The organism is Pseudomonas jessenii (assembly GCF_002236115.1).
Lineage (GTDB): Bacteria > Pseudomonadota > Gammaproteobacteria > Pseudomonadales > Pseudomonadaceae > Aquipseudomonas > Aquipseudomonas jessenii.
Genome location: NZ_NIWT01000001.1, coordinates 748817 through 864159 on the forward strand (window position 1 = coordinate 748817; position 115343 = coordinate 864159).

The window sequence follows — 115343 nt, forward strand, 5'->3', positions numbered from 1 at the left end:
CAGTCGATTTTTTCGCCCTGGATGCACGGCAACAGGTAGTCGTTGATCTGCTCGCCCTTGCAAGCCATGAGGATTTTCGACGGCCGTGCGACAAACACGTGCAGCGCCCAGGACACCTTGGACAGCTCTCGCTCGATCAGCGCCTGGGACAGGTAGTCCAGACCGCCACCACCCACTTCTTCGGGCATGTTGAAGGCGTAGAAACCTGCCGCGATGGCCTTGCCGCGAATCTGCGCTGCCAGTTCCGGGGAAACCTCGTCGGCGCGGTCGACTTGCTCTTCATAGGGCAGCAGTTCCTTCTCGACGAAGCTGCGTACCGAGTCCACCAACATTTCTTGTTCTTGGGTCAGTTGGAAATTCATGGTGCTACCTGTTGTTCGTGTTCTGGGAGATGGAGAGGAATCAACGACCGATGAAGCGTGCCGGGCGTTTTTCCATGGCGGCACGCAGGGCTTCGTTGCCGTCTTCGCTGCGACCGCACAACAGGCCGGCGGCCAGTTCGGCCTGCAGTTGTTCGGCCAGGCTGCGTTCGGCGCCTTCACGCATGAGTTTCTTCGTCTGGGCGAAGGCAAAGGTCGGGCCAGCGGCCAGGCGTGCGGCCAGTTCGCTGGTAACCGTCAGCAATTGATCGTCGGCACAGACATCGCCGACCAGACCGGCGTCGAGGGCACGGTCGGCGCCCCACAATTCGTCCAGAAACAGCAGACGCTTGGCCTGTTCGCTGCCGATCAGGCGCGGCAAGTGCCAACTGGCGCCGGCGTCCGGCGAGTACGCCATGCTGGTGTAGCCGGCCTTGAAACGTGCCGATTGCCCGGCGATGCGCAGGTCGCAGCACAGGGTCAGGTCCATCCCGGCGCCGACGGCGGTGCCGTTGATGGCGGCGATGGTCGGTTTTTCCAGGCTGTGCAGGCGAGTCATCAGGGCGTGGGCGGTTTCGGTCCAGCCGTAGGTTTCCAACGCACCCCGGGCTTCGGCATCGGCCCATTCATCAAGGTCCGCGCCGGCGCAGAAGCTGCGGCCGCTACCGGTGAGCACCACCACGCGCACCGCTGGATCGGCGTTGAAACCGTCGAGCAAGCCGTGCAGGTTTTTCAGCGTCGGAATGTCCAGCGCATTGCGCTGGGCAGTGCGATTGAGGGTGATCCAGGCAACGCCTGCTTTGACCTGACTGAGCAGCGACGATTGAGTGGTCATGGGAATCCTCGAATTATTGTAATGGGTCTGAGGTGATGCGACTTGAGGCCATACTAAACGAGTGTTCAGTAAGGCGGCAATCGGCGGGGAAATGGGCTGTAACAAGCTCAATAGATAGTTAAATTATTGTTTTTATTGAGTTATTTGTTGATTGGCGAGCGTGAGCCGTTGGTACTGTTACAACTTCGAACAACTGGCGACAGGACGTCAGTCGCAGATCTTTTGCCCACCACAAACCAATGTGGGAGCGAGCTTGCTCGCGATGACGGCGTCAAATTCAACATCACAGTTGACTGACTTACCGCAATCGCGAGCAAGCTCGCTCCCACAGGAAAATGTTGTGTACTTGCTTTATTCATCACGACTGGTAGAGGCAGTGGAACCATTTCGACCGCGTCATTACCCCGGAAGGTCCGCCTTGAACTTCACGTTGTCGAGGTAGATCGGCCCCACTAGCGCTGGTTCCAATACAGATTGAAACGCAATGATCAATTGGACGTTCTCCACGCCCAACGGTATGACGTCGTGGTGTTCATAGAGTTTCTGGGGCTGAGACAACCAAAAAAAGATAGGCATGATGAAGACCGGAAACGGCTCGGCAAGGCTCCATCCGAGCAGTGTGCAAAACATTATTGGTGGATCTTGCCGTTTGACAGCCGTGTCCTCAGCTTTGAACTCAGGCATGGAGGCCTGAAGGGAAAGATCGAACTCTCCCGGGCCGGCTCGGAAACGGCCCGTATCGAGCCTTAATGTCTCATGCTTACCCACTCTGATTTGAGCCCTGTAGCTATCTTTGTGTATGACGACTTTTGCTCTTCCACCGGACTCGGTCACTGCCCAATGTTCGAAGTTTCCGGATTCAAAGTTTCCGTTGCTGATCAGATTACGTTTCATGAGGACGCTCCTTTCTGGCCGGTTTGAAGCTCGCATTACCGAGCGGTGGGTACTGCTTCATTAGGCTGTGGAGGCTGCATGTAATCTACTGTCAGATCTGACAGTCGCGACCAGCGGCTAATCGCTTGAATCAACTGTGGGAGCGAGCTTGCTCGCGATAGCGGTAGACCAGTCAACAGTGATGTTGGACCTGATGCCGCCATCGCGAGCAAGCTCGCTCCCACAGGGGGAAGTGGTTATCTGGAGGTGTTATGCAGCCGGCAAGCTCGGCGCCAGCACCGCCCCGCGCTTGCGATGAATCAGGAAGTACGCGCCATAACACAGCGCAATGAATCCAAAGCCCCAATACAGCGACGGACGCTGGGTTTCATCCAGGGCCAGGAACACGAACAGCGAGCAGCACAATGTGATGCACATCAGCGGAAGCACCGGGAACCACGGCGCGCGGTATTTCAGGTCGCTGAGTTTGCCGCCGTCACGCAAATACGCCTTGCGGAACTTGTACTGCGCCAGCGCGATGACAATCCAGGTCACGGTGCCGGACATGCCGCTCACCGCCATCAGCACCATGAACAAGGTGTCGGCGGCGACGAAGCTGGTCATCAGCGACACCAGCGCGAAGCACAGGGTGATGCTCAAGGCGCGCAATGGCACGCCACGCTTGCTCAAAGGCGACAGGCTCTTGGGCGCCATGCCGGTTTTCGACATCGCCCACAGGATGCGCGTCGAGGCATACAGGCCGGAGTTGCCCACCGACAGGATCGCGGTAAGGATCACGAAGTTCATCAGGTCGGCCGCATAGGGAATGCCGACCATGTCGAACACCTGCACGAACGGGCTTTCCATCAGGCCCGCCTGCTGCCACGGCACGATGGCCGACAGCACGATGATCGCCAGCACGTAGAAGATCAGCACACGGAACACCACGTTACGCACGGCGCGGGGAATGCTCTTTTCCGGCTGATCGGTTTCACCGGCAGCCACGCCCATGATCTCGCAACCCTGGAACGCGTAGACCACGGTCATCATCACCGCGAACACGGCTGACAGGCCGTTGGGGAACAGCGAATCGCCGATCAGGTTGGTCGCCATCGGCGCGGGTGCGCCGCTGCTCAGGGGCATCACGCCGAAGATCACCAGCACGCCGACCACGATGAAACCGAGAATCGCCGCCACCTTGATCCCCGAAAACCAGTATTCGGCTTCACCAAAGGCGCGGGTCGCCATGGCATTGATACCGAACAGCACCACCACGAACAGCGCCGACCAGTACCAGATTGGCACCTCCGGGAACCAACGGGTCATCAGCATGCCGGCGGCGGTGAACTCCAGACCCACGGTGGTGGCCCAGCTCATCCAGTACACCCAGCCGATCATGAACCCGGTGGCCGGGCCGATGTATTTTGTGGCGTGGGTCTGGAACGAACCGGACACCGGCATCTGCACCGACAGTTCACCCAGGCAGACCATCACCAGGTACATCAGGAAACCCGCGACCAGGTAAGCCAGGATCGCCCCCACCGGGCCGCCCTGGTTGATGGTCACGCCAGAGCCCATGAACAACCCGGTGCCGATGACGCCGCCCAACGACAGCATGAAGATGTGCCGGCTCTTGAGGGCCCGGGTCAGCTGGATGCCTTTACGATCAGTGCTGTGATCAGTGCTGCGATCAGTGTTTTCGTTCATGTCGGCACCTCAGCAGTCAGAGAGGTGCGCAGCGCGCGACAGGACGTCACGGCGCAGGGAGGGATCAGCTTTACGGCAATTCATTATTATTATCTCCAATAAGCTTCGAAGACCGCGCTGCGGCGGTTGCGTCGATTATTGGAAAGCCATGTAAGTTCGCGTTGACCGTTAAGATCGAAGTTGTTCGAAGTCGTAACAAACCTGTACGTCAGCTCTGCAATAGGCCTTTGAGAGTATCGAGCGAATGCTGCAATTGCTCATCGAGCGTGAGGCTCATGCGGCGGATCGCCGATTCATCGTTTGCCAGCGCCAAGGTCTCCAGCGCCCTTAACGTGCTGGCCAAGCCCCGAAAACCCAGGGAATCACAGCTACCGGCCAGGCGGTGAGCCAGTTGCGCGACCTCTGTGCAGTCATCGGCGGCCATGGCTTCATTCAGCGCGTCGCGGTGCTGCAGGATCGAGTCGCGCAGAACCGCCAGCAGACCCTGGACCTTTTGCGCACCGAGCAGGCTGCGATGGGTCTGTAACAGCGGCCAGTCCATTGCCTCATCGCTGAGCAGCGATTCGGCCACAGGCACATGCCCTTCCAGCACCTGGCGCAGGTTTTCCAGTTTCAGGGGCTTGGCCAGGACACCGTCCATGCCGGCCTCCAGATAACCGCGCACCAGTGCCGGTTGCACGCTGGCGGTCAGGGCGAAAATGCGGGTATGGCGGTTCGCCCCGTCGCTGTGGCGGATCTGGCGGCATAACTCGACACCACTAATGCCCGGCAGATGCACGTCCAGCAGTATCAGGTCGAACACCTGCGCCGCGCAGTGTTGCAGCGCCTGATCCGCTTCTTCGGCGAGCCACACCCGGTGGCCGTCCCGTTGCAGCAAGCCCTTGACCACTTCGCGGTTGAGCGCCACGTCTTCGACCACCAGGATGTTCAGTGCCGGCCCCGCCGCCCGAACCGGCGGGGCCTCAGCCACGCCGCTGGCCGGCTGCAAGGACAACTCGAACCAGAAGCAACTGCCGCGCCCCTCTTCACTGTCCACGCCGATGCAGCCCCCCATCTGCTCCACCAGGTGTTTGCAGATCGCCAACCCCAACCCCGTGCCCCCAAAACGTTGCGCGACTTCTTCGCTGGCCTGGGTGAAGCGCTCGAAAATCTTTTCCTGCATCTGCGGGGCAATGCCGATGCCGTCGTCCGTGACACAGACCCGCAGCCGCTGTCCCAACTGTTCGCCGGTTTCGCTGAGCAGCGCCACCTCGACGCTGACTTCGCCGCCTTCGGTGAACTTGATCGCGTTGGCCAGCAGGTTGCTCAGCACTTGGCGCAGGAACTGCTCGGCGCCGTGGTGATGCTCGGCAATCCGCTGATCGACGCGGCAACTGAGGATCGTGTCGTTGTTCAGCGCTCGCGGTTCCAACAGAGTCAGTACTTCGTCGAGCAACTGGCGCAGCGAGAAATCCACCGGTTCGGGATGGCTGACGCCCTCCTCCAGCTTGGCGAAATACAGCACTTCGTTGAGGATTGTCAGCAAGCCTTCGCCGGCCTTGTGCAAGGCATCCAGGCGTTTGCCGTCCTGGGCATCCAGCCGAGCACCGCGCAGCAATTCGGCCATGCCGAGAATGCCATTGAGGGGTGTGCGCAGTTCGTGGCTCATGGTCGCCAGGAACCGCGACTTGGCAAGGTTGGCCGCTTCCGCTTCGTCCTTGGCGCGCATCAGGCTGGCGGTACGGCGCTCGACCATTTTCAGCAGTTCGTCACGGTTGTCCTGCAAGGCCAGCCGATCGGTTTCCCGGCGCTCGATGTCCCGCAGGATCGCCCGGCGCATGTCGTCCAGCGCATGGGCCACGGTGTCGATTTCGTCACTGCCGCGGCGTTTGTCCAGGTGCAAGGGTTCCTGCCATTCACCGGCGGCGATACGCCGGGCAAACTCGGCCATGACTTTCAGGTGCCGGGTCACCAGTCGATAAAACAAGCCCGACAAGGCAACGGCCAGACCGCAGAGAAACACCGCCATCCACAACAGGCTGGTCAAACCGGTGGCGTAGAGTCGCTGGTACACCGCCCCCAGATCGGTGCTGACTTCCAGTTCACCCAAGTTGCGCAAAGGGCCGGATGGCGGCTGATAGTCCAGGGCAAAGCGCTCGATGCGCAGCGGTCCCGCAGGGGCCGGATTGCCCTGTACCAGGTCGAAATCGGCGCTGGTCAAGTGCACCCGCGCGACGTCGGAGAAGTCCACCAGCCCGCGCAACTGCACATTCAACTGTTCCTGGTTCAAGTCCCAGAGGCTGCGTTCCAGGCTGGCCAGGTACCCGGCGCGGATCAGTTCCATGCGCGAATCGATGTCGCGCATTTCCCGTCGATACTCGATATACAGTTGCACACTGCTGGCCAGCACGGTGAAGCACAGGCTGAACAACAGAATGAACAGCAACAGGCGTCGCAACAGTCCACCGGGACGGGCGCGAATCATTGCGCATCCGCCGGCAGGTTGATCATGTCGCGGTAGGTCACTTCGCTTTCGTTGAGCCAGCGCTCGATGTCACCGGCATCGACCATGCGCTGCAACTGCGCATTGATCTCGGGCATGCGAGTGGCCAAGGGCGAGCGCCGCGACACGGCAACCCGCAGGTAGTCCACGTTCAACGCCTTGGGCAAGGCGACGATGTCCTGGCCGCCGGGCAGGTTTTCCACGTACAGCTGGCCGGTGCGCCGCTCCTGAGTGATGAAGTCGATGCGCCCGCGAATCAGCTTGCCGAAGTTCTGGTGGCTGTCGGAAACCCATTCGATATTGTTGTTGCGCGCGACCATACGATCGAACTCCACGCCGTAGCTCTCACCGAACAACAGGCCACCGCGGTAACGGGCCAGGTCGTCCAGTTGTTCGAATTTCACCGGATGCTGGCGGTTGACGAACAACGCCACTTCTTCACGCAATACCGGCACCGTCGAGAACAGCATGCTCTGCTCCCGTTGCGCGGTGCTGTAGGCCAGTACCACATCGACCCGGCCTTCGGCGGCGTCCAGCAGGCAGCGTTTCCAGTTGCCCAGCACGACCATCTCGACTTCATACCCCAGTTGACCGAACAAGTGCTTCACCACGCTGGGCGCCAGGCCACGCACCTGCTTGCCATCACTCCAGGAGATCGGCGGGTACACCGGGTAATCGCAATAGCGAACCTTGTCCGCCGCGACGGCATGGCCGGCCACCAGTATCGCCAGCAGGCAAAGCCATCGCGCCATCGGCTTCAGGCCGCCACGCTGGCGGTGAACAGGTAACCGGCGCCGTGAATGGTGATGATCAACTGGGGTTCGGCCGGATCGTCATGCAACTTGCGGCGCAGGCGCCCGACCAGCACGTCGATGGAGCGGTCGTTGGGCACCCATTCGCGGTTGCGGATCTGGTCCATCAATTGATCGCGGCTGAGGGTGTGGCCGCTGTTGCGCAGGAACACGCTGAGCAACTGGTATTCGCCGTGGGTCAGCAGGGTTTCGCTGCCGGACGGATCGATCAGGCGACGGCGGTCGGTGTCCAGCGCCCAGTCGGCAAACTGCTTGACCGGTTTGGCCGCCGCGATGGCGGGCGCAGGCGTTTGCGCATGACGTACCCGGCGAATCAGGTTTTTCGCCCGGGACACCAGCTCCCTTGGATTGAGGGGTTTGATCACGTAGTCATCGGCGCCGCATTCGAGGCCGACGATGCGGTCGATTTCATCGTTGCGCCCGGTGATCAGGATGATCCCGACCTCCGAACGTACCCGCAACTCGCGGGTCAGGGTCAGGCCGTCCTTGCCCGGCAGGCGGATGTCGAGCATCACCAGGTCGACGCTCTGGCTGGCTAGGAAGGTTTCCGCCAGTTCCGCCGTGGCGGCGCAATGGACGTCGTAACCTTCCTGGGACAGGTAGGCGTGTAGCAGATCGCGAATCAGCGGATCGTCATCGACGATCAATACCCGAGGAGTCATCGCTTGGTATCCGGCATAGGCCCGAGGGCCAGTTTCTTATTAGAGTGTTTTCCTGCGTCGGCGCCAGAGAGTATCGATTGCTGAACGACTGATCAACAGTCGCTCGTCTGCACGCAGAAGCGCTGTCGTCCGCCGGCCTGCAAACCATCGACCCAGGCCTCGCAAATCTGGATGCCCTGCTCCGGGGTGAAGGTGCCGGGGTTCAGCCCGGACTCCAGCCACAAGCCGTCGAGCAAGGCGCTGAGGCTGATGGCGGCGAGGTCGGCGTCGAAGCTTTCCCAGCCCTCCTCCTGAGCCAGTTCCGCCAGCACCTTGCGCAGGATGCCGCGATACTCGCCATAGGAATGATCGTGGGCCTGGTTGATGGCCTCGGCGGTTTTCACTGCGCCCCAGAACGCCAGCCACGCATCGATCAGTTGCGGATCCAGCAGCTCGGCGGAGAACGATCCGCGGAAAAACGCCGACAAGCGTTCCCGGGCATTCGGCGCGGCTTGCTCCATGGCGTCACGCAGCAAGGTCATGACCCGCCCGGTGATCGCCATGTAAGCCTCGGCCACCAGTTCATCCTTGCCGGAATAGTGATGGCTGATCAGCCCCACCGAGACCCCGGCCTCGGCGGAAATCTTGCGGATCGACGCGCCCTGGAAGCCATGACGCTTGAGGCACACCAGCGTCGCCTCGATCAGGTTGGCTTTGCGCAACTCCGGTTCCATGCGGGAAAAACGGGCTTCCTGATTCATGGGCGACACGCTCCTTGGTTCAATCGTTTAGGCCCGCGCGGGGTAGCGGCGGGCTGAACGAATGTACAGCAAGAGCGGGCAGTTTCTCTAGTCGGGTGTAAGCCAGGGGGACCGTGGCGCGCCCATCGCGAGCAAGCTCGCTCCCACAGTGGTTTGCCCTGTGGGAGCGAGCTTGCTCGCGATGGCGTCAGTCCATACAACACAGGATCTGGATCAGTCGCGGTAACCCGGCGCCACTCGATCCAGCATTCTCAACAACGCCGCCCAGGCAAGTTGCATGGCATCCGGATCACTCAGCTCCCCTTCCTCCAACGGCCGCCCCGGATCATTGAACTGCCGCTCGGTATGCGCGCAGACCTCGTCAGACGGCAGTACGACTTCACCGGCGGCCTGGGCGGCCAACTGGATTTCACAGGCCTTTTCCAGGTAATACATGCGCAGGAATGCCTGGCTCACGGTTTCGCCAACAGTCAGCAAACCATGGTTGCGCAGCATCAGTACCGATTTGTCGCCCAGGTCCGCCACCAGCCTTTTTTGCTCGCTCAAATCCAGCGCCACGCCCTCGTAGTCGTGGTAGGCAACACGGCCATAGAACTCCATGGAAATCTGGTTCACCGGCAACAGCCCGCACTTCAACGCCGCCACCGCGCAACCGGATTTGGTGTGGGTGTGCAGCACGCATTGCGCGTCTTCGCGGGCGCCATGAATAGCGCTGTGGATCACGAAGCCAGCCGGATTGACCGGGTACGGCGACGGTTCCACAGCGTGACCATCAAGGTCGATCTTCACCAGATTGGACGCGGTTATTTCATCGAACATCAGCCCGTAAGGGTTGATCAGAAAGTGATGCTCCGGCCCCGGAATGCGCACCGAGATGTGGGTGAAGATCAAATCGGTCATGCGAAAGTGCGCAATCAAGCGGTAACAGGCCGCCAGTTCCTCACGCAGGCGCTGCTCGGTGGCGCTGCATTCGGGTGCCAGGTGGGTGGCGATGTTGTTCATTCTTGTGGTTCTCCAGGCTGATCGGCTGGGGCAGACAGTAAGGCTGGACGCTCGGACACGTCCAGCCATCGGCAGTTATTTGCTGGCCCAGGCGTTGAAGCGCTCTTCGAGCTCTTCGCCATGATCGACCCAGAAACCGACGTTCATCGACAGTGCGCCCTTGAGGTTCTGCGGCGCGGTGGGCACCCATTGCGCCAGTTTGTCGTCCAGCCGTGCGGCGGCCTGGGTGTTGGTCGGGCCGTAGGGGATCTGTTGCACGTAGTTGACCTGGGCGTCCGGTTGATTGGCGAAGGCAATGAATCGCTTGGCCTGATCCACATGTTTGGACCCTTTGATGATCGCCCAGTAATCCATGCCGTACAGGCTGCCGGGCCAGACCAGCCCCAGGTGGCTGCCTTTCTGCGCGGCGTCGGCGATGCGCCCGCTGTAGGTCGAGGTCATTACCACATCGCCGGCGGTCAGCCATTGCGGCGGTTGCGCGCCCGCCTCCCACCACTGGATGTAAGGCTTGAGCTCAGTGAGTTTGGCGAATGCCCGGTCCACGCCCTGCGGGGTGCTGAGTACCTTGTAGACGTCTTCGGTCTTGACCCCGTCCGCCAGCAAGGCGAATTCCAGGTTGTACACCGCGCGTTTACGCAGCCCACGCTTGCCGGGGGTTTTCTTCACGTCCCAAAAGTCTGCCCACGAGGTCGGGGCCTGGGCCAGTTTGTCGGTGTCGTAGGCAATGGCCACGCTCCACACCAGCGCAGCGGAGCCGCATTCCTGTGCCGCTTCGGGGATCAACTGGTCGGCATGGCCCAGACGGGTCCAGTCCAGGCGCTCGTACATGCCTTCCTCGCAACCGCGCATCAGGTCCGGGCCTTCGATCTGCACTACGTCCCAGTCGACGTTTCCGGTATCGACCATCACTTTGATTTTGGCCATTTCGCCGTTGTATTCGCTCTGGATCACTTTGCTTTGATCCACGGCGGCGAAGGGTTGAAAGAACGCCACGTCCTGGGCTTTTTGTCCGGCTCCGCCGTATCCGACCACCACCATGTCCGATGCTGCCTGAGCGCTGCCCAGGCCCATGGCCACGGACAACACCAAGGGATAAAAACCGTGCTTGAGCGTGTGCGATTTCATCAGTGGTTCCTCTTGCAGGTGCCACGGGACCCAAGGCCCGCGCAGCCCTTTTTTATTGTTGTGAGGTTTGGCCCTGGAGCGGGCTCGAGACGAAACTACTGCAAGGCATAGTAAAAAAACAAGTTGATTTTTTACTGAAGGTAAATTTCTATAGATAAAAATAACAACACCGAAAACCTTATGCCTCTGTAGGAGCGAGCTTGCTCGCGATGGACCTGAGGGCGACGCGTTCATCCAGACAACACGCGTTATCGTTAACGTCCATCGCGAGCAAGCTCGCTCCTACAGAGGTAGCCTGCCAGGAGTACCCGCACCATGCCGACCTCTGCACCCGCCTTCGCGCACCTGTTCGAACCCCTGGAGATCCGTGGCAAGCGCCTGAAGAACCGCATCATGTCCAGCGGTCACGACACGTCGATGCCCACCGACAACCTGGTCAACGAACAATTGATCGCCTATCACCGGGCACGGGCCGAAGGCGGAGCCGGGCTGATCGTGCTGCAAGTGGCCGGGGTACATGACAGTGCGCGCTACACCTCCCACGTGCTGATGGCCACCGACGATGCGTGCATCGAGGGCTACCGCAAACTGGCGCAAACCTGCCATGCCCACGGCACCCTGGTGTTGTCCCAAGTGTTCCATCCGGGGCGGGAGATCATGGAGTCCAGCGATGGCCTGCTGGCGGTGGCCTATTCCGCATCGTCGGTGCCCAACGAACGTTTCCGGGTGATGCCCCGCGCGCTGGACCAGGCAATGATCGACGAGATCGTCGCCGGTTATGCCGCTGCCGCCCGCCGCCTGCATCAGGCAGGCATTGATGGCGTCGAGGTCGTGGCCAGCCACGGTTACCTGCCGGCACAGTTCATCAATCCGCGGGTCAACCGGCGTACCGATGGCTACAACGGTGAGCTGGACCAGCGTTTGCGTTTTCTGCGCGAGGTCATCGCCGCCGTGCGCGCGGCGACCGACCCGCAGTTCATCATCGGCCTGCGCATTTCCGCCGACGAGCGCGACCCGGAAGGCCTGACCGAGGACGAATCCCTGGCCGCCGTGCAGTCACTGCAAGCGCAGCTCGATTACGTGCATATCGTCGCCGGCACCTCGGCTTCCCTTGGGGGCGCGGTACATATCGTGCCGCCCATGGCGATCGAAGCCGCGTACCTGGCCAAGGAAGCCGGGACGTTCAAGGCCAGTTTGAACATTCCGTTGTTCGTCACCGGGCGCATCAACCAGCCCCAGGAAGCCGAGCTGATCCTGGCTCGTGGCCAGGCCGATGTGTGCGGCATGACCCGGGCACTGATCTGCGATCCGCAAATGCCCAACAAGACCGACACCGGCCGCGTCGAAGACGTGCGGGCGTGCATTGCCTGCAATCAGGCGTGCATCGGCCACTTCCACAAGGGCTTGCCGATTTCCTGTATCCAGCACCCGGAAACCGGACGCGAACTGATCTTCGGCGAACGGCGACAAGCGCCACAGCGCAAACGCATCATGATCGCCGGCGGTGGCCCGGCCGGGATGAAAGCCGCCACCGTCGCGGCCCAGCGCGGCCATGAGGTGACGTTGTACGAATCCAGTTCGCAACTGGGCGGTCAGGTGTTGCTCGCGCAATTGCTGCCCCGGCGCAGCGAGTTCGGCGGTGCCAGCACCAACCTGCAGCGGGAAATGGAACTGGCCGGCGTGCGCGTAGTGCGCAATACCCGAGTCGACCGGGCACTGGTGGAACAGGAAAAACCGGACATGGTGATCGTCGCTACCGGTGCCGAGCCCTACTGGCCGCCCTTCGAGCGCGGTGGTGAGTTGCAGGTGGTGGACGCCTGGCAGGTATTGCGCGATGAAGTAAAGATTGGTCGCTCCGTGGTGGTCGTGGACTGGCGCTGCGACTGGATCGGCCCCGGCATCGCCGAACGCCTGGTTCGCGCCGGGCATCAGGTGCAACTCGCGGTCAATGGCACCCATTGCGGGGAAAACCTGCCGCTGTACGTGCGCGATCAACTGGCCGGCGAGCTGCATAAACTGGGGGTGCCGATCACGCCATATGCGCGGTTGTATGGCTGCGATGACAACACGGTTTACCTGCAACACACCGCCAGTGGCGAACCGATGCTGATGGAGAACATCGACACGCTGGTGCTGTGCCAGGGGCATCAGCCGGTCGATACCCTGGGCGCGGAGTTGCAAGGGCTGGTGGCGTTTCGCCGGATCGGTGACTGCCTGGCGCCGCGCACCGCCGAAGAAGCAATTTATGAAGGCCTTAAAGTCGCGTGGGAGCTTTAAGGCTGTTTATACTCCGGGGCTTAGACGGCTAACACCAACCCTGTAGGAGCGAGCTCTGCTCGCGATGAACCCGAGAACACCGCTGGGTGTCAGGCTTCCAGCGTTATCGTTGGCGACCATCGCGAGCAAGCTCGCTCCTACGGGGATTTGCGCCACTCCTCCCGGTTCGGATTTGACCATGAGCAACAGCAGCACCACACAGCCCGCACCCGGCAACGCCGAACCGCATTTTCTCGGCACGCGCATTCGCGGCCTGCGCAAGCGTCGGGGCATGACCCTGACGGAACTGGCGCAACAGAGCGAACTCACCGCCGGCTACATCAGCCAGCTGGAACGCAACCTCGCCTACCCGTCGATTCCGGCGCTGTTCAACATTGCCCGCAGCCTCGGCGTCACCATCCAGTGGTTCTTCGCCAGTGAAGCGGTCACCGCGCCCGAAGACGATGGCATCGTGGTGCGCAAGAACAGCCGCCTGAACGTGCATTACGAAGACGGCATCGTCGACCAGTTGCTGACACCGCAAGCCAACCGCCAACTGGAAATGCTCCACTCGCGTTTCCCGCCCGGCACCTACAGCCAGCAAAGCTACAGCCACGACGGTGAAGAAGCCGGCTACTTGCTCTCGGGGAGTTTCGAGTTGTGGGTGGGCGAGCGCCATTTCCAGCTCAATGAAGGCGACAGCTTCAGCTTTTCCAGCCAGGAACCGCACCGCTATGGCAACCCCGGCGATGTCGATGCGGTGGTGATCTGGGTGATTACACCGCCGACGTTCTAACGTCGGCCGCGACCAGGGGACGGCGTGACACTCGCACGCTTGAGGGTGTCGCTCGGCAACTCCTTGAACAGCGCACGATAGCTGCTGGAAAACCGCCCCAGATGCCAGAACGACCAACGCATCGCCACTTCAGCCACGGTGGTTTGCGTCGGCGTGCGACTCAGCAATTCGCGGTGGGCACTGTTGAGTCGGCGCAGGCGCAGCCACTGGGTCGGCGACATGCCGGTGTAGGTCTTGAACGCATGCTGCAACTGACGCAGTGAAAACCCCGCGATCTGGGACAATTCCAGCAGATTGAGATGTTCTTCCGGGGTGTCAGCGGCCCATTCCCCTACCCGTTTCATGATCGAGCGCTCCCCGGCCCGACGCTGCAAGGCGCCCTGGTCGAGGCCGACACACGCGTTGTCGAGGATGAACAGGCAATCTTCCAGCAGTTGCTGGGTCAGCGCTTCGCGGCTCGGTGGATCGAAGGTCTGCGACAGCCGCGTCAAGGTTCCGCTGAGCCAACGACAAAACAGCGCGTTCTGCTGGGCGTTGAGCGGTGCCATGAACAACCCTTCAAGCCTGGCGATGTCCAGGCTGTGGCGCTTTACAAACTCCGGCCCGAACACCACGGCGATTTCCTGGTAGTTCTCCGGGGTGATCCAGATGTTGCGGCTTTCACCATTCAACACGTACAGCGCGTTGTCACCGCGATCGAAACAGAACGATAACGAACCCTGGGGCGCGCTGAAATTCTGCTCGACCCGGGTGTTCATCGACTCTTCGTAAATCTCCACGCCCTGCAGATCCAGATAACGCACCCTACCCGCGAAGTGCCCCGGCGACATCTGCTGGTATTGCTGCACCCAGCCCGGCGTGGCGCGGATTTGCTCGGCGACATCGGCGGTGTTGAACGCTTGGACCTGGAGGGAACTGGAACCTGTCATGGGGCGACCTTACGCACTCTTTTGGTGCGTTTTGTGCTGCTTAAAGTGGATAGATGGAACCGCAAGGCTCGCACAAGATAGTCGTCAACGCGCTACAGGGGAAGTGTCCGGCGGATGAAACCGGTCTCTCCTGGCGTTAATAAAACCAATAACGAGGTCTTTATGAATGTCCCTTTCGATCAGCTGTTCACTTGGCTGAAAGATCACAAGATTACCGAAGTCGAGTGCGTCGTCAGCGATCTGACCGGCATTGCACGCGGCAAAATTGCACCGACCAACAAGTTCCTGCATGAGCGAGGCATGCGCCTGCCGGAAAGTGTCCTTTTGCAAACGGTAACCGGGGACTTTGTCGACGACGACATCTACTACGACCTGCTCGACCCGGCGGATATCGACATGGTCTGCAAGCCGGACGCCGACGCCGTCTACGTGGTGCCATGGGCCATCGAGCCGACCGCCATCGTGATCCACGACACCTTCGACAAGTTCGGCAACCCGATCGAACTGTCGCCGCGCAATGTGCTGAAGAAAGTCCTGCAGTTGTACACCGATAAAGGCTGGCGGCCGATTGTCGCGCCGGAAATGGAGTTCTACCTGACCCAGCGCTGCGAAGACCCGGACCTGCCGCTCAAGGCGCCGATGGGCCGTTCGGGCCGCGCCGAAAGCGGTCGTCAGTCGTTCTCCATCGACGCGGCCAACGAATTCGACCCGCTGTTCGAAGACGTCTACGACTGGTGCGAACTGCAAGGTCTGGACCTCGACACGCTGATCCACGAAGACGGCCCGGCGCAGATGGAAATCAACTTCCGTCATGGCAACGCCCTGGACCTGGCCGACCAGATCACCGTGTTCAAGCGCACCATGCGTGAAGCGGCGCTCAAGCACAACGTGGCGGCGACCTTCATGGCCAAACCGGTCGGCGACGAGCCTGGCAGCGCCATGCACCTTCACCAGAGCGTGGTGGACATTGCCACCGGCCAGCCGATCTTCGCCGATGCCGATGGCAACATGAGCGAGCTGTTCCTGCATCACATTGGCGGCCTGCAGAAGTACATCCCGAAAGTGCTGCCGATGTTCGCGCCGAACGTCAACTCGTTCCGCCGCTTCCTGCCGGACACCTCGGCACCGGTGAACGTCGAGTGGGGCGAAGAAAACCGCACCGTCGGCCTGCGCGTGCCAACCTCCAGCCCCGACGCCATGCGCGTCGAGAACCGTCTGCCGGGCGCTGACGCCAACCCGTACCTGGCCATCGCCGCCAGCCTGCTGTGTGGTTACCTGGGCATGGTCGAACGCATCGAGCCAAGCGCTGCAGTACAGGGCCGCGCCTATGAGCGTCGCAACCTGCGCCTGCCGATCACCATCGAGGACGCCCTGACCCAGATGGAAGAATGCGACACCATCAGCCGCTACCTGGGCAGCAAGTTCGTGCGGGGCTATGTCGCGGTCAAACGCGCCGAGCACGAGAACTTCAAACGGGTGATCAGCTCCTGGGAGCGTGAGTTCCTGATGCTCAGCGTCTAAAAAACCCGCTCTCGCATGGGATCACACATCCCTTGTGGGAGCGAGCTTGCTCGCGATGAGGCCAGTGAATCCAATATCTTCGTTGACTGACAGGCCGCCATCGCGAGCAAGCTCGCTCCCACAGGTAGGTGATCACCTGAAGAATCCAATAATTCCAAGAAGGTATCGATATGCGCTTATTGAAATCCATGGTCCCGGCCGCACTCGCGGTCTTGTTCAGCGCCGTTGCCCAGGCTCAGCCACAGGTCAGCGTCTACAACTGGACCGACTACATCGGCGAAACCACCCTCGCCGACTTTCAGGCCAAGACCGGGATCAAGGTGATCTACGACGTATTCGATTCCAACGAAACCCTGGAAGGCAAACTGCTTGCCGGTCGTACCGGGTATGACGTGGTGGTGCCGTCCAACCACTTCCTCGCCCGCCAGGTGAAGGCCGGCGCGTTCCTCAAGCTCGATCGCGAGCAACTGCCGAACTTCAAGAACCTCGACCCGAAATTGCTGGCGCTGCTGGAGAAAAACGATCCGGGCAACGCGCACTCGGTGCCGTACCTGTGGGGCACCAACGGCATCGGCTATAACGTCGACAAGGTCAAGGCTGTGCTGGGCATCGACAAGATCGACTCCTGGGCCGTGCTGTTCGAACCGGAGAACATCAAGAAGCTCAGCGCCTGCGGCGTGTCGATGATGGACTCGGCGGACGAAGTGTTCCCGGCGATGCTCAACTACATGGGCATGGACCCGCGCAGCGAAAACCCCGAGGACTTCAAGAAGGCCGAAGCCAAGCTGCTGCAGATCCGCCCCTACATCACCTACTTCCACTCCTCCAAGTACGTGTCGGACCTGGCCAACGGCGATATCTGCGTAGCGTTCGGATACTCGGGTGATGTGTTCCAGGCCGCCAACCGCGCCAAGGAAGCCGGCAACGGCGTGAACATCGCCTACGCCATTCCCAAGGAAGGCGCCAACCTGTGGTTCGACCTGCTGGCCATCCCCGCCGACGCCAGCAACCCGAAGGAAGCTCATGCCTTCATCAACTACCTGCTGGACCCGCAAGTGATCGCCAAGGTCAGTGAGTCGGTCGGCTACGCCAACCCGAACCCGGCCGCCAAGCAGTACATGGACCCTGAGCTGGTCAGCAACCCCGAGGTTTATCCGTCCCAGGAAGTCCTCGACAAACTCTACATCTCCACCACGCCGCCGCAGTCGATCATGCGCCTGATGACCCGTTCGTGGAGCAAAGTGAAGTCCAACAAATGAATCAGTACACCAAGGAACACACCCACTCCTATTACGCAGCGTCCGCCAAGGGCATGAGGCAGCGCCCCGCGCTGGCCTCGGACCTGGTGGCCGATGTCTGTGTGGTCGGCGCGGGTTTCACCGGCATCAACACCGCCATCGAGCTGGCCCAGCGTGGGCTCTCGGTGGTCCTGCTGGAGGCCCGACGGATCGGCTGGGGCGCCAGCGGGCGCAACGGCGGCCAGTTGATTCGTGGTATCGGCCATGACGTCAGCGGTTTCGCCAAGCACATCGGCGCCGATGGCGTGCAATACCTGGAACACGCCGGGAACGAGTCGGTGCAAGTCGTGGCCAATCGCATCCGCGAGCACGGCATCGATTGCGACCTGAGCTGGGGCTTCTGCGAACTGGCCAATACCCCGGCCCAGTTCAAGGCGCTCAAGGCCGAGCAGGTGCAACTGATTGAATCCGGCTACGCCTTTGAAACCCGACTGGTGGCGCCAGAACAAATCCGTGAACAGGTGGTGAACTCCGGTGTGTACGCCGGCGGCCTGGTGGACATGGGCTCTGGGCATTTGCATCCGCTGAACCTGGTCCTTGGCGAAGCCCAAGTCGCCGAGTCCCTTGGGGTGCGGATTTTCGAGCAGAGCCCGGTGCTGGAGTTGACCCATGGCAGCACGGTGCAAGTGCGCTGCGCCGGTGGCACTGTGAGTGCAGGCACGTTGGTGCTTGCTTGCAATGCCCATCTGGAAGAGCTCGAACCGAAGCTCAGCGGCAAAGTACTCCCGGCAGGCAGCTACATCATCGCCACCGAACCCTTGTCGCAAGAGGCCGCTGCAAAACTGATCCCGCACAATGTTGCGTTGTGCGACCAGAAGGTCGGCCTGGATTACTACCGGCTCTCGGCTGACAGGCGCTTGTTGTTCGGTGGTGCCTGCCATTACTCCGGGCGCGATCCTTCGGACATCAGCGCCTACATGCGCCCGCAGATGCTCAAGGTGTTCCCGCAACTGGCCGATGTGCGCATCGACTATCAGTGGGGCGGCAAGATCGGCATCTCGGCCAACCGCTTCCCCCAGGTCGGGCGCCTGAGCCAGCACCCGAACGTGTTCTACGCCCAGGGCTACTCAGGCCATGGCCTGAACGTGACCCACTGGTGCGCGAAGTTGTTGGGCGAAGCGATCCATGCCGGCCACAGCAAAGGCTTCGACGTGTTCAGCGCCGTGCCGCACATGACCTTCCCCGGCGGACGCGCACTGCGTTCACCCTTGCTGGCCCTTGGCATGTTCTGGTATCGGATGCGGGAAATGCTGGGCTGACGTAGTCCCGCCGGGCGCCTGCTAACCACTGTGGGAGCGAGCTTGCTCGCGATAGCGACCTGAAATCCAATGATTGGGTTGTCTGGCACACCGCTATCGCGAGCAAGCTCGCTCCCACACTGTTTTACGTATTCCCTCTTCTACCATCCCCTTGTTTCGACTTTCGATTTGCTCAATTGCGAGTCACTTCTATATTGAGGGAGTGCTCTGAACTTCCTGCCTTCTGTCGAGCTTGACCCATGGCAACTACTGATCAGCTGATCATCTGCGAGCACTGCGACAGCGTGTACCAAAAAGTGACGCTCGCCAAACATCAAAAAACCCTGTGTACACGCTGCGGCGGCGTGCTTCAGCGCTATAACGGCCTCACTGTGGAGCAGCGTCTTGCGTTGACCTTCACCGCGTTGATGCTCTGGATATTCGCCAATTTCTATCCGGTAATGAGCATCAACCTCAAAGGCGTGAAGAACAGCGCAACGCTCTGGGACTCGGTGCTGGCCCTGAGCCTGGGGCCTATCACCTTCATTGCCATGGTGGCGGCAATCGCCATGATCATCGCGCCGATTTTCCAGTTGCTGCTGCTGATCTGGGTGCTGGGCTTCGCACTCGGCGGGCGACGCTCGCCCGGATTCAAATTCTGCATGCGCTGGCTGGAAACCCTCAGGCCCTGGAGCATGCTCGAAGTCTGCCTGCTGGGCGCCATGGTCGCGGTGATCAAGCTCGCCGGACTGCTCGATGTGCTGCCCGGCATAGGGTTGTTTGCCCTGGCGGCGCTGAGCCTGATGATGATCCGCATCGCCGGGCGCGACATTCGCGAACTATGGGACATTGTATGAGCACGCCTCCTTACGCCGACGAGCTCAACCTGTGCCTGTGCCACACCTGCGGCCTGGCCTGCGACATGACTTGCGAGCCCCACGAATGCGAGCGTTGCGGTGCACCGCTGCACCGGCGCAAAGCCAATTCTCTGGCCCGCACCTGGGCCTACATGATCGCGGCCCTGGTGTTCTACATCCCGGCCAACCTGTTGCCGGTGATGAACACCGAGATGGTCGGCAACGGTGCCGACAGCACGATCATGAGCGGCGTGCTGGAGTTCTGGGAAGCCGGGGCCTGGGATATCGCCCTGATCATATTCATTGCCAGTATCGCGGTGCCGGGAATCAAGTTCGTCGCCATCACATTGCTGCTGGTCACCGTGCAACGCGACAGCGAGTGGGCACGCAAGGAGCGGTCGACGCTGTACCGCTTCGTCGAAGTCATCGGTTACTGGTCGATGCTCGATGTGATCGTGGTCGCCCTGGTGGCCTCGCTGGTGAAATTCCAGGCCCTGGCCGACATCGAACCGCGCCCGGGCATTCTGTTCTTTGGTCTGGTAGTGGTGTTCACCATGCTTTCGGCAATGAGTTTCGATCCCCGCATGATCTGGGATAAAGAACGGGAAAACCCACACAATGAGGAGGTCACTGATGAAGTCACAAGCCACTGACGGGCCACAAGCCCCCGGGCAGGCGCCGATCAAGACCCGCCGTTTCAGCGTTTCGCTGGTCTGGATCGTCCCGATCGTCGCGGTGCTGGTGGGTATTTCGCTGGTGGTCCACAGCATTTTGCAGCAGGGCCCGACCATCGTTGTCACGTTCAAGACCGGTAACGGCCTGACCGCGAACAAGACCGAGGTCAAATACCGCAATGTCGTGATTGGTCATGTCTCCGATGTGGAGCTCAGCAGTGACCAGAAAAGCGTCAACGCCACCATCAAACTGGAAAAGCAGGCCGAAAGCTTTACCCGCGAAGATTCGCAGTTCTGGGTCGTGCGGCCGCGCATTGGCGCGGGCGGTGTGTCGGGGATCGATACGCTGCTGTCGGGCGATTACATCGGGGCCGATATCGGCCAGGCCAACGGCCGGGCAAAAAACTTCATCGGACTGGAGAATCCGCCTCCCATCACCTACGGCGAACCGGGCAAGCGTTTTACGCTGTTCACCCAGGACCTGGGGTCGCTGGACATCGGCTCTCCGGTCTACTACCGCAAGATCCCCGTGGGCCAGGTGGTGGCCTACGCGCTGGACCCGGATGGCAAGGGCGTGAACATTGAACTGTTCATCCATGCACCCAATGACAAGTACGTCACCGAAAACACCCGTTTCTGGAACGCAAGCGGCATTGACGTGAACGTCGGCGCCAATGGCTTTGCGGTCAAAACCGAGTCGCTGTCTTCCTTGCTGGTGGGCGGCATAGCCTTCCGCGCGCCCGACTACAGCCCCAACGACAAGCCGGCTGCCGCAGAGTACGCCTACGAATTGTTCGAGGACCAACAAACCGCCCTGGCCCCGCCGAACGGCAAGCCGCAATACCTGGCCATGCGCTTCGACCAGGCACTGCGCGGGCTCAAGGTCGATGCCCCGGTGGAGTTCCTCGGTGTGGAAATCGGCAAGGTAGTGGCGGTCAATCTGGATTACGACGAGAAAAAGCGCTCCTTTCCGGTCAACGTCGGTATCGTGATCTACCCGCAGCGCCTGGGCCAGGCCCATGTCAAAATGCTCAAGGCGCTCAATCATGACCCTGATAACGAAGCCGCTGGCGTACGCTTGATCGGTACCTTTATCGAAAACGGCCTGCGTGCCCAGGCCCGCACCGGCAACTTCCTGACCGGCCAGTTGTACATTGCCCTGGACTTCTACCCCAAGACCGACAAGGTCGCCTTCGATGTAAACGCACGCCCGGTCATGATTCCGACCCTTCCCGGCAGCCTCGAGCAATTGCAGGAAAAACTCGAATCCATGGTCGACAAGATCAACAAACTGCCGATCGAGCGTATTGCCGGCAATCTCGATGGCAATCTCGTCGAACTGCGCAAAGGCATGATGCAATTCAACGGAAAGATCTTGCCTGGCGTGCAAACCACTTTGTCGGATGTCAGCAAGACGCTGGAAACGGCCAATTCGACCCTGCAGTCGGCCAGTTCGACCTTGGCCGAGGATTCGCCGCAACGGGAAAAACTGGGGCTAACCCTGGATGAACTGGGACGCACGTCCAGATCCTTGCGTGATCTTTCGGATTACCTGGGACGGCATCCGGAATCGCTGCTTCGCGGTCGTCCGAATAATGCCGCCCCCATGGATCTGCAAGGGCCACCGCGCAATTGAACACAGGAGCAACACCCATGGCTTTACCGCTGAAGTTCACCCTGGTCACCGCGATGTTGCTGCTCGCCGCCTGCCGCAGTGACCCGATTCAATTCCATACCCTGACCCCGGCCCAGGAGGGCAATCACTCAAGGACCACCGTCGGCGTGATCCAGATCGAGTCGATCAGCGTGCCGCCCCAGGTCGATCGTGCGCAGATCGTCATTCGCGAGGGCAACAGTGGCCTGGCGATCCTGGAAACCCAATGGTGGGGCGCGACCCTGGTGGACGAACTGCGCAGTGCGTTGGTCGATCAACTGAGCAACAGTCCTGTACAAGGCCGACACTCGGTGCGGGTCGATGTGCAGCGTTTCGACTCGGTACCCGGCCAGTACGCCTTGATGGACGTGGAATGGCGCCTGCGCAGCGCCAGCACCGGCGACACGGCACGGTTGATTTGCCGCAGCACCCTGCAAACGCCCTCGGGTGCGAGCATCGATGACCTGGTGCTTGCCCAGCAAAACAACGTCAAACGCCTGGCCGCGCTGATCAGCCAGGCTGCCGTCAGACCACAGGCAACCTGCCCTGCGCCCTGAATGTATTCATCCCCAGGATTAACGGCGACAAGTTCGCCGTTAATCCGTCCTTCCTGTTTCCTGCTGTCATTCCCCGCGACAGGCGGCCCGCAGCAACTGGCAACGTCAAATACGCCGAGGCACACGACAAAAAGGCAGCCGGGGCAGCGTCATATTCTGATCGGCGGCATCGTTTGATCGACGAGTCGAAACACAGCGGGCACAGTGCTGCTAATCTGAATGAAAATTACATGTATTAACGGTTTTTTTGACGTTATTTTCTCATTTGGATCTCTACATTTCCCGCACTTCAAAAACATGCAAATGATTCGCATTGGTTAGCTGGCGTTTCAATGCCCATGACTTTCAAAAAAATGTACCAGGAGCAGCCCGCAGAATGATTCCAAAAATCCCTTCGTTCTTGAAAAAGGCCCTGCTGGCCACCGCTTTGCTGAGCGCTGGCCAGGCCTATGCAGCCGACTCCGTCGGCATCGTGGTGTACAACGCGCAACACGCAGGCCTGACCAAGGCCTGGGTCGAGGGCTTTACCCAGGAGACCGGTATTCCCGTCACCTTGCGCAACGGCGATGACACCGAAATGGGCAACCAGATCGTGCAGGAAGGCGCGGCTTCGCCGGCGGACGTATTCCTGACCGAGAACTCCCCGGCCATGGTCCTGGTCGACAACGCCGGGCTGTTTGCGCCTGTCGATAAGGCCTCGCTGGAGCAGATTGACTCCGCCTACCGTCCGGCCCACGGCAAATGGGTAGGCATCGCCGCGCGCTCCACGGTGTTCGTCTACAACCCGAGCAAACTGCCAGAAGCCGACCTGCCGAAATCGATCATGGACCTGGCTTCACCGAGCTGGAAGGGTCGCTGGGGTGCATCGCCCGGTGGTGCTGACTTCCAGGCCATCGTCGCTGCCATCCTCCAACAAAAGGGTGAAGCCGCCACGCTGGATTGGCTCAAGGCGATGAAAACCAACTATGCCAACTACCGTGGCAACAGCTCGGTACTCAAGGCCGTGAATGCCGGGCAGATCGACAGCGGCGTGATTTACCACTATTACAGCCTGGTGGATCAGTCCAAGACCGGCGAAAACAGCAAGAACACCGCCCTGCACTATTTCAGGCACAAAGACCCGGGCGCTTTTGTTAGCATCTCCGGCGGCGGCGTCCTCGCTTCCAGTAAACACCAGGACCAAGCCCAGGCGTTCCTCAAGTACATTACCGGCAAGGATGGCCAGGCTGTCCTGAAGAACGGCAAGTCGTTTGAATACGCCGTGGGCAAAGGCGCTGAATCCAACCCTAAACTGGTGCCTCTGAATCAACTCGATGCGCCGACTGTCGATGCGTCAAAACTCGACAGTAAAAAAGCCGTGGAGCTGATGACACAGGCCGGACTGCTCTAATTGATGCCAGAAACCCTGCCTGCGGAGGTCGCTGAGGCGACACCCGCACATTTGCGCCGACGCTCCCGCGGAGTCTTTGCGGGGCGGGGCGGTGTATGGGTGATCGGTTTGTCGGTGCTGGTTTCATTACTGGCACTGCTACCGATCGCCTACGTTATTGGTGTGTCCCTGCAGACCGGCTGGTCAACCGTTGTGACCCTGGTGTTCCGCCCTCGGGTCGGTGAACTGCTGGTCAACACCGTGCTGCTGGTGCTGCTGACGATTCCCTTGTGCGTCGCGCTGGGGGTGACGCTGGCGTGGCTCACGGAACGCACGAATCTGCCGGGGCGGCGCTGGTGGTCGTTGCTGGCCACCGCGCCGCTGGCAGTGCCTGCGTTCGTTCACAGCTACGCCTGGGTCAGCCTGGTGCCTCCGATTCACGGCTTGTTTGCCGGTGTCCTGGTCTCGGTCATCGCTTACTTCCCGTTCCTGTATTTGCCGGTAGCGGCCACTTTGCGCCGACTCGATCCGGCCATCGAAGACGTCGCCGAGTCCATGGGACTCAAACCCTGGAAAGTGTTTTTCCGCGTTGTGTTGCCGCAATTGCGCCTGGCGATCTGCGGCGGCGCCTTGCTGGTCGGCCTGCACCTGCTGGCCGAATATGGCCTGTACGCCATGATCCGCTTCGACACCTTTACCACCGCGATCTTCGATCAGTTCAAATCGACCTTCAACGGCGCAGCGGCGCACATGCTGGCCAGTGTGCTGGCGCTGTGTTGCCTGGCGATGTTGACGGCCGAATCCGCCGCCCGGGGTTCTGCGCGTTACGCCCGCGTCGGTTCGGGAAGCGCCCGGGAGCAACGGGTCGTACGCCTGAAACCGGTATCCACCCTGCTCTCGCTGACGCTGCAGATCATGACCTGCGCCCTGGCCCTTGGCGTGCCCTTGATCACCCTGGGCAAGTGGCTCATCGCCGGAGGCGTGGAAGTCTGGGACATGGCCGAATTGTTGCCCGCACTTGAGCAAACCCTGCTGCTGGGCATCGGGGGCGCGGCGCTGACCACCTGCGCGGCGATCCCGATTGCCTGGCTGTCGATCCGCTACCCCGGTCGACTGCAGCGGGTGCTGGAAAGCTGCAACTACATCACCAGTTCCTTGCCCGGCATTATCGTGGCGCTGGCACTGGTGACCGTCACGATCCACTTTGCCCGGCCGATATACCAGACCACCTTCACCGTGCTGCTGGCGTACCTGTTGATGTTCTTGCCCCGTGCCCTGGTGAGCCTGCGCGCGGGCATTGCCCAGGCCCCGGTGGAACTGGAAAACATTGCCCGCAGCCTTGGCCGCTCGCCAGCCCGGGCACTGTGGCTGATCACCTTGCGCCTGGCTGCCCCGGGGGCGGCCGCCGGCGCGGCGCTGGTGTTCCTGGCGATCACCAACGAATTGACCGCCACCCTGCTGCTGGCCCCGAACGGCACGCGCACCCTGGCGACCGGGTTCTGGGCCTTGACCAGCGAAATCGATTACGCAGCCGCCGCGCCCTACGCCTTATTGATGGTTGTGCTGTCGCTTCCGTTGACCGGACTTCTTTATCACCAATCGAAAAAAACGGCTGGCCGATGAACACTCTTGAATTGAATGCCCTCTACAAGTCCTATGGCGCCCATTGCGCCCTGGACAACGTCAGCCTCTCGGTGCCCAGCGGCAGTCGCACGGTCATCGTAGGCCCCTCCGGCTCGGGCAAGACCACGTTGCTGCGGATGATTGCCGGTTTCGAGTTCCCCGATTCCGGACGCCTGTCGCTCAATGGCCAGACCCTGGTCGACGGCACCCACGAAGTGCCGGCCCATCAACGCCTGATCGGCTACGTGCCACAGGACGGCGCACTGTTCCCGCACATGACCGTGGCAGCGAACATCGGCTTCGGCCTGGCGACCAAGGGCACTGAAAAACAGCAGCGCGTTGCCGAACTGATGGACAGCGTTGCGCTGGACGCGAAGATGGCCGAGCGCTGGCCCCATGAATTGTCCGGTGGCCAGCAACAGCGCGTGGCCCTGGCCCGAGCCTTGGCGCAACAGCCACGACTGATGCTGCTGGACGAGCCGTTCTCGGCGCTCGATACCGGATTGCGCGCCGCCATGCGCAAGATGGTTGCACGGCTGCTGGAGGACGCGGGCGTCACCACCATTCTGGTCACCCATGACCAGAGTGAAGCCCTGTCGTTCGCCGACCAGTTGGCGGTGATGCGTCATGGCCGACTGGTCCAGTCAGGGCATCCGCTGGACCTTTACCGCTATCCCGAAGACGAGCAAACCGCGCTGTTCCTGGGGGATGCCGTGGTGATGCCCGCACGCATCGAGGCCGGTTGGGCCCATTGCGACCTGGGCCGGATCCCCGTCAACAACCACCGCAACAACAGTTCGGCGCAGATCATGCTGCGCCCCGAACAACTGCAACTGGCCAGCATCCTCCCCAGCGACCCGGAAGCCAGCGGTTGCCGGGCCGTGGTCACCGATCGGGATTTCAGCGGCAACACCTGCACGCTGACGGTGGAACTGCAGCCATTGACCCGTAACGCGCAGTCGGGCCGATCACTGCTGGTGCGCAGTTCAGGCATGTATGCACCACCCGCCGGCAGCTCGGTTCAGGTCTCGACCATCGGCCATGCCCATGTACTGAGCGAGGTGTGATCGTTCACAGATCGAATCGATCCACCGCTCGACGCCGCTCGTTGTCATCGCGCACATCGTAGTTGGCCGTGGTTTGGATATTGCTGTGGTGCGCCAGCTTCTGCGCAATCGACAAGTCATGCTCTTCGATCACCCGGGTGATGAATGAACGCCGGAAGTCGTGGGGCATGATTTTCACCCCGACCTGCGCGCCCCGTTGCCGGGCGATGTAGTAAATCGCGTGTTTGGTGATGCGCTCCCGGGTGATGTGGCTGCCACGGCGGATGCGGTTGAACAGGAACGGGTCGTCCGACTCGCCGTCCTTGAGCATCGAACGGCGCAGCTCGAGCCAGGCTTCAAGCTTGGCGAAGGCCCAGGCCGGTGCGTACTTGATCAATTGCTTGTTGCCCTTGGCCGTCACCCGCAGGCTGCGCTCGGTGAAATCGACCTGGTTCAGCTCCAGGTTCACCGATTCGGATTTGCGCATCCCGGAACCGTACAAAATCCCGATGATCGCGGCATCCCGCAGGCCTTGCGGCCGCGGATCGGCAGCGCAGACCGCCATCAGTTCCTGGATCAGCGTACGCCTGAGATTGCGCCCCTGGGACAGCCGTGTACCGGCCATGCCCTTCACCGTACGCATCTTCAACAGATGCTCCTGAGAGATCAGGCTCATGCGCCACGCTTCGTTCATCACCCCGCGCACCGCGTTGACATAGAGCGAAGACGTGTTCGGCGCATAGCCGTCCGAACGCAAGGTGGCCACTAACGCAATGACGTCCTCTGGCTGCAGATTGTGCCAGGGAATTTCCTCGATATCGTGGTCTTCGAAGCCCAGGCGGTCGGCGGCATCCTGCAGCACATAACGCATGGTCAGTTGGCTGGACGGCGCCAGTCGCGCCAGATACAGGGTCAGTGGATTGGTGAGGGGTGTGCGTGAATCAGATACAGGTAAGTCAATCAAACGAAACGGCCTTGAATTAAAACAGTTAAGTGAAACAACTAATAAGTAAAAAAACAATGATGTAAAGGCTATTTACGTTTACAGCCCCAAGGCTGCCCAAGAGTCAGGCATTTCTCCCTTTTTCCCGGCACGGTATCGGCGACGAGGAAATCGCTGCCGTAGAGCATGCCGCTGTTCTTCAGGCCTTGCGCCCGTTGCAGTACTGGGCAGCGTCGACATTGTCCTGACGGTTGAAACGGCCGGATGTGGCTTTTTTCAACACGATAGACAAATTGAAACATGACCTTGCCTATCCTGACTCGGTTTTGATTATTCCTCAGGCGGCACCATGAGCCTGGTATTGCTACTGGTCGCCTGTCTGCTGACCTGTCTGGAAAAGCCTTGGCGTGGCATTGCTCTTCCTCGGCGTCATAACCATCAGTATCCCGACCTGCTCGTGCGCCTGAATCAAGGAGTGACCCATGAAAATCAGTGTATTCGGTAGCGGATATGTCGGCCTGGTGCAGGCAGCGGTATTGGCGGAAGTCGGCCACGACGTGGTCTGCATGGACGTTGACGAGAGTAAAGTCGAACTGCTCCAACAGGGCCACGTGAGCATATTCGAACCCGGGCTGGCCAGCCTGGTACGCGAAGGCCTTGACGCCAGGCGGTTGCAGTTCACCAGCGACGAAAAGTTCGCCGTCCAGCACGGGCAGGTGCTGTTCATCGCCGTTGGCACTCCGTCCCGGGACGACGGCTCGGCGGACTTGCGCTACGTGATGTCGGTGGGCGACGCCGTGGCCCGTCATCGCGAGCAACCGGCGATCCTGGTGGAGAAATCCACCGTCCCGGTCGGCACCGGCGATGCCTTGCGAGCACACATCGACAAATGCCTGATCAGCGTCGGGCGCGTATTGCAGTTCGATATTGTCTCCAATCCGGAATTCTTGAAAGAAGGTTCGGCCGTGGCCGACTGCCGACGCCCGGACCGTATCGTCATCGGCTGTGAACGCGAAGAAGTGCGTGAGGTGATGCGTGATCTGTACTCGCCCTTCAACCGCAACCATGAGCGCATCATGTTCATGGACCTGCGCAGCGCCGAGCTGACCAAGTACGCCGCCAACTGCATGCTGGCGACCAAGATCAGCTTCATCAACCAGATCGCAGAACTGGCCGAACACCTGGGTGCCGACATCGAATCGATACGCCTGGGCATCGGCGCCGACTCCCGCATCGGCTACCACTTCATCTACCCCGGTTGCGGCTACGGTGGCTCATGTTTCCCCAAGGACATGCGCGCCCTGATCCACAGCGCTGAACAGGCCCATTGCTCCAGTGACCTGCTGCAAGCGGTGGAAGCCATCAACGAGCGGCAGAAATACAAGCTGTTCGAGCGCATCAACGCGTTCTACAAGGGCGACTTGCGTGGCAGGACCTTTGCTGTGTGGGGCCTGGCATTCAAGCCAAACACCGACGACATGCGCGATGCGCCGAGCCGGGTGTTGCTCGAATCCTTGTGGGCCGCCGGAGCGCATGTCCGTGCGTTCGATCCGGAAGCCATGCAGGAAACCCAGAAGCTGTATCCCGATGAATCGAAGCTGATGCTCATGGGTACACCCGAGTCGGTCTTGTCCGGTGCCGATGCACTGATCATCTGCACCGAATGGCAACAGTTCAAGGCGCCGGACTTTCAGCTGATCCGGCAGCGGCTCAACGCACCGCTGATCTTCGACGGCCGCAACCTTTACGACACAGACCGTCTGGCACGCATCGGTTTCACCTACTTCCCGATCGGTCGGGGCGAGTCGAGCAAATTGCCGATTCCGTACCAGCAATGGTTTGCCGAGTCAGTGGTCGCCTGAACACCACGTTCCCTCACATCCGCCAACAGTCTCCCGCGCTGGGTCTGCACGGCCGTCGGTGCATTGCCGCCAGTGCTGGGCGGGCGGTTCGACAAGAATTATTTTGTACTGCGGCACCTCAAGCAAATCCCGTAGCAACGACCGCGTGTCTGACTGCTAGAGTAGCGCTCACGATCGGGCTGATGCCGGCCCGATCGAATAAGGATATTCGCGCCGTGACCAGCTACTCCCCCCTCATCCGCCGCCTGTTGATCTGTTCGCTGACCATCGTCGTCAGCCGCGCCATCACCAGCCCTTTGCTCACGCTGTTCGTCAGCGACAAGCTGGGCCTCAACCAGCAGGACGTTGGCTTGCTGCTCGGCATTGCGGTGTTCGTCGCCACCCTGCTCTCCCTGTATGGCGGCTACATCATCGATCGCTTCGAAAAGCGCCGGTTGCTGATTCTCTCGATGGCGTCCAGCGCTGTCGGCCTGGTGCTGCTGACCTTTGCTGAAAACCTCTACCTGACGACCATCACCCTGATCGTCACCGAAACCGCTTCATCGCTGTTCCTCATCGGTTCGAAAGCGATCCTCAGCGACAACCTCCCAGTGGGTCAACGCGCCAAGGCGTTTTCCCTGAGCTATACGCTGACCAACATTGGCTACGCTGTCGGGCCGATGCTCGGTGTGCTGATTGCCGGGGCCTTTGCCAGTGCCCCCTTCCTGATCGCTGCGGCCATCGCTTTTTTCAGTATTTTCCTGATGACCGGGATCGCGAAGGACCCGGCGCGCTCGCCTGTCGGCGGCCAGGGGCAGAGTTTCCTCAAAACCCTGATCACCCTGAAAAACGACCGCACCCTGATCCTGTTCACCGCCGGCTGCCTGCTCAGCACCGTGGTGCACGGGCGATTTACCTTTTACCTGTCGCAGTACCTGCTGGTGACCAGCAATCCCCAACACACCATGGAAATCATGGCCGCCCTGCTCGCCTGCAACGCCATCTGTGTGATCTTGCTGCAATACCAGATCGGGCGTTTTCTCAAGCGCGAGCAACTGCGCCAATGGATCGTGGCCGGCACCGGCCTGTTCATCCTCGGGCTGATCGGTTTCAGCCTGGCGGACAGCCTGGTGAGCTGGTGCGTGGCGATGTTCATCTTCACCCTCGGTGAAATCATCATTTACCCGGCCGAGTTTCTCTTCGTCGACACCCTGGCGCCGGAAGAACTGCGGGGCAGCTACTACGGCGCGCAAAACCTTGCTGCCCTTGGCGGTGCGTTGAGCCCGGTGATTTGCGGCTTCATGCTGATGCACACCCCGGCGCCGACGATGTTTTATGCCTTGAGTGCACTCGCGGCCCTGGGTGGTTTGCTGTGCTACACAAGCGGTCGACGGAGCAAATTACAGCAAAATTAATGCACTGAAAGCTCATTAATATGAATTTGTCAGTAGCAGGATTGGACGGCACACTGTGCGCGTTCCTCCCCCAACAGTTGGAACAACTTCAAGGGCTTTCTGGGTTCCCCAGCCAAGCCCTTTTTTTTGCCTGGATTTTCTGCCGGAGTCTTTTCGAAATGCTTGCTCGCTGGTTGCCCGCCGCCATCAACACCCGCCCCACCGAATGGAGCCGCGCCGCCATCGGCATGGCCATGGGGACACTGATGAGCGTGTGGCTCTGTAGCCAGGTGTTCGGCATTGAGGTGGCCCAGCACCTGATCGGCCCGCTGGGGGCGTCGGCGGTGCTGTTGTTTGCCGTGTCTTCGGGCGCGCTCGCCCAGCCCTGGTCGATTCTCGGTGGTTACTTGAGCGCCGGTGTGATTGCCCTGCTGGTGGCCCATGTGTTGGGCCGGACCCTGGGTAGCGCTTGCCTGGCGGCGGGCATGGCGTTGATCCTGATGTGCTGGCTGCGGTGCCTGCATCCACCGGCCGGTGCGTTGGCCCTGACCCTGGTGCTGGCCGATCCGGCAACCATTGCCATGGACTGGAAAGCCATTGGACCGGTGATGCTCAGCGCGGCGACGATGCTGCTGTGCGCCCTGGCCTACAACAACCTGACCCGCGTTCGTTACCCCAAGAGCGCCAGCGAGCCCGCGGCCAGGATTCCTGCCGATCACCCGCCGGTCGACCGTCAGGCCATCACCGCCGAAGACCTGAAACTGGCGTTGGCCGACATGGAAGCGTTCTATGACGTGACCCCCGAAGACCTCGAACAGTTGATCCAGGCCAGCGAACTGCACGCCAAACGCCGCAGCGTTGGCGAAGTGCTCGCCCCACGACTGTAAGTCGCTGTTCTGGAGGTTCTTTTGCCGTGGCCGGGCGGTTCTGGCATCCTGCGCCTCCATTTTCTGACCCGGCCCGCCTTCTGGCACGCAAACCACCATGACCGCCTCCGAAAAAGCCCCCGCTCCACGCCACAGCGACCTGATCTACGGCCTCGATGACCGCCCGCATCTGACCGCCACCGTCTTCGCCGCCCTGCAACACGTGCTGGCAAGTTTCGTCGGCATCATCACCCCGACGCTGATCATGGGCAGCGCCCTGGGCCTGCAAAGTGAAATTCCTTACTTGATCAGCATGGCGCTGTTCGTTTCCGGCCTGGGCACCTTCGTGCAGGCGCGGCGCTTCGGCCCGGTGGGCTCTGGCCTGTTGTGCCTGCAAGGCACCAGTTTCTCGTTCATCAGTGTGATTCTCAGCGCCGGCCTCATGGTCAAGGCTCGTGGTGGCGGTACCGATGAGATTCTCTCGACCATTTTCGGCGTGTGCTTTTTTGCCGCGTTCATCGAGGTGGTGTTGAGCCAGTTCATTGGCAAATTGCGCATGCTGATCACCCCGGTGGTGACCGGCACCATCATCACGCTGATGGGCTTGTCGCTGATCAAGGTGGCGATGACCGACATCGCCGGCGGCTTCGGCGCCCCGGACCTGGGGGCGGCCAGTCACCTGGCCCTGGCGGCGCTGGTGCTGGGAACCATCGTAGTGTTGAACCGGGTGGATGTGCCGTTTCTGCGCCTGGGGGCGATTGTCATCGGCCTGACCCTGGGCTACGGGGTGGCATGGCTCATGGGCCAGGTGGATTTCAACAGCCTGCCCGAAGTGCCGCTGATGAGCGTACCGGTGCCGTTCAAGTACGGGTTCTCCTTCGATTGGGTGGCGTTCATTCCGGTGGCGGTGATTTTCCTCGTGTCGCCGCTGGAGGCCGCCGGTGACCTTACGGCCAACTCGATGATCTCCCGGCAACCGGTCAAAGGCCCGGTGTACATTCGCCGGATCAAGTCCGGCCTGCTCGCCGATGGCCTCAACTCGGCCATGGCCGCGGTGTTCAACAGCATGCCGATGGTGACCTTCGCCCAGAACAACGGAGTGATCCAGCTCACCGGCGTGGCCAGCCGCTACGTGGCGTTTTTCATTGCCGGATTGCTGGTGGTGCTTGGCCTGTTCCCGATGATCGGCGCGGTACTGCAACTGATGCCGAAACCGGTGCTCGGTGGCGCGGAACTGGTGATGTTCGGCACCGTCGCCGTGGCCGGGATCAAGATTCTCGCCGAGGCCGGCCTGCATCGGCGCAACATGCTGATCGTGGCGATTTCCATCGGCATGGGCCTGGGCGTGGCCGCCGTGCCGGAAGTCTTGCGTGAACTGCCCAAGGCCCTGCACAACATTTTCGAATCGCCCATCACCGTCGGCGCGCTGTGCGCTATCGTTCTTAATATCTTCCTGCCCGAGGAGTTCATCGAGCTGGAGGAGGACGAATTCGATCCGGAAGCCTCCGTGCTTCAGGTGATGCAGAACCCCGATGTGACCGCCAGGGATGAACCCGCAAAGGCTGCGGTGGTTGCACAGTCGAACCACTAGTCGGGCTCAAGGGCTGAGCCGCTGGCGGTTCAGCCTTTTTCAGATGAGAACACGTCCATGCGCAGCCTCCACGCGGTCCTGATTTCCCTCCTGCTCTGCCTGAGCGCCTGTTCCTCGCTGCCCAATCGAGACCCGTTGAAAATCAACGTCGTGGATGTCGAACCCCTGCAAGGCGAAGGCATGGAAGTGCGCTTTGCCGTGAGAATCCGCGTGCAGAACCCCAATGACTACACCCTCACCTACAGCGGCGTTGCCTTGGACCTGGACATCAACGGCCAGCCCTTCGCCTCTGGCGTCACCGATGAGAGGGGTACGATCGGGCGCTTTTCCGACACCATCGTCAGCGTACCGGTCAGCGTTTCGGCGTTTTCGATGATCCGCCAGACCTATGGCATCAGCCAGATGGAAACCCTCAACAACATGCCTTATGTCCTGCGCGGCAAGCTCTCGGGTGGGGTGTTCAACACGAAGCGTTTCGTGGACAGTGGCACGCTCAATCTGCCTGGACCGACCACTGGCAGCCGTTAAACGCCTTGGATGAATTGGCTGTTGCGCCGCTGAATTCACTCGGTGTCATTGAGAATCAGGCTGCGGTAATGCCCCGGATTTGACCCCGACCATTTGCGAAACGCCTTGTAGAACGAACTGACGTCAGCGAACCCGAGCCGCGTGGCGATTTCGCTGAAGCTGATCGTGGGTTCCGCCAGCCAGACAATCGCCAACTCCTTGCGTACGCCGTCCTTGAGGCCTTGGTAGGTTTGCCCTTCTTCGGCCAGTCGGCGGCGCAAGGTTGAAGCCGACATGCACAGGCGTTGCGCCAGGGCTTCGGTTTCCGGCCAGTGTTCGGCCGGCAGGTGGCGCAGGTCGTGTTTGATGCGGCTGGCCAGGCTCTGCGGATCGCGGTACTTCACCAGAATGTTCGCCGGCGCACGGGCCAGGAATCGCTCGAGTTCTTCAGGGCTGCGCTTGATGGGCAGGTCCAGGCAATCGGCGGAGAAAATCATCCGGGTGCGTGGGCGGTCGAAGCGCAGGTTCTCGGAAAACATCACCTGATAGTCATCGCAAAAATCCGGCCTGGAACAGCGCAGCTCGATGGCAAGGATCGGAATCCGCCGTCCTGCCAGCCAGCAGGCAACGCCGTGCACGATCATCCAGTAAGTGAAATAAGTGAAGGCCCGGCGCGGGTCCTTGTCATCCTCCAGCAGGACGATTTCCGCCAGGCTTTGCTGACGCACCAACTGCGCCGGCAAGTACTCGAGGATCAACGACAGAAACGCCAGGCCGCTGGCCACTCCCGCCGCCACGTTGGGCTGGAGCATGGCGCTGCGGCACAGGAACGCAAAGCTGCCGGACTTGAGTTTGCGTGGGTCCATGCCAAAGAACTCATCATCCCCGCGCCGTGCCAGCAACCGCCACAGGCGCGCATAAGCCGTGGCCGGAACGCGGGCGTCGGTGCTGCCCAACAATTGCGGGTCGATGCCGACCTTGATCAACACCTCATCCGTGGCGATTCCTGGCGCGCAGCTTTGCAACAGCGCTTCACGCACCAGTTGAATGGAGATGGTGTCTTTTTCCGACATGGATCGCGGCAAGCCCTGTTCTTGTTTGAGTGGGGGGCATCTTAGCTGAAACAGTATCCCTGTTGATTGATCCACCGCTATCGCGAGCAAGCTCGCTCCCACACTGGATCTGCGTTGTTCACAAATGCTGTGAACACCCGTATTCCTGTGGGAGCGAGCTTGCTCGCGATGGCTTTTCTGAATTCACAGAATGCGGTAGAGCAACCGTTCGATCCGCACACGACTCACGCGCTTGAGGAACTTGGCTACGCCCGCCGGGTATTCGGCCAGGGTTTCCAGGTTCTGGAAGTGCTCGATTCGCCGGGTGTGCTGGAAGATCTCCGCCAGCTCTTTGCCACGCGGTTCCAGCAGTTCGCCATGGGGATCATCGAGCAACAAGGCGTTTTCCAGATCGAGTCGAAACGCCCGCGGGTTGAGGTTGTTACCGGTCAGCAAGGTATAGCGCCGGTCGATCCACATGCCCTTGAGGTGGTAGGTGTTGTCACCGTCACGCCACAGGTGCAGGTTCAACTGCCCGCTGTCGATGTTGCGCTGATGACGTTTGGCAAACCGGCGCAAGCTGATTTCGTACAGGTACGGCAGCGCCGAAATGACCCGGAACGGTTCGCTCGGCGGAATGTAGAAGTCGTTGGCCGTCTTGTCGCCGACCACGATGTCGATCTTCACCCCGCGGGCCAGCGCGCGGTTGATCTCGCGGATGATCGCCAGCGGCAGGTTGAAGTACGGTGTGCAAATGGTCAGTTGCTGCTGGGCGCTGGCGATCAGTTCGCAGATCACCCGGTTCAGCGGATTGTTCTTGCCGACGCCGAGCAGCGGGCTGACGGACAAACCGGTCCTGTCGGTGGTGCCCTGCGTGGTGTCGTACGCCGCGTGCTTGAGGCGGCTGCGCAGGTCACCGATGTCATTGCGCAGGCTGCGGGTGGTCGGCAGGTTTGGCAGGTCGAGGCGGTGCACCGCTTTGGAAGCCACCAGGCCGTGCTGCACCAGGTGCTGCATCGAATCGGCCAGTTCACGATTGTGCAGCAGGTGATAGCGGTCGTAGCGGTACTTGTCGAACTTGTGCAGATACACGTTGTTCAGGCTCGCACCGCTGTAGATCACGCAGTCATCGATCACGAAGCCTTTAAGGTGCAACACACCGAACAGTTCGCGGGTTTGTACCGGGACGCCGTAGATCGGCACTTCGCTGGCATGGGTGCGGGTCATTTCCTGATACCAGGCGGAGTTGCCCGGTTGCTTGCCGGCACCGATCAGGCCGCGCTGGGCGCGCAGCCAGTCGACGACCACCACCACGTCCAGTTCCGGACGCGCCAGTTTGGCGGCGTGCAAGGCATCGAGAATTTCCTGGCCGGCTTCATCCTGTTGCAGGTACAGCGCAACGATGTAGATGCGCCGGGTCGCGCTGGCGATTTTCTCCAGCAGGCAACGACGGAATTCGGCAGCGCCGCAAAGGACGCCAACGGCATCGGCCGTCAGCGGAAAACTGCGCAACTTGGGCAGCAGGGAGCGTTTGAAAAGCGACGGCATAGGGCTCGCAATGGGTCGAATCCGAAGAACCAGAGAGCTTACACCATCGATGGGTTCGGGTCTTGTTACTGTCTGTAATGACGCCATCGCGAGCAAGCTCGCTCCCACGGAAAAGCGCGCGTCAAAGTGTGGGAGCGGGCTTGCTCGCGAAGACCATTTGTCAAACGCCACAAAAAACCGATTGACCAAGGAGAACGATCGTTCTACTGTTTGCAGCATGAACGAAATCACTAGCAACGACACACGCGACATCATTCTGGATGTCACCGAAAAGTTGATCTACAAAAGCGGCATAGCCGCCACTGGCATGGATCTTCTGGTGAAAACCGCCGGCGTCTCCAGAAAAAGCATCTACCGCTACTTCGCCAACAAGGACGAACTGGTGGTGGCCGCCCTGCAACGCCGGGACCAGCGCTGGATGCACTGGTACAGAGGCGCAGTCGGCCAGGCACAAACCCCGGCCGAGCGACTGCTCAACCTGTTTACCGTACTCAAATCGTGGTTCGCCTCCGACGGTTTCCGCGGCTGCGCGTTCATCAACACCAGTGGCGAAACCGGCGACCCGCAAGACCCGGTGCGCCTGCTCGCCAAAGAGCATAAACAGAAGCTGCTCGACTACGTGTGCGAGCTGTGTACCGAACATGGCGCCGAGGATCCGCAGTTGCTGGCCAAACAGCTGCTGATCCTGATCGACGGTGCCATTACCGTGGCGCTTGTCATGGGTGATCACAGTGCCGCCGATAATGCGCAATGCATGGCGCGAAAGTTATTGGACCTGTAGCAACCTGATCAAGCTCGACTGTTGTTTTAACTTTAACTTGATACGGAGACTTTAAATGTCTAATGCCGAAGTTCGTCCGCCATTACCCCCTTTCACCCGTGAATCGGCCATTGAAAAAGTTCGCCTGGCCGAAGACGGCTGGAACTCCCGGGACCCGGAGCGGGTGTCCCTGGCCTATACCCTGGACACTAAGTGGCGCAATCGCGCCGAGTTCGCCTATAACCGCGAAGAAGCCAAAGGCTTCCTGACCCGCAAGTGGGCCAAGGAGCTTGATTATCGGTTGATCAAGGAGCTGTGGGCGTTCACCGACAACCGAATTGCCGTGCGTTATGCCTATGAATGGCATGACGACTCGGGCAACTGGTTCCGCTCCTACGGCAACGAAAACTGGGAGTTCAACGAGGACGGCCTGATGGCCCGCCGCTTCGCCTGCATCAACGACATGCCGATCAAGGAAAGCGAGCGCAAGTTCCACTGGCCGCTGGGGCGTCGACCTGACGATCATCCGAGTTTGTCGGATCTGGGCTTGTAATTCAGCTTCACGCTAAACCCTGTGGGAGCGAGCTTGCTCGCGATAGCGGTTGTACATTCAACAGATCTGTTGCCTGTCACACCGCCATCGCGAGCAAGCTCGCTCCCACATTGGTTTTGTGTTGTACAGATGAGTAAGATGCTGCCCTTCCCCGCAGCCTCTTTCTGCACCCGCCGAATAAGCCGATCCCATGCCTTTCGAACTCAGCGTTGACCTCTCCACCCTGGCCATCCTGGCCTTAGTCGCTTTTGTTGCCGGTTTCATCGACGCCATTGCCGGTGGCGGTGGGCTGTTGACCACCCCGGCCTTGTTGACCGCCGGCCTGCCGCCGCATCTGGTGCTGGGCACCAACAAACTCAGCTCGACCTTCGGCTCGGCCATCGCCAGCTTCACCTTCTACCGCCGCAAGCTGTTCCACCCCGCGCAATGGATTCATGCCATCGTCGGCACCCTGGTCGGTGCGCTGACCGGTGCCGTGGTCGCGCATTACCTGCCGGCGGAATGGCTGAACAAGATGCTGCCGGTGATCGTCTTCGCTTGCGGTGTCTATCTATTGTTTGGCGGCACGCCAAAAGCGCCACTGGACAGCGAGGCACCGATCAAGAAAAAGTGGCAGTCGACCCAAGGCTTCAGCCTCGGCTTCTATGACGGTGTGGCGGGTCCCGGCACGGGCGCGTTCTGGACCGTGAGCAGCCTGCTGCTCTACCCCATCGATCTGGTGAAAGCCAGCGGTGTGGCACGCAGCATGAACTTCGTCAGCAACGCGGCGGCGCTGTCGATCTTCATCTTTTCCGGTCAGGTGGACTGGATCATCGGCCTGTGCATGGGCTTGTCGTTGATGGTCGGCGCCTTCTTCGGCGCCCGCACCGCCATCAGCGGCGGCGCGAAATTCATTCGTCCGGTGTTCATCACCGTGGTGCTGGGCCTGACCGTGCGCCTAGCCTGGCAGCACTGGTTCAGCGTGGCCTAAGCGCCGCGCCACGTAGACGTCGATCAGGTAACGGGCAATCGAGCGTGACGCCGGCAACGGCGGCAGCTCGTGCACGTTGAACCACTGGGCGTCCTCGATCTCGTCTTCCTGACAGACGATCTCGCCACCGGCATATTCGGCGTGAAAGCCGAGCATCATCGAGTGCGGGAACGGCCAGCACTGGCTGCCCATGTACTGGATGTTCCTGACCTCGATGCTCACCTCTTCGCGAACTTCGCGAATCAGGCAGTCCTCGGCCGATTCGCCCGGCTCGGCAAACCCGGCCAGGGTGCTGTAGACACCGCTGACAAAACGCGGTGAGCGCGCCAACAGCACTTCATCGCCTCGGGTCACCAGTACGATCATGCTCGGCGAAATCCGTGGGTAGCTGCGCAGATCGCACGGCTGACAATACATCGCCCGCTCGCGTGGCACCTGGGTCATGGCCTGACCGCAGTTACCGCAATAGCGGTGTTCACGGGCCCAGGTGCCGATCTGTGCGGCGTAACCGAGCACCTTGTAGAGCGTGTGATCGCCTTCGAGCATGAACGCCCGCAGGCCTTTCCAGTTGCAACCCGACACTTCGCTGTGACTGCGCAACTCCAGCAGATAGACCGGCTCGCCATCGAGATGACCGATGCCATGCTCGGCAAGAATCGACAGGTCCTGGCGCTTGAGCCATTCGCGAGCGAACAGTGCGCCGTTGTCATCGAACAGAAAGCCTTCGGGGCTGCGCGCGATGGCCCAGCCGCCGGGTTGATCGGTGTCCAGTACTGCGGTGGTCCAGCGAGGAATCATGGTTAATCAATCCAGAAATTCGGGTTTCTGTTTGCTCATATGGGCGGCCATGGCCACGCGCAGATCGGTGGATTGCAGCATGGCGGCGTTCCAGGTGGCGATGTATTCGAGGCCGTCATCGATGCGATGGTCGCGCATGTAGCTGATCATTTCCTTGGTGCCGGTGACGGCGATCGGCGACTTGCTGGCGATTGCGTAGGCAATGCCCATGACGCCGTCGAGCAGGCTGGCGTTGTCGCTGTAGACGCGATTGACCAAGCCCATGCCTCGCGCTTCGTCGGCGCCGAAGGTGCGACCAGTGTAAGCCAGTTCGCGCAGCATGCCGTCACCGATGATCCGCGGCAAGCGTTGCAGCGTGCCAACGTCGGCGGCCATGCCGATGTCGATTTCCTTGATCGAAAACTGTGCGTCCTCGGCGGCATATCGCATGTCGCAGGCGGCAATCAGGTCGATGGCGCCCCCCAGGCAGTAACCCTGAATGGCCGCAAGCACCGGTTTGCGGCAGTTATCGACTGCATTGAAGGACGCTTGCAGGGTGAGGATCTTGCGCCGCAACAGGCGCGCATTGCGTCCGACGTCCTTGCCCAGCTCATTGGCCACACCGGCCAGCATCATCAGGTCGATCCCCGAGGAGAAATGCTTGCCTGCCCCGCTGAGAACCACCACGCGCACTTCATCGGTGTCGTCGATCCACTGGAAGATCTCGACGATCTCGCTCCAGAACGCCGCGTTCATCGAGTTGATCTTCTCCGGTCGGTTGATCTGTACGTGGGCGATTTTATCGACCAGCTCGACGTTGAACGCGCTGTATTGAGACATGCCAATGATCCTTTTGCGGGCAAAAATGAGGCCCGAACTATAACAAGGCATCAAGGTGGGCAGTAAGGCAGCGGTTCGGCCAAATGCGGGACTCAAACCGGCGCACCAGAACAGTGCGCTCCTGATAAATCACGTCGCACATTTATGTGACTGCCCAGTGACTTTTCGATGCCAAAACGCAAAAAAACCTGCACTTCGTCGGGGCGTTTGCACCTCTATCAGGCACGTCCGTACCGCTACAAACCGATTGTCGAACAATTTTGCCATCTGGCCTTTACCGCTCTAAGTTCTGGCCTAGACTCATTTTCTTGAGGCGAAACCGGTCGGTCACAAAGTGGAAAAATAGTCGAAACTTTTTCCAATCCCGATCGGTCCTCTGACAAGAAGGTGCGTTGCGACTGGTGCAATCCTTGCAATGGCTCATTCACCCCTTTTGCTTCGACGCATTGGGCAGCGCTTGCTCACTGATGCGTAGCGCGATTGCGCCCGGCCACAGCAATTGGCCATGAAACACCGTTTGCCAGACCTAAGAATTAGATCAACAACACGGGAGATTCATATGATCAGTACGGCTTTGGAAATACAGGGAGAGCGTGCTCATCAGGTCGGCGAATCGAGCGCCGTAACTGCCGCAAACACCCAACCCGTCGGCGTTCCTGGCACCAGGACGCTGACTCCGGCAGCCAACCAGAATCCGAACCGTAAAAAAGTGTTGTTCGTCACTTCGGAAATTGCCGACCTGGTGAAGACCGGTGGCCTGGGCGACGTTTCTGCAGCGCTGCCACGGGCCATGGCCCATCTGCACGATGTGCGGGTACTGATCCCGGGTTACCCGCAGGTGCTGAACAGCGAAAATCCGATCCATATCATTGGCGAGCTTGGCGGTCATGCTGCGCTGCCACCGTGCAAGATCGGGCGCATGGACATGCCCGACGGTCTGGTCATTTACGTACTGATCTGCCCCGAACTCTACGAGCGCGAAGGTTCGCCCTATGGCGCCAACAACGGCCGCGACTGGCCGGACAACCATATCCGTTTCGCCCGTCTGGGCCTGGCGGCGGCCGATATTGCCGCCAACCTCGCGCAGATCCATTGGTGCCCGGATCTGGTGCACGCCCACGACTGGCCGGCCGGCCTGGCCCCGGCCTACATGCACTGGCGTGGGCAGCGTACGCCGACGCTGTTCACCATTCACAACCTGGCCTATCAAGGCGTGACCAGCCTGGGCTCGTGCCCCGAACTGGGCATTCCCCATCACGCGCTGCAACAGGAAGGCATGGAATTCTACGGCAAGATGTCGTTCCTCAAGGCCGGCATGGCCTATTCGAGCCACATCACCACCGTCAGCGCGACCTACGCCCAGGAAATCACCACCCCGGATTTCGGCTGCGGCCTGGACGGTTTCCTCGCCGCCAAGACCCAGCAAGGCCTGCTCAGCGGGATTCCCAACGGCATCGATGAAAGCTGGGATGCGGCGACCGATCCGCACCTGTTCTGCCCGTTCAACATCGGCGACTGGGATGGCAAGGCCGTGAACGCCGCCCATGTCCGCGAACTGTTCGGTCTGGAAGATTCCCAAGGGCCGCTGTTCGCCGTGGTTTCGCGCCTGGTCTACCAGAAAGGCCTGGACCTGACCGAAGCGGTGTCCGAGTACATCGTCAAGTCCGGCGGCCAGATCGCGATCATCGGCCGTGGCGAGCCGGAAGAAGAACAGTCGATGCGCCAGCTTGCCCTGCGTTTCCCCGGGCAGATCGGCGTGCGCATCGGCTTCAACGAAACCGACGCCCGGCGCATGTTCGCCGGCAGCGACTTCCTGCTGATGCCTTCGCGTTACGAGCCATGCGGCCTAAGCCAGATGTACGCCCAGCGCTTCGGTTCGTTGCCGGTGGCGCGCAACACCGGTGGCCTGGCCGACACCATCGAAAACGGCGTGACCGGTTTCCTGTTCGATGAATCCACGGTGCAGAGCTACCAGGAAGCCCTGAGCCGCGCGTTCAAGGTGTTCGCCTTTCCCGACCTGCTGCACGCCATGCGCTGCCGGGCCATGGCGGCGCCGTTCAACTGGTGCAAGGCGGTCGAACCCTACGCCGAGCTCTACGAACAGCTTGTGGCCAAGGCATTGGGGAAATCGCACAAACAGTAAGAGGCTTTCAAGATGCCGTTACGGACCCTTGAGACCTGGCCCCACGGCGCAATCATGCTGGACGCAGAGCACACGCGATTCGCGTTGTGGGCGCCAGATGCGTTCTACGTCAGTGTCGAACTGGAAAATGGACAGTCCTTGCCGTTGCTGCCCCAGGCCGACGGCTGGTTCGTGAGCAACATCCGATGCGCGGCGGGCACGCGTTACCGCTACAGCATCGACGGCGAACTGGAAGTGCCCGACCCGGCCTCCCGCGCTCAGGCCGGCGATATCGACCGGCACAGTGTGGTGGTCGATCCGCTGGTCTATGCCTGGCAACACAGTGCCTGGCTGGGACGGCCATGGAACGAAGCGGTGATCTACGAACTGCATGTCGGTGCGCTCGGCGGCTTCAGCGCCGTCGAGCAGCATCTGGCGCGGCTGGTCGAACTGGGTGTCACCGCGATCGAACTGATGCCCGTCGCGCAGTTTCCCGGTGAGCGCAATTGGGGTTATGACGGCGTCCTGCCCTACGCGCCCCAGGCGTCATACGGCTCCCCCGAGCAGCTCAAGCACTTGATCGACACCGCCCACGGCCACGGCCTGGCGGTGATTCTCGACGTGGTCTACAACCACTTCGGCCCGGATGGCAATTACCTGCATCGTTATGCCAAGGGCTTTTTTCGCGAAGACAAACACACGCCGTGGGGCGCGGCCATCGACTTGCGCCGTCGCGAAGTACGAGACTTCTTCATCGAAAACGCCTTGATGTGGCTGCTGGAATACCGTTTCGACGGTTTGCGCCTGGACGCGGTGCACGCCATCGAAGACCCGGATTTCCTCCAGGAACTGGCACGACGGGTGCGCCAGCAGACGGGCCCGACGCGGTATGTGTGGCTGATGGTGGAGAACGAACACAACCAGGCCAGCCTGCTCGAACAGGGTTACGACGCGCAGTGGAACGATGACGGCCACAACGCCCTGCATGTGTTGCTGACCGGGGAAACCGACGCCTATTACGCCGATTACGCGCAAAACCCCACCGAGCAACTGGCGCGCTGCCTGAGCCAGGGTTTCGTGTTCCAGGGCCATCTCAACCGCCATGGTGTGGCGCGGGGTGAACCCAGCGGGCATCTGCCGCCCAGTGCATTCATTCTGTTTTTGCAGAACCATGACCAGATCGGCAACCGGGCCTTCGGCGAGCGCCTGCATCAACTCGCCCACCCGCAAGCGTTGCGGGCCGCCACGGTGCTGCTGCTGTTATCGCCGATGATTCCGCTGCTGTTCATGGGCGACGAATTTGCGGTCGAGCAACCCTTCCTGTTTTTCACCAGCCATCATGGTGAATTGGCCAAGCAGGTTCGCGACGGCCGGCGCAGCGAGTTCGCGTCGCTCAGCGCCTTTGCCGACCCGATCCTGCGCGAACACATTCCGGACCCGAATGATCCGCAGACGTTTGCAGCGTCCCGCCCGGTCCTGCCATCGACCGGCCATTGCGAGATGCACGACCTGTATTGCCGCCTGTTGCAGATCCGTCACCGGCACATCATCCCGCGCCTGCCGGGCGCCCAGGCACTGGGAACCGATGTGCTGGGCGAAGGCGCGGTCAGTGCATCCTGGCGCTTGGGCGATGGCAGCCAGCTGCGCATTGACCTGAACCTCAGCGCCAGGCCTGTAGTCCATACCTCACAGACCGATGCCATGCGCTTGTTCGAATACCCGCCACAGAACCCCGACCTGCCGGCTACAAACACTCTTGCCCCGTATTGCGCGCTCGTCAGCCTCGCCGCCGCAGTCCCCTTTGCTACCTCGTTTGGAGAGCGTCCATGAGTGATGCGCAACTGGAAATCCTGGCCAGCCGTGCCGGCCTCGCCGTCGACTGGATCGACGCCAACGGCCGCCCGCAAAAAGTCGCGCCGTCCGTGTTGCGCAACGTGCTGGCCGGCCTGGGCCACCCGGCCGGCAGTGCCCAGGAAATCGACGCCAGCCTGCTGGAACTGCAAGAGGCGCAACAGACCCATCACTTGCCGCCATTGATCACCGCCGATGCGGGGATGGGCCTGGACCTGGCGCGCTTTTTCGAGCCCGGGACCCCATGCGAAATCCACCTGGAGGACGGTTCGCGGCTCAACCTGAAACTGGACGCCAACGCAGTGCTGCCGGGGCTGGTACCGGTCGGCTATCAACAGATCAGCATGGACGGACAAAACTTCACTCTCGCCGTGGCCCCGGCCCGTTGCTACAGCGTGGCCGATGCCGTGGACAACCCGATCCCTCGAGCCTGGGGCCTGAGCGTGCAGTTGTATGGACTGCGCCGCCCCGGCGACGGCGGGTTTGGTGACACCCAGGCGCTGGAGGACCTCGCCCGGGTAGCCGGCGAGCGTGGTGCCGAGGCGCTGGCGATCAGCCCGCTGCATGCGATGTTTTCCAGTGACACCCAACGCTACAGCCCGTATTCACCGTCCAGCCGTTTGTTTCTCAACAGCCTTTACTGCGCCCCCGGCACCATTCTCGGCGAACGCGCGCTGCGTACCGCCATCGATGCAACCGGGCTGGCCATTGAACTCAAGGCGCTGGAGGAGCGTCCGCTGATTGACTGGCCGGCCGCCGCCGAAGCCAAGCATCGGCTGTTGCAGTCGCTGTACGAAGGTTTCGTCCAGGGTGAACACCCCTTGCACGAAGACTTCAGCAGCTTTCGTCACGCCGCTGGCGAAGCGCTGGAAAACCACTGCCGCTTCGAAGCCATCCAGGAGGCACGCGCCGCCCGGGGTGAACACCTCGACTGGCGGCAGTGGCCCGAACCCTGGCGCAACCCGCGCAGCGCCGAACTGGCGGCATTCGCCGAAGAGAATGCCGGGCGCATCGGCTTCTTCGCCTTCTGCCAGTGGCTGATCACGCGCTGCCTGGAGCGCGCGCAAACCGCCGCCCTCGCCAGCGGCATGAGTATCGGCCTGATCGCCGACCTGGCCGTTGGCGCCGATGGCGGCGGCAGTCAGGCCTGGAGCCGTCAGGACGAACTGCTCGCGTCCCTCACCGTCGGCGCGCCACCGGATATTCTCAACCGCACCGGCCAGGGCTGGGGGATTTCCGCGTTCTCCCCTGAAGGCCTGGTGCGCAATGGTTTCCGGGCCTTCATCGAAATGTTGCGGGCCAACTTCGCCCACTGCGGCGGCTTGCGCATCGATCACGTCATGGGCTTGCAGCGTCTATGGGTAATCCCCAACGGATCGCCGCCAGCCGACGGCGCTTACCTGTACTACCCGGTGGACGATCTGCTGCGTTTGCTGACCCTGGAATCCCATCGTCACCAGGCCATCGTCCTCGGCGAAGATCTCGGCACTGTGCCGGACGGCCTGCGGGAAAAACTCATCGCCCGTTCGATGCTGGGCATGCGGGTATTGCTGTTCGAACAGGACAACACGCACTTCAAGCCGATCCTCGACTGGCCCGACAACGCCCTGGCCACCACCAGCACCCATGACCTGCCGACCCTCAACGGTTGGTGGCATGGTCGCGATATCGACTGGAATGCCCGGCTCGGCATGGTCGATGCCAGCGGTGAAATCGAATGGCGCCAGCACCGCGAACGCGAGCGCGAAGGCCTGCGCCGGGCGTTGAGCCAGGACCCGCAGAACTTTCGCGAAGAGTCCCACGAAACCGACCAGGTGCTCGATGCCAGCGTGCGCTTCCTCGGTCATACCCGGGCACCCTTGGTGCTGCTGCCCCTGGAAGATGCCCTTGGCGTCGAACAGCAAGCCAACCTGCCCGGCACCACCGACACCCACCCCAACTGGTCGCGGCGCTTGCCCGGATACAGCGAAGCCTTGCTCGACGGAGCGGATGCCGCACGACGCCTGGAACTGCTCGCCTGCGCGCGGCTCCAGGCGGCCGAGCGTGATCGATGACCCAGGTGCCGACCCGACCACTGCGCGCCACCTTGCGCCTGCAATTTCACAAAGGCTTCACGCTCGAAGATGCGGTGCCACTGGTGCCGTATTTCGCCCGCCTCGGCATCAGCCATGTCTACGCCTCCCCACTGTTGCGCGCCCGCGCCGGGTCGATGCATGGCTACGACGTGGTGGATCCGACCAGGGTCAATCCGGAACTGGGTGGTGAGGCAGCGCTGAACAGCCTGGTCAGCGCCCTGCATGGGCACAACATGGGGTTGATCCTCGACGTTGTCTCCAACCATATGGCGGTCGGCGGCAACGATAATCCCTGGTGGCTGGATTTGCTGGAGTGGGGACGCCTGAGTCCTTACGGAGAGTTTTTCGATATCCAGTGGCACTCATCCGACCCGTTGATGGAAGGCCAGTTGCTCCTGCCGTTTCTGGGCAGCGACTACGGCGTCGCGTTGCAGGACGGCACCCTGCCCCTGCGATTCGATGCCTGGCACGGCACCTTCCATGTCGAGCACTACGAACACCGCTTTCCCATTTGCCCCAGCGATTACGGGGAGCTGCTCAGGACCGATGCACCGCTCGATACGCAACAGGCCGAACAACTTAAAAACCTGGCCGATCGCTTCAGCACCCTGAGCTACCAGACCGACGCCCACAGCCTGGCCCTGCCATTGAAAGCAGAACTTCGCGATCTGGTCAGCGATCCGGCCATTGCCCAAGCCATTGAGCAGCACCTGAACAACTACGTCTCACTGACCGGCGAAGGCTTCCAGCGCCTGCACAACCTGCTGGAACGCCAGAGCTATCGCCTTGCCAGTTGGCGCACCGCCGCCGATGACATCAACTGGCGGCGCTTCTTCGATATCAATGAGTTGGGCGGACTGCGCGTCGAGCGTCCCGCCGTGTTCGAAGCCACCCACGCGAAGATCTTCCAACTGGTGGCTCAAGGGCTGATCGACGGGTTGCGCATCGACCACATCGACGGCCTCGCCGACCCGCGGGGCTACTGCCGAAAACTGCGCCGCCGGGTCGACAGCCTGTCAGCGGGCCGCCACCTGCCCATCTATGTGGAAAAGATCCTCGGCGAAGGGGAAACCCTGCATCGCGACTGGTCGGTGGACGGCACCACCGGCTACGAATTCATGAACCAGTTGTCACTGTTGCAACAGGATCCACGGGGCGCGCAGACACTGGCCGAACTCTGGCACCGTCACAGCGAGCGGCCCGCCGACTTCTGCCAGGAAGCACAACTGGCCCGTCAACAAATCCTCGGTGGTTCCCTGGCCGGAGATTTCGAAAGCGTCGCCCAGGCCCTGCTGCAAGTGGCCCGGGACAACCTCATGACCCGCGACCTGACCCTCGGCGCCATTCGCCGGGCCTTGCAGGCGCTGATCGTGCATTTCCCGGTGTACCGCACCTACATAGGCCCCCTTGGCCGTTCAGCCCGGGACGAGGCGTTTTTCCGCCAGGCCATGGACGGTGCCCGCCAAACCCTGGGCGAAGCGGACTGGCCGGTGCTCGACTGCCTGGCCGGCTGGCTCGGCGGTGAACCCTGGCGTTCGCGCCCGGCCGGGCGTGAACGCAAGCGTCTGAAGCACGCCTGCGTACGTTTCCAGCAACTGACCTCGCCGGCGGCGGCGAAATCGGTGGAAGACACCGCGCTCTATCGGTCGGCCGTCCTGCTCTCGCGCAATGACGTTGGCTTCAACACCGAACAGTTCAGCGCACCGGCCGCCGACTTTCATCAGGCCTGCATCGAGCGCCTCGACACCTTCCCGGACAATCTGCTGGCCAGCGCCACCCACGACCACAAGCGCGGCGAAGATTCACGGGCGCGGCTGGCGGTACTGAGCGAGCGCAGCGGCTGGTACGTCGACCAGATCGGCCTGTGGCGCGCCCTTGCCCGGCCCTTGCGCAACGACGATCAAATGCCATCGTCGGGCGATGAAATGATTCTGTACCAGACGATTCTTGGCAGTTGGCCGCTGGAGTTGGGGATCGATCATCCGCCGTCCCTCGAGGACTACGCAAAACGTATCTGGCAGTGGCAACGCAAGGCCCTGCGTGAAGCCAAACTGCAAAGCAGCTGGAGCGCGCCCAATGACCCTTACGAGCAAGCGACAGAGGACTTCATCCAGCGCCTGTTGCTCAGCCCCGAAGGTGAGCTGTTGCGTACGGCCCTGGCCAAGGCTGCCCGTTCGATTGCCGCCCCCGGCGCACTCAATGGTTTGGCGCAAACCTTGCTGCGCATGACCGTGCCCGGCGTGCCGGATTTGTATCAGGGCAACGATTTCTGGGACTTCAGCCTGGTCGACCCGGACAACCGTCGTCCCGTGGATTACGCCAGCCGCCAGCAGGCGTTGCAGCAAGCGGTGGACCTGCCGGACTTGTTGCAGAACTGGCGTGACGGACGCATCAAGCAAACCTTGATTGCGCGCACCCTGAGCCTGCGCGCCGAGCATGCCGAGCTGTTTCGGCGTGGCACCTACCAGGCCCTGGAAGTGGTGGGCAGCGAGGCCCATCGAGTGCTGGGATTTGTCCGTGAACGGGAGGGGAAACGCGCCATTGTGATTGTGCCGATACGTTGTGCCGATCTGCTGGAAAACGGTGCCGAACCACAGGTCCACGCGCCGCGGTGGGGCGAAACCCGGGTCAAACTGCCGTTCGCCGACCCTGACGAACATCTGCAGGGACTTTTTTCCGGCATCACAGTCACAAAACACAGGGAGCTGTTGATCAGCGCCGCGCTGGGGGATTTCCCGGTCAATCTCATTATTCAAACTACCCACACTTGAGTTCAGTTCAGGAGCATTGCGATGAGTACCGACGAAAAACGCATCCGCGAATTTGCCTATCAGATCTGGGAATCCGAAGGAAAACCCGAAGGCCAGGAAGCCCGCCACTGGGAGATGGCGTGCAAACTGGCGGACGCCGAAGCCCTGGCCCCGAAAAAACCGGCCAAGGCTGCCCCGAAAACCCCGGTCAGCAAAACGGCCAATGGCAAGGCTGGCGATGCCAAGGTCGCCGCGCCAAAAACCAAGGCCAAACCGGCAGCGGCTTCAAAAGTGATCCCGCCGGGGGAAAAGGCCGTCCAGAAAAAGCCCCGGGCTGCGCGAAAACCGCCAGCGGTTTGAATATGTCTTGAGGCCCCTTCGCGGGCAAGTCGGACCGCCGCACCGCCGCTCCCACAGTGTTTGAAGGTGTGGCTGCAATCTGTGGCAACTCACAATACCTGTGGGAGCGGGCTTGCCCGCGAAGAGGCCATCACTTCCAGCATTGATGTTGCCTGACACACCGTTTTCGTCGGAGCGCCGCCCGGAGCAAGCTCGCTCCTACAGGTAACCCCCGTTTACAGGAGTACCTATGACCAGTCCGAAGAAAGCCGCCGCGCCAGCCCCTCGTGCCGAAACCACACGAATCCGCGAAGGCCTGCCCTTTCCGCTGGGTGCCACCTGGGATGGACTGGGAGTCAACTTCGCTCTGTTTTCCGCCCACGCCACCAAGGTTGAACTGTGCCTGTTCGACGACGCCGGCGAAGTGGAACTCGAACGCATCGAACTGCCCGAATACACCGACGAGATTTACCACGGCTACCTGCCCGACGCCCATCCGGGGTTGGTTTATGGCTATCGCGTCTACGGTCCGTACGACCCGGCCAACGGCCATCGCTTCAACCCCAACAAACTGCTGATCGACCCCTACGCCAAACAACTGGTGGGCAAGTTGAAATGGTCCGAAGCGCTGTTCGGCTACACCATCGGCCACCCCGACGCCGACCTCAGCTTCGATGAGCGCGACAGCGCGCCCTTCGTGCCCAAATGCAAGGTCATCGACCCGGCGCACACCTGGGGCCACGATCATCGTGTCAGCGTGCCGTGGGACAGGACGATCATCTATGAAACCCATGTGCGCGGCTTCAGCATGCGTCACCCTGCCGTCCCCGAAAACCTGCGCGGCACCTTTGCCGGGTTGATGGTCGATGAAGTGGTCGAGCACATCCGCAAACTCGGTGTGTCGACCGTGGAGCTGCTGCCGATCCATGCGTTCGTCAACGACCAGCATTTGCTGCACAAGGGCATGACCAACTATTGGGGCTACAACAGCATTGCGTTCTTCGCCCCCGACCCGCGGTACCTGGCCAGTGGCAAGATTGCCGAATTCAAGGAAATGGTCGCGCACCTGCACGAAGCCAATCTGGAGGTGATCCTCGACGTGGTCTACAACCACACCGCCGAGGGCAACGAACAAGGCCCGACCCTGTCCATGCGCGGCATCGACAATGCGTCCTACTACCGCCTGATGCCCGATGACAAACGCTTCTATATCAACGATTCCGGCACCGGCAACACCCTGGACCTGAGCCACCCGTGCGTGCTGCAAATGGTCACCGACTCCCTGCGCTACTGGGCTACGGAAATGCACGTGGACGGCTTTCGCTTTGACCTCGCAACCATCCTTGGGCGCTATCACGACGGTTTCGACGAACGCCACAGTTTCCTGGTGGCCTGCCGCCAGGACCCGGTGCTGCGCCAGGTCAAACTGATCGCCGAGTCATGGGACTGCGGCCCCGGCGGTTATCAGGTCGGCAATTTTCCGCCGGGCTGGGTCGAGTGGAACGACAAGTTCCGCGACACCGTGCGCGCCTTCTGGAAAGGCGACGACGGGCAACTGGCGGACTTTGCCAACCGCCTGACCGCTTCGGGCGAAATGTTCAACCAGCGTGGCCGGCGGCCTTACTCATCGGTCAATTTCGTCACCGCCCACGACGGTTTCACCCTCAACGACCTGGTGTCCTACAACGACAAGCACAACGAAGCCAACGACGAAAACAATCAAGACGGCAGCAACAACAACCTGTCCTGGAACCACGGCGTCGAAGGCCCCACCGACGATCCCGAGATCAACGCGCTGCGCCATCGGCAGATGCGCAATTTCTTCGCCACCCTGCTGCTGGCCCAAGGCACGCCAATGCTGGTGGCCGGCGACGAGTTCGCCCGCACCCAGGACGGCAACAACAATGCGTACTGCCAGGACAGCCAGACCGGCTGGGTCAACTGGGATCTCAGCGACGACGGCAAGGCCCTGCTCAAGTTCGTCAAACGCCTGATCAAGTTGCGCCTGACCTACCCGGTCCTGCGGCGCGGGCGTTTCCTGGTGGGTAATTACAACGAGGACATCGGCGTCAAGGACGTGACCTGGCTGGCGCCGGACGGTGCGGAAATGACCACCGAGCATTGGCACGATGCGCACAATCGATGCCTGGGCATGCTGCTCGATGGCCGCGCCCAGGAAACCGGCATTCGCCGCAAAGGCGTCGACGCGACATTGATGCTGGTGGTCAACGCACATCACGACATCGTCAATTTCCGGCTGCCTGAAGTGCCTGACGGTGGTTTCTGGACATGCATGATCGACACCAACCAACCGTCGATCCGCGGCCAGGAGCGCTTTGAGTTTGGCCACGAGTACTCGGTCACCGGCCGTTCGTTGCTGCTGTTCGAATTGCAGCATGAGGAAGAAGAGTAAAAGAGACGCCAGGTATTCATAGCCGTGACACCGCAGGGCGGAAATATCATTGCGGACAACTTCACGACGCGACGAATAGCGTTACATGAGCAATACTCGATTTGCGGCAATCCAGGGTTTGGCTTGTCGCGCCGCTATCCACCAGCCCTCAAGGGTCTGCCGGGCTTGTCCCATGCACGACTGAAGGCGACGCAGAACAAGGACGTATCCACCATGAAACCCGTTTCCCTGAGCGAAGTCAGCCTGCCCTCACAGATCTGGAACAGCGCCCCGCAACTGGACAGCATTCCGGTCATCAACACCCAATCCCTGGTACCCACCGGCGCACGCGTGGTGCTCATTGCCCCGCACCCTGGCGATGAAGTCGTGACCTGCGGCGGCCTGCTGCAATTGCTCAGTAACCTGGGCCACCCGCTGCAATTGATCTCGATCACCGACGGCAGCGCCAGCCATCCGGGGTCACAGCAGTGGTCGGAAAAACGCCTCAGCGTGTTTCGTCCCCAGGAAAGCGTGGAAGCCATACGTCGACTCGGGTTGCCGATGCACAGCCTGAAGTGGATTCGTGGCGGGTTTACCGATAACGCGCTGGCGGAGCAGGAAGATCAGATCGCCCGATTCATCACGCGCTACCTGCGCCCAGGTGATGTGGTGTTCAGCACCTGGCGCCAGGACGGCAATGTCGACCACGACACTGTTGGCCGCGCGAGCGCCAGGGCGGCGGCCAATATCGGGGCCACCTACAACGACGTACCGTTCTGGGCCTGGCACTGGCCGGCACGGGACCGGGAGCTGATTCCCTGGCACCGTGCCCGCAAGGTGCGCCTCGATACCTGGACCGTCGCCCGCAAGAGTCACGCCACCCATGCCTACGCCAGCCAACTGGACGGCGAACCGGCCATCGGCCTCGCGCCGTTGCTGCCCCGGCCGCTGCTGGAGCGTATCCGTTTGCCTTATGAAATTGTGCTGGTTTGAAAACGCAGCCCATTGGACTGAACTGCCTGCCATCGCATCAGTCGCATACATAAGCAGCCCTGAGTCAGAGGAGTGCATGTGGCCAGTCATTCAAAACCGCAGGTAACCGAATCAATGCCATTGAACACGCCCCCGGCGATTCATCGGCTTCGCGTGCTGACGGTCAACACCCATAAGGGTTTTACCGCACTCAACCGGCGCTTCATCCTTCCTGAATTGCGTGAAGCGGTGCGCAGTACGTCGGCAGACCTGGTGTTCCTGCAGGAGGTCGTCGGCGAGCACGACCGCCACTCCTCCCGCTACAACGATTGGCCACAAACCTCGCAATATGAATTCCTCGCCGACAGCATGTGGAGCGACTTCGCCTATGGGCGCAATGCCGTCTACCCCGACGGTCACCATGGCAATGCCCTGCTGTCGAAATATCCGATCCGCGAGTATCGAAACCTGGATGTTTCCATTACCGGCCCGGAACGCCGTGGCTTGCTGCACTGCGTGCTGGACGTACCGGGTCATCGCGAAGTGCATGCGATCTGCGTTCACCTCAGCCTGCTGGAAAGCCATCGTCAGCTGCAATTGCAGTTGCTCTGTCAGCTCCTCGAGTCCCTGCCGGATGATGCGCCGGTGATCATTGCCGGCGACTTCAACGACTGGCAGATGCAGGGCAATGCCACCCTTGCCCGCCACGATTACTTGCACGAAGCCTTCGAACGCCACCTGGGTCGTCCTGCCAAAACCTACCCCGCGCGGTTTCCCTTGCTGCGCCTGGACCGTGTCTACCTGCGCAACGCCAGCAGCCATGAGCCGCAAATACTGGGAAACAAGCCGTGGACGCACCTGTCCGACCATTTGCCGCTGGCGGTGGAAGTGCATCTCTGAATCACGGCCATCAGGCGTCTGCTCCTGTGAAACCGCCCCCCACCTGTTATTTCTGACAGTAGCCACATTCAAGCGGTGCCTGCTACGTTGGTGATGCCCTGCCGATGCCGACAGGGGAAGTCGGTCCTGGCCATTCCTGGCGGCCAAAGGAACGGACGTTGATCCCATCGCGGAGGCAACCATGGAGTTTTCGACAGATCTGCCCAAATACCGTTTCAGCGCCTGCCTGTTCTCGATCTGGTTATGCGCGAACTGGCCCCAGGCTGCCGACGCCGCCTGCACACTCACCCCCACCGCCGGTAACGACAACTTCGTCTGCGACAGCGCCACCAGTGGGCCGTTGACCGACTTGTCCGGTAATAACTCCCTGACCTTTCCTGCCAACAGCACCGGCAGGATCAACGGCAACCTGACCTTCGGCGCCGGCGCCGACACGGTGAACATGGCGTCCGGTACCGTGGCCGGCGCTGTGGATCAGGGCGACGGGGCGGATAGTTTCACGATCAGCGCCGGGCAAGTCACCGGCGCGGTCAGCCAGGGCAATGGCATCGATAACTTCAGCATGTCTGGCGGGACCCTTGAGTCCCTGGCCCAGGGCGACGGCCGCGACACCTTCCTGATGACCGGCGGCACCATCGTTCGCGCCTTCGAGGACGGCGACATCGCCAGGATGACAGGCGGCACCATCGGCCGGGTCGACATGAAGCTCGATAAAAATATTTTCGATATATCCGGCGGGGAGATCCGCGCCAACCTGGTGACCGGTCTAGGCACCGATACCATCATCGTTTCCGGGGGCCGTATCGGCGGCAACATCAGTGTCAGCAACGGCAACGACAGCATCACAGTCACCGGTGGCGAAATCGTCGGCGAGATCCGCGCCGGCAATGGCGATGACACCCTGGTGTGGGACGGCGACGGGATCATCCGCTCGCAAATCCTGCTGGAGGCCGGCAACGACAGCGCCACCCTGCGCAACCTCAGCGAAAGCACCCTGGCCCTCACCCCGAGCATCGATGGCGGTGTCGGCAATGACCTGCTGACCTTCGATCACACCACCTCGTCCGGCGCCGCCCGGTATATCCACTGGGAAACGGTCAACCTCGGCAACGGCTCGCGCTTTGATCTCGATGGCACTTTTCAACTGGGGGACAGCACCACGGGCACCGGCGTGTTCAATGTTGATGGCAGCAGTACGCTGACGTCGGTGCAGGGCAGCATCACGCCATTGACCGCGGGCCGGCTCGCGACCTTGAACAACAGCGGGGTCATCGACCTCACTCGTGGCAACTCGCGCACCAATGACAGCCTGACGGTTGAAGGCAATTACGTAGGTAATGGCGGCCAATTGCTGTTGCAAAGCGCCGTGGGCGATGACAGTTCTCCCAGCGACAAGCTGGTGGTCAACAACGGGACATTGACCGGCAGCACCCTGATCAGCGTCACCAATGTTGGCGGCGCGGGTGCCCTGACCCGGCAAAACGGTATCCAGTTGGTACAGGCCCAAGGCACGGCAGTCAGCGGCAACACCGCGTTCGCCCTCAAAGCCCCGGTGTCGGTTGGCGCCTTCGATTACCGCCTGTTCAAAGGCGGTATCACACCGGGCAGCGAAAACAGCTGGTATTTGCGCTCCTCTGTGGTGGCACCGCCAGTGGTTGCCGTCGCCAACCCTGATCCCGCCTTGCCGCCGACGCTGGTGCCTATCGTGGCAGTGCCGGTGGCTGCACCAGTGGTTGTGGCCACAACAGCTGAAGGGGTGGCAACGGTCGAAGTCCCGGTGTTGCCGGCTGCCGTACCCGGCGCCGCACCAATCCCCCTGTATCGCGAGGCGGTGCCAACCTGGTCGGTGGTGCCGCCGGCGGCAGCACAGTTGGGCCTTACCGCTTTGGGCACCTTCCATGACCGTCAGGGCGATCAGCGCCTGCTGACGCAAACCGGTGCGCTCAGTACCGGTTGGGGCCGGGTCTACGGCAAGAACCTCGAGCAGACCTGGGCCGGCACCGTTACGCCAAGACTGGACGGCTCGCTCAATGGCTTTCAGGTCGGCAATGATCTGTTCGGCTCAGCGTTGGCGGGTGGGCAAACCCAGCGCAGCGGTTTCTTCATCGGCCATAGCCGCTTGCAAGGCGATGTCGACGGTTTCAATCAGGGCTTCGAAGGCAAGCGCTCCGGCAACGTCGAGTTGAAAGGCGACAGCCTTGGCGTTTACTGGACCCTGACCGACCCCACCGGCGCGTATCTCGATACCGTGGCCATGTACACCTGGCTCAATGGCGACAACCGTTCCGAAAGTGGACTGAAGATCGACAATGACGGGCACGTAACGACGTTATCGGCAGAAGTCGGCTACCCGATCCCGGTGGCCGGAAACTGGGTGGTCGAACCCCAGGCCCAGGCGATTTACCAGAAGGTCAAACTCGACAGCCAGGACGACGGCGTTTCCCATGTCTCGTTCGATTCCGACAGTGCGTGGACTGGCCGCGTCGGCGCACGCCTGAAGGGTCTCTACGAGGTCGGCGGGCGGCCGGTGGAACCCTATCTGCGGGCCAACATCTGGCACACCTTTACGGGTACGGATACGGTCACCTTTGACCATCTCGATCAGATCGAAACCCAACAACGCACCTCGTCCGCCGACCTCGGTATCGGCATGGTGCTGAGCGTTGCGGCCTCGGTCAGCATGTACGCCGGACTCGACTACACCAGCAATATCGACAGCAACCAACAACGGAAAACGTTCGGTAACCTGGGGGTCCGGGTGGAGTGGTGATGAAAGACAACCACGCTAACGGGTTGATTGGCAGCCTGGGTGTACGGTTGCGCTGGTGAGGGAATACTTCAAAAGATGTTTTGACCAGGCTGGCCCCTTCGCGAGCAAACCAGCTCCCACAGTCATCCAATGTGGGAGCGAGCCTGCTCGCGAAAGGCAGCAACGCGGATCTGGATCAGCCCTGCGGCCGCAACATCAACACCGCCAACGGCGGCAAATTCAGCACCAGCGACAACGCCTGGCCATGGCTCGGCGTTTCCTCGGCAACCGCCCCGCCACTGTTGCCGTAGTTGGAACCGGCATAGATGGACGAGTCGCTGTTGAGCACCTCGTTCCACTGCCCGGCAAACGGCACCCCGACGCGATAAGCCTCGCGTGGCACTGGCGTGAAGTTGGCCACCACCAGCACCGGTTCGCCGTCCTTGCTCCAGCGCAACCACGCATAAACGCTGTTGATCGCGTCATCGCCGATCAGCCATTGGAAACCCTGCGGCACGTCGTCCTGCTCATGCAGCGCCGGCTCTTCGCGGTACAAGCGGTTGAGGTCGGCCACCAGTTTCTGCACCCCCTGGTGCTCTGGGTATTGCAACAGGTACCAGTCCAGTTGCTGGTCATGGTTCCACTCGCGCCACTGGCCGAACTCGCAGCCCATGAACAGCAGTTTCTTGCCCGGATGCGCCCACATGAAACTCAGGTAGGCCCGCAGGTTGGCGAATTTCTGCCAGCGGTCGCCGGGCATCTTGTCGATCAGCGAGTGTTTGCCGTGCACCACTTCATCGTGGGAGATCGGCAGGATGAAGCGCTCGGACCACGCATACACCAGGCCGAAACTCAGTTCGTTGTGGTGATGGGCGCGGTACACCGGGTCCTGCTGGATGTAATGCAGCGAGTCGTGCATCCAGCCCATGTTCCATTTGTAGGCAAAGCCCAGGCCGCCCTGTTGCGTGCCCTGGCTTACACCGGGCCATGCGGTGGATTCCTCGGCGATCACCAGCGCACCGGGCGCTTCGAGGGCCACCACGTCATTGAGGTGACGCAGGAAGTCGATGGCTTCCAGGTTCTCCCGCCCGCCATGGCGGTTCGGCACCCACTCGCCGGCCTTGCGCGAGTAGTCGCGGTAGAGCATCGAGGCCACCGCATCGACCCGCAGGCCGTCGACGTGGAAATGCTTGAGCCAGTGCAGCGCCGACGCCAGCATGTAACCATGCACTTCGGTGCGACCCAGGTTGTAGATCAGCGTGTCCCAGTCCTGATGGAAACCTTCCTGCGGGTTGCCGTACTCGTACAGCGCCGTGCCGTCGAACTGGGCCAGGCCGTGGGTATCGGTGGGGAAATGCGCCGGCACCCAATCGAGAATCACCCCGAGTTCGGCCTGGTGGCAGGCGTTGATGAACGCGGCGAACTCGTCCGGCGTGCCATACCGCGCACTCGGCGCGAATTGCGACAACAACTGATAACCCCACGAGCCGCCGAACGGGTGCTCCATGATCGGCATCAGTTCGATGTGGGTGAAACCGAGGTCTTTGACATAGGGAATCAGCCGCTCGGTCAACTCGGGCCAAGTGTACTGGCGGGCCACTTCGCCCAAATCGTCCAGCTCGCATTGCCACGAGCCGGCGTGCAATTCGTAGATCGACAACGGCGCCGTCACCCGCTGGCGGTCACCACGGGTCATCATCCAGTCCTGATCCTGCCAGTCGATGTTCAAGGGTGAAGCGACTTTCGAGGCGGTGTCCGGTGGCAGGCTGGTGGCCAACGCCACGGGATCGGCCTTCAACGGCAGGATGCCGTGGGCGCCGAGAATCTCGTATTTGTAGGTGTCCCCGGCTTGCAGGCGCGGGATGAACAATTCCCAGACGCCTGTGGGGTGACGCAGTCGCATCGGGTGCCGGCGCCCATCCCAGACGTTGAAATCACCGACCACCGACACCCGCCGGGCATTCGGCGCCCACACGGCGAAACGCACGCCGGAGATGCCGTCCACGGTTTTCAGTTGCGCGCCCAGGCACCCGCTGAGGTCGCGGTGATTGCCTTCGGCAAACAGATACAAATCCATTTCGCCCAACAACGGACCGAAGCTGTAAGGATCTTCTGCCGTTTGCTCGCCGCCGGCCCAACGGGTACGCAGCAGATACGCTTGCGCACGTTCGAAATGCCCGACAAACAATCCCGGCGTCTCTGTGGCTTCAAGTTGGCCGAGCTCTTGTCCGGTATCCCTGGCCAGCACCTGCACACTCAAGGCACCCGGCAGATACGCGCGAATGAATTGCCCGCCAGCGCCATCAGCGTGGGGGCCAAGAATCGCAAAAGGATCGATATGCTCGGCGCGCACCAATGCGTCGATATCCCGCGCCTTGGGCAGCAGCGCTTCTTTGTGATGACCCTGTTCCTTGTTCGAGACACTCATGACTACTCTCCATCAAGATCGGAAAAGGGTTTAAGCCCACTCAATAATCCATATAAACCGTGCAACGGCACGGGCAACCAGGCGGGGCGATTTTCCGCCTCATAAGCCACTTCATACGCCGCCTTCTCCAGACCGAACAACGCCAGCGCGGCATCCTCGCCTTCGGGATCTTGCCATGCATGGGCAAGACTAGCTGCCGCCAGCCGATAAGCGTCGACAAATGCTTGCCGCGCCTCGCTCAAGTAGCGATCGGTGACCCGCAAGCGCGCGGCATCGGCCGCTGCGGTGTTATCGACGCTCTGCACGTTGATCGCCATCGCCGCCGCATAGTCGAAGGACCGCAGCACGCCGCTGACATCCTTGTACGGGCTGTGTTTGCCCCGTCGTTCATGCAATGGCCGGGCCGGTTCGCCTTCGAAGTCGATCAGGTAGGCATCGCCCTTGATCACCAGCACCTGCCCCAGGTGCAGGTCGCCGTGTACACGAATGCGCAAGCCGCCCGCGGTCTTTTTGCCCAACGCCTGTACATGGCCGAGGATGGCTTTCTTGTTTTCCAGTAAACGGCCGACCAGGGTCTGGTCCGCCGGGTCAAGTTGATTTTTATGCTGCTTGAGCAAGTTCAGCGCGCGCTCGATTTGCGCCGCGACATCCTTGGCCGAGGCCAGCGCCTCCTTCTGCGTAGTGACCTGGGGCAAGAAGTCCGGGTTGGCACTCGGCGCCGCCAGCACCTGGTGCATTTCCCCCAGACGCTGACCAAGCATAGCGGCGAAATCTTTCAGTTCGCCGAGCGCGTTGTAATGCTGTTCCTGCTCGGACACGGCGTCGGCCAGTTCATCACGAAGCGCCCGTTCGAGGTTGTTCTGGGTCCATTCCCAGGCGTCGCCCTGATTGCTCAGGTAGCCTTGGGCGATCATCAGCAAATTATCTTCACCCGCCCCGTCCCGGCGCACCACGGCCCCCAGCAATGGTGAAATATTGCTGAACCCGGCTTGCGTCAGGTACGCGCTCATTTCCAGCTCAGGGTGCACGCCGCAGGCGACCTTGCGGATCAGCTTCAGCACCAGGCTGTTGCCGATCACCACCGAGCTGTTGGACTGTTCGGCGGACAGGTAACGCACCGGCGAGTCGGCATTGAGGCCGAGTTTTTCCAGTTCGGCGGTGGACTCGAAGCGAATGTCGCCATCGCTGGAGGCCAATACGGTGCCGGCCTGAATGCCCTGCAATACGGCATGCACAAAGGTGTCCAGGCTGAAGGCATCGGTGATCAGGCCGACCTGGCGCCCACGCCGTACCCGCGACAATGCCAATTGCTGCGGCAAGGGAGTACCGACCTGATCTTCCGAGATAAAACCGAACGGCAACTGGTAGCGGCTGCTCTGGCCACCGCTGGTGACATTGATCTCGCTGAACAGCACCGGGTGCTGCGGATCGCCGAATCGCACGCCATAGGCCAGTTCGACCTGTTCGATGGCGGCGTCCTTACCTGCGAACCAGCGGCGGTTCTGCAACCAGTTGGGCAGGATGCCTTGCACCAGCGTGTTGCGTGACGGCGCTTCGAGCAGTTCCTCCATGCGTTTTTTCAGTACCAGCGTGGTGAAGTCCGGCAGGCTCTGTGCGGGTTCCACGTGCCAGCTCGGCATCTGATTTTCCGCGGCGAGGCCGAACCAGTAAAAGCCGTAAGGCGCCAGCGTGAGAAGGAAATTCAGCTGGCCAATGGGCGGAAATGCGTTACCCCCGAGCATTTCCACCGGCACCATGCCGACGTAGGCCGACAGATCGAGCTCGGCGGCCTGGGCGCTGCGCGACACGTTGGCCACGCACAGGATGATTTCGTGCTTACCGTCCGCCCCGGTGTATTCACGGGTGTAGGCCAGAATCCGCCGGTTGCTCGGCGACAGCATCTTCAACGTACCACGCCCGAAGGCCTTGGAATGCTTGCGCACGGCAAGCATGCGCCGGGTCCAGTTCAATAGCGAATGCGGGTCGCCAGCCTGGGTTTCGACGTTGACCGACAGGTAGCCGTATTGCGGGTCCATGATCGGCGGCAGCACCAGACTCGCCGGGTCGGCTCGGGAGAAACCGCCGTTGCGATCGATGGACCATTGCATGGGCGTGCGCACACCGTCGCGGTCGCCGAGGTAGATGTTGTCGCCCATGCCGATCTCATCGCCGTAATACAGGGTCGGCGTGCCGGGCATGGACAGCAGCAGGCTGTTGAGCAGCTCGACCCGACGGCGGTCGCGTTCCATCAGCGGCGCCAGGCGGCGGCGAATCCCCAGGTTGATCCGGGCGCGACGGTCGGCGGCGTAATAATTCCACAGGTAGTCGCGTTCCTTGTCGGTGACCATCTCCAGGGTCAGCTCATCGTGGTTGCGCAGGAAGATCGCCCATTGGCAGTTGGCGGGTATATCCGGGGTCTGGCGCAGAATGTCGGTAATCGGGAAACGATCTTCCTGGGCCAGCGCCATATACATGCGCGGCATCAACGGGAAGTGGAAGGCCATGTGGCATTCATCGCCGTTCAGGCCTTTCTTGTCGGTGTCGCCGAAGTACAACTGAGTATCTTCCGGCCACTGATTGGCCTCGGCCAGCAACATGCGGTCGGGGTAGTTGGCGTCGATTTCCGCACGGATCTTTTTCAGGACGTCGTGGGTTTCCGGCAAGTTCTCATTGTTGGTGCCGTCGCGCTCGATCAGGTAGGGAATCGCGTCCAGACGCAAGCCGTCGATGCCCATGTCGAGCCAGTAACGCATCACCGACAGCACCGCTTTCATGACCTGCGGGTTATCGAAATTCAGGTCCGGCTGGTGGGAGTAGAAACGGTGCCAGAAGTATTGGCCGGCGACCGGGTCCCAGGTCCAGTTGGACTTCTCTGTATCGAGAAAGATGATGCGGGTGCCATCGTATTTTTGATCGTCATCGGACCACACGTAGAAGTCCCGCGCCGCCGATCCGGGTTTGGCCTTGCGCGCCCGCTGGAACCACGGGTGCTGGTCGGATGTGTGGTTGATGACCAGTTCGGTGATCACCCGCAGGCCGCGCTTGTGCGCCTCGGCAATGAAGCGCCTGGCATCGGCCATGGTGCCGTAGTCGCTGTGTACGCCACGGTATTCGGCGATGTCGTAGCCGTCATCGCGCCGTGGCGAGGGATAGAACGGCAACAGCCAGATGGTGTTGACGCCCAGGTCGGCGATGTAATCGAGCTTGGCGATGAGGCCGGGAAAGTCGCCAATCCCGTCGTTGTTGGAGTCGAAATACGATTTGACGTGGACTTGATAGATCACCGCGTCCTTGTACCAGAGCGGGTCCTTGATGAACGTGGCTGCCTTGGGTTTCTTCGCCATGTGCAACTCCTGGTGAATTCGACTTGGCCACAGGCTGAGAATCCCCTGTGGTGAGGATGCTTACCTGTGGCGAGGGGGCTTGCCCCCGTTCGGCTGCGAAGCAGTCGTCAATACAGCGACTTGGTGTGTTGGAAAGAAAGAGCGGGGCCGCTTCGCGACCCAACGGGGGCAAGCCCCCTCGCCACAGGCAGCCCCCTCGCCACCGGCAAGCTCGCTCCCACAAGTTCAGCGTCTACGCGGTAATGCGCCAAATCCCGAACGGCTGATACGCCGGGTCGATCCGCATGAACTGCTGCTTGCCGTGCCAGGTCCAGCGATGACCATTCATCAAATCTTCGCCCTGGGTGCTGGCGTAGTCAGGCAAGCCCATGTCCCACAACGGCAACTCGAAGTTCGCTTCCTGCACGTTGTGCGGATCGAGACTGACCGCCACCAGAATGAAATTGCCTCCATCGGCGCTGCGCTTGCCGAAGTACAGGATGTTGTCGTTCCAGGCGTTGTAGACCTTCAGGCCCAGATGCGTGTGCAACGCCAGGTTCTGCCGTCGGATGCGGTTGAGCTGGGCGATCTCGGCAATGATGTTGCCCGGCGCGTTGAAGTCCCGCGGGCGGATCTCATACTTCTCGGAATCGAGGTATTCCTCCTTACCCGGTACCGGAGCCGACTCGCACAACTCGAAACCCGAATACATGCCCCAAAGGCCCGAGCCCATGGTCGCCAGCACGGCGCGAATGAGAAACCCGGGACGCCCGGATTCGTGGAGGAACGCCGGGTTGATGTCCGGTGTATTGACGAAAAAATTCGGCCGGTAGCATTCTCGCCACGGCGACTCGTTGAGTTCGGTGAAGTAGGTCGCCAGTTCGGCCTTGGTGTTGCGCCAGGTGAAATAGGTGTAGCTCTGGGAGTAACCGACCTTGCCCAGGCGCGCCATCATTGCCGGGGTGGTAAAGGCTTCGGCGAGGAAGATCACCTCGGGGTACAGCGCCCGTACATCGGCGATCAGCCATTGCCAGAACGGCAACGGCTTGGTGTGCGGATTATCGACGCGAAAGATCTTCACGCCCTCCTCGACCCAGCCCACCACAATGTCGCGCAGTTCCACCCACAGGCTCGGAATCGCCTCGGGGGCATAGAAGTCGACGTTGACGATGTCCTGGTATTTCTTCGGTGGGTTCTCCGCATATTTGATCGTGCCGTCCGGCCGCCAGTTGAACCAGCCGGGGTGTTGCTTGAGCCATGGATGGTCCTGGGAACACTGGATGGCAAAATCCAGGGCGATTTCCAGACCATGGGCCGCGGCGGCCGCCACCAGTCGGCGAAAGTCTTCGCGGGTACCCAATTGCGAGTGAATCGCCTCGTGCCCGCCTTCCTCGCTACCAATCGCATAGGGGCTGCCCGGATCATCGGGACCCGCCGTCAGCGAGTTGTTCGGGCCTTTGCGGTAGCTGCGCCCGATCGGGTGGATCGGCGGGAAATACAGCACATCGAAACCCATGTCCTGGATCATCGCCAGCCGCGTATGCACGTCATTGAAGGTGCCATGGCGAGTCGGGCTGTCGGTGATCGAGCGCGGGAACAATTCATACCAACTGGCGAACTGCGCCAGTTCGCGCTCGACATCCACCGGGTACTCCGGGCTCAGGCTCAGGTAGGCGCGATGATTGACGCGGGCCATGAGGTCGGCGCTACGCGGGTGCAAAAACAGTGCGACCTGCTCGGTTTCGAGCAGTCCTGACAGTTCATGGTGCAAGGCCGCCAGTTGCTCGCTGAGTAGCCCTTCGCTACGTTCGGCGGCCTGCTGGACATGAATCCGCCCTTCCTGCAATTCCAGACTGACGGGCACTGCCGCCGCATGCTTCTTTTCCAGCTCATGGCAAAAACTGGCGAACTGATCGATCCAGGCTTCGATACAGAACAGATAACGGCCCTGGCTGTCGACCCGGAACTGCCCCTGCCAGCTGTTATTGCCCAGGTCGTTCATGGCCGCGCTTTGCCAGGCGTCCTCGTCCTCGGCCCGCCAGCGCACGCGCACCGCCAGCTTGTCATGCCCGTCGGCGAAGACCTTGGCCGTCACCACCACGTCCTGCCCCACCACGGCCTTGACGGCGAATTGTCCGCCTACAAGGATCGGCATGATGTTTTCAATGACGATACGCGGCAGCAACAACGCCTGCGACAGCGGCATGTGCGGGTTGTAGCTCAACTCAGTCGGTTTTTCAGCCGTCATCGAGCCTCTCTCCTTACGCCCCATGGACGCGCTTGTGTCTGGTCGCCACCCCGCCGGGCAATCCGCCCCGGGATGCACTCACTTAGGTTCCGAGCGACAGCCGCCGGGAAAGTTTCATCGGCAATTCCCGGAATCAAGTCCTTCGCGCTGCGGTCAACCCATCAGTCCACCTACTTAAGCACGACTCACGCCATGTGCCACCGGAGGCTTGAACAATGAACAATCCATTCCCGGCTGAAACCCCCGACCCTAACATCGACAACCCGGTGATCCCACCCAGCGATCCGCAACCGGTGCCCGAACAGGATCCGCCCGGCACGAACCCGCCACCAAGGGAAGAACCGCCAACGACGATGCCGCCGGTGATTGTGCCCCCTGAATGACGACAGTTGATCGCACCCATACTGCCGGGGAACGATCTCATTGGTGATCCTTGTCGATCAGTTTCACAATCCCCGGCATCACACTGAACACTCCCAGCGCCAACAACGTACTGAACACCGCCGTCGCCTCCCGGCCCAGCCCGGCCGCGACGCCGATGGCGGCGGTCATCCACAGGCCGGCGGCGGTGGTCAGGCCCTTGACGTGCCCCTCATCGCCGTCGCGGTTTTTCAGGATAGTGCCAGCCCCCAGGAAGCCGATCCCGGCAATCACGCCCTGCACCACCCGGCTCATGGCATCGGCCTGTGAGCCGGACATCTGCGGCACCAACACGAACAGCGCCGCCCCCATTGCCACCAGCATGTGGGTGCGCACGCCGGCGGCCTTGCCCTGGTGTTCACGCTCGAACCCGAGAATTCCGCCCAGCACCGCGGCCATCAACAGGCGCACGGTCACTCGCGTCAATTGCGAGGCATCGCCAATGTCGGCGAACTCGCCTTGCAGCGTCACCCAGACTTCGTGCCACCAAGTGTTCATGGGATTGTCCTTGTGAGGGGCCATGGACGGTGGACCGCAGCGACCATTAATCGGTTGCACAGAACGATGACCGGCGGTTGCGGCCTGAAACTTTAGTTTCCACTGAAAAAAGGATCCCGCCATGACCGTACGCATCGAGAACCAGACCTGCTTTTTCACCACTGAAAATGGCGAACTCATTCGTCTGTGTCCCGACGTCACCATCATCACCGACGGTGCCATGGCCATGTCGGCAGTGGACATCGAAGGCGAGCGCATCTACATCACGGAAGCCGAGGCCGACGCCTTGACCGTCGCAGGCGCGGTGGATGGACGCCGGCACCTGAAAGCTACCGACAGTGGTTCGGTGATTTGACCGGGATTGATCCGCACTTACCGCCGCTGTTTTGCAAAGCTCCATGGACCCTGCAGCGGTGGCTGCTTCAAGTTGTCGCAGTCCGTGCAAACATGGCCATCTGATCCGCTTTTTAATGCAATACCTGAGTCTGTTATGCAAACAGATCGCCGCTCATAGTGCTCATGCCTGATGGAGGCTGATGAGCGAATGACCATGAGCGAAAGAATCCCCGTCCGAACCGTAGAAACATTCGAGCCTTCGCGCCCCAAGATGAAGGCCAAATCCAGCGACAACCTGATCCACACCCGCAGCTTCACCGGGCTATACCGCAACCTGCGCATCAGCGGCGCCGGTTTTCTGTTTGTGCTGTTTTTCGGCACCGTGTGGCTGAACTGGGGCGGCCGCCAGGCGGTGCTCTGGGATCTTTCGCAAAGCAAGTTCCATATCTTCGGCGCGACCTTCTGGCCGCAGGATTTCATCCTGCTCTCGGCGTTGTTGATCATTGCCGCGTTCGGCCTGTTTGCGATCACCGTGTTCGCGGGCCGGGTCTGGTGCGGCTACACCTGCCCACAAAGTTCATGGACCTGGATCTTCATGTGGTGCGAGAAGATCACCGAAGGCGAACGCAACCAGCGGATCAAGTTGCAAGCCGCGCCGTGGGGCCTGAACAAGCTGATGCGTCGCGCGGCCAAGCACACCTTGTGGCTGGCCATCAGCCTGCTGACCGGCCTGACCTTCGTCGGCTACTTCACGCCTATCCGGCCGTTGGCCGAAGAGCTGCTGACCTTCCAGATGAGTGGCGTCAGCCTGTTCTGGGTGCTGTTTTTTACCGGCGCCACGTACATCAATGCCGGTTGGCTGCGTGAAGCGGTGTGCATGCACATGTGTCCCTACGCGCGGTTCCAGAGCGTGATGTTCGACAAGGACACCCTGACCATTTCCTACGACGCGGCCCGTGGCGAGAGTCGTGGCCCACGCAAGCGCGAAGTCAAACCGGCCGAGGTCGGGCTGGGTGATTGCATCGACTGCCAGCTGTGCGTACAGGTCTGTCCCACCGGCATCGATATCCGCGACGGCTTGCAGATGGAATGTATCGGTTGTGCGGCGTGCATCGACGCCTGTGACTCGATCATGGACAAAATGGGCTACGCCCCAGGGTTGATCAGCTACACCTCCGAGCATCAGTTGCAGGGTGGCAAGACACACCTGCTGCGTCCGCGCCTGATCGGCTACACCGCCGTACTGCTGGTGATGATCGCAGCTCTGGTGATGGCGCTGGTGGAACGACCGATGGTGTCTCTTGATGTCAGCAAGGACCGGGGCCTGTTCCGCGAGAACAGCCAGGGGCAGATCGAAAACATCTACAGTCTGAAGGTGATCAACAAAACCCAGCAGCGTCAGGACTATCAATTGAGCCTGGTGGATGCCGATGATTTCCAGTTGCAGGGCAGGACCGAATTCAGCCTGGCGCCGGGCGAGATTGTCGATGTGCCGGTGTCGGTGGCGATGCTCACGGAGCGTCCGGCCAGCAGTTCACAGAGCATCGGCTTCAAGGTGGTCGACAGCGATGAGCCTGGCGTCTACAGCGTGGCGAAGAGCCGGTTTGTGGCGCCAATGAATCGCTGAGCCTTTAAGATGCTGACCTTTGTAAGTTGTGGCCCCTCGCCACAATTAATCGAACAGACTCCATTGCGGGACACCGATGAAACGCTACGAAAAATTCGCCGACGACATCGCAGAACTGATCCGCTCCGGCGTCCTGGGTCCCGGCCAGCGGGTGCCGTCGGTGCGCTACGCCAGCCAGACCTACGGGGTCAGCCCGTCGACGGTGTTCCAGGCCTATTACCTGCTGGAGCGTCGCGGCCTGATCCGCGCTCGGCCGCGCTCCGGCTATTTCGTCAACGCCCACGCACCCCGGCCGTTTTCCGAGCCGGTGATCAGCAATGAGGTCAACGAGTCGACGGAAGTAGACGTCAGCGAACTGGTGTTTTCGGTGCTCGACTCGATCAAGGACCCGAACACCGTGCCCTTCGGCTCGGCGTTCCCCAGCCCGACGCTGTTTCCCCTGCAACGTTTGTCCCGCTCTCTGGCCAGCGCCAGCCGCGACATGGATCCGCGCATGGTGGTCACCGACATGTCGCCGGGCAACCCGCAACTGCGCCGGCAAATCGCCCTGCGCTATATGGTCGGCGGGCTGATGTTGCCCATGGAGGAACTGCTGATCACCAACGGCGCCCTCGAAGCCCTGAACCTTTGCCTGCAAGCGGTGACCGAACCTGGCGATCTGGTGGCCATCGAAGCCCCGGCGTTCTACGCCTGTCTGCAAGTACTCGAACGCCTGAAACTCAAGGCCGTGGAAATTCCCGTGCACCCGCGCGATGGCATCGACCTCGGCGTACTCGAGCAAACCCTGGAACGGCATCCGATCAAGGCCTGCTGGTGCATGACCAGTTTCCAGAACCCCATGGGCGCGACCCTGCCCGAGGCCAAGAAACAGCAGCTTGTGGAATTGTTGCGGCGCCACCAGGTGCCGCTGATCGAAGACGATGTCTACGCCGAACTCTATTACGGCCAGCAAGCCCCGAAACCGGCCAAGGCCTTTGATACCGAAGGCCTGGTGATGCACTGTGGTTCATTCGCCAAGAGCCTGGCCCCTGGCTACCGCATCGGCTGGGTGGCTGCCGGGCGTTTTGCGCAAAAGATCGAACGGCTGAAACTCATGACCTCGCTGTGCGCCTCGATGCCGGCCCAGGCGGCAATCGCCGATTACCTGCAACACGGCGGCTACGACCGGCACCTGCGTAAATTGCGCCACGCCCTGGAAGACCAGCAAAGCGCCATGCTCGCCGCCATCGCCCGCTATTTCCCGGCGCAGACGCGGGTCAGCCAACCGGCCGGCGGGTACTTTCTGTGGCTGGAATTGCCGCAGCAGATGGATTCGTTGAAATTGTTCCAGATGGCATTGGCGCAAGGCATCAGCATTGCACCGGGGCCGATCTTTTCACCGACCCAGCGCTTCAGGAATTGTATTCGGTTGAATTACGGCAGCCCGTGGACCGAGGACTCGGAGAAGGCGATGGAGACGTTGGGGCGGATTGTGCGGTCGTTCTGACAGCGCCATGTCGTTTTATAAATTGCTATCGCGAGCAAGCTCGCTCCCACAGGTTTCTCTGTACACACAAGATTTGTGAGCACTTGAGATCCACTGTGGGAGCGAGCTTGCTCGCGATGAGGCCAGCGCAGACAACGCTTGTCTCAGGAACTAACGCCCACCACCAAGATCAACAAAAGTCCCCGTCGCATAAGAAGCCTTGTCCGACAACAACCAGACAATCGCCTCCGCCACTTCATCCGGACGGCCGCCCCGCGCCATCGGAATCGCCGATTCCAGCTTGCTGACCCGATCCGGATCGCCGCTCAAGGCATGGAAATCGGTGTAGATGTAACCCGGACGCACGGCGTTGACCCGAATCCCCTCACCCGCCACTTCCTTGGACAGGCCGATGGTGAAGGTGTCCAGCGCGCCTTTGGACGCTGCGTAATCCACGTACTCGTTGGGCGATCCCAAACGCGAGGCGACCGACGACACGTTGACGATGCTGCCACCCTGCCCGCCGTGCCTGGGCGACATGCGCAGGATCGCGTGCTTGGCACAGAGCATCGGCGCCAGGACGTTGGTTTTCATGATTTTGAGAATGCGGAACTCGGACATCTCGTCGACCCGGGACTTCTGCCCGACGGTGCCGGCGTTATTCACCAGCGCGGTAACCCGCCCCAGCTCACTGTCCACCCGATTGAACAGCGCGATCACTTCGTCTTCGATGCTGACGTCGGCCCGTACCGCAATGGCTTGCGCACCGAGGGCGCGGACTTGCTCCAGCACGCCGAATGCAGACTGTTCGTCCGCCTGATAGTTGATGCAGATCCGATAGCCCTGCGCGGCGGCCAACAGAGCGGTGGCGGCACCGATGCCGCGGCTACCGCCGGTGATGACGATGACTTTGTCCATGCGAGCTTTCCCCCAATCAAAGCTTAAGCGGTCGGGGGCAAGAATAACCGCCATTGGCGGTTTTTGCATGGCTTCACATCAGCTGTCATGTCATCGACATCTCGCGCCTGGCACTGGCTTTCAACTGCTCGACCAACTGCTCCCCGCGATGGATTTCCACCATGAAGCCTGCGGCCGGCAGCGGATGCCCCAGCAGGTAACCCTGCAACGAATCGCAGCCGAGCTGAGTCAGGAAGTCCTGCTGCACACCGGTTTCCACGCCTTCGGCGACGATGCGCAACCCCAGCGCCTGACCGAGGGCAACGATGGCCGAAACGATGGCGGCGTCATCGCTGTCGCGCTCCAGGTCCCGGACAAAACCGCGATCGATCTTCAGCTCGTTGGCCGGCAGGCGTTTGAGGTACATCAAGCTCGAATAGCCGGTACCAAAATCGTCGATGGACAGGTCGACACCCATTTCCGACAGTTCCTGCAGCACCGTCATGCTCGCATCGGCATCGCTCATGGCGGTGGTTTCGGTGATTTCCAGGGTCAGGCTGTTGGGTGGCAGATGGTGCGTCGCCAGCGCCCTGGCGACGCTCTGGACCAGCCCGGCATGGCAAAACTGAATGGCCGAAAGGTTCACCGCGATGCGCCAGTCGGTGTAGCCCAACACGTACCACTCGCGCATCTGACGGCAGGCTTCGTTGAGCACCCACTCGCCGATCGGAATGATCAGCCCGGTTTTTTCCGCCAGTTCGATGAATTTGTCCGGCAACAGCATTCCTTGAGTCGGGTGTTCCCAGCGCAACAAGGCCTCGGCGCCCACTGGTCGGCCATTGGCGGCGTCGAACTTGGGTTGGTAATGCAGGCTGAATTCCTGCTGTTCCACGGCATTGCGCAGATCCTGCAGCAATTGCAGCTGTTTGCGGGCGTTGTTGTTCATCGAGACATCGAAAAAGCTGTAGCCGTTTTTACCCGCGCCCTTGGCGTGGTACATCGCCGCGTCGGCGTTCATCAGCAGTTCGTGGGCGGACTGCCCGTTACCCGGGTAGAGCGCGATGCCGACGCTGGCGGAAATGTGCAAATCATGTTCGGCAACCCGGAACGCACGCGCGATCAACCCGACCTGACGGGCCGCCAGGTTCAAGGCGTCGTTCTGTTCGCTCAATTGCACCAGCAACACGAACTCATCGCCGCCGATCCGTGCCAGGGTGTCCTGGCTGCGCAAGTCTTCGCGCAGGCGCAGGGCCACTTCGCGCAACAACAGATCACCCATGTGGTGGCCGAAGGCATCGTTGACCGGTTTGAAGCCGTCCAGGTCGATGAACATCAGGGCAAAGCACCCCCCTTCTTCCCGGACCCGCGACATGGCCTGATCGATTCGATCGGCGAGCAAGGTCCGGTTCGGCAACCCGGTGAGGGTGTCGTGCAGGGCCAATTGGGTCAGCTCACGGTTGGCCTCGGTCAGCGACTGGGCCAGGCTCGCGGTGCGAGCCTCCAGGCGTGCATCGAGGATCGAGGTCAGCAGGGCAATGCTCAGCACCGCCAACGTGGTGATCAGCACCAGGTTGTCCAGGCCATTGCCGCTCAATCCATTGACCGCCGCGCCACAAAAACTGCCGTCGGCAAAGCGTGCGGCGGCCATCCCGGTGTAGTGCATGCCGACGATGGCGATGCCCATGATCACGGCGGCGCCACCACGGATCAGACGGACATAAGGCGTGTGCTGGCGCAGATGGAAAGCGATCCACAATGCTGCGCCCGAAGCACCGACAGCGATCAGCAGCGAGGCGCCGAACAGCGTCGGGTCATAGTCGATGCCCGGTTGCATGCGCATGGCAGCCATGCCGGTGTAGTGCATCGCGCTGATGCCGGCGCCCATGACCAACGCGCCAAAGGCCAGTTGCCAGGCCGGCAATTGCGGCTGGCTGACCAGCCACAGCGCAAAGCCGCTGGAGAGCACGCCGATCAGCAACGACAACAGGGTGATGGTCCCGTCGTACCCTAGGTCGATCGGCAACTTGAACGCGAGCATGCCGATAAAGTGCATCGACCAGATGCCGATGCCCATGGCAACGGCCCCGCCCGCAGTCCATAAATGCACTGCGCGGCCTTTGGCGGTGGCAATGCGTCCGGTCAGGTCGAGTGCGGTGTATGAGGCGAGAATCGCTACACAGAGCGAAATGATGACCAGGGTGGGGGAATAGCTGCCGATGAGCATGGAGACTTCTCGCGAAAGCCCCCTTGTTAATGGCTTTCATTCTCGGGTGGGGGCAAATGCGGCGATTGTACTGATTCCAAATGAGAACGCACTCACAAAATGAGCAAAGGGCCATCAGTCCGATGAAACGCTTGTTTTAAGGTTTTACATTAACTTGCTTCAAGCTGCTGGCACCTGCCACAAGGAAGGAGTCGAGAGCACAAAACCTGTGGGAGCGAGCTTGCTCGCGATGGCTGCGTCACATTCAGCATGGATGTTGCCTGACCCACTGCTATCGCGAGCAAGCTCGCTCCCACAGGGATTGCAGCTACGCTATCGGTTTTCGCTCACCTCAAGCTGCCCGCCCCAGCCACCCCCCAACGCGGCAATCAACTGCACACTGGCTATCAGGCGGCTTTGCAACAGGTCCAGGTTGCTGCGTTCATTGTTCAGCGCCGCCGCCTGGGTCACCACCACATCGATGTACGCGATCAAACCGGCCTTGTACTGGTTCTGGGTCAGGCGCAACGATTCACGGGCGGCATCCAGTGCCTGTTGGCGCACGACGGCTTCATCCTCAAGCACCTTGAGCTGCACCAGGTAGTTTTCCACTTCGCGGAATCCGTCCAGTACGGTCTGGCGGTACTTGGCCACCGTTTCGTCATAGGCCGCTTCACTGCGGTCGACTTCCGCCGAGCGCTGACCACCGTCGAACAGGGTCATGGCCAATTGCGGTCCGACCGACCAGAAGCGGTTCGGCAGGCTGAACAAGTCTTTCGAGGTACTGCTGCTGTAACCACCGTTCAAGCTCAGGGTCAGGTCCGGGTAATAGGCAGCCTTGGCCACACCGATGTTGGCGTTGGCGGCCATCACCGAGCGCTCGGCCGAAGCGATGTCCGGGCGACGCTCCAGCAACTGCGAAGGCAGCGCCAGCGGTACTTGCGGCAATTGCGGGATGTCCTGGCTTTGCGCCAGGCTGAACTCGGCCGGCGGCAGGCCGATCAGCACAGCGATGGCGTTCTCGAACTGGGCGCGTTGCCAGATCAGGTCGATCATATCGGCTTCGGTGCTTTTGAGCTGTGTCTGGGCCTGGGCCACCGCGTCCTTGCCCGATACGCCTGCGCGGTACTGGTTTTCGGTCATCTTCAACGAACGCTGATATGCCTCGACCGTGTCCTGGAGCAAGCGTTTCTGGCCATCGATCACGCGCAGTTGCAGGTAATTCTGCACCAGCTCCGACTGTTGACTCAGGCGCATGGCCGCCAGATCGGCAAAGCTTGCCTGGGCATTGGCAGTGTCGGCTTCGAGGCCTCGGCGCAGCTTGCCCCATACGTCCGCTTCCCAACTGACGCCCGCCTGGGCCGAGTACGTGTCGCGAATACCGCTGGACGAACTGCTCAGGCTGGAACTGCTGCTGCCGGTGCCCTGGCTTGAACGGTTCTTGCTGACGTTCAGGTCCACCGTCGGGAAAAACGCCCCGCGTGCACTGCGCACCAAGGCCTGGGCCTGGCGGTACTGCGCTTCGGACTGGGCGACGGTCTGGTTGGCGCTGTTGAGTTTTTCGATCAGGTCGTTGAGCTGACGGTCGCCATACAACTCCCACCACGCGCCACGCGCCAGGGCATCGCTCGGGTTGGCCTGACGCCAGCCCTCCGCTGCCTTGTACTGCGCAGGCTCGGCGGTTTGCGGGCGCTGGTAATCCGGGCCGACGGCGCAGGCACTGAGCATCGCCACGCACAGTGACAGGCTCAACAGGCGCGAGCCTCGAGCCGTGATCAGCGGTGCAGCCAGGTTGAAAAGCGAACGGTCAGTCATAGCGGAGTTTCCAGAGCAACATCAGTGCGCACCCCGCGCCATTTATTGAAGCGATGGCGCAGGTTGTCGAGATAGAGGTAAACCACCGGGGTGGTGTAAAGCGTCAGTACCTGGCTGAAGATCAGCCCGCCGATGATGGTCAGGCCCAGCGGCTGGCGCATTTCCGCCCCTTCGGCGCGGCTCAGCAGCAACGGCAAGGCACCGAGGATCGCCGCCAGGGTGGTCATCAGGATAGGTCGCAAACGTTGCAGGCAGGCGCTGCGGATCGATTCCAGCGGTGCCATGCCCTGGTTTCGTTCCAGTTGCAACGCCAGGTCGATCATCAGGATCGCGTTTTTCTTCACCACGCCGATCAGCAGAAACAGCCCCAGCAACGAAATCAGGCTGAACTCGCCACCCAGCGCATAGATCGACAGCAACGCGCCGACCCCGGCCGACGGCAGGGTCGAGAGAATCGTCAGCGGGTGAATGTAGCTTTCGTACAGCACACCCAAGACCAGATACACCGCCACCAGCGCCCCCAGAATCATCCACGGCTGACTTTTTTGGGTCGCCGCGAAAGCGTTGGCTGTGCCGGCCATTTTCGCGATCACGTCTTCCGGCAGGCCGACCTTGGCAATCGCCCGCTCGATGGCGGCACCGCCCTGCTCCACGGTCACGCCTTCGGCCATGTCGAAGGCAATGCTCTCCGAAGCAAACTGGCCTTCGTGGCTGACCCGGTCGTTTTCCAGGCTGTTTTCGTAATGGGCGATGGTCGACAGCGGGATTCGCGCGCCGTCAGCGGTGATCACCTGGACTTGCGTGAGGGTGATCGGGTCCTGGGCGTATTTCGGATTGACCTCCATCACCACCTGATACTGGTTAAGACTGTCGTAGATGGTCGAAATCTGCCGCTGACTGTAGGCGTTGTTCAGCACCGCCGTGACCATGTCCATGTCGACACCCAGACGCTTGGCCTGGTCTCGGTCGACGATCAGGGTTACTTGGCGGGCGCCCCGGCCTTCCCGCGCATCGATCGCCGTCAGCTCCGGCAAGGCCCTGAGCGCGGTGACGACTTTCGGATACCACTCGCGCAATGCCCCCAGATCCCCGCTCTGCAGGATGTACGAGTATTGCGAGGTGGTCTGCTCACGGCCACCACCGAATTGCAGGTCCTGGTCCGCCATGAGCATCAGTTGTGCCCCGGGAACCTTGGGCATTTCCTTGCGCAGGCGTTCGATGACTTTCTGCGCGGAAATGCTGCGCTCCTTGATCGGCTTGAGGCGCACCAGCATGAAGGCGTTGTTGGTGCCGTTATTGCCGCCAATGAACCCGGCGACGCTTTCTACCGCCTCATCCTTCAACACCGCCCGACGGAAAATCTCCATCTTCGGCTGCATCACGCTGAACGACAGGCCGTCGTCGCCGCGCACGAAACCGATCAGCTGACCGGTATCCTGCTGAGGTAGAAACGTTTTAGGAACAACCACATACAACGCAATGTTCACACCAATTGTCACGAACAGACTGAGCAAGGTCAGGCGCTTGTGGCGCAGCACCCAGTCGAGGCTGGTAGCGTATTTGCCGACCATCCAGTCGTTGGTCCGCCGGCTCCAGCGTTGCAGGCGGTTCTCCTGCCCCGGCGTGTGCGGCTTGAGCCAGCGAGCGCAGAGCATCGGGGTCAGGGTCAACGACACCACCAGCGAGACCACGATGGCCGCCGCCAGGGTGATGGAGAATTCGCGGAACAGGCTTTCGATGATCCCGCCCATGAACAGGATCGACAGGAACACCGCCACCAGCGACACGTTCATCGACAGCAAGGTAAAACCGACTTCCTGGGCGCCGAGGTACGCGGCCCTCATCGGCCGCACGCCTTCGTCGATGTGCCGGGAAATGTTCTCCAGCACCACGATGGCATCGTCCACCACCAGCCCGGTGGCCAGGATCAGCGCCATCAGCGACAGGTTGTTCAGCGAAAAACCGTAGAGGTACATCACGGCAAAAGTACCGACCAGCGACACCGGCACCGCCAGGGTCGGGATCAGCGAGGCACGGAAGTTACCGAGGAACAGGAACACCACCAGGATCACCAGCGCCACGGCGATCAGCAGGGTCATTTCCGCCTCGTGCAGCGTGGCCTTGATCACCGGCGAGCGATCCATGGCCAGGTTCAGCTTGACGCTGGCCGGCAGCACCGCCTGCAACGCCGGCAGCTGGGCCTTGATCTCGTTGACCGTCTCGATGATGTTCGCACCGGCCTGGCGGTTGATCACCAGCAGCACCGCCGCGTCGTCGTTGAAGAAACCGCTGTTGTAACGGTCCTCGACGCCATCGCTGACCTTGGCCACATCCTTCAGGCGCAGGGCCGCGCCACCGTTGTAGTGGATGATCAGCGACTCGTAGTCCTTGGCTTTTTCCAGCTGATCGTTGGCCTGGACCTGCCACAGCCGCTGATCGTCTTCCACCGAGCCCTTGGGCCGGCGCACGTTGGCATTGGCGATGGTGTTGCGCACATCGTCCAGGGCCACGCCGTACTGGTTCAATGACTGCGGTTCAAGCTCGATACGTACCGCCGGCAACGAACTGCCGCCGATCTGCACCTCGCCGACACCCTGAACCTGGGACAGGCTCTGAGACAGGATGGTCGATGCCAGGTCATAGAGCTGGCCTTTTTCCAGCACGTCCGACGTCAGCGACAGCACCATGATCGGCGCCTGGGACGGGTTGACCTTCTTGTAGGTCGGCATGCTGCGCATCCCGCTCGGCAGCAGGGTGCGCGAGGCGTTGATCGCTGCCTGCACTTCCCGCGCCGCGCCGTTGATGTCGCGGTCCAGGTCGAATTGCAGGATCACCCGGGTCGAACCCTGGCTGGACCGGCTGCTCATGGTGTTGACCCCGGCAATGCTGCCGAAAGAACGCTCCAAAGGCGTGGCCACGGTCGACGCCATCACCTCGGGGCTGGCCCCGGGCAGGCTGGCCTGGACCACGATCACCGGAAAGTCCATTTGCGGCAGGGGCGACACGGGCAGCAAACCGAAGCTCACGCCGCCCAGCAGCATGATCGCCAGGCTCAGCAGCATGGTCGCGACCGGGCGCTTGATGAAAGGGCCGGAAAGGTTCATGGCTGCTCTACCGCTTCCACGGATTCAGGCTTGCGGCCCCAGCGCCGACCGAGACGGTCGAAGTACAGGTAGATCACAGGCGTGGTGAACAGCGTCAGAATCTGGCTCAGCAACAGGCCGCCGACCATCACCAGACCCAGCGGTTGGCGCAGTTCCGCGCCGGAACCGGTGGCCAGCATCAACGGCACGGCGCCGAACAAAGCCGCCAGGGTGGTCATCAGGATCGGCCGGAAACGCAGCAATGCCGCCTGATAGATCGCCGTTTGCGGGTCCATGCCCTGGTTGCGTTCGGCGTCAAGGGCGAAGTCGATCATCATGATCGCGTTCTTCTTCACGATGCCGATCAACAGGATGATGCCGATGATCGCGATCATGCCCAGGTCGTTGCCGCTGAGGATCAACGCCAGCAAGGCGCCCACCGCCGCCGAAGGCAAGGTCGAGAGAATGGTGATCGGGTGGATGTAGCTCTCGTAGAGCACACCCAGCACGATGTACATGGTCACCACCGCCGCCAGAATCAGCAGCAAGGTGCTCGACAACGAAGCCTGGAACGCCTGCGCCGCGCCCTGGAACTGGGTCTGCACGCCAATCGGCATGCCGATGTCCTTCTGCACCTGCTCGATGATCTCGACCGCATGCCCCAGCGCCACGCCGGGCGCGAGGTTGAAGGACATCATCACCGCCGGGAACTGGCCGATGTGGGTGATCGCCAGTTGCGCCTGACGCTCCTCGACATGCGCCAGGCTGGACAGGCGCACCTGACCGCCATCGGTGGTCTTGACGTGAATCTGCTCCAGCGCCTGCGGGCCGATCTTCTCGCCGGACTGCGATTGCAGCACCACGCGGTACTGACTGGCCTGGGTGTAGATCGTGGAAATCTGCCGCTGACCAAAGGCGTCGTACAGCGCATCGGTGATGTTCGACACCGACACACCGACCCGCGACGCCGCATCGCGGTCAATCACCAGATAGACCTGCAAGCCCTTGTCCTGCAAATCGCTGGCGACGTCGGTCAATTCCGGCCGGTCGGCCAAAGCCTCGACCAGACGCCCGCTCCACAGGCTCAGCAGCTCCGAGTCCGGCGACGACATGCTGAACTGATACTGCGTGCGGCTGACCCGGTCTTCGATGGTCAGGTCCTGCACCGGCTGCATGAACAGGCGGATGCCGACCAGTTTGTCCAGTTCCGGTTGCAGGCGGGCAATCACTTGCATGGCGCTCAGGTCGCGGTCGTTGTGCGACTTGAGGTTGATCAGCAACCGGCCGCTGTTGAGGGTCGAGTTGTCGCCGTCCACGCCAATGTAGGAGGACAGGCTCTCGACCGCCGGGTCGGCCAGGATGACCTTGGCCAGTTCCTGCTGGCGCTCGCTCATGGCGGCGAAGGAAATCGATTGCGGCGCCTCGGAAATGCCCTGGATGACGCCGGTGTCCTGCACCGGGAAGAAGCCCTTGGGCACCACCATGTACAGCAATACCGTCAGCGCCAAGGTGCCAATGGCCACCATCAAGGTCAGCGGCTGGTGCTTGAGCACCCACTGCAACTTGCGCCCGTAGGCGGCGATCATCCAGTCGATGAACGCACCACTGGCACGGTAAAAACGGCCCTGCTCTGCTTCCTTGGGTTCACGCTTGAGCAACCGCGCGCACATCATCGGCGTCAGGGTCAGGGAAACGACCAGGGAAATCAGGATCGCTACCGCCAGCGTAATGGCAAATTCGCGGAACAAGCGACCGACCACGTCCGCCATGAACAGCAGCGGAATCAGCACGGCGATCAGCGACAACGTCAGGGAGATCAGGGTGAAACCGATCTGCTTGGCGCCCTTGAGCGCCGCGTTCAGCGGGCTGTCGCCCTCTTCGATAAAACGCGAAATGTTCTCCAGCATGACGATCGCATCGTCCACCACGAAACCGGTGGCGATGGTCAGGGCCATCAGGGTCAGGTTATTGACCGAGAACCCAGCCAGGTACATCACGCCGAACGTACCGATCAGCGACAGCGGCACGGCCACCGACGGAATGATCGTGGCACTGGCGCGACGCAGGAACAGGAAGGTGACCATGACCACCAGGGCGATGGCGATCAGCAATTCGTGCTGCACGTCCTTGACCGAGGCGCGGATGGTCTGGGTACGGTCGGTCAGCACCACTACGTCGAGGCCGGCCGGCAGGTTGTCGGTGATGCTCGGCAGCAGGGCCTTGATCCGGTCCACCACCTCGATCACGTTGGCGCCGGGCTGACGCTGGATGTTCAGCAGCACGGCCTGGTTCTCGTTGGCCCACGCGGCGAGCCGCTCGTTCTCGGCGCCGTCGACAATCTCCGCCACGTCCTTGAGCCGCAACGGCGCGCCGTTGGCGTAGGCCAGGATCAGGTTGGCGTAGTCCTTGGGCGACGTCAGTTGATCGTTGGCATCGAGCATCGAGACCCGGGTCGGGCCGTCGAAGTTGCCTTTGGGCTGGTTGACGTTGGAGGCGCCGATCAGCGTGCGCACATCCGACAGGTTCAGGCCGTTGGCCGCCAAAGCCTCGGGATTGACCTTGATCCGCACGGCCTGGCGTTGACCACCGGCAATGCTGACCATGCCGACGCCACTGATCTGGGCAATCTTCTGCGCCATGCGCGTATCGACCAGATCGTTGAGCTTGGGCAACAACATGGTCTTGGAAGTGATGGCCAGGGTCAGCACCGGCGTATCGGCCGGGTTGACCTTGTTGTACACCGGCGGTGCCGGCAGGTCCTTGGGCAACAGGTTGGTCGCGGCGTTGATCGCCGCCTGCACTTGCTGCTCGGCCACGTCCATGTTGATGTCGAGGCTGAACCGCAGGGTCAGCACCGACGCGCCGCCGGAACTGGTGGACGCCATTTGCGTCAGGCCGGGCATCTGCCCGAACTGCCGCTCAAGTGGTGCGGTCACCGCGCTGGTCATGACATCCGGACTGGCGCCGGGGTACAAGGTCATGACGCGAATGGTCGGGTAATCGACCTGGGGCAACGCCGACACCGGCAGCAACCGGTAGGCGATGACGCCGGCCAGGATAATCGCCAGCATGCTCAGCGTGGTGGCTACCGGGCGAAGGATGAACAGCCGCGAGAGATTCATGCGCCGCCCTTTTTCGCCTTGTCGGTGGTCGCAGGCTCAGCCGCGTTGACCGCCGATTTGCCTTGCAGGTGTTCGGTCGGCGTGGTCGGCACGTCCTGGCTGTCGTTGACCACCTCTACATCGCTGCCGTCTTTCAGGCGGTCAGTGCCTTCCAGTACGACCCGATCGCCCGCCGACAGTCCTTCGGTGACCACAGTGTTCAGGCCGTCACTGGCGCCGACCTTCAACTGACGGATCTTGACCTTCTTGTCACCGTCCAGAACATAGGCGAACGTGCCGTTGGTGCCGAACTGGATCGCGGCGGAAGGCGCCAGTACCACGTCTTTGAGGGTGTCGGCCAACAGGCGCACATTGACGAACTGGTTGGGGAACAGCGACTGATCGCGGTTCTCGTAACGGGCCTTGAATTTCAGGGTGCCGGTGGTGACGTCAATCTGGTTGTCCAGGCTCTGCAGCACGCCAGTGGCTTGCAGTTTGGTATCGCCGCGGTCCCAGGCTTCAGCCGGCAATTTGGCGCCGCTGCGATAACGGGCCAGCACGGTGTCGAGGCTGTTTTCCGGCAGGGTGAAGGCCACGCTGATCGGTTGGGTCTGGGTGATGATCGCCAATGCGGTGGTGTCGTTGGCCGCTACCAGGTTGCCGACGTCCAGTTGACGCAGGCCGACGCGACCGGTGATCGGGGCGCGGATCCTGGTGAATTCGAGGTTGAGCCTGGCGTCGTTGACCGCCGCCTGATTGGTCTTGACCGTGCCCTGGAACTGACCGACCAGCGCTTCGGCGGTGTCCAGGGTCTGCTTGGCAATACTGTCTTCGCGGTACAGGCCGCGATAGCGCTCGACGTCGACCTGGGCGTTTTTCAGCTGCGCCTGATTCTGTAGCAAGGTGCCCTCGGCCTGAAGCAAGGCATTCTGGTAAGGGCGCGGGTCGATTTCGACGAGCATGTCGCCGGCCTTGACCATCTGCCCTTCTTCGAAATAGATCTTGACCAACTCACCGCCAACGCGACTGCGGACATTGATGGTGTTGAGCGCCGTGACCGTGCCCAACGCCTTGAAATACAGCGGGAAGTCACCGGTGACTGCCGGAGCCACTCGCACCGGCACCGGCCCGGACGCGCCACCGAATCCCGGGCGCATCCCGCCCGACCTGCCGGTATGCCCGGCGACGGCTTTCTGCCCCGTAGCCTCTTTGGGTGCAGCGCTGCCGGGCCAGAATTTCCAGCACAGGCCAGCGATGACCAACAGGACAAGCAGGCCGAACAGCCAGCGACGAGGACTACGGGAAGCGGAGGATTGCATTGAGTGATCAACCATTGGGCGCGTGGGCTTTTTTACATGAGGCTGAACGATAAGCACTGGCGGGTCTTAAGCAAAGCGCCTTTACCGGCAATTTACCTTCGGCTTACGTAACAGGAGAATTATCCAAGACACTGAAACACAAATGAAAACGGCCTGGACAGGGCCAGGCCGTTAAACATTGTAAAGCCCGGCTTATTTCAGAACAGCAAGTGCCGCGTCATAGTTCGGCTCGTCAGCGATTTCGCCAACCAGTTCGCTGTGCAGCACGTTGTCGTTTTCGTCCAGAACCACGACGGCACGAGCGGTCAAGCCTTTGAGCGGGCCGTCGGCGATGGCCACGCCGTAGTTCTGGATGAACTCGGCACCACGCAGGGTCGACAGGTTCTGTACGTTTTCCAGGCCTTCGGCACCGCAGAAACGGGCCTGGGCGAACGGCAGGTCAGCGGAGATGCACAGCACGACAGTGTTGTCGACGCTGCTGGCCTTGGCGTTGAACTGGCGCACGGAGGTGGCGCAGGTCGGGGTATCAACGCTTGGGAAGATGTTCAGCACTTTGCGCTTGCCGGCAAAGTTCTTCAGGGTGACGTCGGACAGATTGCCGGCAACCAGGGAAAAGGCTGGCGCCTTGGAACCGGCTTGTGGCAGTTGGCCGTTGACTTGAACCGGGTTGCCTTTGAGAGTGACTTGAGCCATGAACGGAGTCCTTCTGAACGTTGTGGTGGAGAATTTTGACGAGGCCGAAGTTAACCACGAAATTGTCCGACGACCTATGGTCAAACATAAATTGTCATGTATCAGAGCACAAAACTGGATACAACCCACAATCCTGTGGGAGCGGTGCTACTTGAGTAACTGCAGCATATTGCGATGTCGCGCCTCGAAAATCCTCCGCATGTAGCCATTGACCAGCAACCACTCCAATGGCGCCCCCCCATCGCCGAATACGTCACCCGGTCGGTATATAGCGTACCGCCCTCTCCCGCCTCGACCCGATGTTCATGACGAAAGGCACGCATCGGTCCCTTTAGCATCTCGTCGATGAAATGCATTTCACCGACTTCACGGATCACCACCGTCCAGTCCGACGGAATCACATTGAACATCCAGTGGCGAAAGCGGAATTGCCGCCCGGCTTCAATCCGCAAGTTGTTCAGATCGATATCGCCCAGCGGGGTAATGCGTTCGGGAAAAATCCTTGGGAAATTGACGCCTTCCAGGCAGAAATCGAGGACCTGTTCGGGCGTGCGACCTGGGATGAGTGTGGTGAGTTCCAGAATTGGCATACAGGAAACATTCCTTTGATCGTTGGACAGGCGCGCCAGAAATACGGTGTAGCGAAATGGCGGTCGAAATGAAACCTGCCAAAGTGTCTGCTACGACAATTTTTCGAGGGGCTGTCGATTTGCAACGCAGCCATTCGACCATTAAGCGAGTCACTCAAATACAACGGAGACATCACCATGCGATTTATGATCATCATCAAGGCCAGCCAGGATTCCGAAGCCGGCGTGATGCCCAGCCAGGAACTGCTGACCGCCATGGGTAACTACAACGAAGAACTGGTCAAGGCCGGCATCATGCTCGCGGGCGAAGGCCTGCACCCGAGCAGCAAAGGCGCTCGTATAAAGTTTTCAGGTGACAAACGCACGGTGATCGACGGCCCCTTCATCGAAACCAAGGAACTGATTGCCGGTTTCTGGTTGTGGAAAGTGAAGTCCAAGGAAGAAGCCATCGAATGGGTCAAGCGCTGCCCCAACCCGATGCCGGGCACCGAGGCCGAGATCGAGATTCGCCAGGTGTTTGAAGCGGAAGATTTTGGTGCAGAGTTCACACCGGAACTGCGCGAGCAGGAACAGCTGGTTTGGGAACAGGCGAAGAAGAACTGAGGTTGACTGAACCGGCTATTGCTTGAGTTTCCTGTGGGAGCGAGCCTGCTCGCGAAGAGGTCGTCATATCCAACGCATATATTGACTGACAGGCCGCCTTCGCGAGCAGGATCGCTCCTGCATCGGCTAGACAGCTACTTAACTTGTTTGGGCAAACGCTTGATCCGTATTAACTTTTTAGTACACGAAATTAACGAGAAACTGCCCATAAAACGAAAGAATTAATCCTTCCTACTGGTTAACCCGCAGTTAACTGCTAAGTTCATCTGACGAGTCCTACAGGCTTGATCGGAAAGGGATTACGCAGTTACGGCCAGATTCAGGGGCCGTCTGCCCAATCAGCCACCAGGGAACGGGGGGATTAATGTCTAAGAATTTGCGGAAGTACGCCTTTGTATGGGTGACTTCATTCGCACCTGCTTTTTGTGCTCACGCGGATAACGCCGAGACCGCCAACAAAAGCAACAACCCGCTGAACCTGGCACCCGGTATAAACCTGCAGGATTACTACACACCCAAGCTGTTCGATACCAACGCTCACACCAATGATGCGCTGCTGCGCGGCGCCCTTCCGATGGCAGCCAATGACGTCATAGGCGTCCCGCAGTTGCTGCGCGTCACGCTCCCCGTCAGCACCCGACCCGATCCGCACAACGGCTACAGCACCGGCATCGGCGACCTGAACGTGTTCGACATTTTCCTGCTCAAGACCGAAGGCGTGCAGCTGGGCATCGGCCCGCAAATCACTGCGCCGACCGCCGAGCAGGATGAACTGGGAACTGGCAAATGGCAGGCCGGCCTGTCCGCCATCGCCATCGACTCCTCGCCGCGCGGACTCCTCGGCGCACTGGTGCAATACCAGAGTTCGTTCGCCGGTGATCACGACCGCCCTCACGTGGAATCTGCGACCTTCCAGCCGTTCATCATCCACAACCTGGAAAAGGGCTGGTACCTGCGTTCCACCGGCACCTGGACATTCGATCTGAAGAACGACACGCACTACATCCCCATCGGTTTGGGTGGCGGCAAAGCGTGGAAATCCGGCAGCAATATCATTAACGCCTTTGTTGAACCGCAATGGACCGTGGATCACAAAGGCAAAGGCCTGCCGCAGTTCACGCTGTACGCAGGGATCAACGTGACCTTCGGCAAATAAGGATTCTCTCTATGCACGGTGCCATTCGCGCAGCCGGTTTCAGCCTGATGACCATGTTCGTCAGTTGCGGGGTCGGTGCCCAGGACCTGGACACCCGTATCGGCAAAATCGCCATGGAGGGCGAAATGCCGGCCCATGAATCCATTGCCAGACTGTATGCCGAACTGGATTTCCAGCAAGCGACTCAGAGTTACCTCTGGGCGTTGCCGCTGGTGTCTTACGCGCAATGGCAGGAAGAGTTCCGCGACAAGCTGGGCGCCCGCAGCGGCGACCTGATGGTGCTCAACAGTTACGAAGACAAGCTCGGCGTGATCACCGCCAATGCCACCACGCCATACATCCTCGGCTTCGTCGACCTCAACGAAACCGGGCCGCTGGTGATCGAACTGCCACCCGGCCCGACTGCGGGCGGTATTGGTGATTTCTGGCAACGGGCGATCATCGACATGGGCCAGACCGGTCCGGACAAAGGCAAGGGCGGCAAGTACCTGGTACTGCCACCGGGCGCCGAGCCGCCGGCCGATGCCGGTAAATATTACCTGGCCAAGTCGGAAACCATGAACGTGCTGGTAGGTTTTCGTGTGCTCGACCCGGACCCGGCCAAAGGCAAGGCACTGGTCGAGCAATTCAAGATGTACCCGTACGCCAAAGGCGCCGAGCCGACCAAGACCAAACTGCTCTCCCCCGCAGGCAAAGCCTGGTCCGGCACCCAGCCGCGGGGCCTCGCATACTGGGAACGCTTGCACCAGATCATTCAGAAGGAACCGGTCAACGAACGCGACCGTTTCTACATGGCCATGCTCGCCAGCCTTGGGATCGAGAAGGACAAGCCGTTCAATCCCACCGAAGCCCAGCGCAATGCCCTGGAACAAGGCGCGGAGGTCGGTGAGCTGATCGCCAAGGCCAATACCTTCGCCAAGCGTTTCCCCGGTGCCCAGTACTGGCCGGACCGGCAGTGGGACACCGTGCTGAACATCGCCGAGCCATCACAGCGCGTCGCCTACTATGACCAGCTGTGGGAACGCAGTGCCTGGTTTTACGAGGCAGTGACCAACACTAAAGGCATGGTTTCGAAGACCCCGGGGTTGGGCCAGACCTACCTCGGTGCCTACACCGACGCCAAGGGCAACTGGCTCGACGGCGGCAAGAGCTATCGCCTGCACGTCGGCGCCAACCCGCCGGCCAAGCAGTTCTGGTCGATGACCGTATACGACATCGCCAGCCGCTGCCTGATCGACAACCCGCAGCGCAAGGCCGATTTGTCGTCCCGTCAAGATCTGAAAAAGTACGCCGATGGCTCGGCGGACCTGTACTTCGGTCCGACCGCGCCACAAGGCTTCGAGAGCAATTGGGTGCAAACCCTGCCGGGCAAACACTGGTTCAGCTACTTCCGCCTGTATGCCCCGACCGAAGCCTATTTCGACAAGAGCTGGAAACTCGACGACATCACGGCCGTTGAATGACGCCCGGACATTCACCAAGGAAGTACGATGAATAACCGCAATTTGCTGCTGACCGGCCTGACCCTTGCCCTGAGTACCAGTGCCTGGGCCGACTTCACCGCCACCCCGGAAGAAGCCCGGGGCATTGCCAGGGAAGCCTATCTGTACGGCTTCCCGGTGGTAGAGATGTACAAGACGCTCTACACCCAGGCCGTGGACAGGAAGAGCCCGAACTTCAAGGCGCCGTTCAACCAGATCGGCAACACGGCCAAGGCTTTCACCGCCAGGGACACCGCGTTCGTCACGCCGAATGCCGACACGCCCTACTCCTTCGTCTGGATGGATTTGCGCGCCGAGCCGGTGGTACTGACCCTGCCGGCCATCGAAGAACACCGCTACTACTCGGTGCAGCTGATTGATGCCTACACGCAGAACTTTGCGTACCTGGGCACCCGCAGCACCGGCAACAACGGCGGCCACTTCATGGTCGCCGGGCCGAACTGGCAGGGCCAGCAACCGCTGAACATCGACCGTTTGCTACGCAGTGAAAGCAACATTGCCTATGCGCTGTATCGCACCCAGCTATTCGATGAAAAGGATTTGGCCAAGGTCAGGCAGATCCAGAAGGGTTACAAGGTTGAAAGCCTGAGCCATTACGATAAACGCAAAACCCCGCCTGCCGCGCCGAAGATCGACTGGCCAAAACCCACGCCGACCATGAGCGAAACCCCGGACCTGTTCCGTTACCTGAACTTCATGCTGTCGTTCGCTCCGGCCCAGGATGTCGAGAAGGACCTGCTTGCGCGCTTCGCCAAAATCGGTGTCGAAGCCGGCAAGCCGTTCAAGCTGACCGACCTCAGCGCCGAGCAACGCAAAGCGCTGGAAGACGGCATCAGCGATGCCAAGGCTGAGTTTGCCGAGTTCAAGAACACCAAAGTCGATACCCACGAGGTCAGCAGCGACGATCTGTTCGGCACCCGCGATCACCTCAAGGGTAATTATCTGTACCGCTATGCTGGCGCCAACATGGGGATCTTCGGCAACTCCGCCGAAGAGGCCAACTACATCGGTTATTTCGTCGACAAGGACGGCAAGCCGGTCGATGCGTCGAAAACCGACTACACCCTGCACTTCGACAAGGGCGCCCTGCCCCCGGCCGATGCGTTCTGGTCGCTGACCATGTACGACGGCAAGAACAAATTGCTGGTGGCCAACCCGCTCAATCGCTACCTGATCAACTCGCGCATGCTGCCCGACCTCAAGCTCGATGCCGATGGCGGCCTGACCCTGTACGTGCAGCACAAGGCACCGGCCAAAGACCTGCAAAGCAACTGGCTACCAGCCCCGGGTGGTCCGTTCTACGGGATTTTGCGTTTGTATCTGCCAAAACCGGAAGTCACCAACGGCCAATGGCACATGCCGTTGCTGACTCCTGTCACCCCAAAACAATAAACGGAGTCAGGCATGTTCAGGCCTCTCGTAGTGCGCCCCTTGTTGGCGCTGTGCATGGTCAGCGGTAGTCCATTGGTACTGGCGGCCGAGGGCGGTGTCGGTCGCCCCATCACCGGGCAGCAAGTGTTTTCCAACGCCGGGATCGTGCCCCCGGAGCCGGGTTGGGTCATGTCCCTGACCAGCATCTGGTACGACGGCGAACTCAAGGGCAGCGCTCAAGTGCCGATCGTGGGTGCCATCAGTACCGGGCTGGACATGAAGGTTTCCTACACCATGGCCAACTTCACCCATGTCTGGGACACCGGCAAGGGTCCCTGGAACTATGCATCGGCCATAGGCGTGCCAGTGCAGTACACCGACATCACCGCCAACGTGACCGGTCCCCGTGGCCGTACCCTGGGCACCTCGGACACCGGCACCCAGTTCGCCGACATGCTGGTGACCCCGATTGCGGCCGGCTACCACTTCGACGAACTCAACCACATCTCGCTCTCGCTGCCGATCTACGTGCCGACAGGCGCCTACAACGTCGATCGCCTGGCCAACCCCGGGCAGAACAATTACACCTTCATGCCTACCGTGGCGTTCACCCACCTGGATGGCAAGGGCGGCGAATTCACCCTGTCGAGCGGCCTGGAGTTCTACACCGAGAACGACGCCACGGATTATCGCAACGGCAACATTTTCACCCTCGATGCACTGTGGACCCACGGATTCGGCAACGGCTGGAACGCCGGCATGGTGGCAGGCTATATCCAGCAGGTCACCGATGACTCCGGATCCGGCGCAACCAGTGGCTTTCGCGGGCGCTCCGTCGGCGCTGGCCCGACAGTGGGCTGGACCGGCAAGTTCGCCGACGCCCAGGCCAATATCAGTGCTCGCTGGGTCCCGGAGTTCGATACCAAGAACCGGCCTGAAGGCAATGGTTTCAGCGTCAACATGACCCTGGCGTTTTTCTAGGAGACCCCATGACCGCACTCAACGACCTCAATGCCCTGCAAGCCAGCATCGCCGAAGCCGTGCTCGGCCAGGATCAGGTCATTCGACAAATCCTTGTGGGCCTGCTGGCCAACGGTCATCTGCTGCTGGAAAGCCTGCCCGGCCTGGCCAAGACCCGCACGGTGAAAGCATTGGCCAAACACCTGGACGCGAAGATGAGCCGCATTCAGTTCACCCCGGATTTGCTGCCGTCGGACATCACTGGCGCCGAGGTGCTGCATCAGGTCGAGGGCAAGAACGAAATCCGCTTCCAGCCCGGCCCGCTGTTCGGCAACCTGATTCTCGCCGACGAAATCAACCGTGCACCGGCCAAGGTCCAGGCGGCGTTGCTCGAAGCCATGGAAGAACGCCAGATCACCGTGGCCGGCAACAGCCATGCGCTGCCGGAACTGTTCATTGTGGTAGCGACTCAGAACCCGATCGAACAGGAAGGCACGTACCCGCTGCCGGAAGCGCAGATGGACCGCTTCCTGATGAAAGTGTTGCTCGATTACCCGAGCGCGGAAAACGAAAGCCAGGTGCTGCGTCTGCTGCGCGAAGAAGAACAGGCCCTCGGCGCCAGGACCGCTGCGGTGCAGGGATTCTCGTTGTCTCAGGACGTGGTGTTCGCCGCGCGCCGAGAAGTCAGTGCCGTGCACGTCTCCCCGGCCATCGACCGTTACCTGATCGACCTGATCAACGCCACTCGCCACCCTGTCGATTACGACGCCGACCTCGGGCGCTGGATCAGCATCGGCGCCAGCCCTCGCGGCGGCATCGGTCTGGACCGCTGCGCCCGGGCGGACGCCTGGTTGCAGGGCCAGGATTTCGTTTCTCCGGACAATGTCCGCGCCGTGGTGCACCCGGTGCTGCGCCATCGTCTGCAACTGAGCTACGACGCGGTGGCCGATGGTGTGAGCGCCGATCAAGTGCTCGACCGTCTGCTCGATAAAGTGGCGATTCCTGCGTGAACACCGACGGCCTGGTGTATGTCTCTCTGGCCCAGTTGATGGCCCTGGAGTTCAAGGCCCGTGACCTGAGCTTTCTGGCGCGTCAGCCCCAGGGCAGCATCCTGGCCGGCAACCACGCTTCACGCTTGCGTGGCCGGGGCTTGAACTTCGATGAGCTGCGTCGATACCAGCCCGGCGATGACCTGCGCCACCTCGATTGGCGCGCATCCCTGCGCACCGGCAAACCGGTGGTACGGACATTCACCGAAGAACGCGACCGCCCGGCGCTGATCCTCGTCGACCAGCGCATGTCGATGTTCTTTGGTTCGCAACGCAGCTTCAAATCCGCGGTCGCCGCCGAGCTCGGCGCCCTGGCGGCGTGGATGGTGTTCAACGCCGGCGACCGCGTCGGTGGACTGGTCTTCAACGATCAACGCATCGACAGCATCGCCCCGCTGCGCAGCCGCAAACGGATCGAAGCGCTGTGCAGCCGCATCGCCCAGCAGAACCAGGCGCTCAATGCCGCCAACCCGGACGCCGAGGGCGAAGACCAGCTCGACAAGGTCCTGCAGCATTGCCTGGCCGTGGCCGGTCACGATCACCTGATCTGCATCGTCAGCGACTTCGCCGGGGCCGGCGAACGCACCTTGCAACTGATGCGGCAACTGGCGGCGCACAACGATGTAATTGCCATGCAGGTGTATGACCCGCTGGCGCTTAACCTGCCGAAAAACGGCCGCGTGCTGGTCACCCAGGGGCAATTGCAGGTGGAGCTGGCGGTGGATCGGCAACAGGTGCACCAGCCGCTTGGGGATTTTCTCAGCGGGCGGCTCAAGGATGTCGCGACTTTGCTGCGCCGCAGCCAGGTGCCACTGATGATGTTCAGCACCGCAACAGAAGCCCACGAACAACTGCGCGCCGAACTGGGCAAGCTTACCGGAGGGCGCCGATGAATCCCGCTATCCCGAGCATCGACCAGCTCAAGGAAATGGCGCTGCCGGTGCCGGTCAGTTATGCACCGCAAACCTGGGGGTGGTGGGCGTTGCTGACGTTGTTGATCGTTACGTTGGTGGTGACCGGTGCGCGGCGCTACCGGCAATGGCGGCGCGATCGCTATCGGCGCGAGGCGTTGGTGCGGCTGGAGGAATTGCAGCAGCGCAGCAATGACCTGAGTGCGTTGCGTGAGCTTCCGGAGCTGCTCAAACGGGTCGCGATCTCTATGCCTTACGCAAAACCTGTGGGAGCGAGCTTGCTCGCGATGGCGTCCGGTCAGTCACCACCACCTTTGATTGCAAGCTCGCTCCCACAGGACTCTCCAGCGGGGTTGGGGAAAGAGGACTGGCAGGCATTTTTGCAGCGGCACAGTAAACAGCCGCTACCCGTCGACTTCAGCCAACAACTGTCGCTGCTGGCCTACGCCCCCGACGCAACATTGCGGGCCATGCCCAATGAACAGCGCCAACAGCTGTTCAGCACCTGCAAAACCTGGGTGGAGCGCCATCATGTGGCAGCTTGATTACCCTTGGCTGCTGATCCTGCTGCCGCTGCCGTGGTTCGGCTATCGCTACCTGTCCGACTACCGCGAAGCGCGCAGCGCCGTGCGTGTACCGTTTTTCGGGGCGATGAGCCGCGCCGTCGGCCAGGCACCGAGCCAGGCCGGCACCCGCAGCAACGGCTGGCAATTGCTCCTGAATCTGCTGGTCTGGACGCTGTTGCTGGTGGCGGCAAGTCGGCCGGTGTTGGTGGAAAAACCCATCGAGCGCCAGCAGCCGGTGCGGGACCTGATGCTGGCCATCGACATTTCCCAGTCGATGGAAACCACCGATTTCACCGACGCCAACGGCCAGAAAATCAATCGCCTGGCCGCAGTCAAGGAAGTGGTACACGGGTTCATCGACAAACGTAAAGACGATCGAATCGGACTGATCGTGTTCGGCACAGGTGCCTATCCGCAGGCACCGCTGACCCTCGACCACGCCAGCCTGTCGCTACTTCTGGACGACACCGGCATCGGCATGGCCGGCCCCAACACCGCCATCGGCGACGCCATCGGCCTGAGCCTGAAACTGCTGACTCAGGCCCAAGAGCAGGAAAAAGTGCTGATCCTGCTCACTGACGGCAATGACACCAGCAGCGCCATCACCCCGGATCACGCGGCCGCCATAGCCGCGGCCAAAGGCGTGGTGATTCACACCATCGGCATCGGCGACCCGACTGCCGAGGGCGAAGCCAGGGTCAACCTGCAAGGCTTGCAGGACATTGCCCAAGCCACGGGCGGGCGTTTCTTCCGCGCCGAAGACCGCAACGCCCTGGATCAGGTCTACAGCACTCTGGACAAACTCACCCCGCATCAGGTGAAAACCCTCAGCCACCAGCCCAAACGCGATCTGTTCTGGTGGCCACTGGGCGCTGCCATTGCCCTGCTGGCGCTTTATCACCTGGGCGCCCTGCTGCTTCCACGGCTGATGCTCGCCCGTCAACGGCAGGAAGCCTGACATGGACATCAACCTCAGCGACTTCCATTTCCTGCGCCCACTGTGGCTGTTGCTCGCGGTGTTCGGCGCATTGCTGCCATTGCTGTGGCGGCGCAACCAGGACCTGCAACGGCGCTTGCGCAGCAACATTGCCGCGCACCTGCTGCCGCATCTGCTGATCACCCCGCAGGACCGGCAACGTCTGCGTCCCGTGCATCTGGTGTGTGCGCTGCTGGTACTGGGCGCCATCGCCGCCGCCGGACCGACCTGGGAGCAGGATCGGCCGGACTTTCTGGAAAACCGTGCGCCGCTGATCATTGCCATCGACCTGTCGCCCTCCATGGACGCCAGCGACGTTCCCCCCAGTCGCCTGGAAGCGGTCAAGCACAAGCTCCACGACTTGATCCAGCGCCGCGCCGGTTCGCGCAATGCCTTGATTGCCTACGCCGGCAGCGCGCATCTGGTGTTGCCCGCCACCGACGACCCGGCGCTGCTCGATACGTTCATTCAGGCCCTGAGCGCCGACCTGATCAGCAAACCGGGGAAAAATGTCAGCGCGGTCATCGATCAGGCCAAGCGCCTGCTCGCCGCCGAGAAAACGCCCGGCACCCTGCTGCTGATCACCGATGGCGCCGACATCTCGGCACTGGCCGGGCTGGACAAGCAACTGGCAGACAGTGCGCTGCAAGTGCTGATATTGGCGGCCGGCAGCAGCGACGGCGGGATCATCCGCGATGCCAGCGGCCAGCCACGCACCGACAGCGACGGTCGCCCGCAACTCGGCAGCTTCGATCAGGACGCCCTCAAGCAGCTTGCCTCAACGCTGGACGCCCCGCTGGGCAGCCTGACCCTCAACGATGACGATCTGGACTGGATCGAACTGCACGCCGAGCAGCACTTCCAGGCAGCCAGTGACGAGCAGCGCGAATTGCACTGGAAAGACGCCGGTTACTGGCTGTGCTGGCCGCTGTTGTTGCTCGCCTTCTTCAGCGTACGCAAGGGCTGGAGCCTGAACTGGATGGCTGCACTACTGCTGACGGTGGGTTTGGGCCTGCAACCGGCGCCGGCACAGGCCAACGCGCTGACCGATGCCTTTTTCACCCGCGACCAGCAAGGTCGCTGGGCCTTCGAACATGAGCACTACCCTCAGGCGGCGGCACTGTTTGTCGATCCGTACTGGAAAGGCGTGGCCGCCTACAACGCCGCCGATTTCGACCTGGCACTGGCCAGCTTCGCTCGGCTCGATACACCGCAGGCGTATTTCTACCTGGGCAACATCTACGTGCGCCGCTTCAAGTTCGATCAGGCCATCGCGTCCTATACCCAGTCGCTGAAGTTGCAACCGCAGTTTCCGGAAGCCACGGCCAACCTGGCCCTGGCCATTGCCTTGCAGAAAGACACCGAAAGCGCCGAGAAAAACACGCCAGAGGTCAAACCCGACGAAATCAAGATGGACAAGGCGCCGGGTAAAGGCCAAAGCAAAAAGGTGGAAACCCAGCAAGCGGCCTCGGATGAGCAATGGTTGCAGAATCTCACCACATCGCCGGCGAAATTCCTCAAGCAGAAATTCAGCTTGCAGGATCAGGCGGGGGTCAAGCCATGACCTACCTTCAGGACCGAGTCGCTGCCATCGCGGGCAAGCCCGCTCCCACATTTGATCCAAGCACCCCACAAATCCACTGTAGGAGCGAGCCTGCTCGCGATGGCGCCAGATCAATCACCACAACACTCTGCGCCCTGCTCATTAGCCTGATCAGCCTCAACACATTCGCCGCCGACCCTCAGTTGAAAGTCCAGGCCACCCTGCAACCCGCCGACCCCGTCATGGTCGGCAGCCTGGTCAAGTTGCAACTCGATGTCTTCACCGACTCCTGGTTCACCAGCGCCCCCACCCTGCCCGACCTGAAGCTGCCCGGCGCATTGGTGATGCCACCGGACGGCCATGCCCAGCACATCAACCAGACCTTCGACGGCCAGTCCTTCAGCGGAATGCGCTACAGCTACCTGATCACCCCGAACCTGGCCCAAGGCTACGACATTCCGGCGCTGACGGTACAAGCCACACCGGGTCAGGCCAGCCACGAACTCAGCGCCCAAAGCCAGCCTTTGCATTTCAATGCCGCGCAACCACCGGGGTTCCAACCCGGTGAGGCGGTGCTGGTGGCTCAAGGGCTGCGGTTTACCCAGAAGACCGTCAATTCGGCCACGCCGCTGAAGGTCGGCGACAGCATCACCCGGGAACTGACCTTGCAGGCCGACGGTGCCCTGGCCATGTCACTGCCGACACCGACGCAGGATGACATCAAGGGCCTGAGCCGCTACCCGAAAGCACCGCAGATCCGCAATCTGGATGACGGTCGCGGCAACTTCAATGGCGGCCAGCGCATCGACAGCGTGACTTATCGAATCGACACCGAAGGCCATTACAGCCTGCCTTCCGTCGAAATCAAATGGTGGGATGCCAGCAGCCAGCAAACCCGCACGGCCACGGTGCCTGCCGTGACCTTCGACGCGGTGGCCAACAGCGCCTACAAGCCGGTGTTTTCCATCACCGAAGATCTGAAAAAACTCGGCCAGCAGAATCGCCTGCACCTTTCCGGGCACTGGTTCGGACTATTGACACTGGTGTTGGCGGTAATGGCACTCGGCTGGTTCAGTCGCCCGCTCGTACACCGCACGCACCTCAAGTGGCAAGCCCGACGCCGCGCCCGACATGCCGCCTGGCTGGAGTCCGCCGACTACGCGTGGCGGCAGATCCCGCCGCAGATCGAAGGCAAACCGGCGCAACTCAGCGCCCTGTACCTGTGGACCCGACGCAGCCGCCGGGGCCTGAAACTGACCGGCCTCGGCCCGCGCCTGCAAACCTTCCTGCGCGCCTGTTATGGCCGCGAACCGGACAAAGACCAGGCGCTGCGCCAAATCAGGGAATCCTTGTCTACGCTGCATAGTCAGGCCGAGCGTAACAGGGAATCAGTCGCACCTGCCCTGCGCCCACTCAACCCGGTTCACGAGAAGGAATTCCCATGACAAATCCGATGACGTTTCGCCACCCGGGCTTCAAGTTTTTGCTGACCCTGGCCTTGAGCCTGCCGCTGCTGGTCCAGGCAGCCGAGCCACTGCCCTCCTGGAACGACGGTCCGTCGAAAAAGCAGATCATCGAGTTCGTGCAGACGGTCACCGATCAAAACAGCAAGGACTTCGTCAAACCCGAGGACCGCATTGCCGTGTTCGACAACGACGGCACCTTGTGGAGCGAGCAACCGATGTACTTCGAGTTGCTGTTCGCCCTGGAAGAAGTCAAACGCACCGCGCCGCAGCACCCGGAATGGAAAACCACCCAGCCGTTCCAGGCCGTGCTGGAAAACGATCACAAGGCACTGGCCGCCACCGGCATGGAGGGCCTGCTGAAGATCTTCGGTGCGACCCACACCGGCATGACCACCGAAGCGTTCGATGACTATGCCAAGACCTGGCTGAGTCAGGCCAGGCATCCGAAAACCGGCAAGCCGTACACCGAAATGATCTTCCAGCCGATGCTGGAGATGCTCGACTACCTGCGCGGCAAAGACTTCAAGACCTACATCGTCTCCGGTGGCGACACCGGGTTCATGAGAGCCTTCGCCGAGAAGGTCTATGGGGTACCGCCCGAGCAGGTTATCGGCACGACCTTCGTTACCAGCTTTGAATACAAGGATGGCAAGGCGTCGATCCTGCGCACGCCGAAACTGGCCCACAACGACGATGGCCCGGGCAAACCGGAAAGCATCGACGCGGTGATCGGTCGTCGGCCAATCCTCGCCTTCGGCAACTCCGACGGCGACCTGCAAATGCTCCAGTGGACCGCCGACGGTCCCGGCAAACGATTCATGGGCCTGGTGCATCACACCGACGCCAAACGCGAATGGGCATACGACCGGCAGTCGCAGATCGGTCGTCTGGACAAGGCCCTGGACGAAGCAAACAAGCGTGGCTGGACGGTCGTCGACATGGCGTCCGAATGGCGTCGTATCTACCCGTTCGATGCCGCCACTTCCGAGCAAGTGCAATAAAAAGACGTTACGCAGGACCGCAATAAACGTTTGTCGCAGCACGCGACGCAAGTGAGCATAAGGAGCCAGTCAGATGACTCGCATACGTAAGTGGATACCGAAACTCGCCCTGGTGGCGACTACGGTCATGGCGTTTTCGGCAACCGCCGGGGCCGCTGAGAAACCCAACATTCTCGTGATCTTCGGCGACGATATTGGCCAGACCAACATCAGCGCCTACTCCATGGGCGTGGTCGGCTACAAGACTCCGAACATCGACCGGATTGCCAAAGAAGGCATGATGTTCACCGACTACTATGCGGAGAACAGCTGCACCGCCGGCCGGTCGACATTCATCACCGGACAGTCGGCGCTACGTACCGGGCTGTCGAAAGTCGGGATGCCGGGTGCCCCGGTCGGCCTGCAAAAACGCGACATCACCATCGCCCAGGCCCTCAAGTCCCAAGGCTACGCCACCGGTCAGTTTGGCAAGAACCACCTGGGCGACAAAGATGAATACCTGCCGACCAACCACGGATTCGACGAATTCTTCGGCAACCTGTATCACCTCAACGCCGAAGAAGAACCCGAGCGTCCGTACTGGCCCAAGGACGACCCCGCGTTCGTCAAGGCCTACTCGCCGCGCGGCGTGATCCACAGCTTCGCCGATGGCAAGATCGAAGACACCGGCCCGCTGAACACCAAGCGCATGGAAACCATCGACGACGAAACCACCGCCGCCGCGCAGGCGTTCATCGAGAAACAGGCCAAGGCGGACAAGCCGTTCTTCGTCTGGATGAACACCACCCGCATGCACTTGTTCACTCACGTGCGTGAATCGATGAAGGGCCAGAGCGGCATGCCCGGCAACGATTATGCCGATGGCATGATCGAGCACGATGGCGACGTCGGCAAACTGCTGAAAACCCTCGATGACCTGAAAATCACCGACAACACCATCGTCGTCTACACCACCGACAACGGCCCGAACCAGTTCTCCTGGCCGGACGCGGCAACCACGCCGTTCCGTAACGAGAAGAACTCCAACTGGGAAGGTGCGTACCGCGTTCCGGCGATGGTCCGCTGGCCAGGCAAGATCAAGCCGGGCGAAGTGTCCAACGAGATGTTCTCGGGCATGGATTGGTTCCCGACCTTGCTGGCCGCCGCTGGCGATGCCGACGTGAAAACCAAGCTGCTCAAGGGGTGGGCACCGACTTCGGGCGGCACCAACTTCAAGGTGCATCTGGACGGTTACAACCAACTGCCCTACCTGACCGGCCAGGCGCCCAAAGGTGAGCGCAAGGAGTTTTACTACTTCAACGATGACGGCGTGCTGGTGTCGATGCGCTTCGACAACTGGAAAGCCGTGTTCTGCGAACAGCGCGCACCGGGCGGCTTCAAGGTCTGGAGCGAACCGTTCGTATGCTTGCGCGTACCGAAGATCTTCAACCTGCGCATGGACCCGTATGAACGTGCCGACGTGGTTTCCGACCAGTATTACGACTGGCAAACCAAGAACGTCTACCTGGCGGCTGTAGCCGTCGAAAAATCGGCAACGTTCCTGCAGACCTTCATCGAGTATCCACCCAGCCAGAGACCGGCCAGCTTCAGCATCGACCAGATCCGTGCTGCGGTAGACGCCAAGATCGCTGAAAAAATGAAAGCTGCACAGTAAGACCGCTGGACCGCCGCTCGCCTTCATTGGCGAGCGGTACTGTTTCCGAGTTGGGACCGTATTGGCCCCAATCGCGGGCAAGCCCGCTCCCACATGGATTTTGTCGTACCGAAGATCCAGTGTGGGAGCGGGCTTGCCCGAGATGAGGCCCGTACAGTCGCAGTTTTCTTGAATTGCAAAGGCAATCCGCAATGACCTCACGTGTCGCCAGCAAATCGTCGGCCATACCTTCCCCGCAAGTCGCCTCCCCGGCGCTGTTGATCCCCGCCCTGCTGCTGTTTGTCTCCGGCGCCGCGGCGCTGGTGTATCAAGTGCTGTGGATCAAGCAGTTGTCGTTGGTCGTAGGCGTCGAGGTCTATGCCATCACCACCGGGATCAGCGCGTTCTTTGCCGGGTTGGCCCTGGGTGGCTTGCTGTTCGGGCGCTGGGCGGACCGGATGCAGCAACCGGTTGTGCTGTACGCCGGGCTGGAAGTGCTGGTGGCCGTGCTCGGTGTCTCTGCAACCTTTGCCATGAGCCTGGCGGCCAGCCCGTTTGCCTGGCTGGAGGCACACTTGGGCTTGCTGGCCTGGGTGCTGCCGTTCGCGCTGGTGGGTATTCCCGCCCTGTTGATGGGCGGCACCCTGCCGGTGCTGGTTCGCTCCCTGGCCACTGACCCGCAACACCTGGGCAAGGCCGGCGGGCAGCTGTATGCGGCGAACACCGCCGGGGCCATCGCCGGCACCCTGCTCGCCGCGTTCGTGCTGATTGCCACCCTCGGTGTGCGCGGCAGCGCGCTGGCCGCTGCCATGCTGAACCTGCTGGCCGCCGCAGGGGCCTTGTGGTTCCAGCGCCAGCGCTTGGCACCCGTCGATGCCCCGGTGAAACATCACACTGAAAAAGCCCCCGACCGCCTGGCCCTGTGGCTGTATTCTATTGCCGGTGGTGTAGCCCTGGGCTACGAAGTGGTGTGGTCGCAATCGATCGTGCAATTCATGAGCACCCGCACCTACGCCTTTGCCGTGGTGCTGGCGACTTACCTCACCGGCTTGTTCCTGGGCAGCATGCTGTTGGCCCGTCGGGTCGATCGCCTGCGCGATCCCTGGGGGGTGTTCGGCGTGCTGATTGCCGCAGCCGGCGCGATTGCCTTGCTGGAAGTGGCGTTGCTCGGACGCTGGCTGGTGCTCGCCCAGACCCTGGCCGAATCCTGGGTATTGTCATTGGGCGGCAGTGAACTGGCTGGCATGAGCACGCGGTTTGCGGTGGCTGCCTTGAGCATCGTGTTTGTGCCGACCCTGTTGTTGGGGGCTGCGTTCCCCTTGGCCCTGCGCTTGAGCGTCGGCGGCGAACAGGTGGGGCGCCATGTCGGCGAAGTCGTCGCGTTCAATACCCTTGGCGGGATTGTCGGTGTGATGCTCTGCGGCTTTGTCCTGATCCCGATGCTGGGTCTGGTACGGACCCTGGGCCTGCTGGCGCTGATTGCCGCCGGTATCGCGTACCTCGCCGTGCGCAAGGGCCATGGTGTGAAGAAAGGCCGGCGTCAGGCGGTGGTTGCCATTGGCCTGGTGTCCCTGGCGCTCGCCGTGTTCACGCCGGTCAACAAGCTCGCCAGCCTGCTGCCGGGCGCGCGCAACGGCACGCTGACGTTCTACGAAGAAGGCCGTGGCGGCACCGTCGCCGTGGTCACTCAGGGCAAGGGAGAAAGGGCATTCCAGCGTTTGTACATTCAGGGCGTATCCAATACCGGTGACGCCATGCCGTCCCTGCGCTACATGCGGATCCAGGCGCTGCTGCCCCTGCTGATCCACAACGGTGAGCCGCGCTCGGCACTGGTGATCGGGTTCGGTACCGGCATCACCGCGGGCGCCCTGACCCGCTATCCCGGCCTGGAACATCGCGTGGTCGCCGAACTGCTGCCTTCGGTGGTCAAGTCAGCCCCCTTGTTCAAGGGTAATTTCAACGCCGCGGCCGATCCGGGGGTCGATGTGCGCTTGCGTGACGGTCGCCAGGAACTGCTGCGCAATCCGCAGCGCTACGACCTGATCACTCTCGAGCCGCCACCGCCCTCCGCTGCCGGCGTGGTCAACCTGTATTCCCGGGACTTCTACCAACTGGCCGCCAGCCGTTTGCACAAACAAGGCCTGGTCGCCCAATGGCTGCCGCTGCCGACGCAGAACATCGACGACTCGCGCTCACTGGTGCGCAGCTTCCTCGACGTGTTCCCGTACGCGACCCTGTGGACCAGCGAGTTCCACGAGATGCTGCTGGTGGGTTCGATGGAGCCGATTGAACTGGATGCGGCGAAGATCAACGCGCGCTTCCAGCAGGACAGCGTTCGCAGCACCTTGCAGGATGTCGGCGTCGGTTCGGCCGCAGCATTGCTCGCGACATGGGTGACTGATCGTGAGGGGCTTGAACGCTTCGCTGGCGATGCGCAACCGGTGACGGACGATCAACCGCACATCGAGTACGCACCCTGGGTTCGCTCGAAAGAGATCAGCCGCGTGTTGCCCGCCCTGCTCGCCCTGCACCAGTCGCCAGCCGTGTTGAACGCCGACGCCGGGTTCATCGAGCGCATGAACACCCAGCAACAACGCCTGATGCAGTTCTATCGGGCGAGCCTGCATGCGTACGACGGAAACCGTGACGCTTGGGCCAGGGATATGCGCGAGGTGATGCGTGGGGATTCCGGGAATCCGTATTACCGGTGGTTTGTCGGGGAGTGACGTGGCGCCTGACAGATCGCCTTCGCGGGCAAGCCCGCTCCCACAGGTTCGGTGTCGATCACAACATTTGTGCACGACACAAGACCTGTGGGAGCGAGCTTGCTCGCGATGGGGCCATCAGTCTCAAAACAATGCCATTTGACACACGCCGACCATCCGGCAAAGCTGCATCGAGCGTCATCGCGCGCCGCAAGGCAATCGCACCTGGACCATGGAAGTCGTAATGCCGAAACATAAAAATAAAGCTGCAACCCCAAACCCTGATTCGCAACCGACCCTGATCAACCGTTATCTGTTCCCTGTCACCATCGGCATCCTGCTGCTGGCTGTGGCGGGTATTGGCTGGTTTTTGCTGGGCAGTACACCGACGCCGCTCAAACCAGTCCCCGTCAGCGCGCCTGCCGTACAACCGGCCAAACCGCAACCGGTCGCTGTCAAGCCTGCGAAAATGGTCGATGAGCAACAATGCCAGGGCTGCCACGGCGAGCAGGTCAAGGACTGGCAAGGCTCCCATCACCAACTGGCGATGCAGCAAGCCAACGCGGACACCCTGCTCGGCGACTTCAACAACGTCACCTTCAAGGCCGAAAAAGAGACCACGGTGTTCTCGCGCAAAGGCGACGAATTCTGGGTCAACACGCCGGGTATCGATGGCAAGAATGCCGATTTCAAAGTCGCCTACACCTTTGGCATCGCCCCCTTGCAGCAATACCTGATCGAGGTCGGCGAAGGCCGGCTCCAGGCCCTCGGCGTGGCCTGGGATACCGAGAAGCAGCGCTGGTTTCACCTCTATCCGGGTCAGGGCGTGACCTTCAAGAACCCGTTGCACTGGAGCAAGCCGAGCCAGAACGCCAATTTCATGTGCGTCGAGTGCCACACCACCGGTTACAAGCGCAATTTCGATGCGGCGAAAAACACCTTCGACAGTCACTGGAACAGCCTCGGTGTCGGCTGCCAGGCCTGCCATGGCCCGGCGTCCAATCACCTGGAATGGACCGCGAAGAAAACCGACCTGATCCACGTAGGCTTTGCCGTCGACCTCAAGGACAAGAACGCCACCGTCGAAATCGAAACCTGCGCCCGCTGCCACTCTCGCCGCGCGCCCCTGGACGATGGCTACACGGTCGGCAAACGGCTGATGGACGACTACCTGCCGAGCGTCCTGACCCGCGAGTTGTACGCGCTGGACGGCAAGATCAAGGACGAAGTGTTCGAGCACGGCTCCTTTGCCCAGAGCAAAATGTTCGACAAGGGCGTGCGTTGCAGCAACTGCCACAACCCCCACAGCACACAGTTGAAGGCACCCGGCAACGGCGTTTGCCTGCAATGCCACAACACCGCTGGCAAAACCACCGTGGAAGGCGTCGACGGCAATGGCCTGCAAGCGAAAAACTACGATTCCATCGAACACACTCGCCACACCATGGGCCAGCCGGGTTCGCAGTGCGTGGATTGCCACATGCCCGGCAAGTTCTACATGGGCAACGACTTGCGGCATGACCACAGCTTCAGCATTCCCAATCCTGAGCGAGCTAAGAAACTCGGTACACCTGACGCCTGCCTGACCTGCCACAAAGGCAAGGCCGGCGACAAGGTCACCGAGCAGTTCAAGCTGTGGAACACCGCCAACGCCAGCGCGGTACAAGCCCCTCGCTACGACGAAAGCCTGTGGCTGATTCGCAACGGCCAGCCCGGCGCCGCGCAGGCGTTGTTCGAGCAACTGCAACGCAGCAACCTGCCGGCGATTCAGCGCGCGACGCTGCTGGCCGAACTGCCGGCGTACCCGAGCGAACAGGCGTTGAAACTGGCTACCAGGGACCTGGGCAACCCGGCGCCGCAAGTCCGCGAGAGCGCGGTGCGGGCGGTCAGTGCCTTCCTGCCGCCTGCGGAGCGCGCGCCATTGCTGACACCGTTGCTGAGCGACCCGGTGCGGGCTGTACGCATCGCCGTCGCCCGGGACCTGCTCAGCGTCGCACGCAATGGCTTGGGCAGCGCCCAGGACGCCTGGAATGCCGCCATTGCCGAGTACGAAGCGGTGCAAAAGAGTCTGGCCGAGCGCGCCGAGGCCAACCTGAACCTGGCCATGCTCTATCAGGCCGATGGCCGCAGCGCAGAAGTCGAAGCTTTGCTGCGTACCGCCCTGCAGCGCGATCCGGACTTCTACCCGGCGCTGGTCACCCTGGTGCAATGGCTGGAGGCCAACGGTCGCAGTCAGGAAGCCCATGCCCTGCTGGGGCAAAGCCTCAAGGACCACCCCGACTCTGGCCTGCTGCAACACACTCAGGGCCTGGCGCTGATTCGTGCGGGCCAGGCCGCTCAAGCCATGCCGTACCTGCGCAAGGCCGCGCAACTGGATCCCCAGAGCGGGCAGTTCGGCTATGTGCTGGCAGTGGCCCTGCATGACAGCGGCAAGATTGACCAGGCGTGCGCCGAACTGGAACGGCTGTTGAAGGTGCAGCCGGCCAATCGCAATGCCCGGTTGTCGTTGATCCAGTATTACCTGGACAACGGGCAGGAGCCCAAGGCGCAAGTGCTGTTGCAGGGCTGGAAGAAAATGAACATGGGGGATCCGGCGTTGAAATGACGGGAGATTCTTGTAGGAGCGAGCTTGCTCGCGATGGCGTTACAGGCGACGCGTTCATCCAAAAAAATCGCGTTTTCGTTGACGTCCATCGCGAGCAAGCTCGCTCCTGCAGGGACCGAATTCAGCGCCGCCTGAACAACGGCCGCGGCTCAATCACCGAACGCCCGTACAACACGCTCATCCCCGCCAATCCCTTCAATGCATCTTCTGCGGATTTGTCTTCACGCACGGCAAAGCTGTCGAAACCGCATTGGCGCATGTGGCTGAGTTGATCGCGCAAGACATCGCCGATGGCGCGCAACTCGCCGGCCCAACCCAATCGCGCACGCAGCAGATACGCCTGGCTGTACCCGCGGCCATCGCGAAAGCTCGGAAAATCCAGGGCGATCAAGGGCAGTTGGGTAAACCATGGCTGAAGGCTTTCCACTTCATCGTCCGGCCCCAGCCACACGCCGTTTTGCAACGGGTTTTCCAGCCAACGGCTCAGCGGCAGAATCGTTGCTCCCACGGGCAGCGGTGCTTGCGGGTCGCGCACGAGCTTCCATTGATCATCCGCGACAATCCGCGCCACGCCCTCTTCCAGCCGCAACAGATTGTTCATGCCGACACCTCCAGCACTTTCGCATAGACCGCCTCCTTGAACGGCTCTAGCCCGATCCGTTGGAAGGCGTCGACGAACAGTTCTTCGCTCTCGCGATAACGCACGAAGGTGTCGATGATGCGCTCGATCACCTCGGGCACTTCGGCGGAGCTGAAGGACGGGCCAATGACCTTGCCCAACGCACTGTTCTTGCCCTGGGCGCCGCCGAGGGTGATCTGGTACCACTCGGTGCCGTTCTTATCGACCCCCAGAATGCCGATGTTGCCGATGTGATGGTGACCGCAGGCATTCATGCAGCCGGAAATATTGAGGCTGATATCGCCCAGGTCGTGCAGGTAGTCGAGGTCTTCGAAGCGTGCGGCAATAGCCTTGGCGATGGGGATCGACTTGGCGTTGGCCAGCGCGCAGAAGTCGCCACCGGGGCAGGCGATGATGTCGGTGAGCAATCCGGCGTTGGCGCTGCCCAGATTGTGTCCGCAGGCCAGGCGCCACAGGGTGAACAGATCGGCCTTGGACACGTCCGGAAGGACGATATTCTGCTCATGGGCAATGCGGATTTCACCGAAGCCAAAGCGCTCAGACCACTCGGCCACCGCCTCCATCTGTTCGGTGGTGACATCGCCCGGTGGCGCAGCGCTGCCGGGCTTGGTCGACAACACCACGCTGGCATAGCCCGATATTTTGTGCGGCTGCACGTTACGCTGCACCCAGCGAGCGAACGCCGGGTTTTCGGCCAGGTGCGTGCCGAAATCGAGATTGGTGTCGGACAGATCACGATAGGGCGGTGCGACGAACGCACTGGCCACCCGCTCGAACTCGTCAAGGGTCAGTTGCGCCGGGCCGTCCTTGAGGAACTGCCACTCTTCTTCCACTTCCCGGGCGAAGGCCTCGATGCCCAGGGCTTTGACCAGAATCTTGATTCGCGCCTTGTACTTGTTGTCCCGCCGGCCATGGCGGTTATACACCCGCAGCACCGCCTCTACGTAAGACAGCAGGTGCTGCCACGGCAAGCCTTCGCGGATCTGCACGCCGAGGATCGGCGTGCGCCCCAGACCGCCGCCTACCATGACTCGCAGGAGCATGTGCCCTTCGGAGCCTGGGTAAAGATAAAGGCCGATGTCATGCATCATGATCGCCGCGCGGTCCTGCTCGGCCGAGCAGATGGCGATCTTGAACTTGCGCGGCAGGAACAGGAATTCCGGGTTGATGGTCGACCACTGCCGCAGAATTTCCGCCAACGGTCGCGGGTCAATCATTTCGTCGGCCGCAACCCCGGCAAAGGCTTCGGTGGTGATGTTGCGCACACAGTTGCCGGAGGTCTGGATCGCATGCATTTCCACCTCGGCCAGGCGTTCGAGGATCGACGGCACCTGGGCCAGTTCGATCCAGTTGAACTGCATGTTCTGCCGGGTGGTGAAATGGCCGTAACCGCGATCGTAATCCCTGGCGATGCTCGCCAACGTACGCATCTGCCGGGCACTCAGCGTGCCGTAGGGAATCGCCACTCGCAGCATGTAGGCATGCTTTTGCATGTACAGGCCGTTCTGCAGGCGCAATGGCAGGAACTCTTCTTCGTTCAGCTCACCGGCCAGAAAGCGCTCGACCTGATCACGAAACTGCGCAACTCGTTCGAGCACCAATGCCCGGTCGTAGTCGTCGTACTGATACATCTGGCTACCTCATCAGAATTAGGCACAGAACCCTGTAGGAGCGAGCTTGCTCGCGATGGAGTCAAAGGCGACGCGTTTATCCAGGAGGTTCGCGTTTTCGTTGACGTCCATCGCGAGCAAGCTCGCTCCTACAGGGGGCGCAAGTCGGGCTCTGCGGCTCGTTTCGAGGTAATGACTATGAGCTTGCGGCGCAGTACGTTACAGATTCACTTGAACTCTAAAAAACCGTATCAGATCACGGTGGACCGCCGCAGGAGCGCCGAAAAATCTGATCCGCACAAATGAATTTTCCCTGAGCCTGTTTTGTTTTTACCGGTGTTTTTACAGTGCACGGCATTGCAACCGAGGAAGCATTGACCATGAGCACAACAACCATCGGACAGGCCTATAACTACAAGGTCGTCCGCCAATTCATCGTGGCGACCGTAATCTGGGGCATCGTGGGGATGGCGATGGGCGTGTGGATCGCCTCGCAACTGGTGTGGCCGCAGATGAACCTGGACCTGCCGTGGACCACCTTCGGCCGCTTGCGCCCGCTGCACACCAGCCTGGTGATTTTCGGTTTCGCCGGCAGCGCGCAATTCGCCGCCAGCTATTACGCGGTGCAACGTACCTGCCAGGTGCGGCTGTTCTCGGACACACTCGCTGCCTTCACGTTCTGGGGCTGGCAGTCGGTGATTGTGGTGATGCTGATCACCCTGCCGTTGGGCTACACCACCACCAAGGAATACGCCGAAATCGAATTCACCGGCGCGGTGTGGATGACCGTGGTCTGGGTTGCATACGCCGTGGTGTTCTTCACTACCGTAGTGCAACGCAAGACCAGACACATCTACGTCGGCAACTGGTTCTTCGGTGCATTCATCGTGGTCATCGCCATGCTGCACGTGGTCAATCACCTATCGATTCCAGTCGACTGGTTCAAGTCCTATCCGGTGTATTCCGGGGCTACCGACGCCATGGTGCAATGGTGGTACGGGCACAACGCCGTGGGCTTTTTCCTGACCACCGGTTTCCTGGGGATGATGTATTACTTCGTGCCGAAACAGGCGGGCCGGCCGGTGTATTCCTATCGCCTGTCGATTGTGCACTTCTGGGCGCTGATCACCCTGTACATCTGGGCCGGCCCGCACCACTTGCACTACACCGCGCTGCCGGACTGGGCGCAGTCGCTGGGCATGGCCATGTCGCTGATCCTGCTGGCGCCGAGTTGGGGCGGAATGATCAACGGCATGATGACCCTGTCCGGTGCCTGGCATAAGTTGCGCACCGACCCGATCCTGCGTTTCCTGGTGTTGTCCCTGGCGTTCTACGGCATGTCGACCTTCGAGGGGCCGATGATGGCGATCAAGACGGTCAACGCCCTCTCCCACTACACCGACTGGACCATCGGCCACGTGCACGCCGGGGCGCTGGGCTGGGTGGCGATGATTACCTTCGGTGCGACCTATCACATGGTGCCGAAGGTATTCGGGCGCGATCAGATGCACAGCACGCCGCTAATCAACCTGCACTTTTGGCTGGCGACCATCGGCACCGTGCTGTACATCGCCTCGATGTGGGTCAACGGCATCACCCAGGGCCTGATGTGGCGCGCGATCAACGATGACGGCACGCTGACCTACTCCTTCGTCGAAGCCTTGCAGGCAAGCCATCCGGGATTCGTCGTGCGCTTTGCCGGCGGGGTGTTCTTCCTCAGCGGTATGCTGCTGATGGCCTACAACGTGTGGCGCACGGTGCGGGTAACGGACGTGGCGATGGCCGAACGCGAGGCGCGGTTTGCCTGATGATTGAAGTCATATTGAACATTCTGGCTGTGGCATTTTTGTGGTTCGCCGTCGAGTATTGTCTGCGCCACCAGACCGCCGAGAGCCTGGACGATGCAAGCCTGATCCCGTTTGCGGATGACCCGGAAGTGGCGCGGCGGGTGGAATTGGCGACCGGAAAAACCGTTAGAACACTGCCGCCGGAAGAGGCGAACCCGGATTGGGAAACCCTCGATATCTGATGTAGCACCGATTACTGTGGGAGCAAGCTCGCTCCCACAGGGTTGTATGTCGAGATTTCAGGCACGCTCCCTGGGAATCAGGCTTTGCAGTTGTTGCGCCAGGAAGTTTGCATCGAACTCAAAAGTGTCCGGGTCTTTCAAGCCATTGGTCTTGCGCCACTGCCAGCCAGTGGATGGCGGCAGGCACACCAGTGACACGCTGCCATAACGTGCTGCTGTAAAGCCCATCACCGCCACGGAAATCTGCCCGCCGACACCCATTACCTCCGGCACGAATTCCACCGGTTTGCCAGTGATCAGGATGCTCAGCTTTTCGGTCTTGAACGGAGAGCTCTCCACCGGAACACTCGGCCCCGACGCGACGTACACTTCGCGGTTCACTACGAGCAGGTCAGGTGCCTTGACCGGTTCCAACCACTGCTGGATCTGATCGAACAGCGCACCAATGCGCTTCGCCCACTCGGCCGATTGCGACTCGAACACTTGCTTTTTGTGCGCTTCGCTTTCGGCGTAGTGGCGAAGCATTTCGCCCAGTTGCTGTACATCGTCCATAGCGGTGTTCCTTTGGTTGAAGCGGTGTTGCGGATATCAAGCATGGCAGATGCGCGTGGCGGGCGTACGAGTAAAAGCGTGAGCGGTACTGCCACCGCCGGACTGAATGCGCAGGAGGCGGTGGCTGACTCAACCGGCCTTGGGCGTGCGGCGCAGGCGCGCCATGCTCAAGGTGTCCACCAGCACGCCGTCACGCACGGCGTAGTCGCGGTACAGGCCCTCGGTTTCGAAGCCGAACTTGCGGTACAGGGAAATGGCCGCTTCGTTGTCCGCATACACCGAAAGCTCGATGCGCTGCAGATTCATCCAGTTGTCGGCGATATCCAGCGCCGTCGCGATCAGCTTCGAGCCCACCCCCTTGCCCTGCCACGCCACCGCAACGCCCATGCCGAAACTGCCGGCATGGCTGCGACGAATGCGTGAGAACTGCTCCAGGCCAATGTTGCCGATGACCGTGCCTTGATGCAGGGCCACCACTTTCACCAAGCGTTCGTTATCCAGCGCCAGGCGACTGCGCCAGAGTTCGGTGGACTGAAACGGCATTTGCAGGGTTTGACGGGCGATGGCCGGGTCGTTGTACAACGCCGCAACGCCTTCGATATGGGACTCGTTGAAGCGTTCGAGGGTAATGACGGGTTCGGTGGCTGGCATGGGTGAATCATCCTTGAAGCAGACATGGCCGTTCACTCTACAACGCGACCTTCGCGTGTGGCGAGAACCAATGTGGGAGCGGGCTTGCTCGCGAAGGCGGTTGACCAGTCGTCTTCAATGTCGGATGTGATGGCGCCTTCGCGAGCAAGCCCGCTCCCACATTTTAATCATGCTCAGCTTTCGAACCACTCCCGGCGCTCGCTGAAGGTGTTTTCGATCAATTCGACGATCATCCGTACCTGCTCGTCGTCCCCGGAATCAGCATTGACCGCCATCCACACCTGACGCCGCATAGGCTGGTCAAACAGGCCCGGCAAGGCAATCAGCCCGCGGTCGAAGTGGCTCATGTAGTGCGGCAGCAGGCCGATGCCGGCACTGCAACGGATCATCTCCAGCATCAGCTCCCGGGATTGCAGTTGCACCACCCCGACCGGGCGCTGATCCACCAGCGTATTCCATGGCCGGAAGCTCTCAACCTGGCCGTCCTGCCGCCATTGCACCAGGAGAAAATCGGCCAGGTCATCCAGGCATTCCGGCCTGGAGGCAACCCGCGAGTAGCGCTTGGCTATGTGCGGCAGGTAATCGAGTTGCGCCAGGCGCCGGGGTTCGGTGGTGGCAAAGCTCGGTCCCGGCAACGGCGATCCGGTCTCGCCCAGCCACACCACCACGTCGGCGCTGACCGCCTGCAAAGCCAACTCGCTGTCGAGCGTCATGATCTCCAGCCGAACGCTGGCGTTGCGCCGCAGCAGTGCAACCAGGTCGCGCCCGAGAATGTCATGCAGGATCGAATCCGCCACGGCCAGGCGAATCAACGGCTGCTCGACCACCGGCAAACCGCGCTCATGGGCCAGGGCGATCAATTGTGCGTGCAAGCGCAAGCCATCGCGGCTGAGGCTCAAACCATTGTCGCTATGGTTGAACAGCGAACATTGGAGCTGCGTTTCCAGCAGCACCAGTTGCCTGCGCAGGCGGGTGGTCTTGATGTTGAGACTGCGGGCGGCCTGCATGAAGCAACCGCAACGGGCGCTGACGGTGAAACACAGCGCCAGTTCGGGGTCGATAGCCGCCGCCAACTGGCGCCAGGACGCATTTTTATCAATAGCTACACGATATTCCGCAGCCCCCTGGTGGGCGCTGGCTTCCATGAATGACATCGAGGACTCCCTGTCGATCTGACACTGACAGGTGCATCCTGCGGATCGTTCATGAACCTGCTGTGACAATGACTCAGGCGCTGGGTGTCTGCCGAAAGCTCACGGCCAGGCGATTCCAGCTGTTGATGGTGGTAACGGCAATGGTCAGGTCGACCATTTCGCTTTCACTGAACTGCTCCCTGGCTTGCGCGTAGACATCGTCCGGCACATGGCTTTCGGAGAGCAAGGTGACCGCCTCGGTCCAGGCCAGCGCGGCTCTTTCCCGAGGATTGAAAAAGTTGCTGTCGCGCCAGACCACAATGGAATACAGACGCCGGTCGCTTTCGCCCAGGCGCCGTGCATCCACCGAGTGCATATCGGTGCAAAAGGCACAGCCATTGAGCTGCGAAGCACGAATCTTGATCAGGTGCAGCAGGCCCTGCTCGATACTCAGGCTGCTGGCCAGGGCCTCCATGGCGATCATGGCTTTCATCGCTTTGGGCGACGCGCTGTAGTAATCCAGGCGGGGGTTCATGGGGCGATCTCGTGCAGGCGTGATGTGATCTTCACGGTAGTCGCTGGCGCGGGGGCATGACAGTTCCAATCAGGCGATTTCCCCGGGGACCACCGTCGCCAGACCAATTGACGGTTTTTCCACTGCACAACTTCTGTACCACAAGCGGATAAGAGTAATCTTGCGCGACGCACACGCGCCCAACAGCCCCGGAGCCTCGCCGGTATGGAACTACATGTTGTCATCAACGGTCGCAAGGACCTGGCCGGCCAGCTGTACAACCAACTGCGCAGCGCTATCGAGTCCGGTCGCCTGACCGCCGGGACACAACTGCCCCCCAGCCGCTTGCTGGCCGAACAACTGGGTATTTCGCGCAAGACCATTTCCGACACCTACGCCCAACTGACTTACGAAAACTTCCTCACCGGGGTGGTCGGCAAAGGCACCTATGTCAACGCGCGCTCGTCGAAGGTGCAGCGTAAACAGAACCACACCGAACTCGGCGGCTTCGAGGTGATCGAGTACTGGCGCAACCTGCCGGTGTTTCTGCGTCATCCGACCCTGGAAGGCTCGCTGCGCTACGACTTCATTGGTGGCGCCACCAGCAAGGGCCAGTTTCCCCAGGATGACTGGCGGCGCTGCACCTCTCATGCAATGCGCCAGATTGCCGGTTCCAAGGGCTTATACAGCCAGCCCGAGGGCTTGCCGGCGCTACGTAACGCCATTGCGCAGCACATCGCGTTCTCCCGCGGGGTCAATTGTCAGGATGAGGATGTGGTGGTGTGCAACGGCGCGCAGCAGGCGCTGGACCTGATTGCCCGGGTGCTGATCAGTCCGGGCAGCCTGGTCGCCATGGAAGACCCCGGCTACCCGCCAGCGCGCCTGCTGTTCGGCACCCATGGCGCCACGGTCATTGGCGTACCGGTGGACGCCGAAGGCATTGTGGTGGACCAGATTCCTCGCGGTACGCGCCTGATCTACGTCACCCCGTCGCACCAGTTCCCGCTGGGCATGCCGATGAGTCAGGCGCGCCGGGAAGCACTGCTGGCCAAGGCCCATGAGTTGGGTGCGATCATCATCGAGGACGACTACGACAGCGAGTTCCGCTATGAAGGCCGCCCCACCGATTCCCTGCAAAGCATGGATGAACGGGGAATCGTCGCGTACGTCGGGACGTTCTCCAAAACCCTGTTACCGGAACTGCGGCTCGGCTACGGGATCCTGCCGCCGGCGATCCTCGAGGCCGTGGTGCGCGCCAAGCAGCTCACCGACCTGCACACCTCGACCCTGCCCCAATGGGCGCTGGCCAAGTTCATCGCCGAAGGTTGCCTGCTCAAGCACATCCGGCGCTGCCATACGATCTATGCCGGGCGCCGCGAGCGGATCCTGGCGCGCATGGCCGGCGATCTTTCGCCCTGGCTGGAGGCGGTACCGTCCACTGCCGGCTTCCACATGGTGGTGATGTGCAAAGTGCCGATGGATATTCCATTGGTGATCGAACTGGCGAAAAAAGTCGAAGTCGGGCTATATGCCATCGACAGCTTTTTCTATCAGGAAACGCCCAGGGCCGGGCTTTTTTTCGGTTTTGGCGCCATCGAAACCCTCGACATCGACATCGCCCTGGACCGTTTGCGCGACATCCTGCAGCAAGTGGCCTGACGGATTGGCCTGCGGTTTTATCCGGGGATTGGCTATTGGCGGTCCCGGGGGCCGGGCCTATCCTGCATAGGCGTTATCCCTCAATGAGCAGGATTCGTCCGGCCTGATTCAGGAGTGTGAGCAATGTCCCATGAAGTGATCAATACCGTACAGGTACAAGCCGCCGCCGGGCGCTCGGATGAACTGGGTAAGCAACTGCAAAAGATTGTCGAAACCCTGCGTGAACTTCCCGGGTGCGAATCCTATATGGTCGACCGCTGCCCCGAGGACAGCAATCGCTGGACCGTCAGCGCCCACTGGCAATCGGAAGAGGCCATGCGATCGCATTTCAACAGCCCGCAAGTCCAGGGTTTCATCGACCTGATCGATTGCCAACTGGCCAACTCCGTCGACTTCAACAGCTTTCCGATCCGCTAGGCCCCCCCTTGTAGGAGCGAGCTCGCTCGCGATGGTCGTCAACGATAACGCGTGCTTCCTGGTTAAACGCGGCGAATCTGAATCCATCGCGAGCAAGCTCGCTCCTACAGAATTACCCCCCGCTGGAGCGAGCTGCCCAGACATTGGTCCCCTGGCCTTCCCGAATATTGGCTGTTTGATTGCCCCTCGCGGCGGACTAGATTGGTTCCTGACCACTTATCCAACGCAGGTAATGATCCATGAACGTTTTGCGCTTCTGTGCCGCTCCCCTTGTTGCCCTGACCCTGACCATCGGTGCCCCGGCATTCGCCCATGAAACCGGTGCCCCCTCGGAAAAAGTCACGGTATTGCAGGACCACATGCTGAAAAACGTGCCGGGCAAAAAAGCGCTGATGATCGAAGTCGACTACAAGCCCGGCCAATCGTCCATTGCCCACAAGCACGACGGTACAGCCATGGCCTACGTCCTTTCAGGGTCTGTCACCTCTCACGTGAAAGGCGAGAAATCCGTGACGTACAAGGCGGGCGAATACTGGTACGAAGCAGCCGGCTCCGAGCATCTGGTATCGAAAAACGCCAGCGTTACCGAGCCTGCCAAGTTGCTGGTGTTCATGGTGTTGTCGCCGGACGAACAGGTGCTGGTCCCCCTGAAAAACTGATCGCTGATCGAATAGCCATAAACAAACACGCCCAAATTTGCTATTCGGGCGTTTTTATTTCCCGGGGCAATTAACCCGACTTATTTAAATCAAACAAAACTATAGGTCGACTGATATCCACGCAATCGGCTATTTCATTCTTCACTTTGCGGTTTAGTCTGGAGCAACTGCCGAACACTTGCGGCATTTCCAACTTCCTTACTGATGTTGTTTCACTGGAGTAACACAATGAAACTTGCATTTGTCAGTACGCTTACCCTATCAGCTGCGCTTTTGGCTGGCTGCTCGGTTCCCACCGCACCCTCTGCGGGGCCTTCGCTGGAAAGTGTGTTCACCGAACCGGTCGGCCGCAGCAACGCGACTCGTATTCCCAACGGCAGCAATGTGGCCCTGGGCGTGGTGTACAGCCAAAACACCCACGCTAACCGTGCCTATCTACAGAATTACCAGGCCAATGCCGGCACGGGTTTCGGCCAGAGTCTGCTGGTACGGGAGATCCACGACGCCTATGTCGCCACCTCCAGACCCGACCTCGCGGTGGAATGGGTCAAAGCCTCGCTTCAACGGCAATTCGGATCGGTCACCGTGTACCCGGACATGCAGAGCCTCAAAGCGGCGAAACCGGATGTGGTAGCCATTGTCGACAGCCGCAGCCAATTGATCACCTCGCGCAGTTCGGACGTCGAGTCCAAAGTCAGTGCCGATTTCTATGACAGGCACTTCAACTACATTGGCACCGCACAAGGTTATGACGCCAGAGCGCTCAGCCCGGTATGGGCGGACTATAAACGCAGTGAAGAGATTGTTGCCGATATCAACGAGCAACAAAATGTGCAAGTAAGGGCATTGCAGAAGTTTGACCAGTCGCTCAGCAATTTATTGACTAGCCCGACAAGTAACGTCTCGATGATCCACCAGACCTCAGAGCGGAAATTGTATTAAGACTAAGGCAGATAATGTGAGTAAACCCTGACCAGGACAGGAAGGGTTTGCTCACAATTAATCAAAACCATGACTTTCGATTAGCGCTATCTTTAGATCCGCGTTAAAGCGCGACCAACCGTTTTCTACAGACAGGGAAGTCTCAATGACTAAAGACCAGGAAAGATCCTTCATTGCCCGCATCAAGTGCAATGGTGTCAACATGACATTTTTTGACCAGATATTGAACTCGAGGCATTTTGAACCTCAGAGACTCAAATCGCCGATCCCGCCAAATATAGTGTCTACCTTCGAAGCCTATGATCCTGTAAGCCGAGAACTGCTCCCTGTAGGTGGCAGAAAAAGGCCGGCCATGGTCATCCACTTCTGGTGTTATGACGACTACTACAACATGCAGATTTTGAGCGAAGCCTACTATCAAAAATATTTTAGCAAGAACGAACATGGCGTCCTGGGCGCCTTCCCGGCCGCCGGCGGTGATACCACCTCCTTCAATTTGCTGGACAGCAATCAGCAAATCATCACGCTTGATGATTTGAGCGGTGACACAGCCACCGTTCACTTGAAAGCACGCAACGCCGCCATTATCAAAAAAGAAATCTGGCGTGATCCGGCGTACAGCAGGTGCTTCACCGACAAGTCCGGCGACATTGCCACGTTCGAGCTGAAAATTCTGGAAAGGCAGGTCTCTTCGCCCGCAAGCTCTACACCCTACAGCTGAGTTCCAAACATGGGCCGGCGTGTTGTCTTGCCCCTGGAATGAAAAAAGCCCCGCATCTCTCGATGCGGGGCTTTTTCATTCAACGCCTGATCAGGCAGCCGGTTCCAGCTCGGCGGCGGCGACGGCGGCAGGCACCACCGCTTGACCGCTCAACGCCAGGTCCAGCAATTCGCGGTTGGCCACCGCGTACATGGCGTAGTCGGTGCCGCTGGCGGCACGGATTTCCACCAGCATGGCACGCCAGCGTTCGATCATGCCTTCATGCTGCTGCATCCACAGGTCCAGGCGTGTTTCCACCTCCTGGGAACCGTCGCCCTGTTGCAGGACCGAGATGGTGATCGCACGTTGCTGCCAGTCGACGTCATCACGGAAGGCTTCACGGGCCAGGGCCTGCCAGTTGTTTTCAACCGGCAGAGCACTGATCTGTTGCAGGTACCAGGTGATGTCCAGTGCACTGCCCACGGCGAAGTAGGCCTTGGCCACGTCGGCAGGATCCTGGCCGGTCACGTCGGAAGCCTCGATGATCGGCAGCAGCGTATACAGGTGCGTGGTGCCAGCCACCATGCGCGCCAGCAACTCCGGCACACCGGCTTCGACATACGCCTGATAACGGGTCTGCCAGGTTTCGCGGATCTCGCCACTGAGCAATTCGTCGAGTTTGAGGCCCAACGCCGCCAGATGCGGACCGAAGTGCGCGACGTCACGGGCAGCGTTCTGCTCGTTGCGGCGGGCACGCAAGAACCAGCGCGTGGCGCGACGGCCCAGGCGCATCAGCTCGTCCATCAGCTCCAGTTGTACGTCGGCGGAAACCTTGTAGTCCAGGTTTTCAATCTGACGGAACCAGTGCGGGAGGTGGAAAATGTCACGCACGATCACATAAGCACCGGCCACGTTCGCCGGGCTCATGCCGGTCGACTCTTTGAGTCGTTGAACGAAGGTGATGCCCATGTGGTTGACCAGATCGTTGGCAATCTGGGTGCTGACGATTTCGCGCTTCAGACGGTGACGACGCATCGCCGCGGAGAACTTGCTCACCAGTGTTGGCGGGAAAGCGGTTTCCATGTCGCGGGTCAGGTAGTCGTCGTCCGGCACCAGGGAGCCCAGCAACTGCTCCTTGAGGTCGATCTTGCTGTACGAGATCAGCACCGACAGCTCGGCACGGGTCAGGCCATGGCCTTCTGCGATGCGCTCGTTGATCGCTTCTTCGGCCGGCAGGAACTCGATGGCGCGATCCAGCTTGCCGCGACCTTCCAGGTCGTTCATCAGGCGCTTGTATTCGGCGATCCGCGGCAATGCACGGCGGGCTGCCAACGACAGGGCCTGAGTCTGCTTGTAGTTGTTACCCAGCACCAGACCACCGACTTCGTCGGTCATGCTCGCCAGCAACTCATTACGTTGCTTGTCGGTCATGTCGCCGGCCTGAACCACTTCGTTGAGCAGGATCTTGATGTTCACTTCGTGGTCGGAGCAGTCCACGCCACCGGCGTTGTCGATGAAGTCGGTGTTGGAACCGCCG

The 115343-nt window shown here is 61.0% G+C and carries 90 protein-coding genes and 1 pseudogene (2 of these 91 running past the window's edge); 55 read left to right on the plus strand and 36 right to left on the minus strand.

The features are described 5' to 3' along the window. The 10 genes from PSJE_RS03430 to PSJE_RS03475 all read right to left on the minus strand — a co-directional run. Window positions 1-362: the start of an acyl-CoA dehydrogenase family protein gene (locus tag PSJE_RS03430; RefSeq protein ID WP_090455097.1), read on the minus strand. Its footprint begins 799 nt before the window's first position; 362 of the gene's 1161 nt are visible here — the first part of the coding sequence; its start codon is at window positions 360-362; the stop codon falls past the left edge of the window. A gap of 40 nt (window positions 363-402) precedes the next feature. Further along, the gene (locus PSJE_RS03435) at window positions 403-1194 is read right to left on the minus strand and encodes an enoyl-CoA hydratase/isomerase family protein (protein WP_090455096.1); all 792 of its coding nucleotides are present in this window, start codon (window positions 1192-1194) and stop codon (window positions 403-405) included. A gap of 399 nt (window positions 1195-1593) precedes the next feature. Beyond that, the gene (locus PSJE_RS03440; RefSeq protein WP_090455095.1) at window positions 1594-2088 is read right to left on the minus strand and encodes a carbohydrate binding domain-containing protein; all 495 of its coding nucleotides are present in this window, start codon (window positions 2086-2088) and stop codon (window positions 1594-1596) included. Window positions 2089-2337: 249 nt separating this feature from the next. Next, a complete protein-coding gene (locus PSJE_RS03445) occupies window positions 2338-3774 on the minus strand; it encodes an amino acid permease (protein ID WP_090455094.1) in 1437 nt (478 codons plus the stop codon). Between the two features lie 208 nt (window positions 3775-3982). Then, on the minus strand, window positions 3983-6238 hold the full coding sequence (locus PSJE_RS03450; protein WP_090455093.1) for an ATP-binding protein: 2256 nt from the start codon (window positions 6236-6238) through the stop codon (window positions 3983-3985). Further along, window positions 6235-7008 carry a substrate-binding periplasmic protein gene (locus tag PSJE_RS03455; RefSeq protein WP_090455092.1) on the minus strand — a complete coding sequence of 258 codons (774 nt, stop codon included), beginning with the start codon at window positions 7006-7008 and terminating at the stop codon, window positions 6235-6237. The genes PSJE_RS03450 and PSJE_RS03455 overlap by 4 nt, the downstream gene beginning before the upstream one ends. Before the next feature lie 5 nt (window positions 7009-7013). Further along, on the minus strand, window positions 7014-7730 hold the full coding sequence (locus PSJE_RS03460) for a response regulator (RefSeq protein WP_090455091.1): 717 nt from the start codon (window positions 7728-7730) through the stop codon (window positions 7014-7016). Window positions 7731-7822: 92 nt separating this feature from the next. Further along, window positions 7823-8470 carry a TetR family transcriptional regulator C-terminal domain-containing protein gene (locus PSJE_RS03465; protein WP_090455090.1) on the minus strand — a complete coding sequence of 216 codons (648 nt, stop codon included), beginning with the start codon at window positions 8468-8470 and terminating at the stop codon, window positions 7823-7825. A gap of 213 nt (window positions 8471-8683) precedes the next feature. Then, on the minus strand, window positions 8684-9472 hold the full coding sequence (locus PSJE_RS03470) for a class II aldolase/adducin family protein (protein WP_090455089.1): 789 nt from the start codon (window positions 9470-9472) through the stop codon (window positions 8684-8686). A gap of 75 nt (window positions 9473-9547) precedes the next feature. Beyond that, window positions 9548-10597 (minus strand): ABC transporter substrate-binding protein, encoded by a 1050-nt coding sequence (locus tag PSJE_RS03475; RefSeq protein WP_057714928.1) that lies wholly within the window; start codon window positions 10595-10597, stop codon window positions 9548-9550. Window positions 10598-10912: 315 nt separating this feature from the next. Between PSJE_RS03475 and PSJE_RS03480 the strand changes: the two genes are divergently transcribed. After that, the gene (locus PSJE_RS03480; RefSeq protein ID WP_090455088.1) at window positions 10913-12874 is read left to right on the plus strand and encodes an oxidoreductase; all 1962 of its coding nucleotides are present in this window, start codon (window positions 10913-10915) and stop codon (window positions 12872-12874) included. Window positions 12875-13052: 178 nt separating this feature from the next. Beyond that, on the plus strand, window positions 13053-13649 hold the full coding sequence (locus PSJE_RS03485; RefSeq protein WP_090455087.1) for a cupin domain-containing protein: 597 nt from the start codon (window positions 13053-13055) through the stop codon (window positions 13647-13649). On the opposite strand, the gene PSJE_RS03490 is transcribed toward PSJE_RS03485, so the two are convergent. After that, window positions 13646-14578, minus strand: coding sequence for a helix-turn-helix domain-containing protein (locus tag PSJE_RS03490; RefSeq protein ID WP_057714931.1), 933 nt, complete (start codon window positions 14576-14578; stop codon window positions 13646-13648). The two genes, PSJE_RS03485 and PSJE_RS03490, sit on opposite strands and share 4 nt — an antisense overlap. A 162-nt stretch (window positions 14579-14740) precedes the next feature. Between PSJE_RS03490 and PSJE_RS03495 the strand changes: the two genes are divergently transcribed. From PSJE_RS03495 to PSJE_RS03540, 10 genes are all read left to right on the plus strand, one after another. After that, complete coding sequence (locus PSJE_RS03495; RefSeq protein ID WP_090455086.1) at window positions 14741-16099, plus strand: glutamine synthetase family protein; 1359 nt, start codon at window positions 14741-14743, stop codon at window positions 16097-16099. A 170-nt stretch (window positions 16100-16269) separates the two neighbouring features. Next, window positions 16270-17358: a polyamine ABC transporter substrate-binding protein gene (locus PSJE_RS03500; RefSeq protein WP_057714933.1), complete on the plus strand. Its 1089-nt coding sequence runs from the start codon at window positions 16270-16272 to the stop codon at window positions 17356-17358. Further along, window positions 17355-18656, plus strand: coding sequence for an NAD(P)/FAD-dependent oxidoreductase (locus PSJE_RS03505; protein WP_090455085.1), 1302 nt, complete (start codon window positions 17355-17357; stop codon window positions 18654-18656). The genes PSJE_RS03500 and PSJE_RS03505 overlap by 4 nt, the downstream gene beginning before the upstream one ends. A gap of 239 nt (window positions 18657-18895) precedes the next feature. After that, window positions 18896-19492, plus strand: a complete 597-nt coding sequence (locus PSJE_RS03510) for a paraquat-inducible protein A (RefSeq protein ID WP_057714935.1) — start codon at window positions 18896-18898, stop codon at window positions 19490-19492. Beyond that, entirely contained in the window at window positions 19489-20145 is a 657-nt protein-coding gene (locus PSJE_RS03515; protein WP_090455084.1) for a paraquat-inducible protein A, read from the plus strand. Before PSJE_RS03510 ends, PSJE_RS03515 begins: the two co-directional genes overlap by 4 nt. Continuing rightward, window positions 20126-21802 (plus strand): PqiB family protein, encoded by a 1677-nt coding sequence (locus PSJE_RS03520; protein ID WP_090455083.1) that lies wholly within the window; start codon window positions 20126-20128, stop codon window positions 21800-21802. Before PSJE_RS03515 ends, PSJE_RS03520 begins: the two co-directional genes overlap by 20 nt. A 17-nt stretch (window positions 21803-21819) precedes the next feature. Then, on the plus strand, window positions 21820-22377 hold the full coding sequence (locus tag PSJE_RS03525) for a PqiC family protein (RefSeq protein WP_090455082.1): 558 nt from the start codon (window positions 21820-21822) through the stop codon (window positions 22375-22377). 376 nt (window positions 22378-22753) lie between these two features. After that, window positions 22754-23767, plus strand: coding sequence for an iron ABC transporter substrate-binding protein (locus PSJE_RS03530; RefSeq protein WP_090455081.1), 1014 nt, complete (start codon window positions 22754-22756; stop codon window positions 23765-23767). 3 nt (window positions 23768-23770) lie between these two features. Beyond that, entirely contained in the window at window positions 23771-25369 is a 1599-nt protein-coding gene (locus PSJE_RS03535; RefSeq protein WP_090455080.1) for an ABC transporter permease, read from the plus strand. Then, the gene (locus PSJE_RS03540; RefSeq protein WP_057714941.1) at window positions 25366-26436 is read left to right on the plus strand and encodes an ABC transporter ATP-binding protein; all 1071 of its coding nucleotides are present in this window, start codon (window positions 25366-25368) and stop codon (window positions 26434-26436) included. The genes PSJE_RS03535 and PSJE_RS03540 overlap by 4 nt, the downstream gene beginning before the upstream one ends. Window positions 26437-26440: 4 nt before the next feature. Here the strand turns inward: PSJE_RS03540 and PSJE_RS03545 are convergent, their stop codons facing one another. Further along, window positions 26441-27379: a site-specific integrase gene (locus tag PSJE_RS03545; RefSeq protein ID WP_057714942.1), complete on the minus strand. Its 939-nt coding sequence runs from the start codon at window positions 27377-27379 to the stop codon at window positions 26441-26443. 68 nt (window positions 27380-27447) lie between these two features. Further along, window positions 27448-27660 (minus strand): hypothetical protein, encoded by a 213-nt coding sequence (locus PSJE_RS31240; protein WP_159439182.1) that lies wholly within the window; start codon window positions 27658-27660, stop codon window positions 27448-27450. A gap of 180 nt (window positions 27661-27840) precedes the next feature. Here PSJE_RS31240 and PSJE_RS03550 point away from each other — a divergent pair, with 180 nt between their 5' ends. From PSJE_RS03550 to PSJE_RS03570, 5 genes are all read left to right on the plus strand, one after another. Further along, complete coding sequence (locus PSJE_RS03550) at window positions 27841-29220, plus strand: UDP-glucose dehydrogenase family protein (protein ID WP_090455079.1); 1380 nt, start codon at window positions 27841-27843, stop codon at window positions 29218-29220. 182 nt (window positions 29221-29402) lie between these two features. After that, complete coding sequence (locus PSJE_RS03555; RefSeq protein WP_412071866.1) at window positions 29403-30614, plus strand: MFS transporter; 1212 nt, start codon at window positions 29403-29405, stop codon at window positions 30612-30614. 158 nt (window positions 30615-30772) lie between these two features. Next, window positions 30773-31480, plus strand: coding sequence for an HPP family protein (locus PSJE_RS03560; RefSeq protein ID WP_090455078.1), 708 nt, complete (start codon window positions 30773-30775; stop codon window positions 31478-31480). A gap of 97 nt (window positions 31481-31577) precedes the next feature. Continuing rightward, window positions 31578-33050 carry a nucleobase:cation symporter-2 family protein gene (locus PSJE_RS03565; RefSeq protein ID WP_090455077.1) on the plus strand — a complete coding sequence of 491 codons (1473 nt, stop codon included), beginning with the start codon at window positions 31578-31580 and terminating at the stop codon, window positions 33048-33050. Between the two features lie 57 nt (window positions 33051-33107). After that, on the plus strand, window positions 33108-33578 hold the full coding sequence (locus PSJE_RS03570) for an LEA/WHy family protein (RefSeq protein WP_057714946.1): 471 nt from the start codon (window positions 33108-33110) through the stop codon (window positions 33576-33578). A gap of 35 nt (window positions 33579-33613) precedes the next feature. Here the strand turns inward: PSJE_RS03570 and PSJE_RS03575 are convergent, their stop codons facing one another. Both PSJE_RS03575 and pssA read right to left on the minus strand, forming a co-directional pair. After that, window positions 33614-34630, minus strand: a complete 1017-nt coding sequence (locus PSJE_RS03575) for an AraC family transcriptional regulator (RefSeq protein ID WP_090455076.1) — start codon at window positions 34628-34630, stop codon at window positions 33614-33616. A 183-nt stretch (window positions 34631-34813) separates the two neighbouring features. Continuing rightward, window positions 34814-36157 (minus strand): CDP-diacylglycerol--serine O-phosphatidyltransferase, encoded by a 1344-nt coding sequence (gene pssA, locus PSJE_RS03580; RefSeq protein ID WP_090455075.1) that lies wholly within the window; start codon window positions 36155-36157, stop codon window positions 34814-34816. 217 nt (window positions 36158-36374) lie between these two features. Between pssA and PSJE_RS03585 the strand changes: the two genes are divergently transcribed. The 3 genes from PSJE_RS03585 (at window position 36375) to PSJE_RS03595 (ending at window position 38440) form a co-directional block, all read left to right on the plus strand. Continuing rightward, a complete protein-coding gene (locus PSJE_RS03585; protein WP_090455074.1) occupies window positions 36375-36938 on the plus strand; it encodes a TetR/AcrR family transcriptional regulator in 564 nt (187 codons plus the stop codon). Between the two features lie 55 nt (window positions 36939-36993). Next, on the plus strand, window positions 36994-37470 hold the full coding sequence (locus PSJE_RS03590) for a nuclear transport factor 2 family protein (RefSeq protein ID WP_020799197.1): 477 nt from the start codon (window positions 36994-36996) through the stop codon (window positions 37468-37470). Between the two features lie 190 nt (window positions 37471-37660). After that, entirely contained in the window at window positions 37661-38440 is a 780-nt protein-coding gene (locus PSJE_RS03595) for a TSUP family transporter (RefSeq protein WP_057714950.1), read from the plus strand. On the opposite strand, the gene nudC is transcribed toward PSJE_RS03595, so the two are convergent. Together nudC and PSJE_RS03605 are read right to left on the minus strand one after the other, a co-directional pair. Beyond that, window positions 38408-39238 (minus strand): NAD(+) diphosphatase, encoded by an 831-nt coding sequence (gene nudC / locus PSJE_RS03600; protein ID WP_057714951.1) that lies wholly within the window; start codon window positions 39236-39238, stop codon window positions 38408-38410. The genes PSJE_RS03595 and nudC overlap by 33 nt on opposite strands. A gap of 6 nt (window positions 39239-39244) precedes the next feature. Further along, entirely contained in the window at window positions 39245-40057 is an 813-nt protein-coding gene (locus PSJE_RS03605; protein ID WP_057714952.1) for a crotonase/enoyl-CoA hydratase family protein, read from the minus strand. Between the two features lie 559 nt (window positions 40058-40616). On the opposite strand from PSJE_RS03605, the gene glgA reads away from it, so the two are divergent. The 9 genes from glgA to PSJE_RS03650 all read left to right on the plus strand — a co-directional run bounded on the left by glgA (window position 40617) and on the right by PSJE_RS03650 (window position 56228). Then, a complete protein-coding gene (gene glgA / locus PSJE_RS03610) occupies window positions 40617-42200 on the plus strand; it encodes a glycogen synthase GlgA (RefSeq protein WP_090455073.1) in 1584 nt (527 codons plus the stop codon). 12 nt (window positions 42201-42212) lie between these two features. Further along, complete coding sequence (gene treZ / locus PSJE_RS03615; protein ID WP_090455072.1) at window positions 42213-44009, plus strand: malto-oligosyltrehalose trehalohydrolase; 1797 nt, start codon at window positions 42213-42215, stop codon at window positions 44007-44009. Next, window positions 44006-46084 carry a 4-alpha-glucanotransferase gene (gene malQ, locus PSJE_RS03620; RefSeq protein WP_090455071.1) on the plus strand — a complete coding sequence of 693 codons (2079 nt, stop codon included), beginning with the start codon at window positions 44006-44008 and terminating at the stop codon, window positions 46082-46084. The genes treZ and malQ overlap by 4 nt, the downstream gene beginning before the upstream one ends. After that, window positions 46081-48876 (plus strand): malto-oligosyltrehalose synthase, encoded by a 2796-nt coding sequence (locus PSJE_RS03625; protein WP_090455070.1) that lies wholly within the window; start codon window positions 46081-46083, stop codon window positions 48874-48876. Before malQ ends, PSJE_RS03625 begins: the two co-directional genes overlap by 4 nt. Window positions 48877-48897: 21 nt before the next feature. Then, entirely contained in the window at window positions 48898-49215 is a 318-nt protein-coding gene (locus PSJE_RS03630) for a DUF2934 domain-containing protein (protein ID WP_090455069.1), read from the plus strand. Window positions 49216-49444: 229 nt separating this feature from the next. Next, window positions 49445-51607: a glycogen debranching protein GlgX gene (gene glgX, locus PSJE_RS03635; protein WP_090455068.1), complete on the plus strand. Its 2163-nt coding sequence runs from the start codon at window positions 49445-49447 to the stop codon at window positions 51605-51607. A gap of 213 nt (window positions 51608-51820) precedes the next feature. Beyond that, window positions 51821-52579: a PIG-L deacetylase family protein gene (locus PSJE_RS03640; RefSeq protein ID WP_057714959.1), complete on the plus strand. Its 759-nt coding sequence runs from the start codon at window positions 51821-51823 to the stop codon at window positions 52577-52579. A 114-nt stretch (window positions 52580-52693) separates the two neighbouring features. After that, on the plus strand, window positions 52694-53458 hold the full coding sequence (locus PSJE_RS03645; RefSeq protein WP_090455067.1) for an endonuclease/exonuclease/phosphatase family protein: 765 nt from the start codon (window positions 52694-52696) through the stop codon (window positions 53456-53458). Between the two features lie 181 nt (window positions 53459-53639). Continuing rightward, window positions 53640-56228: an autotransporter family protein gene (locus PSJE_RS03650; RefSeq protein ID WP_090455066.1), complete on the plus strand. Its 2589-nt coding sequence runs from the start codon at window positions 53640-53642 to the stop codon at window positions 56226-56228. A 175-nt stretch (window positions 56229-56403) separates the two neighbouring features. Here PSJE_RS03650 and glgB read toward each other — a convergent pair whose 3' ends face one another. The 3 genes from glgB to PSJE_RS03665 form a co-directional block, all read right to left on the minus strand. Further along, window positions 56404-58635 carry a 1,4-alpha-glucan branching protein GlgB gene (gene glgB / locus PSJE_RS03655; RefSeq protein ID WP_090455065.1) on the minus strand — a complete coding sequence of 744 codons (2232 nt, stop codon included), beginning with the start codon at window positions 58633-58635 and terminating at the stop codon, window positions 56404-56406. A 2-nt stretch (window positions 58636-58637) separates the two neighbouring features. Continuing rightward, complete coding sequence (treS, locus tag PSJE_RS03660) at window positions 58638-61979, minus strand: maltose alpha-D-glucosyltransferase (protein ID WP_090455064.1); 3342 nt, start codon at window positions 61977-61979, stop codon at window positions 58638-58640. A gap of 232 nt (window positions 61980-62211) precedes the next feature. Continuing rightward, entirely contained in the window at window positions 62212-64206 is a 1995-nt protein-coding gene (locus PSJE_RS03665; protein ID WP_090455063.1) for an alpha-1,4-glucan--maltose-1-phosphate maltosyltransferase, read from the minus strand. Between the two features lie 215 nt (window positions 64207-64421). Between PSJE_RS03665 and PSJE_RS31245 the strand changes: the two genes are divergently transcribed. Beyond that, window positions 64422-64589, plus strand: a complete 168-nt coding sequence (locus PSJE_RS31245) for a hypothetical protein (RefSeq protein WP_167362862.1) — start codon at window positions 64422-64424, stop codon at window positions 64587-64589. Window positions 64590-64626: 37 nt separating this feature from the next. Here PSJE_RS31245 and PSJE_RS03670 read toward each other — a convergent pair whose 3' ends face one another. Continuing rightward, window positions 64627-65124: an MgtC/SapB family protein gene (locus tag PSJE_RS03670; protein WP_057714964.1), complete on the minus strand. Its 498-nt coding sequence runs from the start codon at window positions 65122-65124 to the stop codon at window positions 64627-64629. Between the two features lie 121 nt (window positions 65125-65245). Here PSJE_RS03670 and PSJE_RS03675 point away from each other — a divergent pair, with 121 nt between their 5' ends. The 3 genes from PSJE_RS03675 to mapR all read left to right on the plus strand — a co-directional run bounded on the left by PSJE_RS03675 (window position 65246) and on the right by mapR (window position 68573). After that, window positions 65246-65479, plus strand: coding sequence for a DUF3203 family protein (locus PSJE_RS03675; protein WP_057714965.1), 234 nt, complete (start codon window positions 65246-65248; stop codon window positions 65477-65479). A gap of 195 nt (window positions 65480-65674) precedes the next feature. Beyond that, the gene (ccoG, locus tag PSJE_RS03680; protein WP_090457863.1) at window positions 65675-67087 is read left to right on the plus strand and encodes a cytochrome c oxidase accessory protein CcoG; all 1413 of its coding nucleotides are present in this window, start codon (window positions 65675-65677) and stop codon (window positions 67085-67087) included. Between the two features lie 76 nt (window positions 67088-67163). Beyond that, complete coding sequence (mapR, locus tag PSJE_RS03685) at window positions 67164-68573, plus strand: GntR family transcriptional regulator MpaR (protein WP_090455062.1); 1410 nt, start codon at window positions 67164-67166, stop codon at window positions 68571-68573. A gap of 150 nt (window positions 68574-68723) precedes the next feature. Here mapR and PSJE_RS03690 read toward each other — a convergent pair whose 3' ends face one another. From PSJE_RS03690 to PSJE_RS03725, 8 genes and pseudogenes are all read right to left on the minus strand, one after another. Further along, entirely contained in the window at window positions 68724-69470 is a 747-nt protein-coding gene (locus PSJE_RS03690) for an SDR family oxidoreductase (protein WP_057714967.1), read from the minus strand. Window positions 69471-69555: 85 nt separating this feature from the next. Beyond that, complete coding sequence (locus tag PSJE_RS03695; RefSeq protein ID WP_057714968.1) at window positions 69556-71673, minus strand: putative bifunctional diguanylate cyclase/phosphodiesterase; 2118 nt, start codon at window positions 71671-71673, stop codon at window positions 69556-69558. 312 nt (window positions 71674-71985) lie between these two features. Beyond that, window positions 71986-73467 (minus strand): efflux transporter outer membrane subunit, encoded by a 1482-nt coding sequence (locus tag PSJE_RS03700; RefSeq protein ID WP_090455061.1) that lies wholly within the window; start codon window positions 73465-73467, stop codon window positions 71986-71988. Then, complete coding sequence (locus PSJE_RS03705) at window positions 73464-76571, minus strand: efflux RND transporter permease subunit (protein WP_090455060.1); 3108 nt, start codon at window positions 76569-76571, stop codon at window positions 73464-73466. Before PSJE_RS03705 ends, PSJE_RS03700 begins: the two co-directional genes overlap by 4 nt. Then, window positions 76568-79672, minus strand: a complete 3105-nt coding sequence (locus tag PSJE_RS03710) for an MdtB/MuxB family multidrug efflux RND transporter permease subunit (RefSeq protein WP_057714971.1) — start codon at window positions 79670-79672, stop codon at window positions 76568-76570. The genes PSJE_RS03705 and PSJE_RS03710 overlap by 4 nt, the downstream gene beginning before the upstream one ends. Beyond that, on the minus strand, window positions 79669-80985 hold the full coding sequence (locus PSJE_RS03715) for an MdtA/MuxA family multidrug efflux RND transporter periplasmic adaptor subunit (protein WP_090455059.1): 1317 nt from the start codon (window positions 80983-80985) through the stop codon (window positions 79669-79671). The genes PSJE_RS03710 and PSJE_RS03715 overlap by 4 nt, the downstream gene beginning before the upstream one ends. A 177-nt stretch (window positions 80986-81162) precedes the next feature. Next, a complete protein-coding gene (gene tpx / locus PSJE_RS03720; protein WP_090455058.1) occupies window positions 81163-81663 on the minus strand; it encodes a thiol peroxidase in 501 nt (166 codons plus the stop codon). Window positions 81664-81810: 147 nt separating this feature from the next. Continuing rightward, a pseudogene (locus PSJE_RS03725) lies at window positions 81811-82253 on the minus strand (SRPBCC family protein). 177 nt (window positions 82254-82430) lie between these two features. Between PSJE_RS03725 and PSJE_RS03730 the strand changes: the two are divergent. The 15 genes from PSJE_RS03730 (at window position 82431) to PSJE_RS03800 (ending at window position 102300) form a co-directional block, all read left to right on the plus strand. Beyond that, window positions 82431-82856, plus strand: a complete 426-nt coding sequence (locus tag PSJE_RS03730; protein ID WP_090455057.1) for a YciI family protein — start codon at window positions 82431-82433, stop codon at window positions 82854-82856. A gap of 364 nt (window positions 82857-83220) precedes the next feature. Further along, the gene (locus PSJE_RS03735; protein WP_090455056.1) at window positions 83221-84012 is read left to right on the plus strand and encodes a hypothetical protein; all 792 of its coding nucleotides are present in this window, start codon (window positions 83221-83223) and stop codon (window positions 84010-84012) included. Between the two features lie 11 nt (window positions 84013-84023). After that, window positions 84024-85475 (plus strand): DUF1254 domain-containing protein, encoded by a 1452-nt coding sequence (locus tag PSJE_RS03740; RefSeq protein WP_090455055.1) that lies wholly within the window; start codon window positions 84024-84026, stop codon window positions 85473-85475. Between the two features lie 27 nt (window positions 85476-85502). Further along, window positions 85503-86906 (plus strand): DUF1254 domain-containing protein, encoded by a 1404-nt coding sequence (locus tag PSJE_RS03745; protein WP_090455054.1) that lies wholly within the window; start codon window positions 85503-85505, stop codon window positions 86904-86906. Between the two features lie 12 nt (window positions 86907-86918). After that, window positions 86919-87866 carry a SphA family protein gene (locus PSJE_RS03750; protein ID WP_090455053.1) on the plus strand — a complete coding sequence of 316 codons (948 nt, stop codon included), beginning with the start codon at window positions 86919-86921 and terminating at the stop codon, window positions 87864-87866. An 8-nt stretch (window positions 87867-87874) separates the two neighbouring features. Further along, window positions 87875-88855: an AAA family ATPase gene (locus PSJE_RS03755; RefSeq protein ID WP_090455052.1), complete on the plus strand. Its 981-nt coding sequence runs from the start codon at window positions 87875-87877 to the stop codon at window positions 88853-88855. Further along, window positions 88852-89787, plus strand: coding sequence for a DUF58 domain-containing protein (locus tag PSJE_RS03760; RefSeq protein WP_090455051.1), 936 nt, complete (start codon window positions 88852-88854; stop codon window positions 89785-89787). Before PSJE_RS03755 ends, PSJE_RS03760 begins: the two co-directional genes overlap by 4 nt. Beyond that, window positions 89784-90350, plus strand: a complete 567-nt coding sequence (locus tag PSJE_RS03765; protein WP_090455050.1) for a DUF4381 domain-containing protein — start codon at window positions 89784-89786, stop codon at window positions 90348-90350. Before PSJE_RS03760 ends, PSJE_RS03765 begins: the two co-directional genes overlap by 4 nt. Continuing rightward, window positions 90337-91329 (plus strand): vWA domain-containing protein, encoded by a 993-nt coding sequence (locus tag PSJE_RS03770; protein WP_090455049.1) that lies wholly within the window; start codon window positions 90337-90339, stop codon window positions 91327-91329. Before PSJE_RS03765 ends, PSJE_RS03770 begins: the two co-directional genes overlap by 14 nt. Window position 91330: 1 nt before the next feature. Then, window positions 91331-92911: a VWA domain-containing protein gene (locus PSJE_RS03775; protein ID WP_090455048.1), complete on the plus strand. Its 1581-nt coding sequence runs from the start codon at window positions 91331-91333 to the stop codon at window positions 92909-92911. Further along, on the plus strand, window positions 92908-94335 hold the full coding sequence (locus PSJE_RS03780) for a BatD family protein (RefSeq protein ID WP_090455047.1): 1428 nt from the start codon (window positions 92908-92910) through the stop codon (window positions 94333-94335). Before PSJE_RS03775 ends, PSJE_RS03780 begins: the two co-directional genes overlap by 4 nt. Beyond that, window positions 94332-95357 carry an HAD family hydrolase gene (locus PSJE_RS03785; protein ID WP_057714983.1) on the plus strand — a complete coding sequence of 342 codons (1026 nt, stop codon included), beginning with the start codon at window positions 94332-94334 and terminating at the stop codon, window positions 95355-95357. Before PSJE_RS03780 ends, PSJE_RS03785 begins: the two co-directional genes overlap by 4 nt. A gap of 73 nt (window positions 95358-95430) precedes the next feature. Then, on the plus strand, window positions 95431-97011 hold the full coding sequence (locus PSJE_RS03790; protein WP_057714984.1) for an arylsulfatase: 1581 nt from the start codon (window positions 95431-95433) through the stop codon (window positions 97009-97011). Between the two features lie 191 nt (window positions 97012-97202). Continuing rightward, on the plus strand, window positions 97203-99716 hold the full coding sequence (locus tag PSJE_RS03795; protein ID WP_090455046.1) for a fused MFS/spermidine synthase: 2514 nt from the start codon (window positions 97203-97205) through the stop codon (window positions 99714-99716). A 223-nt stretch (window positions 99717-99939) separates the two neighbouring features. Beyond that, on the plus strand, window positions 99940-102300 hold the full coding sequence (locus PSJE_RS03800; RefSeq protein WP_090455045.1) for a tetratricopeptide repeat protein: 2361 nt from the start codon (window positions 99940-99942) through the stop codon (window positions 102298-102300). Between the two features lie 121 nt (window positions 102301-102421). Here the strand turns inward: PSJE_RS03800 and PSJE_RS03805 are convergent, their stop codons facing one another. Together PSJE_RS03805 and PSJE_RS03810 are read right to left on the minus strand one after the other, a co-directional pair. Further along, window positions 102422-102901, minus strand: coding sequence for a DUF934 domain-containing protein (locus tag PSJE_RS03805; RefSeq protein WP_090455044.1), 480 nt, complete (start codon window positions 102899-102901; stop codon window positions 102422-102424). Further along, window positions 102898-104571: a nitrite/sulfite reductase gene (locus PSJE_RS03810; RefSeq protein ID WP_090455043.1), complete on the minus strand. Its 1674-nt coding sequence runs from the start codon at window positions 104569-104571 to the stop codon at window positions 102898-102900. Before PSJE_RS03810 ends, PSJE_RS03805 begins: the two co-directional genes overlap by 4 nt. A 359-nt stretch (window positions 104572-104930) precedes the next feature. On the opposite strand from PSJE_RS03810, the gene ccoN reads away from it, so the two are divergent. Together ccoN and PSJE_RS03825 are read left to right on the plus strand one after the other, a co-directional pair. After that, window positions 104931-106358, plus strand: coding sequence for a cytochrome-c oxidase, cbb3-type subunit I (gene ccoN / locus PSJE_RS03820; RefSeq protein WP_090455042.1), 1428 nt, complete (start codon window positions 104931-104933; stop codon window positions 106356-106358). Continuing rightward, window positions 106358-106579, plus strand: coding sequence for a CcoQ/FixQ family Cbb3-type cytochrome c oxidase assembly chaperone (locus PSJE_RS03825; protein WP_090455041.1), 222 nt, complete (start codon window positions 106358-106360; stop codon window positions 106577-106579). Before ccoN ends, PSJE_RS03825 begins: the two co-directional genes overlap by 1 nt. A gap of 57 nt (window positions 106580-106636) precedes the next feature. On the opposite strand, the gene PSJE_RS03830 is transcribed toward PSJE_RS03825, so the two are convergent. The 4 genes from PSJE_RS03830 to PSJE_RS03845 all read right to left on the minus strand — a co-directional run bounded on the left by PSJE_RS03830 (window position 106637) and on the right by PSJE_RS03845 (window position 109450). Then, complete coding sequence (locus PSJE_RS03830; protein ID WP_057714991.1) at window positions 106637-107131, minus strand: hypothetical protein; 495 nt, start codon at window positions 107129-107131, stop codon at window positions 106637-106639. Between the two features lie 129 nt (window positions 107132-107260). Next, entirely contained in the window at window positions 107261-107782 is a 522-nt protein-coding gene (locus tag PSJE_RS03835) for a GNAT family N-acetyltransferase (RefSeq protein WP_090455040.1), read from the minus strand. Window positions 107783-107955: 173 nt separating this feature from the next. Further along, on the minus strand, window positions 107956-108936 hold the full coding sequence (locus tag PSJE_RS03840; protein WP_090455039.1) for a LysR family transcriptional regulator: 981 nt from the start codon (window positions 108934-108936) through the stop codon (window positions 107956-107958). Between the two features lie 73 nt (window positions 108937-109009). Beyond that, complete coding sequence (locus tag PSJE_RS03845; RefSeq protein WP_057714994.1) at window positions 109010-109450, minus strand: carboxymuconolactone decarboxylase family protein; 441 nt, start codon at window positions 109448-109450, stop codon at window positions 109010-109012. A 204-nt stretch (window positions 109451-109654) separates the two neighbouring features. On the opposite strand from PSJE_RS03845, the gene pdxR reads away from it, so the two are divergent. From pdxR to PSJE_RS30255, 5 genes are all read left to right on the plus strand, one after another. After that, on the plus strand, window positions 109655-111088 hold the full coding sequence (gene pdxR, locus PSJE_RS03850; protein WP_090455038.1) for a MocR-like pyridoxine biosynthesis transcription factor PdxR: 1434 nt from the start codon (window positions 109655-109657) through the stop codon (window positions 111086-111088). Between the two features lie 123 nt (window positions 111089-111211). After that, complete coding sequence (locus PSJE_RS03855) at window positions 111212-111505, plus strand: putative quinol monooxygenase (protein ID WP_057714996.1); 294 nt, start codon at window positions 111212-111214, stop codon at window positions 111503-111505. Between the two features lie 239 nt (window positions 111506-111744). Further along, entirely contained in the window at window positions 111745-112164 is a 420-nt protein-coding gene (locus PSJE_RS03865) for a cupin domain-containing protein (protein WP_090455037.1), read from the plus strand. A gap of 228 nt (window positions 112165-112392) precedes the next feature. Continuing rightward, window positions 112393-113106 (plus strand): ATPase, encoded by a 714-nt coding sequence (locus PSJE_RS03870; protein WP_090455036.1) that lies wholly within the window; start codon window positions 112393-112395, stop codon window positions 113104-113106. A 145-nt stretch (window positions 113107-113251) separates the two neighbouring features. After that, window positions 113252-113827 (plus strand): hypothetical protein, encoded by a 576-nt coding sequence (locus PSJE_RS30255; RefSeq protein ID WP_139212682.1) that lies wholly within the window; start codon window positions 113252-113254, stop codon window positions 113825-113827. Window positions 113828-113917: 90 nt separating this feature from the next. On the opposite strand, the gene PSJE_RS03880 is transcribed toward PSJE_RS30255, so the two are convergent. Next, window positions 113918-115343: the 3' end of an NAD-glutamate dehydrogenase gene (locus tag PSJE_RS03880; protein WP_090455035.1), read on the minus strand. 3473 nt of this gene lie beyond the right edge of the window; only the last 1426 of its 4899 coding nucleotides appear in the window; its start codon lies off the right edge, out of view — the gene reads right to left on this strand; it ends in the stop codon at window positions 113918-113920.

Coding starts and splice junctions, on each gene's coding strand:
- PSJE_RS03605 (WP_057714952.1), bottom strand. CDS start 40,057: ATGTCTCAATACAGCGCGTTCAACGTCGAGCTGGTCGATAAAATCGCC.
- PSJE_RS03755 (WP_090455052.1), top strand. CDS start 87,875: ATGACCGCACTCAACGACCTCAATGCCCTGCAAGCCAGCATCGCCGAA.
- tpx (WP_090455058.1), bottom strand. CDS start 81,663: ATGGCTCAAGTCACTCTCAAAGGCAACCCGGTTCAAGTCAACGGCCAA.
- PSJE_RS03550 (WP_090455079.1), top strand. CDS start 27,841: ATGAAAATCAGTGTATTCGGTAGCGGATATGTCGGCCTGGTGCAGGCA.
- PSJE_RS03765 (WP_090455050.1), top strand. CDS start 89,784: ATGAATCCCGCTATCCCGAGCATCGACCAGCTCAAGGAAATGGCGCTG.
- PSJE_RS03835 (WP_090455040.1), bottom strand. CDS start 107,782: ATGCCAGCCACCGAACCCGTCATTACCCTCGAACGCTTCAACGAGTCC.
- PSJE_RS03455 (WP_090455092.1), bottom strand. CDS start 7,008: ATGGCGCGATGGCTTTGCCTGCTGGCGATACTGGTGGCCGGCCATGCC.
- glgA (WP_090455073.1), top strand. CDS start 40,617: ATGATCAGTACGGCTTTGGAAATACAGGGAGAGCGTGCTCATCAGGTC.
- PSJE_RS03480 (WP_090455088.1), top strand. CDS start 10,913: ATGCCGACCTCTGCACCCGCCTTCGCGCACCTGTTCGAACCCCTGGAG.
- PSJE_RS03830 (WP_057714991.1), bottom strand. CDS start 107,131: ATGGACGATGTACAGCAACTGGGCGAAATGCTTCGCCACTACGCCGAA.
- PSJE_RS03595 (WP_057714950.1), top strand. CDS start 37,661: ATGCCTTTCGAACTCAGCGTTGACCTCTCCACCCTGGCCATCCTGGCC.
- PSJE_RS31245 (WP_167362862.1), top strand. CDS start 64,422: ATGAACAATCCATTCCCGGCTGAAACCCCCGACCCTAACATCGACAAC.
- PSJE_RS03505 (WP_090455085.1), top strand. CDS start 17,355: ATGAATCAGTACACCAAGGAACACACCCACTCCTATTACGCAGCGTCC.
- PSJE_RS03730 (WP_090455057.1), top strand. CDS start 82,431: ATGCGATTTATGATCATCATCAAGGCCAGCCAGGATTCCGAAGCCGGC.
- PSJE_RS03590 (WP_020799197.1), top strand. CDS start 36,994: ATGTCTAATGCCGAAGTTCGTCCGCCATTACCCCCTTTCACCCGTGAA.
- PSJE_RS03535 (WP_090455080.1), top strand. CDS start 23,771: ATGCCAGAAACCCTGCCTGCGGAGGTCGCTGAGGCGACACCCGCACAT.
- malQ (WP_090455071.1), top strand. CDS start 44,006: ATGAGTGATGCGCAACTGGAAATCCTGGCCAGCCGTGCCGGCCTCGCC.
- PSJE_RS31240 (WP_159439182.1), bottom strand. CDS start 27,660: ATGTTTCAATTTGTCTATCGTGTTGAAAAAAGCCACATCCGGCCGTTT.
- PSJE_RS03650 (WP_090455066.1), top strand. CDS start 53,640: ATGGAGTTTTCGACAGATCTGCCCAAATACCGTTTCAGCGCCTGCCTG.
- PSJE_RS03565 (WP_090455077.1), top strand. CDS start 31,578: ATGACCGCCTCCGAAAAAGCCCCCGCTCCACGCCACAGCGACCTGATC.
- PSJE_RS03855 (WP_057714996.1), top strand. CDS start 111,212: ATGTCCCATGAAGTGATCAATACCGTACAGGTACAAGCCGCCGCCGGG.
- PSJE_RS03450 (WP_090455093.1), bottom strand. CDS start 6,238: ATGATTCGCGCCCGTCCCGGTGGACTGTTGCGACGCCTGTTGCTGTTC.
- PSJE_RS03645 (WP_090455067.1), top strand. CDS start 52,694: ATGCCATTGAACACGCCCCCGGCGATTCATCGGCTTCGCGTGCTGACG.
- PSJE_RS03435 (WP_090455096.1), bottom strand. CDS start 1,194: ATGACCACTCAATCGTCGCTGCTCAGTCAGGTCAAAGCAGGCGTTGCC.
- PSJE_RS03840 (WP_090455039.1), bottom strand. CDS start 108,936: ATGTCATTCATGGAAGCCAGCGCCCACCAGGGGGCTGCGGAATATCGT.
- PSJE_RS03640 (WP_057714959.1), top strand. CDS start 51,821: ATGAAACCCGTTTCCCTGAGCGAAGTCAGCCTGCCCTCACAGATCTGG.
- PSJE_RS03695 (WP_057714968.1), bottom strand. CDS start 71,673: ATGCTCATCGGCAGCTATTCCCCCACCCTGGTCATCATTTCGCTCTGT.
- PSJE_RS03675 (WP_057714965.1), top strand. CDS start 65,246: ATGACCGTACGCATCGAGAACCAGACCTGCTTTTTCACCACTGAAAAT.
- pssA (WP_090455075.1), bottom strand. CDS start 36,157: ATGCCGTCGCTTTTCAAACGCTCCCTGCTGCCCAAGTTGCGCAGTTTT.
- pdxR (WP_090455038.1), top strand. CDS start 109,655: ATGGAACTACATGTTGTCATCAACGGTCGCAAGGACCTGGCCGGCCAG.
- PSJE_RS03465 (WP_090455090.1), bottom strand. CDS start 8,470: ATGAATCAGGAAGCCCGTTTTTCCCGCATGGAACCGGAGTTGCGCAAA.
- PSJE_RS03460 (WP_090455091.1), bottom strand. CDS start 7,730: ATGACTCCTCGGGTATTGATCGTCGATGACGATCCGCTGATTCGCGAT.
- PSJE_RS03670 (WP_057714964.1), bottom strand. CDS start 65,124: ATGAACACTTGGTGGCACGAAGTCTGGGTGACGCTGCAAGGCGAGTTC.
- PSJE_RS03490 (WP_057714931.1), bottom strand. CDS start 14,578: ATGACAGGTTCCAGTTCCCTCCAGGTCCAAGCGTTCAACACCGCCGAT.
- PSJE_RS03540 (WP_057714941.1), top strand. CDS start 25,366: ATGAACACTCTTGAATTGAATGCCCTCTACAAGTCCTATGGCGCCCAT.
- PSJE_RS03525 (WP_090455082.1), top strand. CDS start 21,820: ATGGCTTTACCGCTGAAGTTCACCCTGGTCACCGCGATGTTGCTGCTC.
- PSJE_RS03520 (WP_090455083.1), top strand. CDS start 20,126: ATGAAGTCACAAGCCACTGACGGGCCACAAGCCCCCGGGCAGGCGCCG.
- PSJE_RS03810 (WP_090455043.1), bottom strand. CDS start 104,571: ATGTATCAGTACGACGACTACGACCGGGCATTGGTGCTCGAACGAGTT.
- PSJE_RS03870 (WP_090455036.1), top strand. CDS start 112,393: ATGAAACTTGCATTTGTCAGTACGCTTACCCTATCAGCTGCGCTTTTG.
- PSJE_RS03585 (WP_090455074.1), top strand. CDS start 36,375: ATGAACGAAATCACTAGCAACGACACACGCGACATCATTCTGGATGTC.
- PSJE_RS03825 (WP_090455041.1), top strand. CDS start 106,358: ATGATTGAAGTCATATTGAACATTCTGGCTGTGGCATTTTTGTGGTTC.
- PSJE_RS03805 (WP_090455044.1), bottom strand. CDS start 102,901: ATGAACAATCTGTTGCGGCTGGAAGAGGGCGTGGCGCGGATTGTCGCG.
- PSJE_RS03770 (WP_090455049.1), top strand. CDS start 90,337: ATGTGGCAGCTTGATTACCCTTGGCTGCTGATCCTGCTGCCGCTGCCG.
- PSJE_RS03715 (WP_090455059.1), bottom strand. CDS start 80,985: ATGGTTGATCACTCAATGCAATCCTCCGCTTCCCGTAGTCCTCGTCGC.
- PSJE_RS03495 (WP_090455086.1), top strand. CDS start 14,741: ATGAATGTCCCTTTCGATCAGCTGTTCACTTGGCTGAAAGATCACAAG.
- PSJE_RS03630 (WP_090455069.1), top strand. CDS start 48,898: ATGAGTACCGACGAAAAACGCATCCGCGAATTTGCCTATCAGATCTGG.
- PSJE_RS03710 (WP_057714971.1), bottom strand. CDS start 79,672: ATGAATCTCTCGCGGCTGTTCATCCTTCGCCCGGTAGCCACCACGCTG.
- mapR (WP_090455062.1), top strand. CDS start 67,164: ATGAAACGCTACGAAAAATTCGCCGACGACATCGCAGAACTGATCCGC.
- nudC (WP_057714951.1), bottom strand. CDS start 39,238: ATGATTCCTCGCTGGACCACCGCAGTACTGGACACCGATCAACCCGGC.
- PSJE_RS03785 (WP_057714983.1), top strand. CDS start 94,332: ATGACAAATCCGATGACGTTTCGCCACCCGGGCTTCAAGTTTTTGCTG.
- PSJE_RS03485 (WP_090455087.1), top strand. CDS start 13,053: ATGAGCAACAGCAGCACCACACAGCCCGCACCCGGCAACGCCGAACCG.
- PSJE_RS03500 (WP_057714933.1), top strand. CDS start 16,270: ATGCGCTTATTGAAATCCATGGTCCCGGCCGCACTCGCGGTCTTGTTC.
- PSJE_RS03705 (WP_090455060.1), bottom strand. CDS start 76,571: ATGAACCTTTCCGGCCCTTTCATCAAGCGCCCGGTCGCGACCATGCTG.
- PSJE_RS03515 (WP_090455084.1), top strand. CDS start 19,489: ATGAGCACGCCTCCTTACGCCGACGAGCTCAACCTGTGCCTGTGCCAC.
- treS (WP_090455064.1), bottom strand. CDS start 61,979: ATGGCGAAGAAACCCAAGGCAGCCACGTTCATCAAGGACCCGCTCTGG.
- PSJE_RS03555 (WP_412071866.1), top strand. CDS start 29,403: ATGCCGGCCCGATCGAATAAGGATATTCGCGCCGTGACCAGCTACTCC.
- PSJE_RS03745 (WP_090455054.1), top strand. CDS start 85,503: ATGAATAACCGCAATTTGCTGCTGACCGGCCTGACCCTTGCCCTGAGT.
- PSJE_RS03750 (WP_090455053.1), top strand. CDS start 86,919: ATGTTCAGGCCTCTCGTAGTGCGCCCCTTGTTGGCGCTGTGCATGGTC.
- PSJE_RS03470 (WP_090455089.1), bottom strand. CDS start 9,472: ATGAACAACATCGCCACCCACCTGGCACCCGAATGCAGCGCCACCGAG.
- PSJE_RS03530 (WP_090455081.1), top strand. CDS start 22,754: ATGATTCCAAAAATCCCTTCGTTCTTGAAAAAGGCCCTGCTGGCCACC.
- PSJE_RS03625 (WP_090455070.1), top strand. CDS start 46,081: ATGACCCAGGTGCCGACCCGACCACTGCGCGCCACCTTGCGCCTGCAA.
- glgB (WP_090455065.1), bottom strand. CDS start 58,635: ATGAGTGTCTCGAACAAGGAACAGGGTCATCACAAAGAAGCGCTGCTG.
- PSJE_RS30255 (WP_139212682.1), top strand. CDS start 113,252: ATGACTAAAGACCAGGAAAGATCCTTCATTGCCCGCATCAAGTGCAAT.
- PSJE_RS03795 (WP_090455046.1), top strand. CDS start 97,203: ATGACCTCACGTGTCGCCAGCAAATCGTCGGCCATACCTTCCCCGCAA.
- PSJE_RS03440 (WP_090455095.1), bottom strand. CDS start 2,088: ATGAAACGTAATCTGATCAGCAACGGAAACTTTGAATCCGGAAACTTC.
- ccoG (WP_090457863.1), top strand. CDS start 65,675: ATGAGCGAAAGAATCCCCGTCCGAACCGTAGAAACATTCGAGCCTTCG.
- PSJE_RS03775 (WP_090455048.1), top strand. CDS start 91,331: ATGGACATCAACCTCAGCGACTTCCATTTCCTGCGCCCACTGTGGCTG.
- PSJE_RS03690 (WP_057714967.1), bottom strand. CDS start 69,470: ATGGACAAAGTCATCGTCATCACCGGCGGTAGCCGCGGCATCGGTGCC.
- PSJE_RS03780 (WP_090455047.1), top strand. CDS start 92,908: ATGACCTACCTTCAGGACCGAGTCGCTGCCATCGCGGGCAAGCCCGCT.
- PSJE_RS03665 (WP_090455063.1), bottom strand. CDS start 64,206: ATGACGGCTGAAAAACCGACTGAGTTGAGCTACAACCCGCACATGCCG.
- PSJE_RS03865 (WP_090455037.1), top strand. CDS start 111,745: ATGAACGTTTTGCGCTTCTGTGCCGCTCCCCTTGTTGCCCTGACCCTG.
- PSJE_RS03845 (WP_057714994.1), bottom strand. CDS start 109,450: ATGAACCCCCGCCTGGATTACTACAGCGCGTCGCCCAAAGCGATGAAA.
- PSJE_RS03790 (WP_057714984.1), top strand. CDS start 95,431: ATGACTCGCATACGTAAGTGGATACCGAAACTCGCCCTGGTGGCGACT.
- treZ (WP_090455072.1), top strand. CDS start 42,213: ATGCCGTTACGGACCCTTGAGACCTGGCCCCACGGCGCAATCATGCTG.
- PSJE_RS03740 (WP_090455055.1), top strand. CDS start 84,024: ATGCACGGTGCCATTCGCGCAGCCGGTTTCAGCCTGATGACCATGTTC.
- PSJE_RS03700 (WP_090455061.1), bottom strand. CDS start 73,467: ATGACTGACCGTTCGCTTTTCAACCTGGCTGCACCGCTGATCACGGCT.
- PSJE_RS03560 (WP_090455078.1), top strand. CDS start 30,773: ATGCTTGCTCGCTGGTTGCCCGCCGCCATCAACACCCGCCCCACCGAA.
- PSJE_RS03475 (WP_057714928.1), bottom strand. CDS start 10,597: ATGAAATCGCACACGCTCAAGCACGGTTTTTATCCCTTGGTGTTGTCC.
- PSJE_RS03575 (WP_090455076.1), bottom strand. CDS start 34,630: ATGTCGGAAAAAGACACCATCTCCATTCAACTGGTGCGTGAAGCGCTG.
- PSJE_RS03735 (WP_090455056.1), top strand. CDS start 83,221: ATGTCTAAGAATTTGCGGAAGTACGCCTTTGTATGGGTGACTTCATTC.
- glgX (WP_090455068.1), top strand. CDS start 49,445: ATGACCAGTCCGAAGAAAGCCGCCGCGCCAGCCCCTCGTGCCGAAACC.
- PSJE_RS03800 (WP_090455045.1), top strand. CDS start 99,940: ATGCCGAAACATAAAAATAAAGCTGCAACCCCAAACCCTGATTCGCAA.
- PSJE_RS03445 (WP_090455094.1), bottom strand. CDS start 3,774: ATGAACGAAAACACTGATCGCAGCACTGATCACAGCACTGATCGTAAA.
- PSJE_RS03510 (WP_057714935.1), top strand. CDS start 18,896: ATGGCAACTACTGATCAGCTGATCATCTGCGAGCACTGCGACAGCGTG.
- ccoN (WP_090455042.1), top strand. CDS start 104,931: ATGAGCACAACAACCATCGGACAGGCCTATAACTACAAGGTCGTCCGC.
- PSJE_RS03570 (WP_057714946.1), top strand. CDS start 33,108: ATGCGCAGCCTCCACGCGGTCCTGATTTCCCTCCTGCTCTGCCTGAGC.